Origin of the sequence: Streptococcus sp. S1, assembly GCF_034137685.1 — a bacterium.
In the GTDB taxonomy this organism is placed as follows: domain Bacteria; phylum Bacillota; class Bacilli; order Lactobacillales; family Streptococcaceae; genus Streptococcus; species Streptococcus dentalis.
Genome location: NZ_CP139418.1, coordinates 1,310,831 through 1,426,173, shown reverse-complemented (window position 1 = coordinate 1,426,173; position 115,343 = coordinate 1,310,831). Strand labels below are relative to the sequence as shown.

Below are 115,343 nucleotides of genomic sequence, written 5' to 3'. Positions count from 1 at the left end.
GCAATTGCGCGTGAAGCAGGGATTGACTATGATCTCAAAGATATCAACGAAATTGCCAAGAAGACACCTTATCTCTCTAAGATTGCACCTTCAAGTGTTTATACGATGCATGATGTGCATGAAGCTGGTGGTGTACCAGCCATTATCAATCAGTTGATCAAAAAAGGTGCCATTAAGGGTGATCGTATCACAGTTACTGGTAAAACCTTGAAAGAAAACGTAGCTGGTGCTGAAATCAAAAATGAAGAAATTATCCATCCAATCGAACATCCTATTTCACCTGTAGGTGGTTTGTCGATCCTCTACGGAAATATCGCTCAGGATGGAGCTGTTATCAAGGTCGGTGGGGTCGATCCATCTGTGACTACTTTCCGTGGTAAAGCTATTTGTTGCGATTCACAAGATCAAGCCCTTGAGTTGATTGACAATGGAACAGTCAAGAAGGGCCATGTCGTTGTTATTCGTTACGAGGGTCCTCAGGGTGGTCCTGGTATGCCAGAGATGCTAGCGCCAACCTCTAAGATTGTCGGACGCGGTCTTGGTAAGGATGTGGCACTGATTACGGATGGTCGTTTCTCAGGAGCTACTCGTGGGATTGCTATTGGTCACGTTTCTCCAGAGGCAGCAGAAGGTGGAAATATCGCCTTGATTGAAGACGGGGACGAAATCGTGATTGACCTACCAAATCGTACTATTGATTTGCTTGTCGATGATGCAACCCTTGCAGAACGTCGCAAACATTTGAAACCATTCAAATCAAAAATTTCCAGCGGTTGGTTGCGTCGCTATACAGCCTTTGCCAAATCAGCTAATCTTGGCGGAACTTTGATGAGTGACGAAGAATTCGAAGAACGGAAAGCAGAACGTCAAGCTCAAGAAAAATAAAACAAAAACCTTTCCTGCTATGTGATATCACAAGCAAGAAAGGCTTTTTTTAGCGGAAATATTATTTGGTGCGCATTTCACCTTGAGGGAAGTAAGTGCCTTCAGGCATATCATTAATGATAACGTGAACAGCTGACTGAGGAGCGCCAGTATTGCGGACAACAGCTTCCGTTACTTCTTTAGCGAGGGCTTTCTTTTGTTCCAAGGTGCGTCCTTCAAAAAGGTCAATTCGTACAAATGGCATATGGCCACCTCCTAAATTTTTTATAGGACTATTTTATCACATTTTGGGATACAAAGCTTAGCAAAATTATGGTAAAATGATAATGAAACACATTTTAGAGAGAACAAAAGGAAAATGGCACAATTATATTATAAATATGGGACCATGAACTCGGGGAAAACCATTGAGATCTTGAAGGTGGCCCATAATTATGAAGAGCAAGGCAAGAGCGTCGTCATCATGACCTCGGCAATCGATACACGAGATGGAGTTGGAGTAGTTTCTAGCCGGATCGGTATGAAACGAGAAGCTGTTGCAATTGAAGACGATACGGATATCTTTGGTTTTATTAAAAACCAAGCAATCAAACCTTACTGTGTCTTAATTGATGAAGCTCAATTTTTGAAACGACACCATGTCTATGACTTGGCAAGAGTCGTGGATGAACTGGATGTGCCGGTCATGGCTTTTGGCCTCAAAAATGATTTCCGAAATGAACTCTTTGAAGGTTCCAAACACCTCCTCTTGTTAGCCGACAAGATCGAGGAGATCAAAACCATCTGCCAATACTGTTCCCGCAAGGCGACCATGGTCTTGCGTACCCAAGCGGGTAAACCTGTCTATGATGGAGAGCAGATCCAGATCGGTGGACACGAGACCTATATCTCGGTTTGCCGCAAGCATTATTTTAATCCAGACATACCAACCGAAAGCGTCTAGAACGTTTTAGAGAGGATAATAATGTCTATTTGTTTAAAAGATATTACAATAGAGAATTATTTTGACGTTTTAAATCTAGAAGTTCATCCAAATCAAAGGAATTTTATTGCATCCAATTCCATTAGTTTAGCTGAAGCCTATGTATATGATAAAAATGGTGATTTTATAGCTCCCTTAGCAGTTTATGATAAGGAAGTATTAGTTGGTTTTGTTATAATTGCCTATGACCAGAAAATTGAGATCAGCAAGGGGAACTACTTGTTATTTCGTTTTATGATCGATAAACGATTTCAAGGTTTAGGCTATTTTAAACCGACTATGGATGCAGTCATTGACTTTGTTCAAACAGAGCCAGCTGGAAAAGCGACAAGTCTTTGGTTATCTTATGAACCGGAAAATAATCAAGCGAGATCTTGCTATCTCCATTATGGATTTAAAGAAACTGGCGAAGTCATAGAAGACGAAATTGTAGCAATCTATGATCTAACAACCAAGAATTAAGGAGCGAACATGAATATCTATGATCAACTACAGGCTGTAGAAGACCGATACGAAGAGTTAGGAGAGTTATTGAGTGACCCAGATGTGGTCTCTGATACCAAACGTTTTATGGAGCTTTCAAAAGAAGAGGCTTCCACTCGTGATACGGTGACAGCATACCGAGAGTACAAGCAAGTCCTTCAAAACATTGTTGACGCTGAGGAAATGATTAAGGAAGCAGGCGGCGATGCGGACTTGGAAGAAATGGCCAAGCAAGAGCTAAAAGATGCAAAGGCTGAAAAGGAAGAGTACGAAGAAAAACTGAAGATCTTACTTCTTCCAAAAGATCCAAACGATGACAAGAACATTATCTTGGAAATCCGTGGAGCAGCTGGAGGAGACGAAGCCCAATTGTTTGCTGGTGACCTCTTGCAGATGTACCAAAAATACGCAGAAAGCCAAGGCTGGCGTTTTGAAGTCATGGAAGCTTCCTACAATGGCGTTGGTGGGATTAAAGAAGTCGTAGCCATGGTTTCTGGTCAATCGGTTTATTCAAAACTCAAGTATGAATCTGGTGCCCACCGGGTGCAACGAGTTCCTGTGACAGAAAGCCAAGGTCGTGTCCATACTTCGACTGCTACAGTTCTGGTTATGCCAGAAATTGAAGAAGTCGAGTACGACATTGATCCAAAAGACCTTCGGATTGATATCTACCACGCATCTGGTGCGGGTGGACAGAACGTCAATAAGGTCGCTACAGCCGTTCGTATCGTCCACTTGCCAACCAATATCAAGGTTGAGATGCAGGAAGAACGGACGCAACAGAAGAACCGCGAAAAAGCCATGAAGATCATCCGTGCGCGTGTGGCTGACCACTTTGCTCAGATTGCCCAAGACGAGCAAGACGCTGAGCGGAAGTCTACTATCGGGACTGGTGACCGTTCAGAGCGGATCCGGACTTACAACTTCCCTCAAAACCGTGTGACTGATCACCGGATTGGTTTGACCCTTCAAAAACTGGACACCATCTTATCTGGTAAATTAGATGAAGTGGTCGATGCTTTGGTCTTGTATGATCAAACACAAAAATTAGAAGAGTTGAACAAATAATGTTGTTGGGACCATTATTAGCCCAGTATGAAGAAGAATTAATAGCCGTTGGAGAGGAAGCAGAAAGCCTCTCCTTCGCGTATCGTGCTTTAAAACACTGGACCTTTACAGACTTTGTCCTTGCCTTGCAAAAAGAAGTGGAAGTAGAGGATCAGGCCTTGCTTGAATCCATCTTTGAGCAGTTGAAACATCACGTCCCTGCCCAGTATATTATTGGGAGCGCCGAATTTTGTGGCCATGTTTTTACAGTTGATGAGCGCGTGCTGATTCCACGACCTGAAACGGAAGAATTGGTCGCTCTCATTCTGGAAGAAAATGATGGGGATACCTTACAAGTTCTGGATATCGGAACAGGAAGTGGGGCCATTGCCATTAGCCTAGCCCTCGCTAGATCTACCTGGCAGGTTCAAGCTAGTGATGTCTCAGAAGAGGCTTTAGCCCTGGCTCAAGAAAATGCCAAGCAATTAGAAGCTGTCCTTGAATTCAAGTCGTCAGATGTACTGGACGAACTAGAAGGTCCTTATGACCTGATTGTGTCCAACCCTCCCTATATCTCTCGGGATGATGTAGAAGAGGTTGGAGCCAATGTTTTAGCCTCTGAACCCCACTTAGCTCTTTTTGCGGATCGTGATGGATATGCCATCTACGAAAAGATTGCCCAGCAAGCACCAAGTGTTTTAACACCAGACGGAAAGATCTATCTAGAAATTGGCTATAAGCAAGGAAGCAAAGTAAAAGAGCTCTTTCAAGAAGCGTTTCCTGACAAACGCGTTCGCGTTCTGAAAGACCAATTTGGACAAGATAGGATGGTAGTAGTAGACAATGGATCACATTGAGAAAGAATTAGAAGCAGGACGTGCGGTTATTCTGCCAACTGAAACAGTCTATGGTATTTTTGCCAAAGCTTTGAATCAAGAGGCAGTTGATTATATATACGAATTAAAACGTAGACCGAGAGACAAGGCTCTGAATTTAAATGTAGCCGGCGAAGAAGATATTCGACTTTATTCGAAAAATCAACCTGGCTATTTAACAAAACTGATTGATTCATTTTTACCAGGGCCTCTGACTATTATTCTTCAGGCGAATAAAAAGGTACCAGACTGGATTCATTCAAGATTGGATACAGTTGGTTTTCGTATTCCGGCTCACCCAAAAACGTTGGAATTAATTCGTAAATACGGTCCTTTAGTTGGTCCCTCGGCCAATCTTTCAGGTCATGCAAGTGGAACAAAGTATCAGGCTATTATAAGCGAGTTTGATCAAGTGGTTCCTGGTATAGAGGATGATGAATTTCTGACTGGTCAAGATTCAACTATCCTAGATATCTCTGGTTCCAAGGCCAGGATTTTGCGCCAAGGTTCGATTACCAAAGCTGATTTGCTTGCACAAGTGCCCGAACTTTCCTTTGAGGAAGATGAACTTCCTCAGTGATAATGTACATAAATAATTTTTTATAAAGGAGTAGACCCATGATTTTTGATAAAGAAGATTACAAAGCCTATGATGTAGACCTATGGAATGCGATCGCTAAAGAAGAAGAGCGTCAACAAAACAATATTGAGTTGATTGCTTCTGAAAATGTCGTCTCTAAGGCAGTGATGGCTGCTCAAGGGTCTATTCTGACCAATAAATATGCCGAAGGCTACCCTGGTCGTCGTTACTATGGTGGGACAGATGTTGTCGATGTGGTCGAAAGTCTCGCGATCGAACGGGCCAAAGAAATCTTTGGTGCTAAATTTGCGAACGTTCAACCACATTCAGGAAGTCAGGCAAACTGCGCTGCCTATATGGCCTTGATTGAGCCTGGTGATACTGTTATGGGGATGGATTTAGCTGCCGGTGGACATTTGACGCACGGAGCTTCTGTGAGCTTCTCTGGTCAAACCTATAACTTTGTGTCCTATAGTGTAGATCCTGAAACAGAGCTCTTGGATTTTGACGCCATCTTAAAACAAGCCCAAGAAGTGAAGCCAAAACTCATCGTTGCTGGTGCCTCAGCCTACTCTCATATTATTGATTTCTCAAAATTCCGTGAGATTGCGGATGCAGTAGGAGCTAAGCTCATGGTTGACATGGCCCATATTGCTGGTCTCGTGGCAGCAGGTCTTCATCCAAGTCCAGTTCCTTATGCCCATATCACGACTACGACCACTCACAAGACCCTTCGTGGCCCTCGTGGAGGCCTAATCTTGACCAATGACGAGGAATTGGCTAAGAAAATTAACTCTGCTATTTTCCCTGGTATTCAAGGAGGACCGTTGGAGCATGTCATTGCAGCTAAAGCTGTCGCTTTCAAAGAAGCGCTGGATCCTGCCTTTAAAGAATATGCAGCTAACGTGATTAAGAACAGTCAGGCCATGGCTGATGTCTTCTTGCAAGATCCTGATTTCCGTGTCATTTCAGGCGGAACAGAGAACCACCTTTTCCTTGTCGACGTCACCAAAGTCGTTGAAAATGGGAAAGTGGCGCAAAACTTGTTGGATGAAGTCAATATCACCCTCAACAAGAACTCTATTCCTTATGAAACCTTGTCTCCATTTAAGACCAGTGGGATTCGGATTGGTGCAGCAGCTATCACCGCTCGTGGTTTTGGTGAAAAAGAAAGTCGCACCGTTGCTGAACTCATGATCAAAGCGCTGAAGAATGCGGATAATCAAGAAGTATTAGACGAAGTGCGTAGCCAAGTCAAAGCCTTGACAGACGCCTTTCCACTTTACGAGGACTAAACCATCTTATGGATATTTACGTAAAAAAAGCCATCATTCATCAATTTAGCCCAGACGATACCGATCTCTATCTGGCAGATAAATTTCTCAATATCACGCCTAAAATCGAGGAATACTTGCGTAAGAAGATTGAACGGGTTTATTCTGATGAAGCCAGGACTGGTATTTTCGAAGAGGACAATCCTTTTCTTGAGTTGATTTCAGATGACCTATTAGAAACTTCAGTCGCAGTAGCGAATCGTTGGAAGGAAGAATTTGTCGTCTCTGAGAATCAAAAGACCAACGATTTGGTGTTCATTAAATTCTCAAAAGAAGGGGTGGACCATTTTGCCTTTCTTCGGATCGCTTTACGAGAAACCTTGACGCATCTTGGCGGTGAAGTTGACAATCCGATTAAGCTGACGCAAAATAATCTGCCTGGTTTTGGGACTGGTGCTGATGAGGCCTTGGTCATCAATCTTCAAAGTCGTAAATACCACTTGATTGAAAAACGGATCAAGTACAATGGGACGTTCTTGAACTATTTTTCTGAAAATCTGTTGCAGGCGCAACCCAAGATCTCTCCTAAAAAATCGATCAAGGCACTAGAAAAAACAGCCCAGAAGATTGCGGAAAGCTTTAACACAGATGATTTTCAATTTCAATCAAAGGTTAAATCAGCTATTTTTAACCATATTGAGGAAGAAAATAAACTCTCTCCAGAGAAATTAGCGGATGATCTCTTCGACGACAATCTGACAGCTCGCCTCAGTTTTATTGACCAAGTCAAAGAAGCTGTACCAGAGCCTGTCACCTTTGAAGAGATTGATGCAAGTCGCCAGTTGAAGAAGTTCGAAAATCAGAAATTGTCATTGTCAAATGGAATTGAACTGATCGTTCCGAATAATGTCTATGAAGATGCAGAATCTGTTGAATTTATTTTAAACGAGAACGGGACCTATTCTATTTTGATCAAAAATATTGAGGATATACAGAGTAAATAATGATTAAACGTATAGTGAAGATCTTCTTATTCATCTTACTAATATTTGGAATCTACAAGGGAATTCAGATCCACCATGATGTCAAACAAGTCATGCAGTACCGCTCCCTGGTTAGAGAAGTCCTTGCTGAAGAGGACACCACGGCCAATGAAAATCTCATTCTTGCTATGATCTATACGGAGACCAAAGGCCGTGAGGACGATGTCATGCAGGCGAGTGAGAGTGCAAGTGGAGAGACCAATACTATTAGTGATAATAAGGCCAGCATTCGCCAAGGAATTCAAACTCTTTCAGATGAGTTAAAAGAAGCCAAGAAAAAAGGCGTTGATGGCTGGACTGCGGTTCAAGCCTATAATTTCGGGAAAGACTACATCGATTACGTCGCCAAACACGGTGGAACAAATTCCCTAGAGTTGGCCCGCGCTTATTCACGGGATGTAGTAGCACCAAGTCTTGGCAATGTAACCGGTGAAACTTATCTTTACCTCCACCCTATCTCTCTTTTGAACGGGATGGAACTCTACATTAATGGGGGCAATATTTATTATTCCCGTTTAGTAGAAACCAATATGACGATTATGAAGTTATTTTCATGGTTTTAATCAATCAATTCAGAGGTCAGACAAGTAGTCCGGCCTCTTATCTTTCTCCTTAGTCGTACGATCTTTTGTGTATTTTGGGTCTTTCATTCTCAATATTTTGAAATCATTGAATAGCTATGATAAAATACTAGTTAGTTTTAAATTATCTTGAGGAGTTCCTATTGAACAAAAAATCATTCTACGGACTGCTTTTGGGGTTGATTCTCCTATGTATCGCATTTTTTGGGAAGTATCAACAAAAAACGCAGCTGGATCACACGAATTACCTACAAAGTAGTCGTCCTACCTTATTTTTTCATGGTTATGGATCGAGTGCCAATGCAGAAAAACACATGACAGATGCGACAAAAAAAGCAGGGGTGACACAAACCGTCATCACTGCAAACGTGGCTGATGATGGGCAGGTAAGGCTGACAGGGACCATTCCAAAAGGCGCAGTCAATCCAATAATCAAAGTGGAATACCAAAACAATCGCACGCCAGATCCAAAAGTCATCAGCAATTATGCCTATCAGGTGGTCAAAAAGCTTCAAGACACCTATCATTTTAAAGAGATGAACCTTGTCGCTCATTCTATGGGAAATATGTCTGTCTTATATTATCTTCTGGAACATGGAAGTGATGAGAATTTACCAAAAATTATCAAGCAGGTCGCCATTGCAAACCATGTTGCTGGAATCGAAGGGATGAACCTACCCCAGGGGTTGACTCTAGATACGCAAACTGGTAAACCCTCCGCAATGAATGAGCAGTACCAGCATCTTTTAGCTCTTCGGGAAGTCTATCCTGAAAATCAAATCGATGTGCTGAATATCTATGGTGATATCGGTGGAGAGACGGATGGATCGGTTCTCAATGTTTCTTCGAAAGCCCTTCGTTACCTAGTAGCAGAGCGCGCAAAAAGCTACCGTGAAGAAAAGATTGATGGCAAAGGTGCCCAGCACAGCCAACTTCATGAAAATCCAATAGTAGATAGGCTGTTGATCCAGTTTCTTTGGGGAAAATAAAAATGTCATGCATTCTTAAAAAAACTGTAAGCTAGTTTTAAGAAATCAACTGTATAATGAAAATCGAAGTGGGTAAACTATTTATTTACTTCTTTTTTCATCTCTAGTGAGGTGAGAAAGGTAATATGAGATGCCCAGAGTTTATTTGAATTAGAAAGAAGAAAAAGATGAAATTAAAGAAGATTGCATTGTTTGTAACGACGACTTTGGCTTTGTTTACAGCTGTCCCACGAGTGTCCGCAGATAGCAATGTGCAGAAAGTCATTGATGAAACCTATGTTAAGCCAGACTATGTTTTGGGCTATTCGCTAGACCAAAGTCAAATCGAACAGACCTTGAGTCTCTTGAACTACGATGGTTCAAAAGATAAAGAGGAATGGAAGACCATGACACCAGAGGTTTATTCTTCGATTATGAACGTTGCCAACGATGATAGTTTGGAACTTTATTCCTCTGTTAAAATTCAAAAATTAGGTAAAAATAAGCCACTAGAAGTCAATATCGTGACACCTCAAAACATCACCAAGGTCACTGCAGATATGTATCGTAATGCAGCCGTTACACTTGGATTAGAGCATGCTCAAATTACAGTAGCCTCCCCTATCCAAGTGACCGGAGAAAGTGCCTTAGCCGGGATTTATTACTCGCTTGAAAAAAATGGTGCCAAAGTTTCTCAAGAAAGCAAAGATCTGGCCCAAGAAGAGTTAACGACTCTATCCGGGATCAATGAAGAGAACGCGGGAAAGAAAAACTTCGATGCCGATAAATTGAACGTGGCATTAACAGACATAAAAGCGGCAGTAGCCAATGCCAAACAGAACAATCAGGATTTAACCAAAGATGATATTCGAAAGATCGTCGAAGAAACCCTGAAAAATTATAAGCTGGATACAACTGTGACAGGTGATCAGATTAATTTGATCGTGAATTTCGCAGTCAACCTTTCAAAGAGTAGCGTTATCAGTAGCAAAAGCTTTACTAAAACCTTGTCGGACTTGAAAGATAGTATCGTAGACAAGGCAGGCGATACCTTTAATAATATCAATCTCAATTTTGATACCAATGCTATTTTAAAAGATAGTGGAAACTTCTTCACAAATACGTGGAATGCCATTACCGGCTTCTTCGGAGCCATCTGGAATGCTATTGTCAAATTCTTTAGTGGTTTAGTTGGCTAAAAATAGCAGGAAAGCACTCTTGACAAGAAGCCAGAGTGCTTTTTGTGTGTGGTTTCCTATTTTTATACTTAATTAGAAATTTTATGTTAAGCTCATAAAAAAAGATCCACTGGGACCTTTTTTTATTTCTATCTTTGAAAGTCGGGACTATGACACAATTATTGATCCGGATGTTCGTTTTCAAAGGAATTATATACTTCGAAAAGTTGATTTCGTTTAGTGATCTCAAGTTTTATAAAAATATTGTGTACATGTGTCTTCACAGTTCCAACTGAAAGAAACAATTGATCCGCAATTTCCTGATTGTTTTTGTGTTCAAGAAGTAGAGGAAGAATTTCTTTTTCACGTTCAGTTAAATGAAGTTTTTCAGAGAATAGATCTAGTGTACTGGGGTTGTCAATTTTTTGTGATTTATCAAATGAACTTAATTGTTCTTCTACATTCGAAATAGCTTTCCAGTCAGAAAGAATATATTTGATTATTAAATAACAAACAGCAATAGTAAACATGTCTTCACACATATTTCTATTTTGAATTCGCAGATTCAACAAGTCATACGAATCTATATTAAAAATTACAAATAAATCTTCTAAGATAATTAGAATGCCAAATAGCACTCCGATATTTGAAATAGTTTTTAAGTAATTTTTATTTCGACTACTAATATTCAAAGATGTTAGATTTCGTCTCGCATATATACCAGTATAAATCAAAAGAAGCTGATTGGGTAAATAGTACATAAAAACTCTTAATGGAGAATTGTTTAGAATTGGGAAAGCCATCCATATAAAAGTAATAGAAATAAAGCAATAGTGCGTTAATAAAGGTGTTTCTTTCCTCAGTCTAGCAACTATCCAAAACTGACAAATATTATTAACAAGATATATGACAGTTTTAACAAATGGAACTCCCAGAAAGTGTTGGTTATATGTGTTTCCGAAATCTTTAATTATTTCTGTCATTGATAGGATCAGATTATCAAAAATAAAAAAAACAAGATATAAACCGACTACAAAAAATAAGTATTTTTTATCCTTTTCTGAGTTTAAAGAATAGGTCAATACAATACCAAGGGTCAAAGTATACAGTATAATTAAAAATACATTGTATATATAAACTATTTCAATCATATTTAGCCTCCATTTATTCTGTGAAACTAATTAAAACTCTAAACTTTATTTAAAAGCAATAAAATAGGGAGTTTATATTTAAAATAGCATTACATTTTTAAAAGCATAAATACTGGGTTTAGTACTTAAACTTTTAAAAAAGAGGGTTTACACCTTTAAGTTTATCGCAAACTATAAAATTTTGCAATATCATCAAAGCATAACAACACAGGAGGTCTCAATTATGAGCAATAAAATTGATTATATTACAACAGAAGAGTTCTCTAAAGAGCAACTTTTAGAAATGGCTGAGCTATCTCTTAAGATTAAAGCTTGTATTAAAAATGGGTATTACCCACCTTTGTTGAAAAATAAAACTCTAGGTATGATTTTTCAACAATCATCTACAAGAACACGGATTTCTTTTGAAACCGCTATGACTCAACTTGGAGGGCACGCACAATATTTGGCACCCGGTCAAATTCAACTAGGAGGACACGAAACACTAGAAGATACAGCAACCGTGGTTTCTCGCTTAACAGATATTATAATGGCACGTGTTGAGCGTCATAAGAGTGTAGTTGATTTAGCAAAATTTTCTCAAGTACCAGTAATTAATGGTATGAGTGATTATAATCATCCTACACAAGAATTGGGAGATCTGATTACGATTATTGAAAACTTGCCGAAAGGAAAAAAATTAGAAGATTGTAAAGTAGTATTTGTAGGAGATGCAACTCAAGTATGCTTCTCTTTAGGATTAATAACATTGAAAATGGGTATGGAATTTGTTCACTTCGGTCCGAAGGGATTCCAATTAAATGATATGCATAAGTCAAAATATGATGAAATTTGTAAACTATCAGGTGGTAAATATTTAGTAACTGATGATATTGATTCAATTACTGGTGCAGATTTCTTATACACTGATGTATGGTATGGCCTATATGAAGCGGAATTATCAGAAGAAGAACGTATGAAGATTTTCTATCCTAAATATCATGTTGATTCAGAGATGATGGCAAAAGCAGGAGAAAATTGTAAATTCATGCACTGTTTACCTGCTACACGTGGCGAAGAAGTATCTGATGAAGTGATGGATGGCCCAAATTCAGTTTGTTTTGATGAGGCGGAAAATCGCTTAACTTCAATGCGAGGTATCTTAGTTTATCTACTTCGTGATTTTGCGAAACGACATCCATATGACCTTGAAAAACAATCTGTAGCTAAAGCAGAACTGGAATCATTTTTAAAATAAAAAGGGCCAATTTGCTTTAAATTGACGATGTTATTACTCTCCTCTTAAAGGAAGGAGAAAAAAATGGAAGAAAAGAAAAAATTTAGTTTGTTTACTACAGTATTAACTGTAATATGTGTAGTATTTGTTGCAGAAGCTGCAGCTCCAGTTGCAGCGATTGGGAATTCTCAATTCTTTTGGTGGTTATTTTTATTAATTGCTTTTTTGTTACCATACGGATTGATTTCAGCCGAATTAGGTACTACTTATATAGGTGATGGTGGAATCTATGATTGGGTGACGAAGGCGTTTGGACATCGATGGGGCTCAAGGACCTCCTGGTATTATTGGATTAATTTTCCATTGTGGTTAGCATCACTAGCTGTTATGACTCCTGGGTTGTTGACAACGATAACAGGAGTTGAGTTTTCAACGTTCTGGACATTATTAATTGAACTTGTATTTATTTGGTTAATTATATGGATAAGCTTTTATCCGGCAAGTGATAGCGTATGGATCCTCAATGGTGCGGCAATTATAAAAATGATATTAGCTCTATTAGTGGGAGTCTTGGGATTATATATTGCCTTTACAAAAGGAATGGCTAATAAAATTACGTTGGATTCACTTTTACCATCATTCGATTTAAACAGTCTATCATTTATTTCTGTTATTATTTTTAATCTACTTGGCTTTGAGGTTATTTGTACGTGTGCAGATGATATGGAGAATCCTAAAAAACAAATACCACAATCTATAATTGTTGCAGGTTTAGTTATTGCGGCTATTTATATATTTTCTGCATTTGGTATTGGTGTAGCGATTCCTGTTGATAAAATTTCTACTAGTAGCGGTATGATGGACAGCTTTAAACTTTTGACCGGATCAGAAAATGGATGGTTTATAATTTTAATGGCATTTCTATTCTTACTAACTCTTTTTGGAAATATGATTTCATGGTCATTAGGAGTGAATAACACGGCATGTTATGCTGCAGAAAACGGAGATATGCCAAAGTTTTTTGCAAAACGTAGTAAAAAGAATAACATGCCAATTGGATCAGCTTTAGCAAATGGTTTTGTTGCGACATTTGTAGTAGTCATTGCACCAATACTACCAAATCAGGATTTGTTTTGGGCCTTCTTCTCATTAAACCTTGTTATGTTCCTGCTTTCTTATATACCAGTTTTTCCAGCATTTTATAAGTTAAGAAAAATAGATCCAGAAACTCCTCGACCTTTTAAAGTAGGAGGAAGTGATTTTATTTTAAAAATTATGGTTGTAATTCCAATTGTTATGATTTTGATTTCGCTTTTATTTACAGCGTTCCCATTATCTTTTGATGAAGTAACATTAGCTGATAAATTACCTGTAACTATCGGTTCATTAGTTTGTCTTATCTTAGGTGAAGTTATTATTCGTGTGAAAAAAATCAAAAAATGATAGTAACTAAATACCAATACAATAAAAGGAGGACTTGAGATGTCTAAACGTATTGTGGGGACAACCCCTAAAGTAGATGGATTTCGAATGCCAGGAGAATTCGAAGAACAAGAACAAATTTGGATGTTATGGCCATGGCGAAATGATAATTGGCGTTTAGGAGCCAAACCTGCTCAAAAAGCATTTTTAGATGTTGCCAAAGCCATTAGTGAATTTGAACCAGTTTCACTTTGTGTACCACCTCTTCAATTTGAAAATGCTATAGCTCGTGTATCTGCTCTTAATTGCGAAAATATCAGAGTAATTGAGATGACAAATGATGATTCGTGGATTCGCGACTGTGGTCCTACATTTCTTATAAATGATAAAGGTGAACGTCGTGCAGTAGATTGGGAATTTAATGCTTGGGGAGGTCTAGTCGATGGACTCTATTTCCCTTGGGATCAAGATGCGCTTGTTGCAAGAAAAGTTTGTGAATTAACAAATACTGATTCTTATAAAACAGAGGATTTCGTTTTAGAAGGTGGATCAATTCACGTTGATGGTGAAGGTACAGTGATGGTTACTGAAATGTGTCTTCTTCATCCAAGTCGAAACCCACATTTGTCAAAAGAAGAAATTGAACAAAAATTAAAAGATTATTTGAATTGTGAAAAAGTAATTTGGGTGAAAGATGGTATTGACCCATATGAAACGAATGGTCATATTGATGATGTAGCATGTTTTGTAAAACCTGGAGAAGTTGCATGTATTTACACTGAAGATGAAAACCATCCTTTCTATAAGGAAGCAAAAGCTGCGTTTGAATTCCTAAGTGAACAAACAGATGCAAAAGGCAGAAAATTAAAAGTACATAAAATGTGCGTTACTAAGAAGCCATGCTATCTAAAAGATGCAGATTCGATTGATTTTTCAGAAGGGGCTATCCCAAGAGAGGAAGGAGAAGTTGCAATCGCATCATATTTGAATTTCTTAATAGTGAATGGAGGAATTATTCTCCCTCAATATGGTGATGAGAACGATGCATTAGCGGTTGAACAAGTGCAAGCAATGTTCCCTGATCGTAAAGTTGTTGGAGTTGAAACTACAGAGATTGCATATGGTGGTGGTAATATTCACTGTATTACACAGCAACAACCAGCAACGAAATAACATATGCAGAGTCTGGTAAAGCAGACTCTGTTTTTTCTAATATATCGCATTAAGTAGACGGAGGAATATGAAGATAAATTGCTTTACAAAGAGGTATTAGAGATGAAAAATATTAAAGTGGAATATAGCTGGTTGAAAAATTCTGCTATAACAGGAGTCAATCAATTGCCTGAACACTCTGAGCATTATTATTTTGATAAATATGTAGATATAAATCAACTAGACTATTATCAAATAGATAAGATGCACTTAAGCAGAAATTGGACTTACACGAAATCAGATTTCAATGAAAAAAATGGTGATGTCGAATCTACATTGTTAACTTTATTTAATCATTTTAAAGGTGAAGATAAATTAATTACTAAAAATATTTTCTTGAAAATGAAAAGCTTAAATCTTCCCGTGTATATTTGGATGAATGGGGTCTTTGTTGGATTTTCAAAGGGACTTGAACAGTCTATAGAGTTTGAAATTACAAATTTACTATGTTTGGAGAAAAATGAACTTAAAATAAAGGTATGCTCTATTGAAGAAGAAAAACAAAACAATAATGTGATGCTAGATTCAACGGTAGATTCAATCTTAGACAATATTTCGGAGAGCATTATTTATAGTACTCCTAAACTACATGTATATGATTTTAATACTGTATTAGGAAATAGTCAAAATTTAAATAAAACGACATTAACCATTGATTGCTTATTAAATGGATATTCTAATAGCGCTATAATTAGTATTTATATATATGATAAAGAAAAAAATATTATTTTTAAGGAGAATATAGATTATACTAATAAACTTGAAAAAAGATATGATTTAGATATAAATTATTTAGCGATTTCTTTTGTAGAATTGTTGATAATTGATGATGGAACAATAGTAGAAACAGCTATAACAAAAGTTAAGATAATGTAGGAGAAGTTGTGTAAACATAAAAAAATCCCTTATAGTAGAATTGCGAAACATTACTCTATAAGGGATTTATTTCTATGACATAATTTACTACATTATTGTTTAATATCCTAACCTCAAAACGAGATACGATGTCTACTTATGTAGAAGAAACTATAATGTGCTTAAAATAAAAACCCCATCAGAAAAATTCTGGTGGGGTTTTTGGTGGGGAACCAATCAATTTTGACTGATTTTTAACCTTTTATAATAACTGAAAATGCTGTTAAAACAACCATTTCACTTCAAATCATGTTTATAAATCATTCCCACTCTACAGTTGCAGGTGGTTTACTTGTGATATCGTAGACGATGCGGTTGACGTGGTCAACTTCATTTACGATACGGACTGAGATTTTTTGGAGGACTTCCCATGGAATCTTCGCAAAGTCTGCTGTCATTCCATCGATAGAAGTGATAGCACGAATGGCAATAGTGTAGTCATACGTACGGCCGTCACCCATAACACCTACTGAACGAACGCCTGTGTTGACAGTGAAGTATTGCCAGATATCGCGGTCAAGACCAGCTTTGGCGATTTCTTCACGGAGGATAGCGTCAGATTCACGAACGGTTTCGAGTTTTTCTTCAGTGATTTCTCCCATAACACGGATGGCAAGACCTGGTCCTGGGAATGGTTGGCGCCATACGATGTGGTCTGGCATGCCAAGCTCTGTACCAAGCGCACGAACTTCATCCTTGTAAAGAGTGTTCAGTGGCTCGATCAGTTCAAACTGCATGTCTTCTGGAAGTCCACCCACATTGTGGTGAGACTTGATAGTTTGAGCAGTATCCGTACCAGACTCGATCACGTCAGTGTAGAGAGTTCCTTGTGCCAAGAATTTCACATCTTTGAGTTTACTTGCTTCGTCATCAAAGACATAAACAAACTCGTTACCGATGATCTTCCGTTTTTTCTCAGGATCAGATACACCTGCTAACTTATCAAGGAAACGTTTTGCAGCGTCTGCTTTGACAATGTTCAAACCAAACTTACCACCAAGCATATCCATCACTTGGTCAGCTTCTCCTTTACGAAGAAGACCGTGGTCTACAAAGATACAGATCAATTGATCGCCGATGGCTTTTTGAAGGAGAACCCCAACAACGGAAGAGTCAACACCACCTGAAAGACCAAGAAGGACACGTTTGTCTCCGACGGTTTCACGGATTTTTTTGATCTGCATGTCAATGAAGTTGTCCATGGTCCAGTCACCTTTAGCCCCACAGATGTTCAAGGCAAAGTTACGCAAGATGTCATAACTGTGAACAGAGTGACGAACCTCAGGGTGGAATTGGATTCCGTAGATTTTCTTGTCTGGATTTTCAATCGATGCAAATGGACAGTCAGCGGAAGTACCAGTGCGGATAAAGTCAGCCGGAATTTCTGTAACAGCATCTCCATGGCTCATCAAGACCAATTGTTTGTCTGGTGTGCCGGCAAAAAGAGCAGAAGATTCTGTCAAAGTCAATTCAGATTGACCATATTCGCGGTTACCAGCATCACCTGCAGGAACGACTTTCCCACCCAATTTATGGGTCAATAATTGCATCCCGTAACAGATACCAAGGATTGGAATACCGAGTTCGAAAATTTCAGGATCAATATCAAAAGAACCTTCCTCGTATACAGAGTTTGGTCCGCCTGAAAGAACGATCCCAACTGGATTGATTGCACGAACTTCATCAGCAGAAATCTTATGGCTCTTCAACTCTGAGAAGACACCAATTTCACGAATTCGACGTGAAATAAGCTGATTGTATTGGCTACCGTAGTCAAGCACGATGATCTTTTCAACATCATGCAAATCAGTTGATAGGTTTGTCATCTTATCCCCTTCTTAAAGAAATTTACTTTTCTCTATTCTAACACAAAAGCCTTGTCTTTACCAATCTCTGATTGAAGAATTAGGAATTTTACGCTACAATAGAGATAACACAGAGAAAGAGCAAAGTTATGATTCCAGCTTACATTCAAATTCATGATCAGATTAAGTCTGAGATTGATCAAAAAATATGGAAAATCGGGGAGCGTCTTCCCAGCGAACGCGATCTAGCGGAGAAATTTCAGGTGAGTCGGATGACTCTTAGACAGGCCATTACCCTTCTGGTTGAAGAAGGAGTGCTTGAAAGACGGGTAGGAAGTGGCACCTTTATCACTAGCACGCGCGTCCAAGAAAAAATGCGGGGAACAACCAGTTTTACAGAAATTATGAAATCGCAAGGCAAGGAACCTTCTAGCCAAGTGATTTCTTATCGGAAAACCATTCCTAGCCTCCAAGAAGTGGACAAATTGGGCATTGATAAGACAGAGACCATCATTCGGATGGAACGGGTCCGGTATGCTGATGGGATCCCTGTTGTTTATGAAGTGGCCTCTATTCCACAGAAATTTATTAAGAATTTCAATCGCGAAGAGGTTACCAGCCATTTCTTCCAAACCTTGGAGCGTCATGGCTATAAGATTGGAAAGTCGCACCAGACCATCTATGCGCGATTGGCCAAAGATAAGATTGCGGACTATTTACAGATTTCAAAAGGACAAGCTATTTTAGGTCTAACACAGGTTTCCTATTTTGAAGATGGGACGGCTTTTGAGTATGTAAAAAGTCAGTATGTCGGCGAGCGGTTCGAATTTTATTTGGAAAATAACTAAGCTCGCAAATCGTAAAAATAGAAAACTCTTCAAATGTTTGAGAGACTCAATCTCTTTGGCATTTGGGAGCTTTTTTAGGTTGAAGTCATTCTTTCTAAATAGTGATAGTAAAGGCAACATTGAAAAATTTAAAAAAAATTTTATTTTTTCTTCAATTTTTGATTTTTTTTACGAATTAATAGATAGAAGCAGGTTTTAAAGCTTAATAAGAGATATAAGGCAGGAAAAAAATGAAAAAAATTAAAATCGATGTGGTAGCTGTTCCTTTGAGTGGGCATCTGTACCCAACTTTAAATCTCGTTAAACCCTTGTTAGATGATCCTTCGATGGAGATTCGGGTTTTCACAGGACCTCAGAAAAAGGCCGTTGCAGAAAGTCTCGGCTTCACGGTCGTTCCAATTCTAGAGGACAAAGTAGAAGAGTTTGAACGTGCGGCGAATAACGATAAGAAACTCAATCTCTTTTCAGCTTATCGGCAATTGTCCAAGAGTCTTGATTTGATTAATCATGTATCGGATCAATTGCTAGAGGAGTGGCGCGTCAATCGTCCGGATATTGTCATTGCTGATTTTATCACTCTATCAGCTGGTTTTGTAGCAGAAGAGTTAGAAATCCCTTGGATCACCACCATGGCAACCCAATTTGCAATCGAAACTCCTTATGGTCCTCCTTGCTTCTTCGGAGGGATGGGAATCGCGCGCACGAAGAAGGAAGAGAAGATCCAAGCACTATGTCGTAAACTGACGCGTATTGGGAAATACTGCGGCGCTTTCCTCTTACGCAAACGCTTAAAACGTTACAATTTCAAGTTGTACAATCAAAATGGAGTGGAGACCATCTACTCTCCTTATGCCATCTTTGGAATTGGGATGATGGAGCTAGAGTTGAAGACACATTTCCCTCATCAATATGCTTGGATGGGCCCTTTAGGAACCTCTCTTGAGAAAGCTGAAGATTATCCAGTAGATCTCAGTCCTTACGAGGACAAGACGAAGGTCCTCGTGACTTGTGGAACCCAGTTGCCTTGGGCAAAAGAGAACTTGCTAGAGCAAACTAAGCAGTTGGCCAAAGAGCATCCAGAATGTCACTTTTTTGTCACTCTAGGAGATGGGGCAAAGGAATTCTCTGAAGAAGAAGTAGCACCAAATGTGACGGTCGTCTCTTATCTGCCCTACAAGGAATACATTCCACAGATGGACTATGTTATTCACCATGGAGGAGCTGGAATCTTTTATCAGTGTATCGAATTTAAGAAACCAGCCTTGATCTTGCCACATGATTATGACCAATTTGACTATGCGATTCGAGGAGTAGAAGCAGGAATTGCCTTTCAGGCTCATCGCAATCGCACCGAAGAGATTCAAGCAGGTTTCAATGCCCTATTAAAAAAAGAATCTTGGGAAAAGTTAGAAAGACTAAACAAACTTTCAAAAACCTACAAGCCGTTGGATACCTTGGAGTTTGAAATTCAACGATTATTAAGACGTGGAACGGATGGGAAACTATGAAAATTCTTGTAACAGGTGCGACTGGCTTCCTTGGAAAATATGTGATCGATGAGTTGTTGGCTCACGATTATACCATTGTAGCCTTTGGCCGAAACGAAAAAATTGGGAAGGCTCTGGAAGGTGAGCGCGTTCAATTTATTAAAGGGGATTTGAGCACTATTGAGGAATTAAGACAAGCCTTTCAGTCTGTTGATGCTGTAGTTCATGCAGGAGCTTTATCCACTGCCTGGGGACCTTGGAAAGCCTTCTATCAGGCTAATGTAGTTGGCACTCAAAATGTCCTTGACTTGTGCCGTGAATATGCGGTAAAACGCTTGGTTTACGTTTCTTCTCCTAGTATTTACGCAGCTGGAAAAGATCAATTAAACATCAAGGAAAGTGATGCTCCAACAGAAAATCGCCTGAACAATTACATCCGAAGTAAATTGGCGTCTGAAAAACTTTTTTCTGACTATCCAGATGTGCCAAGTATCATCTTGCGTCCAAGAGGATTATTTGGTGTGGGGGATACCAGTATTTTGCCTCGTGTCTTACGCCTCAGTCGAAAAATTGGAATTCCTTTGATTCGAGGAGGAGAGCAGCTCATGGATATGACCTGTGTGGAAAATGTTGCCCTAGCCATTCGCTTGGCTCTGGAAGCCAAAGACGCACACGGACAAGTATATAATATTACAAATGGGGAACCAAAGACCTTTAAGTATTTGATTGAAACCACACTAAAGGGATTGGGAGAGCCGATTCGCTATCGGAAACTTCCAGCAGGTCTAGTAGCAGGTGCGGCTTATAGCCTGGAAGAAGTATATCGATTCTTTCATCTGAAAGCCGAACCCCCATTGACTCGCTATACCTATTATCTCCTTCGATATAGCCAAACTCTTGATATCCAAAAGGCCCAAACCGAACTTGGCTACTATCCAAAAATGAGCATTGAAGAAGGGATTGACAACTATGTCCAACATGATCAAGCGCATTGATTATTTTCCAGCAGGCTATTGTAGCAGTCATTCTGGTCTCTTATTTAAAGGGATTCCGAATGAAAAAATGCAATTTCCAGCAGGTGTCTTTTTGATTCAGCACCGTGAAAAAGGTTATATTTTGTACGATACCGGCTATCACTACGAGATTAAGAAAAAAGCTCGGTATTTCTGGTACCGTCTAGCCACCCCAATGCAGATGAAAAAAGAAGACCAGATCGATTATTTATTGCGAGAGCGTGGAATTAATCCAGCAGCCATTTCCTATGTCATTCTTTCGCATCTGCACCCTGACCATCTCGGCGGAGCAGCACTTTTTCCAAATGCTCATTTCTTTGTTACCCAGGAAGTCTATGAGGTGTACCAAAAACCGAAGTTTAAAGATCTGATTTTTAAAGAGTTTTTGCCAGCTGATTTCAAAGATCGGGTGACTTGTCTCAAAGCAGATCGAATACATCCTGCCTTTTCTTACCGCCCGACTGCTGATCTATTTGAGGATGGGAGCATTCTTGTTTCGTCCATCGATGGGCATGCGAGAGGGCAAGGTTGTCTTTATCTGGATGAGTTCAAACTCTTTATTGGAGCAGATCTTTCTTGGGGAGTAGACCTCTTGCCTTACACAGGGCAAATGCGTCTCATTCCTTCCTTGATTCAGGATGATAAGAAGGCTTATTTAAAAGGAGCTGATTTGCTGGAAACACTCTTGCAAGATGGCATTCAAGTTGTGGTCAGCCACGACCCGCAAGATCGGATTGAAAGGATTTTAAATGAAAAAAACAGTCTTTCTGAAAACCTTTATTGAAACCAGATGGTGTCACCGATTCCGTTCAAAAGAGGCCTTGAAGCGATACCAAGATAAGCAATTGGCACGCTACCATGCTTTTATCACTTCTCAGTCCCCCTATTTTCAAACCCATTCTCCCGAATCCTTTGGAACGATGGATAAAACCTTCATGATGACACATTTCAATGAGCTCAATACTCTAGGGGTGGATCGTGATCAGGCTTTAGAGATGGCGATTCGCGGAGAACAGACGCGAGATTTTACTGAGATGAATGGAGAAGTAGCAGTAGGCTTATCTTCTGGAACTTCCGGCCACCGAGGAGTCTTTGTCACCACAGAAAAAGAGAGAAGTATGTGGGCTGCAGCGATTCTAGCCAAGATGCTACCGAAAGGAAAACTGTTTGGTCATCGCATTGCCTTTTTCTTACGAGCGGACAATGAACTCTATCAAACCATTAATTCAGGCCTGATTCGCTTGGAATATTTTGATATTTTCAAGGATAGCAAGGAGCATTTAGAGCGTCTCAAAGACTATCAACCAACCATTGTGGTCGCACCAGCTTCAACCTTGATTGAGTTGGCTAACTATGTCAGCAATCAGCAACTTGCGATCCAACCTGTCAAGGTTGTTTCTGTCGCAGAGATCCTAGAAGATCGAGATGCACAGACCATCGCCAAGGCCTTTCAACTAGACAATGTTGATCAGGTTTACCAAGCGACAGAGGGATTTATAGCTTGTACCTGTTCAGAGGGCAATCTACATCTCAACGAAGATATTTTGTCTGTCGAAAAAGAGTATCTAGATGATAGCCGCTTTTATCCGATTATTACGGATTTCAAACGAACCAGTCAACCCATCTATCGCTACCGCCTCAATGATATTTTGGTGGAAGAAAAGTCTCCTTGCCCTTGTGGTTCTGTCTTTACTCGAATCGCAAAGATCGAAGGACGATCGGACGATATCTTCTATTTCAAAAAAGAAGATGGCAGTAGCCAGATGATCTATCCGGATTTTATTCGACGGTGCATTCTCTTTGTCGAAAATATTCAGGACTATCAAGTAACTCAGTTGGCAGATGGATCCATTACCATTGCCTTGAGTCACCGGACAGAGTCTATGGAGCAAGCGATTTTTGCTCAATTTGAACTCTTAGCTCAGCAAAAACAATTCATTCTACCAAGTATTCAATTTATCGATTACCAATGGGACCCAACACGTAAATTAAAACGTGTTCAACGACTTCAATAAAAGGAGAATCCTATGAATACTGTAAAAAGACATTTGCAAATTAAAGGCTATGGAACAGCGCTCCCAGCTCATACCGTAACTTTCAAAGACCAGACTCGTTACCGCGTGAAAGAAGGAGAAGAAACACAGATTGATCTAGCAGCGCGTGCGATTGAAGCGGCTTTAAACTATGCGGGGCTTGAAATGGCAGACATCGACTGCCTCGTTTCGGCTAGTGCAGTTGGTGTTCAGCCCATTCCTTGTACAGCAGCTCTTATCCATGAGCGCGTGGCCAAGGGACTGACGATTCCTGCTATGGATATCAACACCACCTGTACCAGTTTTGTATCAGCTTTAAGCACTGTTTCTTATCTGATTGAAGGTGGAGAATACTGTCGGGTTCTGATTGTATCTAGTGAAGTAGGAAGCCTAGGGCTTAATCCCAAACAAAAAGAAAGCTTTGAGTTGTTTAGTGATGGAGCTGCAGCCTTTATTTTTGAAGCAACAAAGGAAGATAAAGGAATCATTGCCAGTATGCAACGTACCTGGTCTGAGGGAGCCCATGATACTGAAATTCGTGGTGGTTTGACAGCTTATCATCCGAAATTGTACTCTGAAGCAACCAAGACTGATTTCATGTTTGATATGAAAGGGAAGAAGATTCTTTTGCTTTCTGCCCGTGTTATTCCAGAAATGTTCCAAGAATTCCAAGAGAAATCAGGCATTTCTAAAGATGCTGTAGACTATATTATTCCTCACCAAGCAAGCCGTGCCTTACCACTTGTCATGGACAAATTGGGCGTTGGCAAAGACAAGTACCTCAATATTGTCAGTGATTATGGAAATATGGTTTCGGTAGCCGTGCCTTTCGGCCTAGCCTATGCACTGGATCATGGCTATGTGAAGGAAGGAGATACCATCTTCTTGATGGGAACTGCAGCAGGGATGACGGTCAATATGTTGGCACTGAAACTTTAATGGTGAATCCTCTTATTTCAAGCTCAAAAAGCATCAAGTCCCGCTAGTCTTTAGCGGGCTTTTTTGATATAATGAAAGGTATGGAAATTGAGAAAACCAACCGAATGAATGCGCTCTTTGAGTTTTATGCAGCGCTCTTGACGGACAAGCAGATGAACTACATCGAGCTCTACTACGCAGATGACTACAGCTTGGCTGAGATTGCAGAAGAGTTTGGAGTGAGCCGTCAAGCGGTCTATGACAATATTAAACGTACAGAAAAGATTTTGGAAGATTACGAAATGAAACTCCATATGTATTCCGATTACATTGTACGCAGCCAGATTTTTGATCAGATTTTAGAACGCTATCCGGAAGATACTTTTCTACAAGAGCAGGTTGAAATTTTATCAAGCATTGACAATCGGGAGTGATTATGGGCAGTCTCGTCATTTATCAAGGAATACCTTGCAAACTATTAGTCGCAGAGGAAGTATTTCCTACTCGACTACAGATTATCTCGCCCAATGATATCTCCAAAGCTATGCAAATAGGTTTTAGCTGTTGGGGATATCCAAATGAAATCATGAAAGAAGTCACACCCGAAGAACTAGAATGTTTGCAACATTTCGGACGATATCCACTGAATTAAAAAAATAGGAGAAAATAATGGCATTTGAAAGTTTAACCGAACGTTTACAAAACGTCTTTAAAAATCTTCGTAAGAAAGGAAAAATCTCTGAAGCGGATGTCCAAGAGGCAACCAAAGAGATTCGTCTTGCCCTCTTAGAGGCCGACGTTGCCCTTCCTGTTGTAAAAGACTTCATCAAACGGGTCCGCGAACGGGCTGTAGGTCATGAAGTCATCGAAACCTTGAACCCTGCCCAACAAATCGTGAAGATTGTTGATGAAGAATTGACAGCGATTTTGGGTTCAGAAACAGCAGAAATTATCAAATCTCCAAAGATTCCAACCATTATCATGATGGTCGGTCTTCAGGGGGCTGGTAAAACAACCTTTGCTGGTAAATTGGCCAACAAATTGGTCAAGGAAGAAAATGCGCGTCCTTTGATGATTGCGGCCGATATCTATCGTCCAGCAGCCATTGACCAGTTGAAGACGCTTGGTCAGCAGATCAATGTCCCAGTCTTTTCACTTGGTACAGAAGTCCCTGCTGTAGAGATCGTACGTCAAGGTTTGGAGCAGGCGAGAGCCAACCACAATGACTATGTCTTGATCGATACAGCCGGTCGTCTGCAAATCGATGAAAAACTCATGGGCGAGTTGCGTGACGTCAAAGCCCTTGCCGAGCCAAACGAAATCCTCTTGGTTGTCGATGCCATGATTGGTCAAGAAGCGGCCAATGTGGCGCGTGAGTTCAACGAACAACTCGAAGTAACTGGGGTCATCTTGACCAAGATTGATGGGGATACCCGTGGTGGTGCGGCCCTTTCTGTCCGTCAGATTACTGGAAAACCAATCAAATTCACTGGTACTGGTGAAAAAATAACCGATATCGAAACCTTCCACCCAGACCGTATGTCTGGTCGGATCCTCGGTATGGGGGATATGCTGACGTTAATCGAGAAGGCTTCTCAAGAATACGATGAGAAACGTTCCCTTGAACTCGCTGAGAAGATGCGAGAAAACACCTTTGATTTCAACGACTTCATCGATCAGTTAGACCAAGTCCAAAACATGGGACCAATGGAAGACCTGCTCAAGATGCTTCCAGGTATGGCTAATAATCCTGCCATGAAGAACCTCAAGGTCGATGAACGAGAAATTGCTCGCAAACGTGCGATCGTATCATCCATGACACCAGCTGAACGGGAAAATCCAGATTTGTTAAATCCAAGCCGTCGTCGTCGGATTGCTGCTGGTTCAGGAAATAGCTTTGTCGAAGTCAATAAATTCATCAAGGACTTTAACCAAGCCAAGCAGATGATGCAAGGTGTCCTCTCTGGCGATATGAACAAGATGATGAAACAAATGGGGCTCAATCCAAATAATATGCCGAAGAATATGCCTGGTGGAATGCCTGATATGTCTGCTCTTGAAGGGATGATGGGACAAGGTGGCATGCCTGACTTGTCAGCTCTTGGCGGAGGCGCTGGAATGCCTGATATGAGCCAAATGTTCGGTGGTGGTCTCAAAGGAAAAGCCGGTGAATTTATGATGAAACGGGCGATGAACAAGATGGCCAAACAAATGCGAAAAAATAAGAAAAAACGGAAATAATCGTTTCTAAGAGGGCCTGGAACACACTGTTCTGGGTTCTTTTAGAAACTACTACAAGAGGAAAGATGTTAAAAAAACTATTTCAACAAGTCATTCGTTTCTTTGTAAGACTGTTTTCTTCGCACAGAAAGCCCTTTGAATTTCCTAAAGGGTCAAAGAAACCACCGATCAGACCAATCATCTTTGTACCTGGGAGTTCAGCCAGTATCCAGCGATTCAACGGAACCATCCGCATGCTCCATCGCTTTTCTAGAAAAAAACAGAGTCTTTTAAAAATAAAAGTCAATAAAGATCATTCTATAGAAATGGAGGGAAGACTAAATACGAAAGAGCCGAATCCGATGATTGTGATTGGCTTCGAGAACAATCGAGATGGCTACAGCAATATCAAGCAGCAAATCGAATCCCTTAAGATCGCCATCACCTACCTCCTTGATCACTATTATTTTACAGAGTTCAAGGCAGTCGGGCACTCCAATGGTGGACTAGTTTTGACTGGTTTACTGGAAAGCGGCTTTTTAGAAAAGAAAAAGCTGACCGTAAGCAAGCTCGCTATTATTGGAAGTCCATACCGATTCAATCAAGAGATGTATGACGATTTTCAAAAATGGAAGCATCGATTAGATAAAGAAGTAGAGGTCCTTAACTTTGTCGGTAGCTTTGCTGGAAAATCAGACGGGATCGTCCCCCTTTCTAGTGCACAAGCAGCACAATCTATTTTTGAGAAACAAACCTTTACAGAAGTAAATTTAAAAGGACGCAAGGCTCATCATTCAGCTTTACCCACTAATCCGGATCTAGTGAAACAATTAAGTCTATTTTTGAATCTATAAGTAAATTACATAATTTCGGTTATGTAATTTTTTATTTGTCTCTTGCAATCATTAAATTAATATGGTACATTTTTGGTAGCGATTACACATACTTAAGGAGAATTTTATGAAAGATCCCAAATTATTAGAAACAATGAAAGATTACAAGGGACGGGATGAGGTTCCCGCAGATTTTGATGCTTTTTGGGATCAAGCCCTAGCAAAGATGACTGAACTGCCTGAATACAAGCTCGAAGAACGAGATTTCAGCATTCCAAATGTTCGATGTTATGAATTAACCTTTAAAGGAACACGAGATGGGCTTGTTTATTCAAGAATGATCCTTCCAAAAACGGATCAAAAGGTTCCAGTGATTTTCCATTTTCATGGCTATATGGGACGTTGTTGGGATTGGGCTGATATGTTAGCTTATACAGTAGCCGGCTATGGTGTTGTATCTATGGACGTGAGAGGCCAGTCAGGTTTTTCAACGGACGGAAATCGATCACCACTTGGTAATACGGTAAAAGGACAGATTATCCGCGGAGCCGTGGAAGGTCCGGATGAGCTCTTTTATAAGGATGTCTACTTAGATCTTTACCAGTTAATTGAAATTGTAGCCAGCCTCCCTCAAGTAGATGACAGCAAACTTGCCAGCTATGGAGCCTCACAAGGTGGTGCCTTGGCCCTGGTTGCTGCTGGATTGAATCCTCGTATACAACGAACGGTAGCCATTTATCCATTCTTATCAGACTTCAGACGAGTATTAGAGATCGGGAACACCAGTGAGGCCTATGACGAGCTTTTCCGTTATTTCAAGTTCCATGATCCATTCCACGAAACCGAAGATCGTTTGATGCAGACATTGGCCTATATTGATGTAAAAAACTTTGCCCATCGTATCAAAGGACAAGTTCACATGATTACAGGACTAGATGATGATGTTTGTTATCCAGAAACGCAGTTTGCCATTTATAATCGATTAGAATGTCCAAAAGAGCATTTAATCATGCCAGAATATGCCCATGAAGCTATGAATGTTCAAGTCAATGACCGAGTCTATAATTGGCTCTGTGGTAGCAAGATTCCATTTCGATATGTAGAAAAATAAGTTAGAGAAGAAAAACAATCAGTAAATCCATGAGATTTGCTGATTTTATTGTGGTTAAAAGGGATCTAGTATAGAAAGAGATACAAAACAGTCCTATAAAAACTAAAATTTTTTGTACTTTACCCTAGACAGTGGATAAACCCTTGACACGACTGAGTTTAAGGCGTAATGTACACTCTTTGAAAAATGTACTTTATAATCGAAATGTACTTTATTTTAATGCTGGATAAAGTACATTTTTTGATTGAGTAGCTTAGATACGTAATGTACAAAAATAGTCCCTTTTACCCCCCTTGTAGGCCTAGAAACTTTGATTTAATCAGTTTTTTGAATTTAGTAAAGTACATTTTCACTAAAATTCAGGTTTGAAAATTTTCCAGTTTTCACTTTTATAAAGTATAAAATTGACTATTTTCTTGATGAAAAAAATTTCCAGTTATATGAAATAAACCCTATATCATCTTTCCGAAAAACTATAATTTTCTTGAAAAATACATCTGGCTATGTTATACTACTAGTATAGAAAGATTTGGAGAAAAAGATGAAACGCGAGATCTTATTAGAACGGATTGATAAACTCAAACAAGTCATGCCCTGGTATGTATTGGAATATTATCAATCGAAACTGGCCGTTCCCTACAGTTTTACGACCTTGTACGAATACTTAAAGGAATACGATCGATTTTTCACCTGGGTTTTGGAATCTGGGATATCGGATGCTGACACCATAGCCGAGATCCCTTTAGACGTTCTGGAGCACATGACCAAGAAAGATATGGAATCCTTTATTCTTTACTTACGTGAACGTCCTCTGCTCAATGCCAATACAACGAAAAACGGGGTTTCCCAAACAACGATTAACCGTACCCTTTCTGCACTGTCTAGTCTTTATAAGTATTTGACTGAGGAAGTTGAAAATGAGCAAGGAGAACCTTATTTCTACCGCAACGTCATGAAAAAGGTTGCTACCAAGAAAAAGAAAGAAACTTTGGCGGCACGGGCTGAAAATATCAAACAAAAGCTCTTTTTAGGCGATGAAACAGAAGGTTTTCTTAACTATATCGACCAGGAGTACCCTCAAACACTCTCAAATCGCGCCTTATCCTCCTTTAATAAGAATAAAGAGCGAGATTTAGCCATTATCGCACTCCTTCTTGCCTCTGGTGTCCGTCTCTCTGAAGCCGTTAACCTAGATCTTCGTGACCTCAATCTTAAGATGATGGTCATTGACGTCACCCGAAAAGGTGGAAAACGTGACTCGGTCAATGTTGCTGCCTTTGCGAAGCCTTATCTGGAGCAATATCTTGCTATAAGAGACAAACGTTACAAGACAGAAAAAACTGATACAGCCCTCTTTCTGACCTTGTATCGAGGTGTTCCAAATCGGATTGATGCTTCTAGCGTTGAAAAGATGGTGGCCAAGTATTCAGAAGACTTCAAAGTCCGCGTGACACCCCACAAGCTTCGCCATACATTAGCAACGCGTCTCTATGATGCAACCAAATCACAGGTTTTGGTTAGCCATCAGCTGGGACATGCTAGCACACAAGTTACCGACTTGTATACGCATATCGTTAATGATGAACAGAAAAATGCCTTGGATAGTTTGTGATATTACATAACGTAAATTATGTAAATGATTTTTGTGTTAGAAAAAGAGCGTAGATTTTTATATGGAATCTTACGCTCTTTTATTCTTTCTATAAAAATTCAATCCAATAATTACGGTGTGGCTCAATAATGACTGGTTTTCCCCAAAATGATTTTAGATAAGCCAGATTTGCTGGGGTGACCGGTCTTTTTTCACCATTATACTTTTCTGCACTTTCTTCCGTTAAAAAGCATTTCACTGCTTCATATGGTGTTCCGTCACTTGCTATTCGATCAATACCCATATAAGCAATTTCATCACCTGCTTTTGGAAAATCTGTAAATAGTTTACCAATAAAATAAACCGTCTTATCTTTCATTAATTCATAAGCCTTACTATTTTCCAGTCTGTTATTCGCTGCAGCGTACATAATACAAAAACTATCCACGATATCTTTCAAAGGCATTAATTCTTCTTTGCTAACGATAATTTCGTCAGGAGCAAGACCTCCAATGATTAAGTTTTCATAATGAGGTTGCTGGATGACGTTACCTAAAGCCATTCCTAATGGTAGTTGGACAGCTTGATAGCCTAATGGTTCTAGCTCCTGCTTTTTCTGGTCAACATGTTCTTGTGTAATACTGACATACAAATCATAAGGACTTGAAGATTGTTGCTTTCTAAAAAAAGCCACTACTATACGATCTAACTGTTCAAATAGACCAAGATTTTCCACTGGAACTTTCATCATCGAATATGATCCCCTTTTTTGTTCAGATTTCCTCTATATTGTACACTCATGGTTTTCGAATATCAAGTTTAAGATAAAAGATATCCATGTTAAATGGATATCTTTTACTTTATTCCACCACTGCTTCAGCAATTTCTTCTGCAGTGATACCTGCGAAGTAACGCCCTAGGTTAATGGTTTGAAGGGCTTTGAGGACGTCTTCACGTTCGTATTTGACACCACGAAGAACCTCTTCTACTGCTGCAACGTCCTCGATACCGAAGAAGTCACCGTAGATCTTGATGTCTTGGATTTTTGATTCAATGACATTAGCGAAGATTTCCACCTTACCGCTTGGGAATTTTGTGCCACGACGTACATTGTATTCAGGAGACTTTCCATAGTTCCAATCCCAGGTACCGAACTTGGTTTCCTTGATACGATTGATTTCAGCCAATTCTTCATCCGAGAAGACATATTCTGTCATCTCAGGGTATTCTTTCTTCATGTAGTCCAAAAGTAGGTCCCGGAACTCTTCAACCGTGATTTTTTCTGGCAACTCATCGATGATATTGGTCACACGTGCACGAACCGATTTAACCCCTTTAGACTCAAACTTGTCTTTAGAGACCTTGAGAGCATTAGCAAGGACAGACAAATCAACGTCAAAGAGAAGGCAACCATGGTGCATGATCCGACCATTGATATAAGCTTGGGCATTTCCACAGAATTTCTTGCCATCAATCTCTAAGTCGTTACGTCCTGTAAATTCAGCCTTAACCCCAAGTTGAGCCAAGGTGTTGATCACGGGAGTTGAAAAGCTCTTAAAGTCAAAGGCCTTGTTTTCATCTTCTTTTGAAATGATGGTGTAGTTGAGGTTGTTTAAATCATGGTAAACAGCCCCACCACCACTGATCCGACGAACCACTTCAATCCCATGCTCTCGAACATAGTCACGGTTGATTTCTTCGATGGTATTTTGGTGACGACCAACGATAATCGAAGGTTTGTTAATCCAAAGAAGGAAGATTTGATCCTCATCTAAAAGGTGTTTAAAGGCATATTCTTCCAAAGCAATATTAAAAGCAGTATCATTTGAATAATTAATAATGTATTTCATAAGGTTCCTTTATATACGATAGAGACTGGTCCAGCATTTGCTGTCCAGCCATTCTATCATTTCAAATATTATTTCTTCTTAGGTGAGTGAACTGCCAAGCCTAGTACATCCGCAAAGGCTTCGTACATCACTTCTGAGAAGGTTGGGTGACCATGAATGGTCTTGAGCATTTCTTCCACAGTGATTTCCATCTCAATGATGGTTGAAGCTTCGTTGATCAATTCAGCTGCTGCCGGACCAATGATATGAACCCCAAGAACTTCACCGTATTTCTTGTCTGCAATAACCTTAACAAAACCTTGAGCTGCATCTGATGCAATCGCACGTCCGTTCGCCGCAAAGTTAAATTTACCGATTTGAACATCATATTTCTCACGAGCTTGTTCTTCTGTCAAACCAACAGCCGCCACTTCTGGAAGGGTGTAGATGGCTGCAGGAGTCAAGTTCAATTTTGCAACAGCATGATTTCCTTTAAGAGCATTTTCGGCCGCTACTTCACCCATGCGGAAAGCAGCGTGAGCCAACATCTTAGTACCGTTGATATCACCTGGCGCATAGATACCTGGAACAGACGTTTCCATGTATTCATTAACCTTGATCCGTCCACGATCCAATTCAAACTCAACTTCACCTATTCCTTCAAGATCTGGAACACGACCGATTGATAGAAGGGCTTTGTTGGCGATGATATCATCTTTTCCTTCAACCTTGATACGGAGTTTGCCATCTTCTTCAATGATTTCTTGCAATTTCGTATCCGTCAAGATTGTCATACCCTTGCGTTCAAGGATCAAGCGAAGGTTCTTAGATACTTCCGCATCCATAGCTGGAACGATGCGATCCATCATTTCGATGACTGTTACTTTTGAACCAAAGGTCATGAAGGCTTGACCAAGTTCAATACCGACAACACCACCACCAATGATCACAAGGCTTTCTGGTACTTCGTTCATTTCAAGGATGTCATCACTGGTCATGACAAGGGATGATTCCATACCAGGAACGTTAATCTTGCTGACTTTAGAACCACCAGCAAGGATGATTTTCTTGGTTTCAAGCAATTCAGAACCATTGACCAAGACATTCTTATCCTTAGTGATAGTACCGATACCCTTATGAACATCCACTCCGTAGCTACGAAGAAGTCCTGCAACTCCACCGACGAGGGTATTTACGACCTTGTTCTTGGTTTCAAGAACTTTATCCATATCTACTGAGAAACTTGGATTTTCAATGATAATACCACGGTTTGCCGCATGACCAATATTTTCGATAATTTCAGCGTTGTGGAGGTAAGTCTTAGTTGGGATACATCCGCGGTTCAAGCACGTTCCACCAAGTTCAGATTTCTCAACAAGAGCAACCTTACCACCTAATTGAGCTGCCTTAATAGCAGATACGTAACCAGCAGGACCCCCACCGATCACTACGATATCATAAGCGTCATCACTCTTATTGTCATCGTTTGAAGCACTTGCTGCAGCTGGTGCTGGACTTGCTTCTGGTGTTGCTGCTCCAGCTGTAGGGATGTTTTCCCCTTCTTCACCAAGATAACCGATTACTTCTGTTACAGGAACAGTTTCTCCATCCCCTTTCAGGATAGCGATCAAGTAGCCATCTTCTTCCGCTTCCAACTCCATGCTGACTTTGTCTGTCATGATTTCAAGGAGCACTTCTCCTTCTTTTACAAATTCGCCGACTTTTTTATTCCACTGAACGATTTGTCCTTCTGTCATATCTACGCCGGCTTTTGGCATAATTACTTCTAAGGCCATTTTATTTCCCTCTTTTTCTTGTTTCTATTCTCTCTCATTGATTAGACCAACATTGAAATCGGGTCTTCAATCAAGGCTTTCAAGTCTTTCATGAATTTGGCACCAGCCATCCCATCGACAACTCGGTGGTCAATGGTCAAGCCCAAGCTCATGATTGGACGAATGACAATTTCACCATTCACAACAACTGGTTTTTCAACCGTTGCACTAACCCCAAGGATGGCAGAGTTTGGTTGGTTGATAATCGGTCCAAATGATTGAACGCCAAACATCCCCAAGTTACTGATAGTAAAGGTTGAGTTTTGCAATTCACTTGGAGCAAGCTTACCATCTAAGGTACGTCCGATAACGTCCTTGAAGGCTACGACCAACTCTGACAAGGTCATCTTTTCAGCATTGTAGACAACTGGAGTCATCAGTCCATTGTCCATTCCAACAGCCATCGCTAAGTTAACATAGTTGTGAGTGATGATGGTTTTTCCATCTTCTGTTAATGAAGCATTGATGTATGGGTGTTTCATCAAGGTCTTAACCACTGCTAGAGAAAGCAAATCTGTTACAGTGACTTTCTTGCCAGTGGCTTCCATGATTGGATCCAATACTTTCTTACGAAGGGCCAACATTTGAGACATATCAACGTCATAGTTCAAAGTAAAGGTTGGTGCTGTCAAGTAAGATTCCACCATCCGTTGAGCGATCACCTTCCGCATTGGTGTCATCGGAATCCGCTCGATCTCACCATAAGGTGTCACATTATCTGGAGCTTCCTCCACCTTCTCGATTTCAGCAGGTGACTTAATGGTCTCATTCTCAATATTTTCAGGAAGGAAAGCAAGGACGTCCTTCTTCATGATCTTACCACGATGACCAGTTCCCTGAATCTCTTGCCAAGCAATATTGTGTTCTAAAGCAATTCGTTTTGCAAGTGGTGAAATGCGAACCACATTTGTGTCTTTATAGGTTTCCACGTCTTCTTTGTGGACACGACCGTTTGCGCCTGAACCAGAAACATCATAGAGGTTGATCCCTAGATCATCCGCTAATTTTCTAGCCGCAGGAGTCGCTCTTAGCTTATCATCAGCCATGACCTCTCCTATTCTATTATAAGATATCAAGGACGTAGAGGACAAAGAAAAAATAGGAGATTGACGCTGTGTTCGATGAACACAAGGAAATCTATCTTTTTTTCACAGTCCTCCGTCCGGATTCAGTTATAAGATACTAAGGGCTTCAAAAGTCAAAGTGAAAATAGGAAACTTGACGAAGAAACTTTAGTTTCTAGGAAAGTTTATCTTTTTCACCCAGACTTTAGCCCGTGCTCTAATCTAAGATATTAAGGACGCAGAGAACTTTGTACCTAAAAAGATACAAAGTTTCCTCGTCTAATTCAAATGACATTACATAATTTATGTTATGTATTATTCTTTGTTATATGTTTTACGAATGGCATCTTTGATGCTTTCAACTGTTGGAATCATTGCATTTTCAAGGTTTTGTGCGTAAGGCATTGGCACATCTTCCCCCGCACAACGACGGATGGGTGCATCCAAGTAATCAAATGCTTCTGATTCAGAAATAATAGCTGAAATTTCACCAATATAGCCACTTGTTTTGTGGGCATCATTGACAAGGACTACTTTTCCTGTTTTCTTGACAGAGTTAATGATGATCTCTTTATCGAGTGGAACCAAGGTCCGTGGATCTACTACTTCTACTGAGATGCCTTCTTCTGCTAATTCTTCAGCAGCTTGCATCACGCGACGAAGCATTTTTCCGTAGGTTACGACAGTGACGTCAGTTCCTTCACGTTTGATTTCTCCGACACCAAGTGGAATCGTGTAGTCTGGATCAACTGGCACTTCCCCTTTTTGGTTGAATTCTGATTTATATTCGAGAATGATAACGGGATTGTTGTCGCGAATAGAAGACTTAAGCAGTCCCTTCATATCCGCTGGGGTTCCAGGAGCAACAACTTTCAAACCAGGAATATGAGTAAACCATGATTCCAAAGATTGGGAGTGTTGAGCTGCAGATCCAACTCCATTACCAGCAGCACAGCGAATGGTCATCGGTACTTGCCCTTTACCACCAAACATGTAGCGAGTTTTAGCAGCTTGGTTGACAATAGCATCCATGGCAATTACTGAGAAATCCATGAAGGTCATATCAACGATTGGACGTAGCCCTGTCATAGCAGCACCAGCTGCTGCACCAGAAATAGCCGCTTCTGAAATAGGACAGTCACGGACACGTTCTGGACCGAATTCCTCAAGCATTCCTACTGAAGTTCCGAAGTCTCCACCGAAAACTCCGACATCTTCCCCCATCAACAATACATTTTCGTCGCGACGCATTTCCTCAGACATAGCAAGGATAATGGTATCGCGGAAAGACATTAATTTAGTTTCCATAATTCTCTACTCCCCCTTAGTCTGCGTAAATATCTTCGAAAGCTGATTCGAGTGGAGGGAATGGGCTTTCTTCCGCAAATTTCACTGAAGCTTCAACTGCTTCTTTTACTTCTTCTTGGATCTGATCCAATTCTTCTGCGCTCGCAATCTCATTTTCAAGGAGATACTTGCGAAGGTTTTCGATTGGATCTTTCTTCTTCCACTCTTCTACTTCTTCACGGGTCCGGTATTTACCAGGGTCAGATGAAGAGTGACCAAGCCAACGATAGGTGACACTTTCAATCAAGACAGGTCCTTTACCAGAGCGGACGTGTTCAACAGCTTTTTGGAATCCTTCATAGACATCGATAACGTTGTTTCCATCAGGAATAAACATTCCAGGAATGCCGTAAGCAGCACTACGTTCGTGGATATGCTGGATATTGGTCATTTTCTTGATGTCAGCAGAGATTCCATAACCGTTATTGATACAGTAGAAAATTACTGGGAGATTCCAGATGGAAGCCATATTGACCGCTTCGTGGAAGACACCTTCGTTGGTTGCACCATCGCCAAAGAAGCAGACGACAATCTTACCAGTCTTTTTCATTTGTTGTGTAAGGGCAGCACCTACTGCAATTCCCATACCACCACCAACGATACCGTTAGCGCCAAGGTTTCCGGCATCCAAGTCAGCGATATGCATAGAGCCACCTTTCCCTTTACAAGTACCAGTATATTTCCCTAGGATTTCTGCCATCATGCCATTCAAATCGATTCCTTTAGCAATGGCTTGTCCGTGTCCACGGTGGTTTGATGTCAGCAAATCATCATCGTTCAAAGCCAACATCGCTCCGACGTTAGCCGCTTCTTCCCCAACAGAAAAGTGCGTCATTCCTGGCACTTTCCCTTTTTTTACTAACTGTGCAATTTTTAAGTCCATGCGACGGATTTCTTCCATTTTACGGAACATTTCCAATAAGAGACTTTTGTCTAATGTTGCCATCATTTCGCCTTTCTTAGCATTTATTCATTCACTTTCATTCTAGCCAAAAATGAAAGCTCAGTCAAAAATAATGCTCAGAAAAATTCACAATCCTAAACACTATAATTATGGAAACTATAAGCTTTCAAAAGGAAATATTTAGTTTTTTCACAAACTTCTAGATTTTTCCATCTCATTCAATAGTCACATAAAAAACCGATAGGATCCTATCCTACCGGTCGTCATCTTATGATTGGCGTTGGCCAAAGTCATGAATCATTTGTTCCAATTCTTCACGACTAGGTGTTGTAAGCATATAGAGGTAATCTCCCTGAAGTTCCGCAAAGGCCGCTGGCATGTCTTTCTTGACACGGAATTGATCATGGTATTTAGCCAAAACTTCTTCTTCTGACAGAACATAGGCTGCATTGGCACGACGAGAAGTTGCCAAGCAATAAAGGGGCTCAAACTCAGAAGCTGGAAAAGGTTCTCCTGCTACGATGGCAGCATAGCCACGGTACAAATCAATCGAGTGAGCGTAGTTGTAGACATCGATGGTAAAGCCACCTGCAGGGCGATTATTGTACTCGATCGCAATATAGTCATCCCCATCGCGGAAGAACTCAATGTGGAAGAAACGTTCCTTCATGCCAAAGGCTTTGACAATCGCTTCCCCGTATTGACGCAATTTTGGATCCATCTCTTTGAGGACATAATAAGAGTTGTCCATCTTGTAGAGCATCAAATCGAGTGGCGTATAAGCATAGTCAAATGTAGTGGAGAAGACAATGTTGCCATCACGATCATCCAGACCATCAAAGGTACAAATCTCACTAGAAGTGACAAATTTCTCAAAGAAGTACTCGGTATGGCCATCCCATTCTGCCTTGAAATGGTCCACATCTTCTGGCGTTTCGATCTTGAAGGTCGCTGCTGCTCCTACCCCATTGTCAGGCTTAGCAATCAAAGGCAACCCAATCTTCTTCACAGCTTTATCAATGTCTTTTTCTGTTTTAACCACAGCACCCGGAACGACTGGGACTCCAGCTTTCTTAAAGAGTTTCTTCATTTCAGATTTGAACTTGGTTTTCTTCAAATCTTTTGGTTTGGCACCAAAGACATTGAATTGCTCCCGAAGCGCCGCATCCAATTCCAACCAGTACTCATTGTGGGATTCGATACGATCGATTGGACCATGTTTGTAAAAGAGAAAGGCTACCGCACGCTTCACTTCATCCAGATTTTCCAAATTTTCAACACGGAAATATTCTGTTAAGCTGTTGCGCAAAGGGTCATCTAACTGTTCATATGGCTCTTGACCAATTCCTAAAACAGTGATCCCTTTATTAGCTAGTTCGATTGTAAATTGTTGGAAGTTTTGTGGGTAATATGGTGAAATAACGATATAATTCATTGAGGTCTCCTCCCTTTTTACTTATAAATGCATTTGGCCTAGGAAATATGGCATTTGTTTGCGCCACCATTCCCAATCGTGGGCTACATCATGTCCCCATTCAGCGAACCATGCAGGAATATTTTTGTGATCAAAGGCTTCTTTCAGTTTGTAGAAAGATGGAAGTCCATCTTGTTCCCAAGCTCCTAAACCAGTACAAACAACGATTTCGGCCTGACGGTAACGATCTATAAACCAGCCATCATTTTGGTTCCAAATATAATCAGATGGAGAGTTTTGGTAAATGGCTTCATCGCCTCCAAAATCACCAACAAAGAAACGAGCGTCATAGACACCACTCAAGGCAATCACTTTGTTAAAGACATCTGGATGTTGCAAGAAGAAGTTGAGCGCGTGGTAGGCCCCCATAGAGCAACCAGTTGTCATCATCGGATCAAACCAGCCTGTTTTGTGTTTGATAAAAGGAATGGCTTCTTCAATCACATAGCGTTCATAAGCACGATGCATTTCGGCACGATCGTGAGGATTCTTCCAATTACAAAGCCAGCTATCACTATCGACACTAGAAAGGGTAAAGAATTGAACCCGTCCTTCTTCGATAAACTGAGCACAAGCATCAATCATACCAAAGTCATAGTACTCGTTATGGCTGCCACCTGATGAAGCAAAGACCACAACAGGAATACCTGCGTGTCCATAGCGGTTCAGATACATTTCACGGTTGAGTTGGCCACTCCAGTGGCTTAAATGTTCAATATTCATAAGTTCCCTCTTTCCTTTATTTCTTTATTTACAGTCTATTAATCCCAATTTTCTGCCAAAAAACGAAGGCATTCTGGTAAATGTTCAGCCCAGGCTTCTTCGTGGTGAATAGCCCCAGATTGTATCCGAATAGCAATATTTTCCAAAGCCACTCCTTGTTGAATGACATCGTGATAGTAACGAAGGGATGAGTCAATATAGGCTTGCTTGATATTCCCCGCCATCAGCGTTTTATCTGTATCATCCGCCTCTTCAGTCCCCACATAGATGTAGATCCGTTGATCTGCATAGAGATTCTTGCGCTCGATATAGCGGTCAAAGGCCTCTTGGTGCAACCAGTTGGCAGAGGAGAAGACTCCCAGACAACCAATTTGGTCTTGGTACTCTAAGCCCAAGAATTGGGTAATATTCCCACCCAAGGAAGATCCAATCATGGCCGTATGTTCTCGATCAGCAAGAGTCCGGTATTCTTGGTCAATGAAAGGTTTCACCACCTCCATAACAAATTCGCCGTACTCAACTCCCTTGCCACCAAATTGCATGCCAGGAATATTGGATTCCTTGTACTTCCAGGCAGAGTATTCGTTCATGCGTTGGAAACCATCATTATCGATTGCAACGACAATCATGCGGCTAATATCAGGATTCCGCTTGATGGCTGGAATGACTTTCCAGGAATGACCCGCATAAGCTTCCTTGCTGTACAAAACGTTTTGCCCATCGTGGAAATAAACCACGGGGTAACGTCTATCTGTATCCGTTTCATAATTCTTAGGTAATAAGACTCGCACACGACGGAGTTTTCCGGTATAAGGCACTTTCAACTCGTGTGTCTTCATATCTAAATAAAAATAGGATTTGTTCATTGTCAGAAAACTCTCTATATTCTAAATTTTATTCATTATACCATTTTTAGAAGAAAAAGTCTGGATTTTCTCCAAACTTTTTCCTTTCTTGAGTTATTTTTCCATAAACTGAGCCAAATCTTGTAAAGAACGTTCGGCAATTTTCTCATAGCGCTCCTTCTTATCTCGAATGCGTGGTCCTTCCAGCTCCTTGATAATTCCAAAATTGACATTCATGGGTTGGAAATGCTTGCTGTCAGCATGGGTGATATAGTGAGCCAGACTTCCGATAGCTGTCGTTTCTGGGAAAATCGCAGCTTCTTCTCCTTTGAAAAGGCGAGCAGCATTGATTCCAGCTACCAAACCTGAGGCAGCTGACTCAACATAGCCTTCTACCCCTGTCATTTGACCTGCAAAGAAGAGATTAGCTTGTTTCTTAGAACGGAAAGTTTGTTCAAGCAGATTTGGAGAATCCATGTAGGAATTGCGATGCATGACTCCGTATCTCACAAACTCCGCATTTTCCAAACCTGGAATCATTTGGAAGACCCGTTTTTGTTCGCCCCATTTAAGGTGAGTTTGGAAGCCAACGATATTGTAGAGACTAGCAGCTGCATTGTCTTGGCGTAACTGAACGACTGCGTAAGGTGTCTTAAATTCCCCATCACGTGGCCCTTTGTAATCATCTGGATACTCGAGTCCAACTGTCTTCATAGGGCCATAGAGCATGGTTTTTATGCCTCGTTTGGCCATGACTTCAATGGGCATACAACCTTCAAAATACTTTTCTTTTTCAAAAGAGTTGAGCGGGGCTTCTTCTGCATTGACCAAGGCCTCGTGGAAATCCATAAATTCCTGTTTGGTCATGGGACAGTTGAGATAGGCTGCTTCTCCTTTGTCATAACGAGACTTGAGATAGACCTTGTTCATATCGACAGTATTGACATCTATGATTGGAGCTGCTGCATCATAGAAATAGAAACCATCGCCACCATTAAGGGCATGGATCTTTTCTGCCAAGGCATCACTGGTTAGAGGCCCTGTTGCGACCACTGTGATGGCCTCGGTCGGCAATTCCGTAATTTCATCGCGAATGACTTCAATGAGAGGGTGTTGGGACACCTTCTCCGTTACCCGACTAGCAAAGCCTTCCCGGTCCACTGCCAGTGCTCCACCAGCTGGTACACGAGTCGCTTCTGCTGCTTCAAGGATGACAGAACCCAGACGGCGCATTTCTTCTTTGAGGAGCCCGACAGCATTGGTTAACGAATCCCCACGAAGAGAGTTGGAACAAACTAGCTCAGCAAAGTTGTCTGTTTTGTGTTGCGGAGTGGATTTCACTCCCCGCATTTCATAAAGCTTGACCGGAATTCCCTGTTGGGCAATCTGGTAAGCTGCTTCAGAGCCAGCAAGGCCCGCACCGATCACATTGATATAAGATTGAGACATGACACTAATACCTCTTTGGGTATCAAAACACCCCACTGGACTGTTAGACACCCACAAATCTTTCTAATTTTCTACTTGGTCCATTATACCAAAAAGCCAAGTAAAAAGACAGGGAGGTTTTTGCTTCCTGTCCAACGAATGTCTATTATAACAGACATTTATAAAAATTGCCGTTATAATAGACATTGAATCATTTAAAAGCTTATTTCACTTTTTCTTCTTCGTAGTCGCCATTGCTACATACGACTTGCTTGCCGCCACCACGAACTTTTTTCTCAACTAAGTAGTGGCCACATTTTGGACAATCCCGTCCGATCGGTTTATCCCAAGAGGTAAATTCACACTCTGGATAGCGATTGCATCCATAGAAGATGCGGTTGCGCTTGGTTTTGCGTTCGATGATTTGTCCCTGATGACAGTCTGGACATTCCACCCCGATTTCTTTGACAATGGCCTGGGTATGACGACAATCAGGGAAATTACTACAAGCATAGAACTTACCAAAACGTCCTAATTTAATCACCATCGGGCTACCACAGACTTCACAATCAAAACCAGCTGGTTCATCTTTGATTTGGATTTTTTCCATCTCTTCTTCAGCCTTTGCGACTTCTTTAGAGAATGGTTTGTAGAAGGCATCGATAACTTTTTGCCACTCTTCCTTTCCAAGTTCGACATCATCGAGTTTCCCTTCCATCTCTGCTGTGAAGGTCACGTTGACAATATCTGGGAAGAATTCAACGATCAGTTTATTGACGATCTCCCCTAATTCTGTTGGTTCAAAGCGTTTGGCTACCAGCTTCACATAATAGCGTTTTTGAATGGTCTCAATCGTCGGAGCATAGGTTGAAGGACGACCAACCCCATTTTCTTCCAAGGTCTTAATCAAGGTCGCTTCAGAATATCGAGCAGGTGGTTGGGTAAAGTGTTGCTCCGGCTTGCTATTGACTTGCTTAACGATATCGCCTTCTACCATATCCGGCAACATCTTGTTCTTATCTGAGTCGTTATAAATAGCCAAATAACCATCAAACTTCACCTGGCTTCCGTTTGCCGTATACTGAACACCATTTTGACCTAAACGGACATTCATGGTATCAAAGACAGCTGCAGTCATTTGACTAGCTACAAAGCGGTTCCAAATCAAGGTGTAGAGCTTGAGCTGGTCCTTGTCCAAGTATTTAGCAATGCTCTCAGGAGTATTGAAGACGCTGGATGGACGAATCGCTTCGTGGGCATCTTGGGCACCAGAAGCATTCTTCACGCGGCTTCCATGCTTGGAATATTTCTCACCAAAGCGATCCACGATAAAGTTCGCTGCCTCATTTTGCGCAACTGGACTGATCCGTGTAGAATCGGTACGCATATAGGTAATCAAACCTTGAACACCAGAGCCAATATTGATTCCTTCGTACAATTGCTGAGCGACCATCATGGTCTTGCGTGTACGGAAGTTGATCTTATTGGCAGCATCCATCTGCATAGAAGAGGTGGTGTATGGAAGTGGCGCATTCCGACGACGCTCTTTCTTTTCCACCTTCTCAACGGTAAAATCTTTGCCCTCTAAGCGTTCAAGAACAGCTTTCACCTCTTCATTGGTGTTGAGCTTCATCTTCTTGCCATCAATCCCATAGAAGCTGGCTTGGAATTGTTTGGTCCCTTTTTTGAAGACACCATCAATGGTCCAGTATTCTTCCGGCTTGAAATCATTAATTTCGTTTTCACGATCAATGATTAGTTTGAGGGCAACTGATTGCACGCGCCCTGCAGAAAGTCCTTTTTTGACCTTTTTCCAAAGAATAGGCGAGATAGAATACCCTACAATCCGGTCCAAGACACGACGTGCTTGTTGGGCATCGACCAAGTCCATATCGATTTGGCGCGGTTCTTTAAAGGCATTTTTAACGGCATCTTTGGTAATTTCGTTAAAGACCACTCGGTTCTTTTCTTTGGCATCCAAGTTCAAAATATGCGCTAAATGCCAAGAAATAGCTTCTCCTTCTCGGTCCGGGTCACTTGCGAGAAAGACTTGTTTGGCTTTTTTAGCTTCTTTTTTCAAATCATTGATCAAGGGACCTTTTCCACGAATATTGATATACTCCGGTTCATAGTTATTGTCGAAATCGATCGACATGGTTGATTTTTTCAGGTCCCGAATATGGCCAACACTAGCCATGACTTTGTAGTTACGACCAAGGTATTTCTCGATTGTTTTGGCCTTAGCAGGAGACTCCACAATCACCAAATTTTTCTTGGTTGTACTGCTTTTCTTTTTTGTTACCACGTTTTATCCCTCTGTATTGTATAAATCTCATTGAGTTTAATACATTTTAAGAAAGATGTCAACTAGGAACTTCTCCTATAGGAAAATCACAATTCGTATTTCAATTCATCAAGAATGTCCTGGCCTGAGGTGACAAGCTTTGCGCCTTCTTGAATCAGGTGATGGCAGCCTGCAGATTTTCCATCTAAAATATTTCCCGGAATAGCAAAAACGTCTCGTCCTTCTTCCATAGCACGCTCACAAGTAATCAAACTCCCTGAACGGAGTCGCGCCTCTGCCACAATCACTGCCTGACAGAGACCTGCAATGATGCGATTTCTCTCAGGAAAATGAAACTTAAGTGGTGCCTGCCCTGGACCATACTCGCTCAAGATCAGATGGTTTTCCCCCATATGTGCCTGCAGTCTTTGATTGCTCTTAGGATAAGAGACATCTAGTCCTGTTCCAATCACTCCGATGGTCTTGCCACCATTGCGGATACTGGCATAATGAGCGGTCGCATCAATCCCCTTAGCAAGTCCACTAACAATGACCAGTTCATTTCCAAGTTCCTTAATTATCTTCTCTACAGAACGAACCCCTTCTCGCGTGGTCTCTCGAGCTCCAACAACTGCAATCTTCGGTTTGCTTAACAGTTGCAAATCCCCTTGGTAAAAAAGGAGTACAGGAGGATTGTAGATCTGTAGCAATTCCTCAGGGTATTCAGGATCAAAAATGGATAGAGATGGGAACCGTTCAAACTCCTTGTGTAAACGGTCTTCATCCAGCTGCAGGTATTTGTCTACAAAATGAATGATACTACGACAGCGAGCGATCCTCGCTATCTCTTCTATGCTTGGTAAGGCTTGGTCTTTCCTACAGTAGTCCAAAACTCTCAAGACTTGCTCATTTGATAAACCGGCTTCTTTTAATTTATAGATTTCAAATTTCTCCATGGTCACCTTCTACTTCCTCTCACTTATTTATTCGAAAAAGAAAAGAAAAAAGCTCTATTTCTAGAACTTTTTTTGATGTGTAGAAGAATAAAAATAAGATGCGGCACCAATCAAGTTGCTTTCATTATGGAAGCGAGCCGCTTGGATCGGCAAGGCCTCAAATTGTTTATGACCTTTTTGAGAGAGCAGGTCATGGTATTGTCGACTGATCTCATCGATCAGTAGTGGTTGACCACTAATGCCCCCTCCAATCGTCACCTTTTCAAGCAAGAGCAAAGATTGAAGATTAAAAATCAGAATAGCAATATCATGACAATAAGCCTGAAACAAGGATGTCAGCTCCTCATGGCCTCCTTGATCAAGAGCTTTGAAAACAGCTATACCATCTGCCTTTTCTAAGTTCAAGATGTGACTAGCCTTCTCAACGAATTGAACAGCTGAACCGGTGTTTTCCAAAAGATTGGAAATGCCTTGCAAAAAGAGTTCGCGATGAAAGCGGCGATTTTCTGGTGTTCTTTCTGCCTTATCAATAGACCGAATGTATTCTGTCAGTTGCCATCCTCTCAATAGGTCACCATTCGAAAGAAGAGCAAGACCAACTCCAGTCCCTAAGACCAAGGTCGCACCGCAAGGACAATCTTTTAGATTACCAAGCCTTGCTTCCGCTAGACCAGCAGCTTCTCCATCATTAAGAACGGTGACGGGTACTTGAAATGTTTGTTCTAATCTACTAGCTAGAGGAATGCCTCGCAAATATGGAATGAGACCACCTCGAAAGACAAAGCCAAGGCTCTTTTGGATCTCACCAGGGCATGAAATGGCGATTCCCTCGATTTCTTCCCGTACAGGAGCAACGATTCCTTCTAATCCTTGCCAAAAGTCCTCAATCGTAGATGGTGTTGGGATCTTGTCTGTACGGATCAATTGATAGTCTGCATCCATCAGACCGTACTTTATAAAGGTCCCTCCGATATCGATGGTAAATAGCATAACCTAATCCTCACACATTGATTTGACGGGTTCAAATGAACGCCGATGGATAGGAGTCACTCCCAGCTTGTGAAGGCCAGCCAGATGGTTAGCCGTCCCATAGCCAGCGTTCTGCGTAAAATCATAACCCGGATATTCGCAATCAAACTCTTCCATCATCTGATCCCGAGTCACCTTGGCTACGATGGATGCTGCAGCAATGGATAAGGAGTTAGCATCCCCTTTGATGATACTAGTTTGGGGAATAGGAAGATCCAACTTCATGGCATCAATCAAAAGATGCTGGGGTTGAGGCTCTAGCTGACCAATGGCCTCCATCATGGCTAGCTTCGTAGCTTCATAGATATTAACCTGGTCTATCACTTGATTATCCTTGATGCCGATTCCGATCGCAACGGCGTTTTGGAGCACAGCCTCATAGATTTCCTTGTGTTTGGATTTTGGAATCTTTTTACTATCGTTGAGCCCTGGAATCTTACAAGCTTTCGGCAAGATCACGGCAGCTGCAACAACTGGACCCGCTAATGGGCCACGTCCCACTTCATCCACTCCTGCAATAAGATCAATCCCTTGAGTATAAAGTTCTTTTTCATAGGCCAGCATTCCTTCCAAACGCAAATCTTCGTCCACTTGTTTTTGGAGTTCGCGTTTTCGTTTGCTGATAGCCGCTTGAACGCCTGCTCGACCATCAAGGATCAACTCTTCAAAGAAGGGATGATCTAGCTCGTCAATCATTGCCAAACGCTCTTTAACTTCTTTAATTGTTGCCATCAATTTCCCCTACGCGATCCAGCGTATACCGTCCCAATTTCCCATCACGAACATCTTTGACAAAGAGTTGGTAAAAACGGTCGTAATCCTCACGAAATCCTAATTTCTGGGTCATCTCCATAATGATTTCAGGTGCCTCTTGTTCCAGATCCATTTGTTTAAAACGTTCCTGCAAAACAGCTGGATAGTGCTTTTTGAAATAGTTAAGACCAAAGATGGTCACTTCATCCATTGGAAGCAACTGGTCTTTGATGGCGCCTGTTAAAGCGAGCTTTAAGGCCACTTCTTCATCTTCAAACTTGGGCCAGAGAATCCCTGGAGTATCTAGGATTTCAAGGTCTTTATTGGTTTTTAACCATTGTTGCCCCTTGGTTACCCCTGGTTTATTTCCAACAACAGCAATCTTTTTCCCTGCTAAGCGGTTCATCAAAGTTGATTTCCCAGCATTAGGAATCCCGATGATCATGGTCCGAAGGGTTTCAATCTGAATTCCCCGTTCCTTTTGACGGGCAATTTTATCGGCCATCAAGCTCTTAGCAGCATCTGTTACTTTTTTAACTGTAGATTGCTCTTTGGAGTTGATAGCCAAGGTTTTGATCCCTTGTGACTCAAAATAGTCCTGCCATTCTTTTGTGGCAACAGGATCTGCCAGGTCTACCTTGTTCAAAATCATTAATTTGGGCTTATCACCAACAATTTTGGTTAACATGGGATTTTGGCTTGATAGGGGCAAACGAGCATCTACCAGAACCGTTACAAAATCCACGAATTTTAAATTTTCTTGTACTTGTCTTCTAGCTTTGGACATGTGTCCAGGAAACCATTGAATAGTTGCCATAATCTCACTTCCTTTCCAATTCAATCTCCTCTATTATACCATGTTTTCTGGAATCACTGTGATTAATAAAATACTAAAAAGAAGCTACCGAAGTAACTTCTTTTTCTTCTATTCTGTCCAATTTATCAACGATTTCAATTGATCGTCCATTGTATAGGTATAGGTGTCGATATTTCTAGTAAAGTAGTTCTTCAAGTCATTCTCATCAGACATGCTTTTGAAGTCGTATTTCTTAGCATTTTTCTCAAAGGTTTGAATGGTTTTTCCAGGTTTTTTATGAACGTTGGCTTTTCCATGATTTTCGACCTGTTCAATAACCGCTATCTTTGAAATGACAAAATAACTTGTTTTTGATTTACCATAAGATGTATTGGTAATAGAGTATACATAGACCATTTGTGGAATTTTGGAATCAAATGTCCCTCCCCAATCAACCCCATCTTTGATTGCCGCAAAAGCCATCCCTTCAAATTTTGGAAGGTCTTTATAATTGCGGTCAGCCGCATAAGCCTTTGCTGCATCCTCTACATTCTTAGAGATGGCTTCTTGTGTATCCTCATCCACTTTTGACAAGGAAGTCACATAAGCCCCTTCCTCAAAATCAGCCAAGGTGACCTTGTATTTCTTGCTGTCTTTTCCTTTCTCAACAGTTTGACCTTCTTTTTTCAATGCATTTTTACCACTTTCATTGAGACGAATTTCGATTTCATCTCCAACTGCAATGGGATCATTACTTGAAACTTCTTTACCGTTCAGATAATAATCAAATGGGAAGCCATAGTTAGCGGTTGCTTTTGCAATAATTTCTAGATCTTTTCCTTCAAATTTAGATGGTTTTGATACCCTTCCATTTGGAGAAATGCCCTTGATTTTTGGATAAAAACCCTTAAAGGGGTCAATCCCTACAAGCGGGATAAGATCTGCCTCCTGAGTTACAGATGTACCAGTAAAGTGAAGGCCAGGTATCATGTCTTCAAGATCGCTTTTATCGTAAAGTAATTTGACCGTAATTTTATCATGATTGTTCAGGTTCTTGCGATCTTTTACCTTGATCAGTTCATCCCCTTTATAAACACTAAATTCGACTTTTGAAACTAGCTGATCGATATTGTAGTTTGAACTCTCAGTATTCAAGCCTTCTGCTTCTATCTTTTTCTTGATATCTCGATCTAAATTTTCCTTGTTCAAACTAACTGACTTCTCAACAATATAGCCTTCACCATCATTCCCCTCAAATTTTAGCTTTACATAGTCCTCTAAATTAATGGTGTCACTGCTACCATGGTTTAAAAAGAAATAACCTGCAACAGTAATGATAGCAAGAAGTACAAAAATTCCTGCTAAAATTCCTTTCATGTTTCTTTTGGTTTTTTTAGGTGCTGGGGCTTGAGTGGGAGTTGGCCCTAATTGCACTGTCTTTGGTTGAAACGCAACAGCTTTTGGTTCAGCTTGTGCAGCTACTTGAACTTTAGCTCCACACTTAGAACAAAAGGCATCACCAGCATGGATAGGTGCCTGGCAATTGGTACAGTTTTTCATAAATCATCTCCTTATTTTTTATCGAGCGTCCTTACGGACAGAAGTCAATACGAGGGAAGTTGCGACTATAAATAGAGCTGCAAAAGCAAGCAAGACCCCCCAATTTCCAAGAATCGCAAGTAGATCAAAATCATAGGTTCCTACCCCATCTTTTTGATAAACTTGCCAGTCAGTATGACCTTGGGAGGGGACCATATTATTCATGTTTGCAATCCGGAAGAAGGCTGTTGTTCCCCATCTCGTAATGGTCGCATGTGAGATCCAGACTAAAAATGGAATTTTCTCATCCAAGGATTGGAGGAAATTGGAAAACAGCAATTGAACCATCAATACAAGCGGCATGGCTGTCATCGCTTGGGATGATTTTTTAACAAAGGCTGAAATCAATAAGGCCAACATATCTGAAGTAAAGATCACCAAAAACAAAGTGATCCCAAAAAGGAATATCTGGCTACTGTTTCCTTGGATACGTGGATAGCGCACAACAATGGTTCCAATCATTAAGATCGCTTCCGCGAAACAAAGCACCAACTCTGTTAGCACGCGCGCCGTCACATAAGAAGGCAAGGACAAGCCTTTAATTTGGTACTCAAACTTGATAACTTTACGCTCATTACAAATACTGGTCACTGAATTAAAGAGACCAATCCAGAGTGCTGCAGAAATAAACATAATGGAACAAGTTCTCGTAATATGGTATTTAGCAAAAACTTCATTGGCATCAAAAGCGATCGAAATGATGAAAGGAAGAAGAATCGCTTCTAAGACAAAAAATAGAGATTTCTTGTTGATGAGGAGTCGAAGGAATTTTCTAAAATAAATCGAGACTTGCTTCTTATCCAGCATGACCACCTCTCCTTTCATTGTCAAACCATTGAACATATTGGTCAACAAGAGCTGCATTTTCAGCACCTGAAATTTTATGGACGATTTCTTCTAAACTCTGAGCAGCAAAGACTGTTAGCGCATTGTCTACGGAGCCAAAGTAACACAGTCTACCACAGCCTTCCGAACTCTTTCCGACCACCATGACCTTATCAAAGAGATGACGAATACGATCGGGCGTATGCGTGATGACACATAAGATTTTTCCTTCATCTGTAATCTCTCTCAATGTGGTCATGACCTCCATGACCATACTCCCATCGACACCAGAATCCGGCTCATCCATAAAGAGGATTTCAGGGCGCGTGATGTATTCCATAGCAATCGTGAGTTTTTTCTTTTGTCCGCCAGATAGAGAAGAACACTTGGATCCTTTGACAGATTCTAAGTCCAGTTTTCTCAGAACAGATAGCACTTCTTCTTTACGAAGTTCAGGATTGTCTGCTAATTCGGATGGACCGTAGAGCTTTGCTGCATCTTCGAGATTCATATAGACCGTGTCTTCCATGCGGTAATGCTCGTCAGGGGATTGAGGAGCCAGGGTGATGACACCTTGTTTTTTTCCATCATTTAACAGATCTACGCCATTAAAATAAGCACTGGTATTTGAATGAACAAGTCCTGTCACTGCTTCCATAAAGGTTGATTTTCCAGCACCAGAACCGCCCAGAATTAAAATCATTTCCTTGGGTTTAAATTCAACCTGAATATCCTTGAGGATGGTCTTACGATTTAAGAGATTTCCGACCGTTACATCTTGAATAGCAATCGTTAGTGATGAATGGGAAAAATCATTGTGCTCCCTCGTTGAAACAGATGAATCTGCAGCTGCTGCCTGAAGATCCTGGTAAATGATCTGATCTCCTAATCGGACAACCAACTGATTTGATAAGACTGCACAATCAATCCTAGCAAGCGAGGACAGATCCATCGGAAAAGCATCTTTTGCAATAGTCTTCCATTCAAGGGATTGCATTTCAACAATGATGAATTTTGAGCGAAAAACATGGCCGTCGGCGTCACAAAGATGGATAATGGAACGATGATTTAATAAAACACGTTGGTTTTTCGGATAGGTGACACCATCCACCTCAATCATCCCAGACAAACATTCAAGAAACCATTGACCATTTAGAAAATAGAAAACAGCTTCAGAGGGGGACTGAAAATCATCAGCCAGATGCAAATCTGCCTGACTTCCTTGAGAAACACCATCGACGCTCAATCCATCAAAAAGTGGAATAGCTGTAAAATCCTGATTGAGATAGGTATAGATGGTTGGGTTTTGCATACATGTAAACCTTTCGAAATAAACTAATTGGCTAGACAGTCAAAACCACCCTATAAGGGTGGTTCAAACACGATGGCGTTACCTCGCGAGCACTATCTAGCTTATCGAATTTGCTCAAAATGCAAATGCACGGCGATGTGATCACCATAACCACTCCGTTCCAAATCGCGTTGCAAGCGATAAGAAATGTAGTGTTCTGCAATGGTAATATAACCTGCTCCCAGCAAGCGTTGTTCCACTAATGATTGGATCATACTGATGGTTGCGCGTTCTACTTGAGCTTCATCTAAATCCATAGCAACTTTCTTGGTCACTTGAGCTAGGTTTTGTCGCAAATCATCTGTCAAAACATAGACAACTTGCGCAGCTTTCAAAATAGCTTGGTAAATTTTATCTGGGTTGAATTCAACCACTTCTCCACTACGTTTAATGACTTCCATCGGAGTCTCCTTTATGTTTAAATTTTCATGAATACTCCATTTCCTTTATAAAGAAATGAAGACCTACTACTTTATTATATAATTTTTTTGTCAAGAATCAAAGCTCTTTTCAGGACTTAGTGTGGTTGATTGGATGAAAAAAACTAACGATCACTCTTCTCCATGACCACATCTTCTTTTTTATAGCTGTAGGTCAATCTCCAAAGATGGTCAGAGACATGATCCAAACGGAAGGTCTTCAAAATTTTCTTCAGAGGTAACTTATCCATCTCTACTTTTCTAAGGAGTTCCACTAGTAGTTCACCACCAGCATTTACCGCAATGAACTGATCCTCGTCACTATCATATTGGAGAAGGACTGTTTTAGTCGGTTTATAGAGAACGTTATAGAGATTGTAGGCTCTATCGATTTCAAAATGTTTATCCTTATCAGCTTCTCTTGAGTAGCGGTGTATTGTAAGGGGACCAATTTGAAAAGCTCCTGCTAAACTAAAAATGAATCCTAAAGCTGCTATCGATTCCCAAAGAAGATTGAGTAGCTTGGAATCGAAGTCAAATATGAAATGAAGGAGTAACAAAATAATCCCTGTTCCAAATCCAATTAAAAGTAAGAGAGCGCCGATGCATCCAGCTTTTTCACCTGTTTTAATAGTCGGTTTATCATAGATTATCACACCATCTAACTTTTCAAGGCTATGACGTTCTTTAAATTTTTCTAGTTCTGATTTTTCTGAATCTGTTTTTTCTAACTCTGTTTTCTCTAACTCTGACATACATTCCTCATAATAATTTTATTAATAATCCGGTCTTAAAACTCCCGTAATGATCTCTTTAGATGCATGGTAATCCCCATCTACTACAACCTTGATAATGCGCTTCGCTTCTTCTGCTGGTGCTGGCACCAATGGCAAACGAGTTGGTCCTGCTTCAAAGCCCATATAGTTTAAGACAGCTTTGACAGGAGCTGGACTCGGATAAGAGAAGAGAGCATTGACTTTAGGGATAAACTGACGTTGGATAGCCGCAGCCTTTTTAATATCGTTGTGTTCAATGGCTTGGAACATCTCATGCATTTCATCTCCATTTGTATGAGAGGCTACTGAGATCACTCCATCAGCCCCAAGGTTCATCGCGTGGAAAGCATCTCCATCTTCCCCTGTGTAGACGAGAAATTCTTCTGGTTTGTGTTCAATCAAGTAGGCCATATTAGCAAGAGTTGTACACTCTTTCACCCCAATGATATTTGGGTGTTCTGCCAAACGAAGCATGGTTTCAGGTGTCATTTCCACAACCACGCGTCCAGGAATATTGTAGATAATAATCGGAAGATTGGATGCATCCGCAATCGCTTTAAAGTGTTGATACATTCCTTCTTGAGATGGTTTGTTGTAGTAAGGGACGATAGCCAATCCTGCCGCAAAGCCACCAAAAGCATCTACTTCTTTAACGAACTCAATGGAGTCGCGGGTTTCATTGGTTCCGACACCAGCGATCAAAGGAACTCGACCATTGACAATCTTTTGAACGGCCGCAAAGAGTTGCAATTCCTCATCGTGGGTCAGAGTTGGACTTTCTGCAGTCGTTCCAGCTAAGAGAATCCCATCTGTATGATGTGCCAAGAGGTGCTCGATCAAGGCAGGAAGAGCATCAAAATTAATGGTTCCATCTTCATGGAAAGGGGTGATAAATGCAGTGATGATTTTACAATCTTTCAAATCATTATAAGACATAGAAAAACCTTTCTCTATATAAGAAAGAGGCTGGGGCCTGCTTGCCTTTGCCTCATGATCTGTTTATAAAACAAGTTGATTCGCTAAATAACTAAGGAAGAAATCAAACTCTTCGAGTTACTGATTTCTGTTTTGCTCCCTATTTCAATTCAAACTTCAATTCAGTTGTTGGTCGTACGAGTCCACGTTCATGAAGAGTTTCTGCGATTTGGACCGAGTTCCAAGCAGCTCCTTTAAGGAGGTTATCTGAAACAACCCACATGTGGATCCCTTTTTCAGCATCCAAGTCTTTACGAATCCGTCCAACGAAAGTATCGCGTGAACCGACCGCATTAACGGCTTGTGGGTAGATTTGGTGAGCAACATCGTCTTCAAGGACTGCACCTGGGAAGGCAGCAATAGCAGCTTTCACTTCGTCAATTGGTGCCACTTCTTTTGTTTCAATGTAGACTGACTCTGAGTGAGCTGACAAGACTGGAATCCGCACACAAGTTGCTGAAACGGCAATGCTATCATCTTCCATGATTTTCTTGGTTTCATTCGTCATCTTCATTTCTTCGTAAGTATAGTCATTTTCTGTGAAGACGTCGATTTGTGGAAGAGCGTTGAAAGCAATTGGGTAATGTTTTTTATCACCACCGCATGGCAAGATTTCCGCTTGGACATCGCGTGGGTTGACACCATCATTCAAAACTTCCTTCAACTCACGTTGGGTTTCAAGAATAGCTCCCATACCAGCCCCTGATACAGCTTGGTAAGTAGACACGATGATACGGTCCAAGCCCCATTTTTGACGAACCGGCTCAAGAGCGACCATCATTTGGATGGTTGAACAGTTTGGACAAGAGATAATTCCGTTATGAGCATCAAGCGCATGTGCATTCACTTCAGGAACAACCAATGGGACATCCGGATTTTGACGGAAATATGAAGTGTTATCGACCACTACTGCGCCTGCTTTCACCGCATAAGGTGCATATTTGGCAGATGTTGAACCACCAGCTGAGAAAAGGGCAATATCAACCCCTTCAAAAGCATCTTCAGTCGTTTCTTCAATGGTCACGTCTTGCCCTTTAAATTGCAAAACTTTTCCTGCAGAACGTGCAGACGCAAGGTAGCGAATCTTATCGATTGGAAGAGTAGATTCTTCCAACATTTTGATCATTTGAGCACCAACGGCACCTGTAGCACCGACAACAGCAACTGTGTATCCCATAGTAAATCCTCTTTCAAAATTTTCTAAAAATTGAGTATTTGTACTATTATACAATTTTTTGTCATAAATGAAAAGTACCAACAGTAGGAAAAAATCCTGATTCTAAGACCAGGATTTTTGATGGTTAATTATAATAAATATCTATTTAGTCAAGGTCATAATTCAAATCACTTAAATCCTTCTTACCTTGAGTATCTTCCAATAGAAACTGGACCTGTTGCATCCCTTTGATACCCGCAACTACTGAAGTTGGGAAGGTTACAATGGCTTGGTTGATTTGGCTAATATTGCTATTGACAATGCGTTTAGAAGCTGCCAAATCTTCATTTTCGTCTGCAATTTCTTTTTGCAAGGCCAAGAATTGGTTAGAAGATAAGAGCTCCGGATAATTCTCACCCACTGCTCGGATTTGTGCCAAAACATCATTTTGATTGGCAATAACTTGATTGGATTCTTGGATAGAGGCACCTTGGCGAAGGGCTACCAATTCGCTAAAGACTTTCTCTTCATGTTTGGCATAAGCCTTAGCAACCTTCAACATTTCCGAAATGGTGTCGTAGCGTTTAACCAAGGTGATATCAACCGTCCTCTTTGATTCTTCAATCATGACCTGATAACGGTTCAAGCGATTGCTTTCTCCGATAAACCACATAACAACTACTAGTGCAAAAACAATAAGTGCAATAATGAAACCTGACATCGTCATTCTCCTTTAAAAATATTGGTTAATTCATCAATGAGATCAATCTCCCTACAGAGCTTTTGATACTCTGCTGCTAAGGAAAGATTCTCAACATCTTGTTTCTTTCTTGGTGTTGGGAAAATATAGCGATTGGTATACAAGGAAATGTAAAGCCGATCTTCTACCAAGTAGACACACATCGCATTTTGAGAAATTTGCTTATCGAACCAATCTAACACCTTGGGTTTCAAAAATTTTCGAGCAGCAAATTCATCCGTACAATAGATATTGTAATTCTCATTGTTCTGGATATCTTCTGTTTCAATTTGTACTTCGTTTTTTCCAGGACCTGGATAGGCTCCCTTGCTTTCTCTTTTGAAAAAGAAAGATTTCTTGGTCGGAACCACCCGCATATGCCCTGGGAAGGGAGTCGGTGCCTTTAGAGAAAAAAGTTGGCCAACGAAATCAGTCACTTCTTCTTGGACAGTTCTGGTGTGCCCATTTGAGTCTGTTTCATACCTGGTCTCTGTATGGTGACCATAAAGGTTAGCAACTGTAAGATTTCTTTCATCATGAAAGGACAGTTGATTAAAGAGATTAAATTTGGTCGACCGGGGGCTGACTACCTGTAAGGCATCCATGGAGTAGTTAGCTGTCAAAGTTAACTCTGCTTGAGGATAAACTTCTTTCAGAATGGGGCATAGAAAATCATTAATATAAATCTCGTCATTAGACCGAACATTATCCCCGAATAAAGCCTTCCTTCTTTTGTATTGAGGTAAATAATAGAAAACTAGCGCAAGAAGAATGATAATAACCGCTCGCAATCCCAAAGGTGGGAAAGATAGTATAGCTAAAATAATACCAAGAATAGTGACGGTCCTCCAATGAAGATTGCTCTTCATCTGTTCCTTCATTAAAAACAGCCGGTCTTGATACTCTTTTGAATTTTCTAGCTCACTAATTCGCTGGGATTTTTCTTGCGACCACCTAGTTGTTGATTGATTATGTTCAACTACCATAGACATCTCCTTTCCATGGTTGGTATGAAAGATAGCGCTATATCTTGTCACCCATTATACCACTGCGACGGATTTAGAGCAAATTTACATTGGTATTCTTTTCTTTTTTAGAAGGTTTTATTGGACAACAGTCTAGATAAGCAATCTAATCGTCTCCCCTTCAGCTAAGAAACAAACAAAAAATCCCCTACCATATGGTAAGGGATTCGAGGCATCTTTCGATGAGAACAGCCGGTTCACACAACTGTTCAAGGTCCGCTCCTGCGTTACAATTGAATGTAGACCTCCTCAGCGCAAAAGGCTCCTAAGAGCCAATCGACTCATCGCATAAAACTAGTTTACCATGAACGGCCAAAAAATGTCAAGAGGGTAGGTACTTGCTTCCTTCTCGAATGCTCAAAGGAGACAACTGATCTCGATAGCGGTCAATAAAGGCCCCTACCCAATCCGGATTAACCTTGGAATAATTGCGTAAACTCCAGCCAATTGCCTTATTTATAAAGAACTCGCTTTGACCTAGATTATTGAGGATCACTTTTTCTAACAAATCCGTATCTGTTTTTTCTTTCCTCATAAGCTGGTGGTCAATGGCAATCCGCCTCAACCAAAAGTCCTGATCCTTACTCCAATCCAGCATAACCTGCTTAGTTTCTGGATAGTGCAAAGTAATCTCTCCGATGATAAGGTCCAATTGATCTATACTGTCCCACCATGATTTGGTTTGAGCCAATTCCTTTAGCTTTGGAAAATCTTCAGGTCTAAGCTCCTTCTTCTTTTTATCCAGATAATCCATAGCAATATATTGAAACTCTCGGTAAGGTTGCTGCCAACACTCTTCCACAAAAGTCCAATCAATTGGATCCTTTATGAAAGGTTTAAAAAACTCTCTTTCAATCTTTTTGAGAATTGGTTTTTGAACGCTAAGAAAGCTGAATTTATTTTTCATATAAGCTTCCATTGCTGGGACTTTCGCTGGATCAGCTTGGTCTTCTAACAATTTCAAAAGAATTTTTGTATCCATATGATTCCTCCTTTTTTACATCAAAGGTCCAATCAAAGAAAAAAGATAGCCACTCAGACGATGAGCCATAGCCATTTTAGATAAACTTTCTAGAGTGACTTCCTCTGAGAGCGCCTGGGTTCTCTCAAAATCTTGTTCAATATGAAGCACTTCTAGATTTTTGTAGAGAAAAACCCCATCTTCAAAATTTTGATAGAGACTTCGGTAGTCTGTATTAATGGTTCCTACCACAGCTTGTTGGCTATCAGAAACATAAACTTTAGCATGGACAAAGCCTGGGGTATAACGGAAAATACGGACGCCAGCATCCAAGAGCGCTTTAAAATAGGTCGTCGCAATATCAAAGGCGTACTGTTTATCTGGAATCCCTGGCATAATGATCCGAACATCTACTCCTCGTTTGGCCGCAAAAGTCATGGCTCTAACCAATTCGTCATCCAAAATCAGATAAGGCGTCATAATGTGAACATAATCGGTCGATGTATTCAGTAAATGAAGATAAACATCCTCAGCCACTTTGTGATAGGTCAATGGTGAATTTCCATAAGGAAGAACCAAGCCTTGACCCTCTCTTTTTTGAGGTTTTTCTTGTAGATAGTGCTCCATATCCCTTTTATCCTCTATTCCAGTCACTGTCCACATGGTCAAAAAGAGAGCTTTCAGTGTTTGAACTGCTGAACCATCTAAGCGAAGGGCCGTGTCCTTCCAATGACCAAAGCGTTCTCGTTTATTGACATACTCATCAGCGATATTTACACCACCAGTATAAGCAACTTGACCATCAATCACTGTAATCTTTCGATGGTCTCGGTAATTGTAATAGGTTGATAGAATAGGCTTGACTGGTGAGAAGGCCTGAGCTTTTATCCCAACCTTGTGCAAGCGCTCAATATAATCATAGGACAAGGTAGTCATCTCATTCATCCCATCAAACATGACACGAACGTCCAGACCTGCATTGGCCTTCTCCTCTAAAATGGCTAAAATCTCACCCCACATGATCCCTTCGTCAATGATGAAATATTCCATGAAGATATAACGCTCGGCCTTTTTCAAATCCTCCAACAAGGATGGAACCATGTCATCTCCAAGCGGAAAATAGGTAACCTCTGTGTTGCTGTAGATAGGAAACTGGGCTGGACTATGCTCCAAAAAATAAGCTAATTTCTGTAATTGGCGATCACTTTGGGATAAATAATCAGCAACTTCTGGATCGGTGCTTAGATAGTCAGAAGCCTGCACTGTAGCATCCTCAAGCCGCTTCTTCAAGCGTCTCACACCCAAATCAGCTAACGAAAAGTAAAGCAGAGCAGTCCCAAAAATTGGAAAGAGGGCAATGATAATCACCCAGGACAGTTTGGAACGAGAATCCATGGAACGATTGAGCAAGTAAAAGAAGGTAAAGACACTCAACAAGTGTTCCCATAAGATAATGGATGGAAAATGCTCTTGTAGGCTGAGATATGAAATGACAAGAAAGGCCAATTCCAGTAAGAAGAACAGGAAAATAGGAACCTTTCGGTTAAGTAGAATTTTAGCCCATCCGGAGGGCTTTTGGGGTAACAGTCTAGCACTTTGTTCTTGAGTCATAAAAACCTCTTTCGTATAAAAACATCTTCTATGCTGAATAATTTATGGATTGTTTCAAGTGATATGGAGCGTTCATTTCATTTAGCTACTACTCCTTAACAGCTCTTACTTGATTTTTCTCACAGGCCCTTCGATCGTCTTTTGCATCCAGACGATATCATGCCATTTGTTAAACTTATAGCCAATCTTTGGGAAATGAGCCACTTGGACATAGCCTCGCTTTTCATGCATGGAAATGCTCGCTTCGTTCGGGACTGCGATACAGGCCAGAAACCGTAAGTAGCCTCGTGCTTGCAACTCCTCTTCTAAGGCAGTATAAAGGTCCGATCCAATCCCTTGTCCACGCGCTTCTTTTGATACATAAATAGACAATTCAGTGGTCCAATCATAGGCAGCGCGTGCATAATAGGTGGAGGCATAGGCATACCCCACAACTTTCCCATCCACTTCTGCTACCAAATAAGGAAATTGGGGCAGCGTTTTTGTGATGCGGCTTTCAAATTCCTGGACAGTCGGCACATCAACCTCAAAGGTAATGGCTGTCTCTGTCACATAAGGTTGGTAAATCGCTCGGATAGCTGCTGCATCGCTGAGCTGAACGGGTCGAATCATCATGATGGCCTCCTAATTAGATTATACCTAGTATACCGATATGCCTTCTCACTGTCAATGAAGAGAGGCAATGATCTAATAGTTTCATTTTTTGCAAAAGGACTTATAGAAAATAGGTTGAGAAATCTATCTCAACCTATTTAGCTTATTCCGCTTTTTTATTTGAAAATTGGCTATTGTAGAGCTCATAGTAGAATCCTTTATCTGCTAACAAGGATTGGTGATTTCCTTGCTCGATGATTTGGCCATCTTTGAGGACAAGGATTTTATCTGCTTCTTGAATGGTAGACAAGCGGTGAGCAATGACAAAGCTAGTCCGCCCTTTCATCAAATTCTTCATCGCTTTTTGAATCAAGAGTTCTAAACGCGTATCGACAGAAGACGTCGCTTCATCCAAAATCAAGATTTTAGGATCCGCTAGGAGCGCACGCGCAATGGTTAGGAGTTGCTTTTGCCCTAGAGAAATATTGCTAGACTCCTGGTTCATTTCCATATTGTAACCACCAGGAAGCGTCCGGATAAAGTGATCGACATTGGCCGCCTTTGCGGCTTCAACAATTTCTTCATCCGTTGCCTCGAGATTACCAAAGCGAAGGTTTTCTTTGATGGTTCCTTCATATAACCAAGCATCCTGAAGCACCATTCCGAATTGTTTGCGGTAATCTTGGCGAGATAGATGACGAATATCATGACCATCCACCGTAATCGATCCCGCAGTCACATCGTAAAAGCGCATGAGCAGATTAATCAGAGTTGTTTTCCCTGCTCCGGTCGGTCCGACAATGGCCACCATTTCACCCGGTTTGACTTCTAGGTTGAAATCACGAATCAAGGGTTTGTCCGCTACATATTGGAAATCAACGTTTTTAAAGCTGACCTGACCCGTCAAATCACCAGAGAGAGTTTCTGTTACATCTGCTACTTCATCTGGTTCATCCATGACTTGGAAAATCCGATCTAGAGACGACTTGGCACTTTGTAGCTGCCCTGCCAATTGGGTTACGTTTTGAATCGGTTGGTTGATCTGCCAAACATATTGAACGAAGGCCTGCATATTCCCCACAGTCAAACGACCTGCTATCACTTGCAAGCCACCAAACAAAGCGATAATGAGATAAGTCAAATCTGAAATCCCATTTAAAATCGGCATCATTAAGCCGGAAATGAAATTAGCCTTGAATCCTACCTTTTGAAGGTGATGGGTAATATCATGAAACTCTTCCTGGGAAGATTTTTCCCGAACGTAGAGCTTAAGGACGTTAAAGCCTGTTAAATTTTCTTGCACAAAGCCGTTCATTGCCCCCAAAACATCTGCCTGCTCTTTAAAGTAAGGCTGAGATTTTTTCATGATAAATCGAGCACTGAAATAAGTGATCGGAATGGACAAAATGACCACTAGCCCTAGCTGGATGTTTAAGTACAAGACCATGCTGATGACAAAGAGCAAGGTAAAGATAGCATTAACGATTTGTAAGAATGACTGTTGCAAGGCATTCGAGACGGTTTCGACATCGCTAGTAAAACGTCCTAGCAAATCTCCGAACTGATGCCGGTCAAAATAAGAAACGGGAATGTGATTGATTTTATGAGACAAATCATTTCTCATGTCCTGAACAGTCTTTTGAACAGCATTGGTCATGAAATAGTTAGAATAATAAGATCCCAACTCATAGAGGACCCCACGGAATAGATAGAGCGTCATAATGATCGCGATATAGGAGGTATTAAGACCAGCTCCCGCAAGACCTTTTGCCATATCCATGAGATTTTTTGTCAACTCAGTAATCGCAAGCCCCAAAACAAAGGGTTCGACAACACTCATGACGACACTCAGAATTTTTAAGAAAATGGACAAGCAAACTTCCAATCGATAGGCTCTCAAATAAGTCCATAGTCTACTAAAACTGTTTTGTTCTTGTTTCATCTGCTTCTCCTTTCTATTCTTCTGTTAATGACGGACTATCGAGCTGCGAATTGGCAATTTCACGATAGATCTCATTGCTTTCCATCAATTCATCGTGGGTTCCTCGACCGACGATTTCCCCTTGGTCCAAGACAATAATTTGATCCGCATCCATAATGGTTCCCACGCGTTGCGCTACGATTAAGACGGTCGCATCTCCTGTGACTTCTTTGAGACGCTTCCGCAAAGTGGCATCCGTCTTGTAGTCTAGGGCTGAGAAGGAATCATCAAAGATAAAAATATCAGGATCTTTGACAACGGCACGAGCGATGGACAAGCGTTGTTTTTGGCCACCTGAAAGGTTGCTACCACCTTCTGCCAAATGCGTGTCAAAGCGTTCCTCGCGACTGTCAATAAATTCTTTGGCTTGGGAAATTTCAGCCGCTTGTTCTAGCTCTTGTACAGATGCATCTTCTTTCCCATAACGAAGGTTTTCAGCAATGGTTCCTGTAAAGAGCAAAGCCTTTTGCGGAATAAAACCAATCTTTTGGCGAAGGGCTTTCAGATTGTAATCTCGGACATCCACACCATCGACCAAAATTTTTCCTAAGGTGACATCATAGAATCGAGGAATCAACTGCACAAGCGAAGATTTCCCAGAACCAGTCGAGCCGATAAAGGCAATCGTTTCACCAGGTTTGGCTTGAAAGGAAATGTTGTGAAGAACCGGACTTTCTGTCTCACCTGGATAAGCAAAGGTGACATTGTCAAATTCCAAATAGCCACGAGACGCTGTTTCTGTTACACCATTCTCATTTTGATCAATCGAAATGGGCATGTCCATGATTTCCTTGAGACGACGGCTAGAAACCGCAGTCCGAGGATACATAGTAAAGAGATTGGCTAAAAAGAGGAAAGATAAGAGCGCGTGGAAGCTATACTCAATAAAGGCAACCAGATCCCCAATTTTCAAACTACCGTCATGAAGAGGATCCAAAGCAAACCAGACAATCGCCACAATCATAGCTATGATGATCTGCACAAATAGGGGTTCTGTCAAACCAGTTAGTTTGAACAATTTATTCGAGTTTTCTGCGTAGACTTCATTTTCAGCCGCAAATTTATCCTCTTGGAATTCTTCACGGGCAAAGGCACGAATCACACGAAGTCCAGTCAAATTTTCACGCGCAAATTGATTGAGATGGTCGAGGGTCTTTTGTTGTTTCTCAGAAAGAGGACGTGTCTTAACTGCCACATACCAGACGACGACCGCAAGAAATGGTACAGAAACCGCTACAATCCACGCTAAAGAAGGACTGGTTGTCAAAATCAAGAGAACACTGGAAACCATCATCAAGGGTGTGATGACCCCCATCTTCAACATAGAATCCGCAAACTGCATCAAAACAAAGGCATCCGAAGTCAAGCGAGTGACCAATGACGATACCCCAATTTGCTCATACTCGCGATGCGAGTACTCCTGTAACTTAGCATAGAGGTCATTGCGCATATCGCGGACCATGGTGGTCGTTAGCTGACCAACCGCGTAAGACAAGATAATCCGCCCCACAATCCCAAGCAAAATAATCGCAAACATGACCCAGCCCCAGAAATACAGCCGGTCCACATCACGCGGGTTAATCCCTTCATCAATCATGCGAGCTAGAACCGTTGGCAAGCCCAAATTGACAATAACAAACAGGACCGCCGAAAATAGATTCAGGGCTAGCCACTTGGGATACTTTTTCAAGTAAGACCAAATATAAAGCATAGATGATTCTCCTTTTCCATAAATAATAACCTTGATCACACAGAAAAGAGGGAGCGAGACGAAATCATTTTCAAAGAAAATCATTCCTGCCCCAGTCCCATCTGTAGTCTCATTCATTATACCAAACTAGGCATAAAAGTAAAGCAAAAGAGCAGGTTTCCCCCGCTCTTCACTTGCATTATTTCGTGCGTTTGAATTTAGCGTTTTTAAGAAGAGACGACGCAAATTGATTCGTCGATTCTTGATCTTTTGTAAAGTTCAATGTCAGGGTGTCCCCTTTAATCTTATATCTAACCTTCTCCCCCTTGTCTTCTAACGCACCGATTGTTTTAGTCTTTTGATTAACTTTAATTTCTGTTGAATCTACAGTTTTATGACCGGGTCTTTCAGTTTTAATATTTAAATATCCTTTTGAATCGTTAATATCAATGGACAACTCCAAGGAATATTTATTGTTTATAGAATCAATATCTGAACTGGAAGCTCCTTGATCTTTGAGAATTTTTTTCATCTCTGCTTTAGTCGGTTTATAAACATAAGTTCCATTATCGCCTTTTGCACCACAGGCTACCAGGAGTATCGCTGCAAAAATTGCAACGAAAGCCAAAATAATCTGTTTAACGTTTTTCATAAGTGCTCCTTATTACATAGAATAACCCTATTATAGCAACAATTCCATTGCATCGCAATGAATTGTTAACGTGTCTCTTTTAACTATGTTCATACTATACGATATTTGCTAAAATATTCAAAATTAGTTAGAATCCTAGTATAAAATCATCATAAATACATATAAAAAGGCAGGATATAAACCCTGCCTTACTTATTATTTAACTTTTTTGAACTTAGCAACTTTCAAGTAATTGCTGAAAAAATCATTATCGCTAACGACAGAGTTTTTAACTTTCTTTATCGTCAGTACATCATTAGAAATTTCATAAGAAAGCTCTACTTTCATGCCTTGTGCTTCATATTTCATAGTTTTTGCCTTTTGGTCGACTTTATACTCATACTTACTTTCTTTTTTATTGCCAGCAAATTCAGTTTCACTCTTGTATTCAGCCTTATCCCCCTGAATAGCAATCGAAATTTTTACATTGATACCATCACCAGCCAATCCCTGAAGCTCTTCTGGAAGCATTTTAACAGCCTCTTCTTTGCTTGGCTCAAAAACATAAGTTCCATTATCGCTTTTATCACCACAAGCTACAAGAAGGACTGCTGCAAAGACAGCTACAAGCGCTAACAAAATACGTTTAAAATTTTTCATCATCTTCTCCTTAATGATATGATTTACCGCCATTATAGCAACAAATCAACAAACTCTCAAGAATATTTTGCAAATGTAAAATGATTGTAATATATTTTACGGATCATATTTGTATGTTTAAAAAGGCAGGATCCGTACCTATCTTCGCTAAATTATTTAACTTTTTTAAACTTAGCCATTTTTATATAGTTTATAAAAATATCAGACCCACTCGATTTTGATTCTTTTACATCCATAAAGGTTAGGGTATGATTAGAAATTTGATACGCCATCTTTGTCACACTGTAGTCATTCTTCATAACAAATATTTTGTTTTTTTGGTCAACCTTAAAATCATAGGATTGATTGATATTTTGAATATTTGATTTTATTCGAACCTTCATAAGGCCTTCTTTATCCTTAATGATAATCGAAACCTTAAATTTATAATCATCTGAAATGATATAAGCAAGTTCACTTGGTAGCCTCTCCCTCGCTTCATCTGTTGTGGGTTCGAATACATAAGTCCCATTATCACTTTTTGGACCACAGGCTACCAAAAGGACTGCTGCAAAAACAGCAACTAAAGCCAAAAGAATCTGTTTAAAATTTTTCATACCTTCTCCTTATTTCATCGAATAACCCTATTATAGCAACAATCTTGTCGTATCTCAATGAAATATTTGATGATACAGGGCTTGTAAAAGTCACGAAAGAAAGAATGCACAAAAAAACCGAGGCCTAAACCTCGGTTTTCATTTTGATTGGAAACTCGATTATTTAAGAGTAACTGAAGCTCCAGTTTCTTCCAATTTACCTTTGATTTCTTCAGCTTCAGCTGCAGCAACACCTTCTTTGATAACACCAGGTGCACCATCAACAAGTTCTTTAGCTTCTTTAAGACCAAGACCAGTGATTTCACGTACAACTTTGATAACGCCGACTTTCTTGTCGCCTGCAGATGTCAATTCGATATCGAATGAATCTTTAGCAGCACCTGCATCAGCAGCACCAGCTGCAGCAACAGCTACAGGAGCAGCTGCAGTTACACCAAATTCTTCTTCGATAGCTTTTACAAGGTCGTTCAATTCAAGGATTGAAGCTTCTTTAATTTCAGCAATAATGTTTTCAATGTTCAATGCCATTGTTATTTCCTCCAAATAAGTTTTAATTTTATGTTTTTATTTTTTTTGTAGCTAGGCTACGCTGCGTAGCTTAAGATTAAGCTGCGTCTTCTTTGTTGTCTGCAACCGCTTTGACTGCAAGAGCAACGTTGCGCACTGGCGCTTGAAGTACAGAAAGGAGCATAGAAAGAAGTCCTTCGCGGTTTGGAAGAGTTGCAAGTGCAAGAATCTCTTCTTTAGATGCGACAGCGCCTTCGATTGCACCACCTTTGATTTCAAGTGCTTCAGCGTCTTTTGCAAAATCGTTCAAGATTTTCGCAGGTGCGATAACATCTTCGTTAGAAAATGCTACTGCAGAAGGTCCAACGAATACAGATGCAAGATCTTCAAGACCAGCTTTTTCAGCTGCACGACGCAAGATTGAGTTTTTGATAACTTTAAACTCAACTTCGCTTCCGCGAAGGTTGCGACGGAGAACTGTATCTTGCTCAACTGTCAAACCGCGAGAATCTACAACGACGATTGATGCAGCAGCTTTCATTTTTTCAGCTACCACGTCAACAAGTTCCGCTTTTTTAGCAATAATTGCTTCACTCATTAGTGTGTTCACCTCCGTAATTATTTTGCTTGGGGAATTTTTCCAAAAGAAAAACGCGCCCAAACCTAGACACGAAAGTACAATACGCTTCTTTTAATTGATACGTTTTGTCCTCGGTAGGATCTTTATGAGTCGAGCTCCCCTACTGTCTTAGGCAGTTTTTTCAAACCGTAGATTAGTTTATCATATATAAAAAAAGAATGCAAGTACTTTTGCAAACTTTTTTTATATTTTTTAATCGTTGTAGAGACTCTTGATATTATTCAACCAAGCATAGGCTAGTCCCATTAGAACTCCTCCTCCTACCCAGTTGGCAAAGAAGGTCACGCTATAATGACGTAAAATATTTAAAAACTCAAAATGTGGCAATTGGCTAGAAACTGAATTAAAGCTCAATAATGAGAAAGAAGCAAAGTTTGCAGCCAAGTGTTCATTGGTCATAAAGACAAACATATAAATAGCAGAGAGTGCTAAGAGCACCTTGGCTGTTTCATCTTTGAAATATAGATAAGAAAGAATAGCAATATTGACGAAGATATTGGCAATAATTCCTTCAAAGAAAACCACTTGATTGCTGCGTTGGAGTTTATTTTCTGCCACAGTAGCTAGGAATCCTTTTGGATCGACATGAGCAAAGGCTGTTGTCTGATTGAAAAGAAAAGCCACGATTAAAGCACCAATTAAATTAAAGAAGGTACAATAAAGAAGAATTTCCAGCGCTTTCTTCCAATGAATTTTCTTTAGATAGGTCCCCGCCGTCAAATACATCATATTTGAGGTGGTTAATTCCGCATTTAAGAATAAGAGGTAAACCAAGCCCCAGGCAAAGATGAATGGAAATAGAAAACGACCAGATCCAGGTACAAAGGTATTTAATAAGTCTGCGGCAACTGCTCCGACCGCCGTACTTAAAGTAAGAAATCCTCCAGCAAAAATAGAACGTACAGCATAGCGAGTTTTAGATTTCTGATAGAGATCTTCCTTCTTATTACACGCCGCTCCAACTTTTTGAATAAAATTAGATTCAGACATACTATTCTCCTTATATAATGTTTGTGAATAAAATCATTATATCATAGAGAGAAAAGTTTGAAAAGGTTTTCAGGAAAAATTCTTAAATTTTCAGCATATACGTTTTATATCGAATATCATAATTTGCTAAAAAACAACAAAAAAACAGGCATCTGCCTGCTTTAGTTTTAATAATTTAAACGGTTCGCCCAAGCGATATCCAAATTCAAGATTTCTTGTGAAGTGAACTGTTGGCGATATGGATTGTATACTGAACCTGTAATACCACCTTGAACATTTGGTGAATCGTATTGAGTCAAATTATAAGTTTCAATGATGTTATTAAGTTTTGCATAGTAGCTTGTGTCTGTCGCATAAACACCTGTCAAAGCTGCTGTTGCATCTTGGTAACTAGAGGTGTTGCTCTTCCATGCACCTGCAAAATGTCCTTGTTTCAATACTGCTACGTAGTCTTGCAATGATTCATAGTAAGATGGGTAAGAACGAAAAGCGTCATTAATCGTATAGGCATTTCCAGCACCGTCATCCTCCCAAGTTTGCATCACTGCGGATTGACCAGCATAACTTCCTTTAATACCGAAAAGGTTGTAATGCGGATAAGAAGACAAGCCAGACTGACCTGATCCACTTTCAAGGATAGCTTGTGCGATCATAACGGAAGCATAAAGGTCGTTCGCTTGACCGAGCTGACGAGCTGACTCACCAATTTGTGAGATGAAAGCTTCAGTAGGGTCTGAATAAGCTTGGTAAGTTCCATCATTAGCACCAACTGATGTGATGTGCTCGCTCATAGCAGCGGCAAATGTCCCCGCTGCTAATACAGAAACGAACAAACCAAATAATTTCGTTTTATTCCGTATTTTCTTTTTCATAATACAATTTATCTCCAATTAATTTTTTATCATCTTTTATCTTTATAGAGATTATACCATATAAATAGAAGAAAACAAAGACACTTATATTACACTTGTATTACAATTGCGAGATAAATCCAAAACAAAAATGACATTTTCATGTCATTTCAATTTATTTCGTAAAACGCATTTTCTAAAATAGCATCCCATGACTTCTCTAATCCTTCCCTAGTTACAGAAGAAAAGACGATAAAGGTGTCAGCAGGATCAAAATCTAGTTTTTTCTTGATGATCGATTCATGTTTGTTCCATTTTCCACGCGGAATCTTATCTGCCTTAGTTGCTACCAAGATCACTGGAATTTCGTAGTACTTTAAGAATTCATACATCTGGACATCATCTGCAGAAGGTTCATGACGAAAATCGACTAGGCTAACGACTGCTTTTAAGTTCTCACGGCTGGTGAGGTATTCTTCAATCATCCGTCCCCACTTCTCGCGTTCTTTTTTAGAGACACGTGCATAGCCATAACCAGGTACGTCTACCAAGCGGAGTTTATCATCAATATTGAAGAAATTGAGCAATTGAGTTTTTCCTGGTTTGCCAGATGTTCTGGCCAGGTTTTTTCGATTTAAGAGAGTATTAATAAAAGAAGACTTGCCGACATTGGATCGACCGGCAAGTGCAACTTCTGGAATCTCATCTTGAGGATAATGACTCTTATTTGCAGCGCTTAAGAGGATATCCGCATTATGTGTGTTAATTTCCATATTTTATCTTTCTAGGCTGTTTCGAGAATTGGTTTTTCAGTTCCATCTACAGCTTCTTTTGTAATTCGAACAAGTTTGACATCTTCTTGACTTGGAATTTCAAACATGACATCCATCATCGTTTCTTCGATAATGGAGCGAAGTCCACGAGCTCCTGTTTTTCTTTCGATAGCTTTATTGGCAATCTCTTGAAGAGCTTCATCATCGAATTCCAATTCAACATTATCATAAGAGAGCAAGGTTTGGTATTGTTTTACCAAGGCATTGCGTGGCTCTTTCAAGATACGGACAAGGTCGTCAACTGTCAATTGCTCAAGAGCAGCAAAGACTGGAAGACGTCCGATCAATTCTGGGATAATCCCGAATTTTTGAATATCTTCTGCCACGATTTCTTGCATGTAAGAGCTTGATTCATCAATGGCTTTATTGTTCTTACCGAAACCGATGACTTTTTCACCGAGACGTTGCTTAACAATTTCTTCGATCCCGTCAAAAGCTCCACCTACGATGAAGAGAATATTCTTGGTATCCACTTGGATCATTTCTTGTTGAGGATGTTTACGTCCCCCTTGAGGTGGGACACTAGCGACGGTTCCTTCGATGATCTTCAAGAGGGCTTGTTGTACCCCTTCACCAGAAACGTCACGTGTGATAGAGACATTTTCACTTTTCTTAGCAATCTTATCAATTTCATCGACATAAATAATGCCTCGTTCAGCACGTTCGATGTTGAAATCAGCTGCCTGAAGAAGTTTCAAGAGAATATTTTCAACGTCTTCACCCACATAACCAGCTTCTGTCAAGGCTGTTGCATCTGCAATGGCAAATGGGACATTCAAGCTACGTGCTAAGGTTTGGGCCAAGAAAGTCTTACCTGAACCAGTAGGACCAATCATGAGGATGTTTGATTTTTGCAATTCAACATCTGTCTCATCTTCGCGCGTATCGTGGAAGTTGATGCGTTTGTAGTGGTTGTATACCGCTACAGCAAGAGCACGTTTGGCACGATCTTGACCGATGACATAGTGGTTCAAGATATTGAGCAATTCGATTGGTTTTGGAACTTCGCTAAGGTCTGCAAGAACTTCTTCTGCTAGCTCCTCACGGATAATTTCTTGTGCTAACTCGACACATTCATTACAGATAAACGCGTTGTTTCCTGCAATGATTTTTTGGACTTCATCTTGACTCTTTCCGCAAAATGAACAATAAACCATCATATCATTATTTTGATTCGTTGGCATGTATTTCCTCTTTCTGTCATTTTCTGTTTCTATTTAGTTTAAAATAAGGTCATGTAAAAGGCGTGGATAGAATTCACAAGATTGGTAAAAGCATTTAGTAAGAATAAAATAGCGAGGCCGAACCGTTTTTTACGAAAGGTTTGTAAGGCGCAAATCAAACAGATGACACATAGGACAGCTGTAAAAAAACCAAAGACACTTCGCTCCATTAGTCTAAATCCTTTCTCTTATAATAGTTGACCGTAAAATCATATGGGTTCTTCTCATCTTTCGGATGATGGACTTGACGGACTCTTTCATAGCGGTTCTCTTCAAATCTCGGTGCCAATGTATCGCCATCAATATCCGCATGAATCATGGTCTGGATCAATTCTTCTAACTGGTCAGAAAAGAGCTTTAAAATCTGACTGCCACCGATAATATAAAGATTCTTCTCTTGGTTCTGGTACCAGTCCAAGACTTCTTCTTTGCTGTGCATGACGAGTACAGCATCGTTTTCAGGATCATAGGCTTGATCTTGCGTTAAGATAATGCTGGTCCGACCTGGTAGAACCCGTTTTTTCATACCATCAAAGGTCACTCTTCCCATAAGAATTGCTTGCCCCATGGTCGTTTCTTTGAAATGCTGAAGCTCAGCTGGCAGATGCCAAGGCATGACTTGGTCCTTTCCAATAATGCCGTTTTCAGTTTGAGCCCAGATACCAATTATCTTTTTCATTCTCTCATCCTTTACACTGATACTTCTATTTTATCAAATTTTCTTATAAAAGACTGATTTCAACTATCTAGTTTGGAGGATATTTTTTTAAATACAAACAGAAAAAACCGCGAGATTTTCGCGGTTTTTCTTAGCCACAAGTTAGCTTAGTCTTCTTTTTTGCGTTTTGCAAATCCGAATAATGAGAGACCTGCTAAAGCGCTAATGATCGCAAGACCAGCAGTAGAAGATTCTTTTGTTCCTGTGTTTGGAAGTTGTGCAGTAGGATTTTGTGGATCAATATACTTCACTTCTTCTTTCGTTTCTGGAACGACAGGAATCGTTGGTTCTTCTGGTTTTGGTTGTGGAGTAGGTTGTGGTTGTGGTTCTGGTGTTGGTTGTGGAGTAGGCTGTGGCTGTGGCTCTGGTGTCGGAGTTGGATCCGGCATTGGAGTTGGTGTCACAGTCTTCTTGTAGATATGTTGAGTGTTTCCATCTTTATCTACAACAGTCTTCACGAAGTCATAACCTGGGATATCCTTCTTCGGTTGTTCCCCATCTTCTGTTGGGTTACCTGGGATTGGATCCCCATTTTCGTCTACATATGAAGTCGTAACTTTTTCATAGACGTGTTCAGTATCACCATTAGGCAATTTCTTCGTTTCTACAAAGCGGTAACCTGGAATTTCAGCTTTTGGTTCTTCTCCATCAACTGCAGGATATCCTGGGATTTCCTTACCTTCTTTATCAACAAACTTAGTGATTGGAAGGACAGTTGGTGTGTAAGTTGCAGAAGCTTTTGTTCCATTCACATCTTCGCGAACCACTGTTACAGCTGGTGCAGTTCCAGTGAATTCAGGTTCTGGTGTGAAGGTTACGGTTCCGTCTGCTGCTACAGTGTATGTACCAACACCTGGAATTGTCTTCGTAGTTGAACCATCTTCAAAGGTTGCTGGAACATCGTCGTTCATTGGAACACGGCTGTCACCTTCAGTAAATACAGGTTTACCTGTTTGAGTTGCACCTTGCACATCAGTAGATACTGCTGGACTTGCAGTTGGTGTAACAGGCGTTACAGTTGGTGTGTACATTGCTTTCGCAACTGTACCATTCTTATCTTGACGTTGAACCACGATACCTGATGCTGTTCCGACAAATGATTTCTCTGGTACGAAGGTTACTGTTCCGTCTGGAGCAACTGTGTAAGTTCCTTCACCTGGAACAACCTTAGTCGTTGAACCATCAACGAATGTTGCAGGTACATCATCGTCCATTGGTACACGGCTGTCACCTTCAGTGAATTCAGGTTTACCAGTTTGTGTTGCACCTTGGATGTCAGTAGATGTTGTTGGCTTAGCTGTTGGAGTTACTGGTGTCACAGTTGGTGTGTACTTAGCTGTAACTGGTGTACCGTTTTTATCAACACGTTTCACCGTTACGCCTGTGCCTTCTCCAGTGAATGATTTTTCTGGAACAAATGTTACGGTTCCATCTGGTGCAACAGTGTAAGTTCCTTCACCTGGAATGGTCTTCGTAGTTGAGCCATCTTCAAATGTTGCAGGAGTATCATCATCCATTGGAACATTTGGATTACCTGGTGTGAAGGTTGGTGTACCTGTTTGCGTTTGACCTTGTTTGTCAGTAGATGTTGTATCTTCTGCAGTTGGTGTAACTGGTGTTACGGTCGGTGTATAAGTTGCAGAAGCTTTTGTTCCGTTCTTATCTTCACGAACTACTGTTACGGCTGGTGCAGTTCCAACGAATGATTTTTCTGGTACAAAGGTTACTGTACCGTCTGCTGCTACTGTGTAAGTACCAACGCCATCTACAGTCTTCGTAGTTGATCCATCATCGAATGTAGCTGGAACGTCATCGTTCATTGGTACTCGGCTATCGCCTTCAGTAAATTCAGGCTTACCTGTTTGAGTTGCACCTTGGATGTCTGTAGATGTTGCTGGTTCAGCTGTTGGTGTTACTGGTGTCACAGTTGGTGTGTACTTCGCTGTGATCTCAGTACCGTTCTTATCAACACGTTTCACTGTTACGCCTGTAGCAGTTCCAGTGAATGATTTTTCCGGTACGAAGGTTACGGTTCCATCTGGAGCAACAGTGTAAGTTCCTTCGCCATCTACTGTCTTAGTGGTTGAACCATCTTCGAAGGTCGCTGGTGTATCTTCATCGATTGGAACATTTGGATTTCCTTCGGTGAAGGTTGGTTTACCAGATTGTGTTTGACCTTGAATATCTGTCGATGTAACATCTTCAGAAGTTGGGACAACTGGAGTAATCTTCGGTGTATAAGTTGTTTCTACTGTAGTTCCATTTGTATCAGCTGCTTGAATCTTAACTGGGACAACATTACCTGAGTATGATTTATCCGTTGGTGTGAAGGTCACTACACCTGTATCTTTATCAACTGTGTATGTACCGATTACATCACCTGCTGGTGATTTCGCTTCTACTGATGCTGCTGGTTGACCATTTTCATCAAGAAGAGTAATCGAATCCTTGTTAATTGGAGCTACTTCATCACCTTCAGTAAAGGTTACAGTTCCAGTTTGAACAAGGCCTTGAGGTCCAGTAGATTCAGCTGGAGTTGCTGTTGGAGTTACTGGTGTCACAGTTGGTGTATAAGTTGCAGAAGCTTTAGTTCCGTTCTTATCTTCACGAACAACTGTTACGGCTGGTGCTTTACCTGTGAATGATTTCTCAGGGACAAAGGTTACAGTTCCGTCTGCTGCTACTGTGTAAGTACCAACACCATCAACTGTCTTGGTAGTTGAGCCATCGTCGAAAGTAGCTGGAACGTCATCGTTCATTGGTACTCGGCTGTCGCCTTCAGTAAATTCAGGCTTACCTGTTTGAGTTTGACCTTGCTTACCTGTTGTTTCAACTGGTGTCGCTGTCGGTGTGACAGGAGTTACAGTTGGTGTGTAAGTTGAAGAAGCTTTAGTTCCGTTCATGTCTTCACGCACAACTGTTACCGCTGGTGCAGTACCAACAAATGATTTTTCTGGTACAAATGTAACTGTTCCGTCTGCTGCTACTGTATAAGTACCAACGCCGTCAACAGTCTTGGTAATTGAACCATCATCAAATGTTGCTGGAACATCATTGTTCATTGGCACACGGCTGTCGCCTGCAGTAAATTCAGGCTTACCAGTTTGTGTAGCACCTTGAACACCTGTTGATTCAGCTGGTGTTGCAGTTGGGGTTACCGGAGTTACAGTTGGTGTGTACGTTGCAGTTGCCTTAGTTCCATTCTTATCTTCACGAACAACAGTTACGGCTGGTGCTTTACCTGTGAATGATTTCTCAGGAACAAAGGTTACAGTTCCGTCTGCTGCTACTGTATATGTACCAACGCCATCAACTGTCTTAGAAGTTGAGCCATCGTCAAATGTTGCTGGAACAGCTTCGTTGATTTCAACAGTCTTCTCAACGCCATCAACCGTTACAGTTCCACCCTTGAATTCAGGCTTACCTGTTTGAGTAGCACCTTGAATATCTGTTGTTTCTGCTGGTGTTGCAGTTGGGGTTACTGGAACAATTTCTGGAGTGTAAGTTGTATCTACCTTGATACCGTTTGAGCTTTCAGCTTGAACCTTAACTGGAGTCACTTTACCTGTATAAGATTTATCAGTTGGAGTGAAAGTTACAGTACCAGTTGCTTGGTCGATAGAGAATGTACCAATTGGTGTTGTTCCATCTTCAGCAAAGGCTGGTGTGCTTGAAACTTCATTACCATCATTATCCAAAAGTGTGTAGCTATTGTCTTTGATCGTGATCGCTTTATCTTGACCATTTACTTGAACAGTTGCACCTTCAAAAGTTGGTGTTCCTGTTTGAGTAGCACCTTGGATATCTTTAGATGTAGCTGGGTTAGCTGTTGGAACAGCTGCTACAACTGTTGGTATGTAACTTGCATCTGAAGTGATGGTTGCAGTCTTACCATCTGCATTGGTAATCGTCGCTGTCGCTTGGACTTTCACTCCAGTTGCAGTTCCAACAAAGTCTTTTTCAGGTGTGAAAGTCACTGCTCCTGTAGTCGGATCGATTGTATAAGTTCCTTCACCTTCAACAGTTACTGTTGTTTCATCTGTTGGTTGACCTGTTGCTGGGTCAATCAACTTCTTACTTGTAATTTGAGCAGTCTCATCATCACTTAAAGCGAATGTAGGCGTTTCTGTTTGAGGTACATTTTGAATGTCTTCAGAAACTTTATTGGTTGGAGTAAGAGTGACTGGATTTACAGTTGGTGTATAAGTTGCTGATGCTTTTGTTCCGTTCTTATCTTCACGAACAACGGTTACCGCTGGGGCAATACCAGTAAAGTTTGGTTCTGGAACAAAAGTTACAGTTCCATCTGCTGCTACTGTGTAAGTACCAACGCCTTTCACTGTCTTCGTTGTGGATCCATCGTCAAATGTTGCTGGAACGTCATCATTCATTGGTACACGGCTATCACCTTCTGTGAAGGTTGGTTTGCCTGATTGAGTAGCACCTTGAACGCCTGATGTTTCAGCTGGTGTCGCAGTTGGGGTTACTGCAGTAACAGTCGGTGTATAAGTTGCAGAAGCTTTCGTTCCGTTCTTATCTTCGCGAACAACGGTTACTGCTGGTGCAGTTCCAACGAATGATTTTTCTGGAACAAATGTAACTGTACCATCAGCTGCTACTGTGAAAGTACCAACACCTTCAACTGTCTTAGTTGTAGATCCATCGTCAAATGTTGCTGGAACATCATCATTCATTGGTACACGGCTATCGCCTTCAGTAAATACTGGTTTACCTGTTTGAGTAGCACCTTGAATGTCTGTTGTTTCTGCTGGTGTTGCAGTTGGTGTCACAGGTAATACTGTTGGTGTGTAGGTTGCAGAAGCTTTCGTTCCGTTCTTATCTTCACGAACAACAGTCACTGCTGGTGCAGTTCCGACGAATGATTTTTCTGGAACGAAAGTAACTGTACCATCAGCTGCTACTGTGTAAGTACCAACACCTTCAACTGTCTTAGTTGTGGATCCATCGTCAAATGTTGCTGGAACATCTTCGTTGATTTCAACAGTTTTCTCAACGCCATCAACCGTTACGGTTCCACCCTTGAATTCAGGTTTACCTGTTTGAGTTGCACCTTGAATGTCTGTTGTTTCTGCTGGTGTTGCAGTTGGGGTTACTGGAACGATTTCAGGTGTGTAAGTTGTATCAACTTTGATACCGTTTGAACTTTCGGCTTGAACCTTAGCTGGAGTTACTTTACCTGTATAAGATTTATCAGTTGGTGTGAAGGTTACTTGACCAGTTGCTGGGTCAATAGTGAAGGTACCGATTGGTGTTGTACCATCTTCTGCGTAAGCTGGTGTGCTTGAAACTTCGTTCCCGTCATTATCCAAGAGTGTATAGCTATTGTCTTTAATCGTAATAGCTTTATCTTCACCATTTACTTGGACAGTCGTTCCTGCAAAGGTTGGTGTCCCTGTTTGTGTTGCACCTTGCACATCTTTAGAAGTTGCTGGGTTTGCAGTTGGAACTGCAGGCACAACAGTTGGTGTGTAAGTCGCATCAGAAGTAATGGTTGCAGTCTTACCATTAGCATTTGTAATGGTAGCAGTTGCCTGAACAGTTACGCCTTTAGCAGTACCAACAAAGTCTTTTTCTGGTGTAAATGTCACAGCTCCAGTCGTTGGATCGATTGTATAGCTTCCTTCACCTGCTACTGTCACAGTAGTTTCATCAGTAGGTTGGCCAGTGGCTGGATCTACCAATTTCTTGCTTGTGATTTCAGCAGTCTTGTCGTTGCTCAACTCAAATGTAGGAGTTTGAGTTTGTGGAACGTTTTGAATATCCGCAGAAACTTTGTCTGTTGGAGTCACGGTGATTGGAGTTACAGTTGGAGTGTACTTAGCTGTTGCAGTCTTGATGTAGTCCTGTTGGATCTTACCATCTTTATTTCTACCAACTGGCGCTGACAATGAAACATCCACACCTTTGGCTGTACCAGTAAAGCTTGGATCTGGAGTGAAGGTTACTTCACCCGTTGAAGGATTAATCGTATAAGTTCCTTCCCCTTCAACTGTTACAGATGGCGCATCAGTAGTGAGACCTGTGGCAGGATCTACCAACTTAGCAGGATATTCTGCACTTGGAGTGATTGCAATCTTGTCACCATTTGAGTTTGTCGCAGTTGTGTTAAAGGTCGGAGTTTCTTTTTGAGTCGCACCTTGAACATCAGTTGAAGTTTTGTCAACTCCTTCGATTTCAATTGGAGTGACTGTTGGAACGTATTGACCATCCATGGTATTCAACTGACCATTAATGTTTGGTTCTTGATCTGGGAATTTTGTTGACCAACCAGTATCATAACCGTTGTTATCTGAGCGACGGATAGAAATACCATCAGCTGTTCCAAGGAAGTTATCTTCTGGGATAAATTCAACGTCTACGTCCTTACCGTTGGCAGTAATCTTGTACTTACCTTGTCCTGGAACGACATAGTAACCGTCCGCATCAAGAGTTGCACGGTTGCCATCTTTATCAACGATGTATGGTTCTACCGTTTCGTCAATAACGGCACTAGAATTAAGCTCATACTTGTGTTCTCCACGTGCTGTAAAGGTTACAGTTGCAGTTTGCTTCGCCCCTTGAAGACCACTTGTTTCCTTGAATTCCCCTTTTGGTGGGTGCGTAATTTGAGTTCTGAAGTCTTCCACTTCCCCTGAGAAGGCCATACCAGTTGGGCTCTCAATCTCGGTAGCTTTCTTGGCAATACGAACACGAGCACCTAGTTCTTTAACGCTAGGGTCGATATAAGTCTTGCTCTTTGCAAAGGTCAACTCAACGGTGCCGTCATTTGTGATTCTTGCAAGATCAGAGCGTTCATCTTCATCAAAGGTACCATTTTGGTTAAAGTCTATCCAACCGTAGATATAAGCTTCTGAAGCTCCATCTGTATGGGCTTCTATTGACAACTTGTAGTTACCTGGGCGTGTACGATCCATCTTGATCATCTCATTGGTTGTACCTTTAAGCTCATCTGGAAGCAATTGGTCAATTCCTTCATCGGCCGTAGTTGCCTTATCATCACCGAACCAGTCAAGAGCAGTATTCTCATCCATATCTGGGCTCACATTACCAATATATGGTTGATTTACTTTAGCACCAGTTACACCATCTACAGTTGCAATGGTATGCATAGCTTTTCCGTATGACTCAGGAGCATCCCCTTCATCAATTGGGAAGAATCCTAGCATTGCTGACTGTTTACCACCTGAAGCGACATAAAGCCCCACTTCAGAGGCACCACGCGTCATCACAATTGGAACTGTTCTATTTCCTTCAGAAATGTTAGGTCCAAATATACCGGTTCCTAGACCACCCGTAACTTGGTCAGGATTTCCAAAATACTTCCAAGCTACTGGTTTCTTTTCTGGTCCAACTTCAGTAGATCTACGAAGTTGGTTTAAGTTGGTATTATTAAATTTAGGATTAGGTCCAAAAAGATTTTCAGTATCTTGTGGTTCATAAGTTACAGAAGTTTTTGGTCTGGTAAACTTTTTCCATTCTCCAATATGCTGCCAACCTTCTCCATTGGTAGTAAACATAACTAATTCACCTGGGTTAGCAGACTCCCCATCAGCCATAACAATAGCTGGCTTAACTGTCTTACCACGGAAGGTTGCAGAGATTTCAAACTGAACTCCAATATTTCCACCATTCAAAGCTGAACTTATGGTAGTCTTCTTGGTTTTCGTATCAATGTTCTCAAATCTGATTTCAGTCCAATTATTTTGCGCATCAGCTATGACTTTGGCCTCTTCACCATTGTTAAAAGCTTGCCTAGCAGCTGTTGAAGTGACTCCACTTACATAACCATTTTTTGCATTTGGATCATAGGTTGCTTTTTCTACTTCTGTAGCCCCTTGATTTTCCATCCGTTTCTTATAGATTTCAGTCGCTTGGAAAGGTTTCAAGGATTTGACTTTTACAGTAACTACATAACCAGGCATGATTTCCTTGGTATAGGTAGACCCAACTTGAAGAGCCAATTTTTCTTCTAAGTCCTCAGTTGGTTTAGTTTCACTTTTAGGAACTAATACTGTAGTAGTTCCTGTCCAGTTAGCTACATCTCCAAAGTCCAACCATGAGATTTGGCTAGCCATAGATTTGGCATCAATATCTGTTGTAAATCCTGGTTTTTCAACTTTTGGAGTTGAAGTTGCGTCTTCAACGTCATCCCCAATCAAGCTTGGATCATTTGGGTCACCCACAGCACGACGAGTACGACGGCGAGAAGTGTTGGCTGTCTCTTCCGTTGCGACTGTATTGTTTGCTGTTGCACCTTGTCCAGCTGAAAGAGTTGTTTCTTCTTTCTTATCTGTAGTGGTTGAAGCTGTTTCTGCTGCCTTGTTTGCTGGCGTAGCTGCTTCTAATTTTGGTGTTGCAGCGGTTGGTGTAGCTGCAGTTGCTGAGGCTGCTGTACTTGTGCTACTTGCTTCACTAGTTGAAGCAGGTGCTGTTGAAGTTGATGCTGCAGTAACAGCTGGGCTTGCTTCATACGTTGTGGCTACTGTGCTAGTTGTTTCAGAAGTTGATGCTGCTGAAGTAGCTGTTGAAGTTGCGGGCGTTTCTGACGCTGTTGCAACTGCTGCTACACTTTCACTTGTCGTATCTGTATTTTCTTCTGCTGCTGCACTTGCGGAAGTCCCAACCATGACAAGTGTCCCCAAAAGTACTGAGCAAACACCCACATTCAATTTACGAATCGAGAATCTGCTAATACGATCATTAAATAAGTCTTTCCCCAATTTAATAGGCCTCCATCTTTATCTATTAATTAACTTTCTTATTGTAATTGTTTTGTTTTTCAAAACCTTATCTATTTTAACAAAAACCGAACGATACTTGAAACATTTTAACTCAAAAATGAGTAAAAATTTTTAGCGCTGATTCTGTTTACTGTAAAATAAATTTCCTCATAGATAGAGGTATAAAAAGCATTAATTTATCACTAGATCGCAAGATCGAACTTCAATTGTGGCTTCACTGGATCGTAATCGACCAGTTCAAAATCTTCTGGTTTGATATCAAAGAAACTGGTTCCATCTGCTACATTTAAAACTAAGTGTGGCTGACAATCTGAAGGCTCCCGACGGAGTAACTCTTCAGCCTGTTCAAATTGATTATCATAAATATGAAGGTTATTAATGAAGTAAAAGAACTTTCCGACCTTCCAGCCAAAGTGCTTGGCAATCATCATCTGAAGAGCTACATATTGCATGGCATTGATATGGTGGGCTACCAACATATCATTTGAACGCTGGGTCAGGGTCGCATCTAGATAGATCTCTTCATCAACCCGACGCACGTCAAACATGGTCTGAAAAGCACATGGTAAGAGTCCTTCTGTCTCCTCAAAAGCATCATAATCCCAGAGCGAGATGATGTTGCGGCGATTCCAAGGATTGGCTTCTAATTGTTTGAGGATCTTATTGGTAATGTCATGCTTTTTGACCACAGCACCATAGCGCTGACCGATGGTACGACTATCCCCTACTTCCCAATCATTCCAGTAGTGGACATTGTACTTGTCTTCTAACAGGTCTAAGCTATTCGACTGATCCTGGTAGATCCAGAGCATCTCTTTGATGGCTGATTTAATCGCGATGGGACGAAGGGTCGTGATAGGAAACTCGCCTTTTGAGAGGTCAAACTCCATAAAGGCTCCTGTGATGTACTTGGAGTTGGCCGTTCTACCATCCTTGTACTTAGGACGCGCCTGCTCTGACCAGACCCCTTCTTCCATGATTTTTCGAATGTTTTCTTTAAAAATTGTATCTGCTTTTGTCATATACTCTCCTTGAATCCAGTTTTGTCTTCATTATATCACAGGATACAGAAAAAAAGAAGATCCTAGCACGAGCCAGATCTCCTTTTCATCTTATTGTAATACAAGGGATGCAGCACCGATAACACCGGCGTCATTTCCCAAAGTAGCAAGCGCCAATTGAGTAGATTCACGTACTTGTGGGAATGAGTTTTCTTCAAAGACCTTGCGCACGCCATCCAAGAGGAAGTCTCCAGCCGCAGATACCCCACCACCGATAACGATCTTAGATGGGTTCAAGGTTGAACCAATATTGGCTGCAGCAAGTCCAAGGTAACGTGAGAAGTTCTTGTATACGATCAAAGCAAGAGCATCGCCTTCTTTTGCCAGGTCAAAGACCGTTTTAGCCGTTACTTCTTCTCCGTTGTCGATCAAGACTTTCAATTGAGAGTCCCCTTCGTACTCATCGGCATAACGACGAGTCAAGTTGACGATACCAGTTGCAGATGCAACCGTTTCAAGACAGCCTTTCTTACCACAGGTACATTGGATTGGATCATCAAAGTCAACAGTGATGTGACCAAGCTCACCAGCAGCTCCACGTACACCGTGCAAGAGACGACCTTCAGCGACGATACCACCGCCGACACCTGTACCAAGTGTCATGAAGACGACATCTGGTTGGTTTTCACCAGCCCCTTTCCAACGTTCACCCAAAGCAGCAACGTTGGCATCATTATCGATAAAGAATGGAATATGAAGGGCACTTTCGATCTTTTCTTTGACTGGTTGAAGGGTCTTCCAGTTCAAGTTGTAGGCACCGATAACTGTACCTTTTTCACGGTCAACGACACCAGGTGATCCCATTCCAATTCCTTGGAACTCAGAAGCATCAAGCCCAAGCATCTTCAAGCGATGTGCGATGGATTCGATCATATCTTCTACGATATGGCTACCTTCATCCAAGATATTTGTTTTAATAGACCATTTTTCTTGAACTTCCCCATCCAAAGTAAGGATGGCAAACTTAATTGAAGTTCCCCCTAGGTCAATCCCAATAATTTTTTTAGACATCTGTAACTCCTTTCAAACTTGTAAACACTTACAGATCTATTATATCAGACTTTTTATCAAACGCAAAGGTTTGCACGTAACTTTTCTTAACTTTTTAACAAGAGACTAAAGGATTGAAATCCTAAAATGAGGAAAATCAAGCCAATAATATTTAATAGAAAGACGCTAATCGAAAGCGGACTAACAATTAAGAATAAACCGATGAAGAGCTGTAGCAAGGCAAAGAAAATATAACGCTTAGACAGTTCTTCAACCTTCCTCGAGTAAAAATTGGCTTTTCGGAAGTTCATAATCGAACGATAGATGAGCCAGATTCCTAAGGTAACGGGAAAGACAATCGGCAAGGTCTTGTAGCCATACAGCAGTAAGTAGATCGCAAAAACCAAGGCGACCATACTATGAAAGAGCTGTTGCTGCTGAATGATACCAGCCTGACGCAATCGGTAATAGCGTGAAAAACGCGAAAGGGAGATTAAAAAGAAACCACAGGAAATCAACCAGCTAAACGAGCCGATGTGCTCAATCGGATTGATAAACAAGACGATACCGATAATAGTAAAAATAGTGGCTGAAATCCCAAGGGATATCCGGTTCAATTGATTCATAGGGCCTCCTTATTCATCTAATTCGCTCAGATATTCATAGCGATCGTACTTCTCAAGTAGTCGCTCATTTTCCTGATCCAATTCTTTTTGAAGGGCTGACAATTTGCCAAAGTCAGAGCCGTTTTCATTCATCTCCACTTCAATCTCTGCGATCCGATTTTCAATGGCTTCGATATCTGCTTCAATGCTCGCCCACTCTTGCTTCTCTATATAGCTCATGCGTTTCTTCTCTTCTTTTGGCTTGACAGATTTCTCTTTTTCAACCTTGTGACTGGCCGTTACTTGAGCTGCTTCAAAGGCTTTTTCATCTAGGTAATCCGTATAATTTCCAAAGAACTCACGAATGCCCCCATTTTCAAAAGCCAGGATCTTGCTTGCAACCTTGTCTAGGAAATAGCGGTCGTGGCTAACGGTAATGACGGGACCTCCAAAGTTTTGAAGGAAGTTTTCCAAAACCGTCAAGGTTGCGATATCCAAGTCATTGGTTGGCTCATCGAGGAGAAGCACATTGGGTTTTTCGATCAAGAGTTTTAAGAGAAAGAGCCGCTTCTTCTCCCCACCGGAGAGTTTTTCAATTAAGGTTCCGTGCATAGAACGTGGGAAGAGAAATTGCTCCAAGAGATCTGCTATTGAAGTCGTCCCAACGGTCGTCTTCACTTCTTCAGCAACTTCCTGGAGGAAATTAATCACGCGCTTACTCTCATCCAAACCATCAATCTGTTGAGAGAAATAAGCCACCCGCACAGTTTCCCCGATGATGACTTGCCCAGACTGTGGCTGTAGTCGCTCTGCGATCAAATTGAGTAGGGTGGACTTGCCGACGCCATTATCTCCAACGATCCCAATGCGATCCTTATTCTGCACCAAGAGGTTAAAATCCTGTAAAATCGGCTTGTTTTCAAAAGCAAAACTCACATCTTTAAACTCGATGACTTTCTTTCCGATCCGGCTGGTCTCAAAGTTCATCTCCAAATCCGTCTGGTTGCTTTGACCAGACAAGTCTTGTTTGAGATCATGGAATCGATTGATCCGCGCCTGTTGCTTGGTCGCACGCGCCTGGGGTTGACGCCGCATCCAGGTCAACTCCTGCTTATAGAGTTGCTGCTTCTTATGAAGAAGGGCTGCATCACGCTCGTCTTGCTCAGCCTTTAAGCGGACATAATCCTGGTAGTTGCCCTGATACTCGATCAAGCTAGCTCGATCCAACTCAAAGATCCGTGTCGAGATATTATCCAAGAAATAGCGATCGTGGGTAATGAAAAGCACCGTTTTCTTAGAGTTCTTTAAGAAATTGGTCAACCATTCGATGGTATCAATGTCTAGGTGGTTGGTCGGCTCATCTAGTAAGAGCAGATCGTGGTGAGATAGCAAAACCTGGGCCAGTTGCACTCGACGACGCAAGCCCCCAGATAGATCCCCAACTTTTGCGTTCAAATCTTCAATTCCAAGTTTAGAAAGGACTGTCTTGACCTGACTCTCGATTTCCCAAGCATTAAGCGAATCCATCTCCGCCATGACCTTTTCAAGACGGGCTTGGTTCTCTTCTCGGTATTCCGCCATCAAGTATTCATAATCGCGAATGAGCCGCATTTCACGCAAATCACTAGATAGCACCGTATCCAGAACCGTCTTTTGATCATCAAAGTCTGGTTCCTGCGTCAAGTAGCCAATCGTATAATCACTCTTGGCAGAAAAAGGACTCACATCTCCATCAAAGCCAGAGCGACCTGACAATACATCTAACAGAGTGGTTTTTCCGGTTCCATTGACCCCGATCAATCCGATCCGATCCAAGTCGTGAATGATAAAGGAAATCTCACGAAAGACAGTCTTATCTCCGACAGATTTGGTTAATTTATCGACAATAAAATCGCTCATTTTTCCTCCTCTTTTACTTGCTGGATATAGGCAATGATGGCTTCTTTTTCATTGGCCAGTTCCCCATCGACGATGGCATATTCTATTTTTGTCAACATCTCTCCTAAGGCTGGACCTGGTTGAAAACCATATTCTTTGATCAGGATACCGCCATTGACCACCACTTCATGCTTATCATGAATGGTTAAGCTATCATAAACGCGCTCGATGGCCAAATAATCCACACTCAAGGCATAGGCTTCCCGGAGCTCTTCAGCCACTAGCAACAAACGCTTCTCATACTTGTAGCAGGCACGCTTGTCTAGACTTCCATTTTCTCGGAGCTTAAGAATCTCCACGATCTGCTCCACCGTCTTGGCAAAGTCTCTAGAGGTCTTCCATTTCTTAAAGAATTTTGGAATATCTTGAATCTCTAGTGCTAAGACCAAAGCAGCCCAGGCTTGCTCAGAAGTTGAAAAGGTATACTCCAACTCTATGTCAAACAACCGCTCGATCGCTTCTTTACGATCCTTCATCTCTGGCAGATAGTGATAGGCTCCACTTGCTAGCATAGCCTCCAAGCCCTGTCTCCAGTATGGAGAAATCAAGAGCTTATCAAACTCGATGAAGGTGCGCTCTACGGAAATCTTCTCAAGTAATGGCGCACACTCCTTCATAGCGTCAAAAGTTGCCTCTTCTAATTCAAATCCAAGACTGGCTTGAAAACGAAAGCCTCGCATGATCCGGAGTGCATCTTCGTTAAACCGTTCATGAGGAAGACCAACCGCCCGAAGGACCTTGTTTTCTAAATCTTCTAGTCCATGAAAGAGGTCAACAATTTCTCCTTTTTCATTTAAGGCAAAGGCATTTACGGTGAAATCACGGCGCTTGAGGTCTTCTTCTAGTGAGCGTACAAAAGACACGGAGCTTGGACGGCGATAATCCACATAGACATCCTCCGTCCGGAAGGTCGTAATTTCATATTCTTTCCCATTTTCAAGGACCAAGACGGTCCCATGTTCGATACCGACATCTACTGTGCGATCAAAAATCGCCTTGGTCTCTTCTGGGTATGAGGAGGAAGCGATATCGACATCGTGAATTGGACGATCCAAGAGGGCATCTCGAACAGATCCCCCGACAAAATAGGCCTCAAAACCAGCTGCTTTAATCTTCTCTAATATTGGTAAAGCCTCCTGAAACTCAGAAGGCATCTTTTCTAATCTCATAGTAAGTGTTCCAAACCATAGACAAGCTCATGACGCTTGACAACTTCTTTAATCCCTAGATTTACTCCTGTCATGAAGGAAACACGATCATAGGAATCATGTCGGAGAGTCAAGCCTTCGCCTTGGCTACCAAAAATCACCTCTTGGTGAGCCACTAGGCCAGGCAATCGAACCGAATGGATGCGCATCCCTTCAAACTCTGCTCCTCTTGCTCCAGGCATCAACTCTTCTTCATCTGCTGCACCTTGCTGGATCTTCTCGCGCTTCTCAGAGATCAACTCAGCGGTCTTAATCGCTGTTCCACTCGGTGCATCTTTTTTCTTATCGTGGTGCAATTCGATAATTTCTACATTCGGGAAATACTTGGCTGCTTGCGCTGCAAATTGCATCAAGAGCACAGCTCCAATGGCAAAGTTCGGTGCGATCAAGCCACCCAAGCCCTTTTCACGTGAAAGGTCTGTCAATTCTTGGATCTGCTCGGGAGTGAATCCAGTCGTTCCTACAACAGGCGCAAAGCCATTCTCAATTGCAAAGCGAGTATTCTCATAAGCGACCTTGGGCATGGTAAAGTCGACCCAAACATCTGCCTCTAGACCCACAACATCTTCTTTGCGGTTAAAGACAGGGACTCCTGCAACTTCTGTCTCATCAGTAAATGGATCGATCAAGCCAGCTAATTCTAGCTCAGGATCTTCTGAAACCATCTTGTAAGCTGCTTGTCCCATTCTTCCCTTGAAACCTGCGATAATGACTTTAATGGACATAGAATTCTCCTTAAACGATAGGGATATACCCAACTGCTAAGCTATGGTCACCTAAGTGCGTCCCAATAACCCCTCCAAAAGTCGCAAAAGGAATGTCACCTTCCACTCCTTCTTCAATGAGTAGTTGGCGAAGTGCTTCTGCTTTTTCAGGGACATTGGCATGGATGACAAAGACTTGGTAATGACCATCTGCGATATCTGAGACAACAATCTCTACCAAGCGTTTCATGGCTTTATTTTCCGTCCGGACTTTCTCAAAGACCTCAATCACGCCTTCATCATTAAAATGAAGAATAGGCTTGATGCTCAAGAGGTTTCCAAGAATAGCAGCCCCATTTGACAGACGACCACCTTTAACCAAGTGGTTCAAATCATCTACCATGATATAGGCAGAAGTTCCATCAATCTGGTGTTGGACATTGGCAACAATCTCATCGAAAGAACGACCTTCACCAGCCCATTTCAAGCAGTCTTCTGCCATCATTCCTAATGGAGCACTGGTGATTTTTGAGTCCGGAAATTCAACGGTCAAGCCTTCAAATTCGTCCTTCAAATATTGGATATTTTGGTAGAAACCAGAAATACCAGATGATAAGAAAAGACCGATAGCATGCGTATAGCCCTTAGCTGTCAAACCAGATAAGACTTCTTCTAACTCTGCCACACTCGGCTGGCTAGTCTTTGGCAATTCCTTGGACGCAGCCATCTTTTGGTAGAACTCATCGTGTGTCAGGTTCTTCCCTTCAACATAAGACTCCCCATCGATATAGATCGGGATCTCTAAAATAAATAAGTCGTCGTGATGGAGCACGTCTTGCGGTAAATAGGCAGACGAATCCGTGATCACTGCTAATTTCATTGATTAAAACTCCAAATTAATACCCGGTAAATCGAGGGCAATTTCTGTGACTTCATAAGTCAAACGGTTGAGCATATTCAAGCAAGGGCGAGCCAATTCTTCCACTTCGTCTTTGCTGAATTCACTTGGTTCATTGACATAACGACCAAACAAGTGGTTGATTTGAGTGATGGTTCCGCTGATCACAAAACCGTCAAAAACGATCATGTAGCTCAAGATGACAATCAAAGAAGTCGTGTTTTGTTCTTGATCACGATTGATCAATTGAAAGTTTACATCTACTTTTGTTTCAGGGATGCCATTTTCTTTTTCCCACTCAAAATTACGAGCATCATAGTGGTATTGGCTGACAAATTCTTTTTCACGTTGAATATCCATTTTTATTCTCCTAAAAATATGCGATAGGCTTATTATATCATAATTCAGCTCAAGATACCAACGCCGAATGAGGTGATTTTTTCGCTAGTACAAGAAGAAAAGGCCAGGGAAGTTTGGCCTTTCATAAGACAGAGGATAACGAATTTTGCTCCACTAACACACAGCTTTATTAAGTCGATTATCTTTTTTAGTATAGTAATGTTAATAGAATTTATATTTCGTTCTCGTTTCTTATTTTCTAAATTTTATTTTCTTCTAACTTTCTATAGAAATTTTTATTCTCTTTAGAACGTAAGTCCAATACATCGTCAATGCGAGCATTATACAATTTACGATAGTTATCCAAATTTTCCTCAATTTCAAAAATGTAGGATTGTATTTCAACAGCATACTCCCCTCTACATGCATAAGAAACAGACTCTATTATATTCTCTGTGTCTCTGTCAAACCTATGATAATAGTAATCTAAATCAAACTCCAGACGTTCTAACTCACGTAGTTTATACATGTGGTCGTCTTCTATTTTCTGTAGTTCTTTTTTATCCATTACTAACTTTCTCAACTTTCTTATTCAGGATTTAATAGGACTTTTTAGATCAGGCTTTTTCATTGTCTGAGTCAAATAGGTCTCTGTAGCTTCTGCTGCCTTCCCTTCAAATCCTCCCTTAATATTATTTACAAAAGTCTTAGACGTATACTCCTGCATCTCAGAAGCTATGTCATCTAATTTCTTTGATAACTCTACTCCTTTAGCTATAATCAGGAGTGTCTTAACTGCTATAATAGCACGAATCGCCTGGCGTTCCTGTTCTTTCATCCTTTCTCTATATTCTCTTTCTAGACTCTCTTTTGTTAGCAAAGAATCATCCAGCATCAACATTTTTACTCCTCCATTTATTTTTTACATCTGCTAGTAAACTATTAAAATCCTCAGCTTGTTGTGTATCCACAACTTCAAATGTACCACTAGCTCTCACCAAAGTTGTACCCAATTGCTCAATTTGCGTTAGAAAAGCTCCAGCTGCTTTTTCCGTTTTACCCTCAATTCCTTCATCCCAAAAACGTGAGATATTGAAATCAGAGAGCAAAGCTGTGACTTCTGAGCTCGTTAAATAAGTGGCTAACCCTATCGCTTCCGAGTTTGTATTATTTAAAATGGTTTGAATTTCTTCTTTAGCATTTGAAAGGTAACTCTTTACATTCTCAACCTTATCTTCTGTCTCAAAAATAGCTAACTGTGAGGATGTCTGAAGTAAACGAGCTCGAATCAAAATTCTTTCCTCACCTGTCAAATTTCCACTTCTCAGTTGTTCCTGATATCTAGGAATAGCTTCACGATCCCATTTAATAGATTCTAAACGTGCTTCCCTAACGATTTCTCCATACTGCTTTTTAAAATTCTCATAGACTGAAATTCCAAGAGGGAGCCTGATGCTAATGTCACCTGTAACAATTGAACTGAAAATATTTAAAGCTACATTTCCTTTAATTCCTAACTTTTTTGCAGCATCTAATGATGATGCAATCAAACGAGCAAACTTTTCACCAGCCCTAAGCAACTCCGGATGAAAATCTTCTGAAGCTGTTAAGAAATTCCCTTTTCCATCCGGTTGATAAACACCAAAATCATGAGAACTTTCTGCATCAAAACTTTCAGTATAATAAAGGGGGACAATGATATTGACTTTGCCAACAGGCTTTTTAAGAGGCTCCTTCCCATCACCAGGTAATTTAGTAATAGTATGTTCTCGATTAAGCATACTTACCATATCAAAGGGATTGACATAGTATTCTACTTTATCACTGATTAATTTGATCTTTTCATCACTAAGGCCCATTTTCTTTAAACTCTTTGTCGTATCTGGACCATCAAGCAAAACTACTTTGCCAATTTTTTTCAACTCTTGATTACTTAGATCAGCTATACCTTGGACAGAGACCATAGTCCCAAGTGAGTGAGCGGCAAGATCCATTTGAGCATTCGGAGCTTTTTTGCTCATTTCAGCTATTTTTTCTTTCAATCCTTTTGTAGCCAACTTCGCTTGTGGTATATGACTATCATTAATCGCAAACTGAGCGTCGTTATCGACCCAGTCGTTCCAAGTAGACAATCTCATTCCATCGCTTCCCCGAATGGCCATATAGGTTTTCTTAGTATCTTTACCTAAGGTTGGAGTATCTGTTAAATAATAGGCATTAAACCCTGCTTTCTCATCAGTTAAAAGACCCTTTTGATACTGATTGATGGTATATGTTTCTTTATGATATCCACCATTAGGGTTTGGGACCTGAAGATCCAACATCTCGTCTACAGTATGCAAACCAGGATCTGGTTGCAAATAGACTTTTCCACCATTAGGAAGATTTTTACCTCCGGTGGTGATTTCCCATTCTTTTTTATCATCGTTATAAAATTTATTATCACGTGAAAAATCATATTCCAACGCTTTCCCTGAATCTAATACTTTTATTTCCTCTTTAGTCAATCTTTCATAAGCAAAAAGATTCGGACGTCCTCGATAAGCTGACTGAGCTAAATTTGAGTAAAAATTATCAAAAGTTCTTAAATTACTATTAGTCAAGCAGTTCACCTCCAATACGTAAAGGGCTACCCATTCCGATATAATCAATTAAAATTTTTTTATCCTTAAATTTAATAATCGCACTCCAGCTTGAGTTTGATATATTATTAAATCCTCCATAGACCTGAACAATTTCGCCACCTCCTTGTGGAGTACCATTTCCTATCTCATCCCATTTTGTCTCTTCCCAATCAATTTGAACTGATTCGATCTTTGGGTTTTGAGATTTTACAAAATTTTCGATTTTGTATTCGTGTTTCTGTAAATAAGCCAATTGCTTCTCTTTCGTGCTAAGTTGCTTGCTTTGTTGAGTACCATTTGAAAAGATATTTTGTTTCTGAATAGACATAATTGTACCTCCCACTAACACAGAAGTTATTGCAAAAAAAATGACAAGTTTTCTTTTTTTCATTATCTCGCCTCCTTGATAAAGAAAAGTTATTGCAATTATATCGAAATCTATAGAGATAAGCAACTTCATCACTAGTTGGTGTTTTTGCGCAAAAAAAGGTTGGGCATTCCCAACCTTTTAATCATATTTAGTTTTTAGGTTTGCGAAGCAATCCGAACAAGATACCACTTACGACTGCACCGATCAATACGAACAAGATGTATAGAAGTGGATTTGATGTAAGAGCGATAACGAAGATTCCTCCGTGAGGAGCCATGAGTTTCAAGCCTGCAAGACCAACAAGAGCACCTGTCAATGCTGAACCTGCAATGAAGCTAGGGATGGCACGAGCTGGGTCAGCTGCACCGAATGGAATGGCACCTTCTGTGATGAAGGAAAGACCCATAACAATGTTAGTCAAACCTGAATCGCGTTCTTCTTGTGTGAATTTATCTTTAAACAATACAGTTGCTACGAATACTGCCAATGGAGGAACCATACCAGCTGCCATAACAGCTGCCATAACAATAGAACCACCTGAAGCAACGGATTCAGCAAGTGTACCTGTAGCAAAGACATAAGCGGCTTTGTTAACTGGTCCACCCATATCGACAGCCATCATACCACCGACAAGAAGACCAAGAAGGACTGCTGAGCTACCTGACAAGCTTGAAAGGAAGTTGTTAAGACCAGTATTGATAGCAGCCATTGGAATATTGATGAGGAACATCAAGAATCCTGTCAAACCAACACCAAGCAATGGCAAGAGAAGGATTGAACGGATACCATCAAGAGAACGTGGAAGACCTGCAAGGGCTTTGCGAAGTAAGAGAACAATTCCACCTGCAAGGAAACCACCTACCAAAGCTCCAAGGAAACCTGATGATACGGCTGCTGGTAATTCACCTTTAGCAGCACCGTAGGCGATATTTCCAAATGCTGATCCTGAGCTAGCAATAGATCCTGCGATAAATCCTGCTACAAAACCAGGTTTTTCAGCGATTGAGAATCCAATATAACCTGCAAGTACAGGAAGCATGAAGCCAAAGGCTACTCCACCAATTGTTTTAAATTGTGCTGCTAATACATGATAAGAACCAAGACTAGACAATTGATCTTGAGGCACACCCATAACTTGATCAATCAAGAAGGCAAGGGCGATCAAGATACCACCACCGATAACGAATGGAAGCATTTGAGAAACCCCACTCATCAAGTGTTTGTAGAAGGCTCCACCCAAGCTCAATTTTTCTTGGCTAGCGCTAGCTTGTGCAGCATTTTCAGCGTGGAAGACATCTGCTTTGCCATCCAAGATGGTTTGGATCAAGTCTTCTGTCTGACGGATACCGGCTGCGACTGGTTTAGAGATCAATTTTTTGCCATCGAAACGAGCGGTTTCAACTGCTTTATCTGCTGCAATGATGACCCCTTCAGCTTTTGCGATTTCTTCAGCTGTCAAGCGGTTGCCGACACCAGATGCCCCGTTGGTTTCAACGCGGACTGTAACACCCATTTCTTCCCCTTTTTTGATGAGGGCTTCTTCTGCCATATAAGTGTGGGCGATACCTGTTGTACATGCTGTAACGGCAACGATGAGAGGTTTGTCAGACGAAGCTGCTTCTTTGACTGCTTCTGCTTTTTTCGCTTCTTCAGCTGCAGCTTCTTGCTCTTCTGCATCAAAGGCTGCGATCACTTGATCAGGAGTGCTTGCTTGGCGAAGTTTGTCCGCAAATCCTGGTTTCATCAAGTACTTAGACAATTCAGCAAGGGCTGCCAAGTGAGTGTCATTTGCCCCTTCTGGAGCTGCGATCATGAAAAACAAGTCTGTTGGTTGGCCATCAAGCGAAGCATAGTCCACACCCTTGTTTGATTTTGCAAACAAGACCGTTGCTTCTTTGACTGCTTCATTTTTGCTGTGGGGCATAGCAATTCCGTCACCCAAACCAGTTGAAGTTTGTGCTTCACGGTTCATGATTCCAGCCTTGAAGGTGTCAAAATCTGTCACCACACCATTATCAACGAGCGATTGAATCATCTCATTGATCACGCCCTCTTTATCTGTTGCTTGAAGGTCAAACAACATCACGTTTTTATTTAAAACGTCTTGAATTTTCATAGTTTTTCTACCTCTACTTTTTCATAAGTTTCTTTTATATAGTCAGCTGTTGCCAAATCATCCGAGAAGGTGGTCGCTGTTCCACAAGCCACGCCCCATTTGAAGGCTTCGATGACATCTCCTGTTGTTGCGAGCTTTCCAGTGAAGCCTGCTACCATGGAATCTCCAGCCCCGACAGAGTTCTTTACTTGACCCTTGATTGGTTTTGCGAAGTAAGTTCCGCTTGGACTGACTAGGAGAGCACCATCACCCGCCATAGAAATAATGACGTTTTGTGCTCCTTTGGCCAAAATTTCTTTGGCATAGCGTTCAATTTCTGGCAATTCCGTCAAGGTAACGCCAAAAATATCTCCCAACTCATGGTTGTTTGGTTTGACCAATTGGGGATTGAACTCCAAGGAACCAATCAAGGTTTGCCCTTCAAAATCACAAACCACTTGTGCACCTGTCGCACGAGTAGCTGCGATCAATTGTTTGTATACGGCATTCCCAAGTGAAGATGGGGCAGACCCTGCAAAGACTACTACATCATCTGCTGTTAAGCTCGATAAGATATTGAGCAATTCTTGCAACTGAGTATCTGTTACTTCTGGGCCATTCCCATTGATCTCTGTTTCCTCATCAGCTTTGATCTTGACATTGATCCGTGTATCTTGGTCCACTGTCACAAAGTTGGTTGAAATGGCTTCGCTAATCAGTACGTCTTCAATGAAGCGTCCTGTGAAACCACCGATAAATCCAGTCGCTGTGTTCTCGATATCGAGACGCTTCAAAACACGACTGACATTGATTCCCTTACCACCGGCGAATTTATCTTCTGAAGCCATCCGATTGACCGCTCCGGTCTCTACATGATCGAGACGGACAATATAGTCAATTGCTGGATTCAGTGTAACTGTATAAATCAAACCTCTATAACCTCCGTTTTTTCTTTTAAAACCTTTAATCGTTGCGGTTCACATTGATTGGTGATAATCATGGCTCGCTTGATAGGAGCCACTTTGACAAAGGATGTCACCCCAATTTTCGAATCATCCGCTAGGATATAGGTCTTTTTCGCATTTTCGATAATCGCACGCTTAACAGATCCTTCTTCCAGGTCTGGAGTGCTGTAAAATTCATCATCGATTCCATTCATTCCAAGAAAGGCCTTGTCAAAATTCAACTGACCGATCTGATTGAGCGCGATTCCTCCGATACTAGCATCTGTAGAAGATTTTACCTTCCCACCGATGATGACTGTTGGAACATTTCGCTCGACCAACTTGGTCGCATGGTGAATCGAGTTGGTCACCACGGTTACCGTTGGATTGACAATTTCTTGTACCAAAAGTTCATTGGTCGTCCCGGCATCGATAAAGATCACGTCATGATCTTTGATCAATTCCGCCGCTTTTACCGCGATTTTTGACTTAACTTGAATGTTTTTGATAGATTTTTCTTTATTGCTTTCTTCCTCTTGAAGAAAATGCAGGCTTTCCGCACCGCCGTGAACCCGGCGAAGTTTACTTTCAGCTTCTAATTCATCCAAGTCACGTCGAACCGTTGATTCAGACGTCCCCAGCTCTTGTACAAGGGTTTCTAAGGAAACAAACTTTTCCTTCAATACCTTCTCGAGGATGAATTGTTTTCGTTCAGACTTAAGCATTTCTCCTCCTTTTGCAATCGATTACAAGGACTATTATACTCCATCTCCAAAAAATGTCAACACTTTTTATCATTTTCTATCATTTTCTTTCAAAAATTCTAAAATTGTACAAAAAAAGAGCAGGAAAGAACTCATTTTGTTAAGCGAGTTCTTTTCCCACCCTCATATATCTTCTTTGAAGAGTTTAAGCAATAAAATGTCTAAGCATCCACTCTATCTTCGGTATGTCTTAATCATTTTTTGATGATTGTTTCTTTTTCTTGAAACCAAACAATCCAGCAAGTAGCCCGACGGCAACACCTGTTGTTGCTACTGCATATTTGGAGGAATCAGATCCAGCCACAGCTTGGCTGTTTTCTTTTTTCGGTTTGATTTCTTCTACTTTAGCTTCTTGTTTTGGAGCTGGACTAGCTGTTGGTGCTTGCACTTGTGGACTATTGGTAGTTGTTGGAAGAACAGTTGGTCTATCCGAGAAAGTTGTTGGATTGCTTGAGCGGATATCCATCGGCATATCTGCTGCTTCTAAAATAGCTGGATCCATCCGCGACGCTAGATCTTCATATTGGGAATTCAACAGTTCCACAACACTTTGATAAGATTGCAGGGTTGTGAATTCTGCTTCCAATTTTTCTTTTTTATTTTCCAAATTAGCCACCGCAGCAGATAAAACTGATTGGGCTTTGACCAATAATTCTGGAGCGTTTTTAAAGTCAGAAAGACGTTTTTCAGCAGCAACCAGGCGCTCTTGCGCCGCCTTCAAGCCCTCATGCGCTTCTTGAACGACTTGGGCTTTTTCTGCTTCTTCTGCTTTTAATAGATCTAATTTCTCACGCGCAGCTGCTAACAAATCTTTCGCTTTTTGAAGGGCTGCTTCTTTTGGTTGGATGGCTGCTTCAATCCGACCTCGAGATACATCAAGAGTCGCCTTCGCCTTTTCAACCGCATGGTCCTTGCTAACGAGAAGAATCTTGTAATTTTGGATGGTTTTTTGGACATTGGCCATCTCTACTGCCACATTTGAATTGGCATGGCGGGCATCTTCTAACTTGCCTTGCAAGATAATGATTTGAGACTCTTGATTGGCCTTGTCCAGCTTGAGATTAGCGACTTCATCAGATTTTGCTTTCACATCTGATCTTGTCGTCGTAGCTCCAGCCCCCTGACGCAATTGGTAAGCGAGCGCACTGGTTGACACTGCTGAATGGACAGGGCGGTGTAAGAAAGCTACTTCTGACATAGCATTGCTAGGGTCATAAGCGACTGATAAAGCTGTCGCTTTGTTATCTACCATTTGGAGATAGTGACCAACCTTAGCAAAGGCCTCAGCACCAATCTTCATATAGATATCATTGGCATCGATTTGAGTTTCGTCTGTTGGTAGACCATATTGAGCTGCAACTTCTTGATAAGCCGCTTTTTCATTGTACCAAAAGTCAACCGCACCAGCAGGTGAGAAGCCATAAGCGATGTTTTCGTTTGGCAAATACTTAAACATATGCCAGTTGGCTTTCTTGAAGTATTCCAACTGTACTTGACTGGCAGGAAGGGAATAAGGATCCAGCTCCAATTCAGGCAAGCCGGCATTACGACGATAGCTATTGATGGCATCCGCAATTTCAAGTGCTCGGAGGTTAGCTTGCAAAGATCCAGACTCTCCAACCGTCAAGCCGTCTTCTTCCCGACCACGTTTGTAGAGGGCTAAAGCGCTGGCTGCAGCTTCATTGCCATTGTCAGCTAAGTGTTGCAAATAACCTTCATAAGTCGCTTGACTCAACTGAACTGGGCTATTGGCCGCTGCTTGTTCTAAGGCTGCCAATTCAGCTTCCTTGGTTGCGATGACCGCTTTCAAATCTGTCAGACGTGTTTGAGCCAGTTGAATGTCGCTCTCAATTTGAGCCACTGTATCTGAGCCAGTTTGCTGACTCGCTTGCAAGGTCGCGAGGTAATTCTGAGATTCTCGGATACTTTGCTCGACTTGACTTTGCTCCAACAAAGCTTGGTTGAGCACATTCTCATCATTCGAAATCGGTGCTTTAGCTTGGTTCAATTCATTTTGTGCTACATCGACCAAAGATTCCTGAGCCGTAACTTGATTTCCCTGTTGACGAACAGCCTCTACGACTTGGTCATGGGCAGCTTCTGCTTCTCGAACCTTATTTTCTTCGATGGTCACATAGGCTTGGGCCACCTTGACGTCATTTTCTGCATTCTGAACTTGGGCATCTGAAGTCGTTGCAATGAGGTTTTCCGCATCCGTCACTTCTGCTTTCTTTTCTTCCAGTTCTTGTCCAGCAGCCTTGACTTCCGTTTGAGCATCGATCACTTTTTGCTCTTGGTAGTGGACATCTTTCACCACTTGGCCTTTTTGAGCTGTAATTTGCTTCAACTCATCGACCGTAATTGGTTTTTCGACTACTTCTGTACTGTTGGTTTCTGCATTTTCATTTTGCTTCACTTCTTCCGCACTAGCCTTGTGATTAAACATACCAGATAGGACCGTTGTTGCGGCAATCCCAGTCGTGAAAACCGATTTTCCTAATTTCTTTCCCATTAAACTCACCCCCAAAACTGAATCATTTTCTTGAAGTTTCTCTACCCCTTAGCATACCACATTTTGTTACCAATAACTAGTAGGTTTAAAAAGTTTTTTTCATAAATTTTTGAGGCAAAAGAAAAACAGCTGACGCTGTTAGTCTTCTTGTTTAATTTGTTCCAACATCTTCTCTTCTTCTGCTGTCAACTCATAGTTTTCAAGCAAGTCTGGACGACGTTCTAAGGTCTTTTTCAAACTCTGATAGAGGCGCCACTGACGGATATTTTCATGATGGCCACTCATAAGAACATCTGGAACTGTCATTCCTCTGTATTCATAAGGGCGTGTGTATTGAGGATACTCTAAGAGACCAGAGGAGAAACTGTCATCCTGGTGACTGGACTCTTTCCCGATCACTTCTGGAATCAAGCGTACCGTCGCATCAATCATGGTCATGGCCGCTAGTTCGCCACCCGTCAGGACATAATCGCCAAGAGAAATCTCATCCGTCACCAAGGTCTTGATCCGCTCGTCGTAGCCCTCATAGTGACCACAGATAAAAATCAATTCTTCTTCCTGAGCCAACTCTTCTGCGTAAGCTTGGTCGAAGGTCCGACCAGCAGGATCCAGCAGGATCACGCGCGGATTCTTTTTCTCAATGGCATCAAAGGCATCAAAAATTGGTTGAGCGCGTAAGAGCATACCTTGCCCGCCCCCATAGGGCTCATCATCTACATGACGCGCCTTCTCCGCATTTTCACGGAAATTATGGTAGTTGATCTCGAGAAGTCCCTTTTCACGGGCCTTGCCGACGATGGAATGCTCAAGGGGAGAAAACATCTCTGGAAAGAGGGTTAAAATATCAATCTTCATCGTCTAACCCTTCTAAGATGTCTACATCCACCCGGTTTCCTGGGATATCGATATTGAGCACCACTGGTGGGATATAAGGCAAGAGAAGGTCGCGTTTGCCTTTTCGTTTCACGACCCAGACATCATTGGCACCTGGTTGCAGGATTTCCTTGATCTGACCGATTAGCTGGTCATTTTCGTAAACATCAAGGCCGATGATCTCATGGTAATAAAACTCGCCATCCTCCAAATCCGTCAAGTCTTCTTCTGCAACCTTGAGGCTAAAGCCCTTGAATTTTTCGATAGCATTGATATGGTACATATCCTTAAACTTGATGATGTCGAAGTTCTTGTGCTTGCGATGACTGGCAATGGTCACCGTCTGGACAAAACGATCCTTCTCATCAAAGAGGGCCAATTCAGCTCCTTTTTTAAAACGCTCTTCCGCAAAGTCTGTCACAGACAAGACCCGCATTTCACCTTGTAAGCCTTGGGTATTGACAATTTTCCCAACATTAAAGTAATTCATGATTTCTCCAGTGTAGTTTATTCACTCTATTTTATCACGTTCAGCAACAATTCTCAACGGTGCTCCCTGAGTGCTCCAACAAAAAAACGGGACAAAATCCCGCCTTTTTATTTTTCGTCAATAACAATTCTTACTTTTTTATCTTCAGTTGGGACAGAGTAGACAATCGTTCTTATCGCAGAAATGGTGCGACCTTTTCGACCGATTACACGACCAACATCGCTAGGATCAAGGTCAAGATGGTACTCCAAGAATTCAGGAGTATCTTCGATCTTGATGGTTAAGGCATCCGGTTGTGAAATCAAGGGTTTCACAATTGCAATAATGAGATTTTCAATCGTATCCATACATCAACCTACTTAAAAAATTATTTTGAGAATTTAGAATCGTGGAATTTCTTCATCACACCAGCTTTTGAAAGGATGTTGCGAACTGTATCTGAAGGTTGAGCTCCATCAGCCAACCATGCAAGAACGCGGTCTTCTTTCAAAGTTACTTGGTTTTCTTCAACAAGTGGATTGTAAGTTCCAACTGTTTCGATGAAACGTCCATCACGTGGTGAACGTGAATCTGCTACGTTAATACGGTAGTAAGGTTTTTTCTTAGAACCCATACGAGTCAAACGAATTTTAACTGCCATTTTTATAAGTCTCTTTTCTATATTTTAATTTTCGGTGAAATAGACAAGCTATTTAGCACATGATCTATTGTAACACATTTTATAGAGTTGTCAAGAAAAAAACTTGACAGTATTTAAAATTTTTTATTTTATCAGTAAATCGGCGATTTCTTGATAGTTGCTAACGGTATAAGTCGGCACTACCTGACTGGTATTTTCCTTATGATTTGGGTTATACCAGACGGTATCGATCCCCGCAGCATGGCCTCCTGCGATATCCGCCGTCAAGGAATCACCGATCATGAGGGTCTCTTCCTTGCTGAAACCTGGAATCAGTTGGCCGACCTTGTCAAAAAATGCAGGTTCTGGTTTCTGAGTATGAAGCTGCTCAGAGATAAAGACCTCTTTGAAATAAGGTGCGATTGTAGAATGAACTAAGCGTCCTTCTTGAATGGCAGTCACTCCGTTCGTTGCACCATAGAGCTGGTAACCTGCTTTTTCAAGTCGAGCCAGTAAGTCCTCCGCACCGGGGAAAGACTGCCCCTGAAGACTAATGTAATCTTGGTAGCGAAGAGCTATCTCAGCCCCATCAACCGTAATCCCAAAGTGGGCAAACCCAATCGCAAACCGACTATCCACGAGCTCTTGCTTGGTTAATTTCTTTTGCTCCAAATCCTTCCAGAGCCCTTGGTTCATGGGTTTGTAGTAATCCTTAAAGGCCTGTACATCTGGAAAATTCATGTCTTCTAACATCTGCGTCAAGGCTGTCTCTTCAGCAGATTCAAAGTCCAACAAGGTATGGTCCAAATCAAAAAGTAAAAATGTATATGCCATTACAAACGATCCTTCAATTTTTCTACAAATAAATAAGCCGCTGGGCAAGTGAGGGTATTCTTGATGGTCAGATGGTTGATCTGGTAGATCTTCTTGCGATCTGTATGAGGAAATTCCCGACAGGCTTTCGGACGAACATCGTAGATGGAACAGAGATTGTCTCCACCAAGAAAGGGGCAAGGCATGGATTTAAAAACCTTGTCCCCATCTTCGTCAACTTGAAGAAATTCTGCCTCAAAAGCAGGAAGCTTCATCTTGAAATATTTGGCGATGCGCGTGATATCGGTTTCCTTAAAATCTGGACCTAAGGTTTTGCAGCAATTGGCACAAGCCGTACAATCGATTTCTTGGAAAACTTCATCGTGGATTTCTTGCGCTATTTTATCTAAATTCTTAGGTGGCTTCTTCTTGAGATTCGCCAATACCTTGCGGTGCTCCTTTTGCTTTTGGAGAGCTAACTGATGGTATTTTTCAATATCAATTTCCTGTGTCATCCTCTATTTCCTCTTCTAAACAATAGAAAGATTATACCACAAAGACTGTAAAAAAGGGAGTGGGACAGAACTCCGACTAATAAGGAGAGTTCGTTTTCCCACCCCCGCACAGTTGATTAGGCTATCTTTGGAGCTAAAAAAGCGAACAAAGACTTGGGAAACTTGCTTCGCAAGTCCTATCCACCACCTCAAAGCAGTGCTCTGAGCAATCAACCACTGCGTCATACTGTTATTCTTATCAAACATCGAAGACTGGATAGTTTAAGCCAAGCTTCCTCTTCATCAATCCTTTACAGCACCTGTTCCATCTAGACTCCAAGTGTTTTCGACATAAGGAGTAAATTGAGTTATTGTTTTCTCAAATCCTTCAACAACAATCAAATAAACCTTATCATCTTTTTGGAATACCCACCCAGCAGCCTGCAGGCCTGTCTTGAGAAATATATGTATTTTAAGCGATTCATTTCCTCCAACAGTCGTCGTAGATTTTGTCATTTTCTCAACAATTTTATAATCATTCCACCTGGTCTCAAATCTTTTAGCTATTAGCTCTGCATTAAATTCCACTCCTTCGGCAACATGTGCTTTTTCTCTAGTGGCAGCATTTAAAACAATAATATTGAAGGCGTTTTTATCTGTGTACTGAATGTTATCCCCAACTTGGATATTGTCATTCTTTTTCCAGTCACTTGGAATATTAACATACCCATAATCTGCCGAACCAATTCGTTTCGTTTTCACATTCCCCTTATCACTATCTGATATTTGTTTCTTTACATTGCTACTTGATGTTGTTGTCTCTTTCACCACATTCGTGGAACTAGATGCTGCCGATGTTTTACTAGACTCTTTCTTTGGACTGGTACAAGCAGAAAGACTAACAACAGACAAAAACGTAACAGACGCGAGTAGAAACTTATTTTTCATATTCTCTCCTCAATGATGTATTATCTTTCCTCTAGTCTACCATTATTTTTCTTATCTAACTCTTCAGCAAAGTTAAACAATTTTTCGGCTGTAAGTAGGGCCATTTTATCAATACTGGTTTTTCCTTTTCTAATATCTGCCACTGTAGACCAAGGAACGCCTGCGCCTTTAGCTATTGCGCTTGTGCTTATCTCGCTGTTTAATAACTTTTCTATTTGTTCTCTCATTTAATCCCTCTCTTTGCTTCCGTCTATCTTTTAAAATGAACAGAAATATAAAAAATACTATTGTAAAAATTGGTAAATATTTCATTTCTTTGATCGATATGATATAATCATGGTAGGTCTAAGGGGCTTTCGCCCCAACCTACCAGAGCCTTACTTGAACCGCTTTGCTTTGCGTGGCTTGCGTTCTTTTGGCTCTTTTTTTATTGCCACGATAACACTTGCAATTCCTGTTAATAGGGTTCCAGTTACTACCATAAGTTCGGCAATCTCTGATATTTTCCTACCTTCCTCCTTTCAGATTATATTATATCACGGTATGCCGTGGATGTCAACCCTTTTTATGAAAGTGGGTATTTTAAAATAAGATAAGTGTCACATCTGATCCAACCTTTCTCATTCAGTCTATTTCTTTTGAACATAAAATAAAACAAAAGTGCCCTTTTGAGGCACCTTAAATGTTATTCTTCATCCATTGATAATACAGACAAGAAGGCTTCCTGTGGAACTTCAACAGATCCAATAGCCTTCATCCGTTTCTTACCAGCTTTTTGTTTTTCAAGTAGCTTGCGTTTCCGTGAGACGTCCCCACCATAACACTTGGCCAAGACGTTCTTCCGAAGGGCCTTGATATCTGTACGAGCCACGATCTTATGACCGATCGCTGCTTGGATAGGCACTTCAAACTGTTGACGAGGGATAATCTTCTTGAGTTTCTCAACAATCAACTTACCACGTTCATAGGCAAAGTCCTTGTGAACGATAAAGCTGAGGGCATCGACGGTATCTCCATTGAGGAGAATATCCATCTTAACCAGTTTGGATGGACGGTATTCAGACAACTCGTAGTCAAAGCTTGCATAGCCACGAGTAGAAGATTTCAATTTATCAAAGAAATCAAAGACAATTTCCGCCAGTGGGATTTGATAAATGACATTCACCCGATTTTCATCGATGTAGTCCATGGTCACAAAATCACCGCGTTTCCGTTGGGCTAATTCCATGACAGCTCCAACAAACTCTTGTGGCACCATAATTTGCGCTTTGACATACGGTTCTTCAATTGAAGCAATCTTGGTTGGATCTGGGAACTCAGAAGGGTTTGAGACATCCAGTGCTTCTCCATCAGTCAAATTTACCTTGTAAATAACAGACGGTGCAGTCATGATCAAGTCAATGTTGAACTCACGCTCCAAACGCTCTTGGATAACGTCCATATGAAGAAGTCCCAAGAAACCACAACGGAAACCAAAACCGAGGGCTTGAGAAGTTTCCGGTTCAAATTGAAGACTGGCATCATTCAATTGCAATTTTTCCAAGGCTTCACGAAGATCATTGTATTTGTTAGATTCGATTGGGTAAAGACCGGCAAAGACCATTGGGTTCATCTGCTTATATCCATGTAGTGGCTCACTTGCTGGATTGGTCGCTAGGGTCACCGTATCCCCGACACGGGTATCCGCAACAGTCTTGATTGAGGCCGCAATATAGCCGACGTCTCCCGTCGCAAGGAAATCACGTCCAACTGCTTTAGGAGTAAAAATCCCAACTTCAGTGACATCAAAGGTCTTGCCATTACTCATGAGCTGAATCTTATCGCCTGGTTTAACCATTCCATTGACCACTCGGACTTGAAGGATCACCCCACGATAGGCATCATATACAGAGTCAAAGATCAAGGCTTGAAGAGGCGCTTCAACATCCCCAGTCGGAGCTGGAACTTTCTCAACGATCTGCTCCAAAATTTCTTCAATCCCGATACCAGCTTTGGCAGAGGCTAGGACAGCTTCACTAGCATCCAAGCCGATGACATCTTCTACTTCTGTGCGCACACGTTCTGGATCTGCAGCTGGCAAGTCGATTTTATTGATAACTGGAAGGATTTCCAAATCATTGTCCAGCGCCAAGTAAACATTGGCTAGGGTCTGGGCTTCAATCCCTTGAGCGGCATCCACTACGAGAATGGCACCTTCACAGGCAGCAAGCGACCGCGAAACCTCATAGGTAAAGTCCACGTGTCCTGGTGTGTCAATCAAGTGGAAGATATAGGTTTCCCCATCTTTAGCCGTGTAGTTCAACTCGATGGCATTCAGCTTAATGGTAATCCCACGTTCCCGTTCCAGGTCCATACTATCTAGGAGTTGGGCTTGCATCTCCCGACTAGACACGGTTTCGGTTTTTTCTAAGATTCGATCGGCCAAGGTTGACTTTCCATGGTCAATATGGGCGATGATCGAGAAGTTCCGAATCTTCTCTTGTCGTTTTTTTAATTCTTCAAAATTTGGCATAATCATCTTCCTAGTAAAATTAATCGTACTCTTCATTATAACAAAAAAGATAGGCCTTTGCCTATCTTAATTCATTATTTTCAAAAATCGCTTCTGAGTTTTATTACCCTCATAGCCAATGCGTTCGTAAAAGAGATGAGCTTCTTTTCGATGAGAGGCAGAATTTAAACGGATAAAAGCAGAATGCTTACTTTTGGCAAGATCTTCTACTCGCTCCATCAATTGGCGACCGATCCCACGTCCTTGAGCAGATGGAAAAACCGCAAGGCCCAAAATATTTAAACCAGCATCACTATAGAGGCTTTCATAGACTTCCGCTTCCACATAACCAAGAATATTTCCTGTTTGGTCCTCTTCATAAACAAAGCAAAAATGATCCGAATCTGGCGAATTAAATTTATCAATCTGAGCTGCCACTTTTTCAAGGGTCGAATCATACCCCAATGCTTGGTGACATAAATCTCTAATTTGACCTGCATCTTTGACTTGAACGCTACGAATCATAGCTTCACCTCCATGAACTCTTTGGTATTATCTTAGACCTTTATCCTCAAAAAGTAAAGGAAGACCTGATAAAATTTAAAAAGATAATCCGATTTAGATCAAATTCATCTTTTTTCACATTTTTCAGGGGTTTCTATTTACTTTTTCGATTTAATTCATTATAATAGTAAGGGTAAATACAAGGAGGTGAGTACGTTGGCCAGAGGTCGTGGAAAAGCAAGTCCTCAAGACAAAGAGGCATTACGGATTATATCGGAAAAGATTAGAGAATTACTGAAAGAACAGGGGAAAAAGCAGATCGAATTATCTCGTATTACTGGAATCCCTGCTAGTACCCTGACTGGATATGTAAAAGGAACTTCTCTTCCTGTTCCCGAAAATTTAGAGAAGATTGCAGCCTTTTTCCAGGTAGCAGTTGCTGAAATTGACCCTCGATTGCGCAATGATTTTGTGGTCATTGATTCAGAGATTGAACGATTGTATAAACAGCTCGATGAAGGAAATCAGGAAAATCTTCTTTCTTATGGAAAAAGTCTCTTGACCCATCAAAAAGAAAGACAGAAGATTGAAAAGCAATACCACTCATATTCTGTCTATGATTCTTTTGCAGCTTACCAAAATCAAAAGCAAGCTGATATCGTTTGGTTTGATCAAAAGATTCCTTACGATTTGGCTTTTTGGATACATACGGATTCCCTCGAGCCTAAATATGAAAAAGGAGCTGTTGTCTTAATCAAGCAAACCTATTACGATCAGGCAGGAGCTATTTATGCCATTGATTTTGATGGGCAAACGTTGATCAAGCGTGTCTTTCGTGAGGTCAACGGTATTCGACTGGTTTCCCTCAATAAGAAATATAGTGATCAGATCATTCCACTGGATGAGGAACCTGGAGTGATTGGTAAGGTTATAGATGGCTTTGTTCCTCTCAATTTGGAGGAGATCAAATGATTCAATTAATCGCGATTGACTTAGATGGTACCCTTTTGCATGAGGATAAGACTCTCTCTAAAGGCAATATTGAAGCTCTCCACCGGGCCCATGAAGCCGGTTATGATATTGTGATCTGTACTGGGCGCCCCTTAGCGGGGGTACGGCCCATCTTTGAAGAGATTGGTCTTCCTGATGGCAACTACTATATGATTATCAATAACGGGTGTACAACCTTGTCTACACAGAATTGGGAAATCATTGGTAAGGAAGAATTGAGCCTTGAGGACATGCACCGCTTGCATGTTTTGACGGAAGATACAGACGTCCAGCTAACCTTATTTGACATAGATCACTACCTAGTGGTCGCACCTGAAGCCAGTGAACTTGTCACGATGGATGCGGGTATTGTTAATAGTAAACCGACACCAGTCTCAGAAGAGGATTTGCCCAACCTTGTTCCTATTTTTCAAGCTATGTACGTAGGAGATCCTTCTGCTATTGATGCCTTCAAAGCTCAGCACGAGGCTGCATTAGAGGCCGATTTTAACACTGTACGTTCACAGGATATCTTGTTTGAAATTCTGCCAAAAGGTGCCAGCAAGGCTTCTGCTCTTCAAGCATTAAGCCAAACATTAGGCTACAGGAGAGACCAGGTCATGGCTCTTGGAGATGCAAACAATGACCTTGAAATGCTACGTTTTGCTGGTTACAGCGTCGCTATGGGAAATGGCAATGCTGCTGTCAAGGAAATCGCAGACTTCATCACCCTGACCAATGATGAGGATGGTGTGGCCCATGCTATTCACAAATTAATTGAAACTGAAAAAGGAGAATGATCATGAAATACCAAAATTTGTTGGACCGTTTTATTACCTATGTAAAGGTTAACACACGTTCAGATGAAAATTCTACAACCACTCCAAGTACCCAATCACAAGTTGATTTTGCAACAAACATCTTGATCCCTGAGATGAAACGCGTGGGGCTTCAAAACGTCTACTATTTACCAAACGGCTATGCTATTGGAACACTTCCAGCTAATGATCCAAGCTTTACACGCAAGATTGGATTTATCTCTCACATGGATACCGCTGACTTCAATGCCGAAAATGTCAATCCACAAATTGTTGAGAATTATGATGGGGGTGTCATTACCCTTGGTGACTCTGGTTTCACACTCGATCCAGATGATTTTGCTCATTTGAACAACTACAAGGGACAAACCTTGATCACAACTGACGGTACTACTCTTCTGGGTGCAGACGATAAGTCAGGTATCGCTGAAATCATGACAGCTATTGAATACCTGACAGCTCATCCTGAAATCAAACACGGAGAAATCCGTGTCGGCTTTGGTCCCGATGAAGAAATCGGAGTTGGGGCAGATCAATTTGATGCAGAGGATTTTGACGTAGACTTTACCTATACTGTCGATGGGGGTCCTCTTGGAGAGCTTCAATACGAAACCTTCTCAGCAGCTGGGGCTGAAATTACCTTCAAAGGACGCAATGTCCACCCAGGTACAGCCAAAGGTCAAATGATCAACGCTCTTCAATTGGCCATTGATTTCCATAACAAACTCCCTGAAGGAGCACGTCCAGAATTAACCGAAGGCTATGAAGGCTTCTACCACTTGATGAACATCGATGGAACTGTCGAGGAAGCAAGTGCCAGCTACATCATTCGGGACTTTGAAACTGAAAGTTTTGAAAAACGCAAAGACCTCATGAAATCTATTGCTGATCAGATGAATGCGGAGCTCGGTAGCGAACGCGTTCTCCTCACCCTCAAAGATCAGTACTACAACATGAAGCAAGTGATTGAAAAAGATATGACGCCGATTACCCTTGCTAAGGGAGTCATGGAAGATCTTGGTATCACTCCAATCATTGAACCGATCCGCGGTGGTACAGATGGATCTAAAATTTCCTTTATGGGAATTCCAACACCAAATATTTTTGCCGGTGGAGAAAACATGCATGGTCGCTTTGAATACGTAAGTCTCCAAACCATGGAACGCGCAGTTGATACCATTATCGGTATTGTGACCAAAAAATAAGAAACAAAAAAAGGATTCGGATAGGTTGTCCGGATCCTTTATTGTCTATTAGAAAGCTTGACAATATCTTTGACCTGATCAATTTTCTGAATCAGGCGAAGGCTTGTCTCATTGATCGAAAGATAATAGACTTTATCTACCAATGATTCTGTAAAAGGACGATTTGTGAGTAAGATAACCTGTTGTCCTTTTTCTTTCAGCTCTTTAGCCTTCTTTCGCACCTTTTGGTAAAAACTCTCATCGCAGATTTCTAGATCATCCACCAAGACACAAGCAGCCTCCAAAGCCAATGATTCATTGGTTCCGTTTTGGGTCAGATAATAGGCTGCTCCCGCTTTGACCTCATATAAGCCAGCTGATGGCTCAACCGGAAGAAAGGCTGGACTTGTCTCAGCCTCTACTCCTTTATCTAACTCCACTAGATTGGCCAAGACCTGCAAATAAACAGGTGCTAATTTACTCAAATCCAAGAGTTCCTCAAACTCAAAACCACGTTTTAAAGCTTCTAAGATATAGAAGAGCCGGTGTGGCATATGACGAGCAATTTTCTGGATTAATTCATCATCGCTCATTTCCTCAGGAAGGATGGTCAGCAAGTTCTTATCTTTAATGGTTTCTAGGGCTTGTTGATAAGCTTCATCGATTCTCTTCCCAAATCCATAAACTGCCCCATAAGAGTGAATTTGGGTATTGAGGCAGGCATTTTTAGCAGCATCAGAAAAAATCGGGATCTTAAAGAAGATATAGTCCAAACTCGGTTCGTAAACGGCCTTTAAATCCTTTAATAAGGGATGAGGCAAATGCTCGAGAGATCGCCCTAATTGTAGCTGAACTTCTTGCTCAAATAAGGAATAACCCAAGCCCATAGAGGCCATTGAGATACTGTCTGAAGCAAATGGATTAACTTCTAGGATATAAAAAGCATAACTCGTCGGATCTAGAGCAAACTTGATCGAAATGGCTCCTGTCAGCTTCAAATAGCGACTGATGTGGATCGCTGCTTCACGAAGATTTTGAAACTCTCGGTCAGTCAGGGTGACAGCTGGCATAAATTGATAAGAGTCACTAGAGTGGATCCCGACAGGATCAATGCTTTCAATAGAGGCCGCCAGGTAGTGATTGTCTTCGCGATCGCGCATGACGACAAAATCCAATTCCTTAAAGCCATAGGTCGAAAACTCTAGCAAACACTGCTGACTTGGAGAGACTGAAAGTCCCGTTTCCACTGCTTCGCACAGGTCATCTAGATTATGAGCAATCTTTCGTCCCTGCCCTTGCTTACTCGCTACCGGCCAGATCATAATGGGAAATTGAATGCCTTCAGAAAACTCAATGGCTTCTCGAACAGAACCAACCAGTGCGGAAGCGGGTACCTGATAGCCCAGCTCTTGAAAAAGGCGTCGTTGATCCGCTTGCTGATAAAAGGTCCGGTAGCGTTGGAGACTCGGCCCGACAATCATGATCGATACTTCTTTGAAAAATCCAATTTCTTCCAATCGGAACAAGAGATTTAAAATCTGTTTATCCGCAAAGGTTAGGAGCAAGCGAGATCCAGTATAGGAAAGAAGAGTCGTCCTAAGAGCATCCAGTTTGAGCTTACTGACTACAACCTGTTCTCCAGCTTCTTGTGTGATAGCATTTTCTTCTCCCAGATAAAGGACAAGAGCATTTCCATTCTTGTCATTGAGTTTTTGTGTTTCGTTTACCGCAGCCAAAAGGCTAATATCCTGATAAGAATCTCCACATAGGAGAAGCAATTTCTGGTTTTCTTTCATCATTCCTTCTCCCTTCTACTTTCGTGAATTTTGGCATCAATCAATTCTAAAAATTCATCGTAAAAATAGAGATTTTCCCTTGTCCCTGGACTAGCATCCACTTGGAATTGAACCCCTAAAATCGGTTGGTAACGATGACGAAAAGCTTCAATACTATGGTCATTGACGTTTTCATGCGTGACCAATAAATCATGGGGCAGGCTATCGCGTGCAATACTATACAAGTGATTTTGACTCGTTATCTCGATTTTTCCTGTCGCAATTTCACGTACAGGAATATTTAAACCGAAATGCCCGACTTCCATGGGAGCTAGATCAGCCCCGTAAGCTTGAGCCAGCAGTTGAGCTCCCAAGCCCATGCCCCAGATCGGAATCTGACCATTGAGCTTTTTGATTAAGCGGCAGAGTTTTTTCACCTGATGGGGATCGCCAGGCCCACTGGATAAAATAACGCCATCGGGCTGCTGTTCCATCAGTTCATCATAAGAGATATCATAGGGATAAACTGTCACATTACAGTCCCTTTGACTCAGCTGGCGTAAGACAGAGTGCTTGACCCCTAGATCAATCAAGGCAATACTCTTTCCAAAACCTGGTACAGCATAGGCCGTTTTTGTAGAAACTTGACGCACTTGGTCTTTGGGAAGGACCGTTGCTCGCAACTGATCCAAGATATGCTCGATCGAATCCCCCTTGTTAATGACAGTCGCCTTCATCCGTCCATACTTGCGGACAATTTTTGCCACCTGTCTCGTATCAATCCCTACAATGCCAGGGATTTTTTTTCGCTTCAAGAATTCATCCAAGGTCATCTGCTGCCGCCAATTGCTCGGCATCTCCACTAGATGCTGAACGACTACTGCTAAACAAGTGGGCGTAATCGATTCAGAATCATCTCGATTGATCCCTGTTGCGCCAATAACTGGAAAGGTAAAAGAAAGTATCTGGCCACTAAAAGCCTGATCCGTAATCAATTCTTGATAGCCTGTCATGGCTGTCGTAAAGACCAACTCACCAGTCACATATAGGTCTGCACCAAAGGCTTCCCCTTCAAATACAGTCCCATCCTCTAGGACCAATAATCGTTTCATAGAACCCCTCCCTTCTTTTACACTAGTCCAATTTTATCATAGTTCCTCAAAAAAAGGAAAGTCAGATTCCATGTAGCTATCTACTCTGTCCTCTTCCTTTCCTTTCAATGAATTGTCAGTTATCTTATTTAGCTCCGCGACCTTTAAGGACGGCTTCAATGATGGCCATACGGACAAAGACACCGTTGGTCATTTGTTCTACGATACGTGATTTAGGAGCTTCTACCAAGTGGTCCGCAATTTCAACGTCACGGTTGACTGGTGCTGGGTGCATCAGGATCGCTGTATCTTTCATACGGTCATAACGTTCTTGAGTCAAGCCATGAAGACGGTGGTAGTTTTCTTTAGAGAAGAGTGATTCGTAATCATGACGTTCGTGTTGCACACGCAAGAACATCATCACATCTACTTCTTCAATGACTTCATCGATAGTGACGAAACTTCCATAGTCTTCAAATTCCGCACTTCTCCATTCGTCTGGACCTGCAAAGTAAAGGGTTGCTCCCAAACGTTTCAAGATTTGCATATTTGATTTTGCCACACGTGAATGATCCAAGTCCCCAGCGATACAAACTTTCAAGTCATCAAAGTGACCGAATTCTTGGTAAATGGTCATCAAATCAAGCAAGCTTTGGCTTGGGTGTTGACCTGAACCGTCCCCACCATTGACGATAGAGGCTGTGATCGTCGGGCTTTCAACCAATTCTTTGTAGTAGTCCACTTCAGGGTGACGGATGACACAGACATCTACTCCAAGAGCTGACATGGTCAAAATTGTATCGTAAAGTGTTTCCCCTTTGTTCACAGAACTTGTCTTCACATCAAAGTCAAGGAGATCACATCCCAATTTCAACTCTGCCACTTCAAAGGCTTTGTGGGTACGAGTTGAAGGTTCAAAGAAAAGGTTTGAGATGATGTGTTGATCTTCGTAGGATGCTTTAGCTCCGTTTTTGAACTCAATCCCACGTTTGATCAGTGCCATTACTTCTTCATTGGTAAGAGTTTCCATTGAGACAAGGTTTTTAAGAGCGATTTGATTTTCAGACATGTTGATTCTCCTTTTAAAATGTGAATGCAAATAGTTTACAATTTGTTTAAGCTTCTTTGATGAGGACGCGGTCTTGGCCGTCTAGCTCCACCATCTCGACAATGATTTCCTCTGACTTACTTGTCGGGATATTTTTCCCAACAAAGTCCGGACGAATCGGCAACTCCCGATGCCCACGGTCAACTAGAACCGCAAGACTTACTCGAGCAGGACGACCGTGACTGACCAGATTGTCAATGGCAGCGCGAATCGTGCGACCTGTATAGAGGACGTCATCGATCAAAATGACTTCTCTATGAGCGATATCAACTGGTAAAACCGTCGTATCTTCTGTCGCCTTCATGTCATCTCGGAAAGGCTTGGTATCTAGTTCTGCTACAGGGACATCAATTTGTTCCAGCTGAGAGAGGCGTTCTTGGATCCGTCGAGCAATGTAAACACCACGCGTCTTGATCCCCACCAGCACAATCTGGCTTAAATCTTTGTTTCGTTCAATGATTTCGTAGGTGATGCGGGTAATGGCCCGTTTCATCGTCAAATCATCAACGACTTCTTTGGTTTTCATTCAGTCCTCCTTAGTTGTAAAAGAAAAACCTCCTTTTTCAAGGAGGTTCAGCAAATGAATGGTCTAAGAGGATAGAGTCTCGCCCTATGGTCCTAGCCATTGTTTTTCACAGTCTCCTTGCCTGCCTCACGGGACAGGATTAAAGGATTTATTTAATTGAGATAACTATATCACAGTTTCAAATGACATGCAAGAAAAAACTCAACTTTTTTCAAAAAAATTTAAAAACATGACTTTTCGTCTGAATAATGTTCGGTTTTTACTAAGAAACAGCCGATTTTCGCTTGATATTTTTGATCCCATAGAGCACATAGCCAGCCAAGAGGTAGGCGATAAAGATGATCACCACCCATTTGCCCACAAAAGCCCAGCCGTATTTATTAACATTGATAAAGAAATAGGCAAAGGGACTATCTTTTGCACCTGGAATTGGCCACTTCAAGACCAATCCATTGAGAAGGGCAAAGAGCATGTAAGCCAGTGGAATCAAAGTCCAAAAGAAGGGATCGAGCTTTCGGTATTGCTTGGCTTTATCAATCACTAGGGTATCAAAGAAGAACATCAAAGGAACGATGTAATGACAGAGGAAGTTTTCCAAACGATAAAACTTCTCAGGAGTCGCCAGAGGCGCCAACATAAAGTGGTAGATGACACAGGTGATCATAATGGACATGGTAACTGCGCCTTTCATACGAAGGTAGCCCTGAGTCTGGGTCGAACGCCCTCGAACCATGCGCCAAACCATGTCTCCCATAAAGAACATGACCAACATGTTAGATAAAATGGTGTAATAGAGCATCATGCCAAAGCCACCATGCTTTGTGAGTTGCAGATAAACACCAATAACACTTAAGATAAACAATAGAAAACGATAGCTAAATAATAATTTGAATTTCATAGTATTCTCCTGAAAGAAAAGGGGCTAGGCCCTTCTTCTTTTCTTTAAATCTTCTTCACAAATTCTGATTTGAGTTTCATTGCACCGAAGCCATCAATCTTACAATCGATGTTGTGGTCTCCTTCAACGATACGGATGTTTTTCACGCGCGTCCCTTGTTTCAAATCTTTCGGTGCACCCTTAACTTTCAAATCTTTGATCAAAGTCACTGTATCGCCATCAGCCAATTTGTTTCCGTTGGCGTCAATCGCTACGACACCCTCTTCTTCTTCGACCTCAGCTGGGTTCCATTCATACGCACACTCTGGGCACACCAAGAGCGCTCCATCTTCATAGACGTATTCAGAGTTACATTTTGGACAGTTTGGTAAGTTATTCATTTTTATCTCCTTATTCAAATTAACTTTCATAGTATACCATGAAAGCGAAAATTTGACAAATCCTGCTCGACTGTAGCATTTTCATGAAAAAAGGAGGCGACTTGGCCTCCCTACTTGGATGATATTTTTCAATCTTCCTGCAATTCTTGAATATCTCGAATCACGCGCACGCCTGCTTGATTCTTCTCGCGCAGTTCAGCATCAGAGTAGGGGAAGGTATTAATCAAGATACTCTCCATCCCGACACTTTGGGCAACAGCGACATCTGTCGTAAAGTCATTCCCCACCATGACCGTTTTTTCAGGGTTCAACTGGTGTTCTTTCATCACTTCCAAGAGAAACTCTGGCTGAGGTTTGCGAATACCTGCATCAGACGACAAGTAAATGGCATGGAAAAGTTCTCTCAAACCAACCAAATCAATCTCCGGATTGGTAAAATCTGCTTGGGCATTGGATAAGAGAAAGATTCGACAACCTGCAGCTTTCATATCCTCTAATACTTCTTTCGTATGAGGATAAAGCTCCAACCGCTTTCGAGAAAGGACACGGAAAGTCCGCGCAATCAAACGTCCCCACTCTTTGAGATGGGCAACACTATTCCCACTTGGATGACCTTCTAAATACAATTGCACAAAGATGACCGTCAGATCAATCTCTGGGTAGGCAACTTGTTTTTCCTTAGCCAAGTCTTCTTCGGCTTGTTGCACCAGCTCTCTATAACGCAGTCGCAAGCCTTCTCCTGTATAGCTTGCCCCGTAGGATTGGTAAATCTGAGCCATGGTATCCCATAAAATGGGACTCGACTCATCCGTTTCGATGTCGACCAAGGTTCCATAAAAATCAAAAATATAGTTTTTAAATGCGTACTTGTGCGGATTCATCTCTCACTCCCGTAACAAACATCGTAAAGGTTGCCTTGCAGACATTGGCCCCGTCTTGATTGGTAATATCGACATCCACAACTCGAGTCGTCCGTCCACTGTGGACACATTCGCCATGGATCGTAAGGACATCACCCAGACGTCCTGCTTTCAAGTAATTGATCGAGGATTGCAAGGTCACCCCATCGACACCTTGAGAAACCACGACCAAACCACTGACTTGGTCACACAGGGTAAAGAGATAGCCTCCATGCGCATTTCCATAATAATTGAGCGATGATTCCACGACCTTGGTTGTCACCACCACATGGCCATCTCTCATCTTTTCGATTTCGTAATTTTCAAATGCAGCAATTGCATCAAAGTGAAAATCTTTCATATTACTTGCCACCTTTTCTAGCATCTTTTCAACTCCTCTATCATACTACAATTAAGAAGCAGATACAAGCAAAGGGGCAATTCCTTAGAAGCAGAAGAGGAGACTCCAACTAAGTAAGAAGACGATACTAGGCACAATATATTTTCTTGGGTGCTTCCAACATTCTCTCTTTAAATTCCATTTTCTTAAAGGGAAATAGATTTCAATCAGTAAGTGCAAAACAGCTTCCACTACTGCTAGAATCATCACTCCTAGTAAAAATAGGATCCCCAAGTCAGGCATAACCACCATTTTTAATAACAGAGCAACAAATAGATTGACAGATAGGAAATAAGTCAGCAATACACGGTAATACATCAAGTAAAAGAACCGACTCTTAGGAAGAGACTTAACATGATCGATCAAATCTTTATCAGCGGAAATGAGAGTAGTTAATGGCGTATTGACAGAAGCAATCGTTAACAGGATGATGATTTTTAAAGGAGCATCATAATCCTGTATCAGAATGAGAAGGAGGAAGATGAGAGTAAAGACAAAATTGATGGAAAAATAGCGCTCTTGAAATAAGGAAATCCAAAAATAATTGCTACTTCTTCTCTTTGAAACGAGCAGCTGATCATTTTTTGAAATCGCGATCAAGTCCTCATTTTTAAAAATAAAGATAGCAATGAAGGCTGAAAGTAAGATCATATAGGACACTTGTTGGACCCATAAAGAAGATCCTGTAAGAACAGTCGTTACAGAAATGAGCACTCCTCCTAGAAAACTAGGCCTTGTATTGAACTGGATAAAGACATAAAACACACTTAATACCACCAGTAAAGAAAGGAGGACAAGCTTAAAGGATTGTAGCAGGTCTAACCTGACTCCTAAAAAGAGGATCAATAACAGCACGCGCTCTAGTAAATTGAGAAGAAAGGTTACCGTTAGAAAAGAACCTTTGAAACGATTGAGAGACAAAGGAAGCTGGTAGTAGGCCTGGACCCTGTCCATCGAAAAGTAGGAATAGAGCAACTGAAAGGTCGATAGAGCAGTAACAATAGCCGTACTGATCAGCAAGACTTGAAAGCTCGTAGAAAATTTTGCTCCAACAAGATGGTAATAAAGAGCAAAAGCTAAGGAAGTCAAGAACAAGAAGAGACGATTTTTGGATACCAAATCTCTAAAAATTGCTAGTAGCATGCTCTACCCCCTCTGACGATTGACGTCATGAAACCAATCTTCTAAATTCGATTCGATCGCGTCTATGTGACCATCTTCAATAGAATAAGCTGTATCACACACCCGAACGATACTCTCTGCGATATGCGAACTCATCAGAATAGAGCCTTCTTCTTTATACTGCAATAGCAAACCATATAGAAATTCTGTCGCATCAAAATCAAGGCCATCAAATGGTTCGTCCAAAATAAGGAGGGTAGGTTTGAGATAAAAAGCTGTGATCAAGAAGACTTTCTTCTTGTTTCCCGTTGACAAACTACCGATATCGGTATTAAGAAATTCTTCAAAATGAAAGCCTGAAATCAAGTCCTGCAATAACGTTTCATTTCTCTTTCGATGATACAAACGACAGACAAAATTAAAATAGTGAACAAAATCCCAGTTTAAAAAACTATTGTTTTCAGTAAAAACTGTATAGGTACGGCTCTTATAGAAATTCGTATGAAAAGAGGTCGCTTTGTCTTCTATGGTAACAGACTCAACTGCATACTGCCGATGATCAAAAACACTACTTAAAGCTTTTAGCAAGGTTGTCTTCCCTGCTCCATTTCGACCAATCAACCCTACTACAGAATGATTGGGTACAAGCAAATTCGTGTCTTTTATAATGGGCTTGTCTTTTTTATACCAAACGTTTAGCCCCTTGATGTTTAAACAATCACTCTTCATCGACGCACTCCTTTATAAAGGTATGAAACCCCAACTAAGAGCAACAGCAAAGCGTACGACCATTCCTTTTGAAAGGCAAAGACTAAGG

Annotated in this window: 109 protein-coding genes, 1 pseudogene and 1 other annotated feature (2 of these 111 running past the window's edge); of the genes and pseudogenes, 31 read left to right on the top strand and 79 right to left on the bottom strand. The window is 41.2% G+C overall.

The window, feature by feature from the left end; all coding sequences use genetic code 11:
* Positions 1-885, top strand: partial view of a dihydroxy-acid dehydratase gene (ilvD, locus tag SM121_RS06940; protein WP_320910711.1) — the 3' portion only. 834 nt of this gene lie to the left of the window's left edge; the window shows 885 of its 1,719 coding nt (coding positions 835-1,719); its start codon lies off the left edge, out of view; it ends in the stop codon at positions 883-885.
* A gap of 61 nt (positions 886-946) precedes the next feature.
* Here the strand turns inward: ilvD and SM121_RS06935 are convergent, their stop codons facing one another.
* Positions 947-1,129, bottom strand: a complete 183-nt coding sequence (locus SM121_RS06935) for a 4-oxalocrotonate tautomerase (protein WP_001117401.1) — start codon at positions 1,127-1,129, stop codon at positions 947-949.
* Between the two features lie 114 nt (positions 1,130-1,243).
* On the opposite strand from SM121_RS06935, the gene SM121_RS06930 reads away from it, so the two are divergent.
* From SM121_RS06930 to SM121_RS06885, 10 genes are all read left to right on the top strand, one after another.
* A complete protein-coding gene (locus tag SM121_RS06930; RefSeq protein WP_003001444.1) occupies positions 1,244-1,828 on the top strand; it encodes a thymidine kinase in 585 nt (194 codons plus the stop codon).
* 21 nt (positions 1,829-1,849) lie between these two features.
* Positions 1,850-2,329, top strand: a complete 480-nt coding sequence (locus tag SM121_RS06925) for a GNAT family N-acetyltransferase (protein WP_320910710.1) — start codon at positions 1,850-1,852, stop codon at positions 2,327-2,329.
* Between the two features lie 9 nt (positions 2,330-2,338).
* Positions 2,339-3,418 (top strand): peptide chain release factor 1, encoded by a 1,080-nt coding sequence (prfA, locus tag SM121_RS06920; protein WP_003007273.1) that lies wholly within the window; start codon positions 2,339-2,341, stop codon positions 3,416-3,418.
* Complete coding sequence (prmC, locus tag SM121_RS06915) at positions 3,418-4,254, top strand: peptide chain release factor N(5)-glutamine methyltransferase (protein WP_320910709.1); 837 nt, start codon at positions 3,418-3,420, stop codon at positions 4,252-4,254. The genes prfA and prmC overlap by 1 nt, the downstream gene beginning before the upstream one ends.
* Complete coding sequence (locus tag SM121_RS06910) at positions 4,241-4,852, top strand: L-threonylcarbamoyladenylate synthase (protein WP_320910708.1); 612 nt, start codon at positions 4,241-4,243, stop codon at positions 4,850-4,852. The genes prmC and SM121_RS06910 overlap by 14 nt, the downstream gene beginning before the upstream one ends.
* Before the next feature lie 38 nt (positions 4,853-4,890).
* Positions 4,891-6,147, top strand: a complete 1,257-nt coding sequence (glyA, locus tag SM121_RS06905) for a serine hydroxymethyltransferase (protein WP_320910707.1) — start codon at positions 4,891-4,893, stop codon at positions 6,145-6,147.
* 8 nt (positions 6,148-6,155) lie between these two features.
* Positions 6,156-7,130: a nucleoid-associated protein gene (locus tag SM121_RS06900; RefSeq protein ID WP_320910706.1), complete on the top strand. Its 975-nt coding sequence runs from the start codon at positions 6,156-6,158 to the stop codon at positions 7,128-7,130.
* The gene (locus tag SM121_RS06895) at positions 7,130-7,732 is read left to right on the top strand and encodes a lysozyme family protein (RefSeq protein ID WP_003001568.1); all 603 of its coding nucleotides are present in this window, start codon (positions 7,130-7,132) and stop codon (positions 7,730-7,732) included. Before SM121_RS06900 ends, SM121_RS06895 begins: the two co-directional genes overlap by 1 nt.
* Before the next feature lie 212 nt (positions 7,733-7,944).
* A complete protein-coding gene (locus tag SM121_RS06890; protein WP_407073058.1) occupies positions 7,945-8,739 on the top strand; it encodes an alpha/beta hydrolase in 795 nt (264 codons plus the stop codon).
* Positions 8,740-8,906: 167 nt separating this feature from the next.
* Positions 8,907-9,917, top strand: a complete 1,011-nt coding sequence (locus SM121_RS06885) for a DUF1002 domain-containing protein (RefSeq protein ID WP_270298238.1) — start codon at positions 8,907-8,909, stop codon at positions 9,915-9,917.
* Between the two features lie 158 nt (positions 9,918-10,075).
* Here the strand turns inward: SM121_RS06885 and SM121_RS06880 are convergent, their stop codons facing one another.
* Positions 10,076-11,047 carry a response regulator transcription factor gene (locus SM121_RS06880; RefSeq protein WP_024055560.1) on the bottom strand — a complete coding sequence of 324 codons (972 nt, stop codon included), beginning with the start codon at positions 11,045-11,047 and terminating at the stop codon, positions 10,076-10,078.
* Between the two features lie 223 nt (positions 11,048-11,270).
* On the opposite strand from SM121_RS06880, the gene ptcA reads away from it, so the two are divergent.
* The 4 genes from ptcA (at position 11,271) to SM121_RS06860 (ending at position 15,773) form a co-directional block, all read left to right on the top strand.
* On the top strand, positions 11,271-12,284 hold the full coding sequence (ptcA, locus tag SM121_RS06875) for a putrescine carbamoyltransferase (protein WP_013903610.1): 1,014 nt from the start codon (positions 11,271-11,273) through the stop codon (positions 12,282-12,284).
* A 63-nt stretch (positions 12,285-12,347) separates the two neighbouring features.
* Positions 12,348-13,706: an APC family permease gene (locus tag SM121_RS06870; protein ID WP_003011838.1), complete on the top strand. Its 1,359-nt coding sequence runs from the start codon at positions 12,348-12,350 to the stop codon at positions 13,704-13,706.
* A 39-nt stretch (positions 13,707-13,745) separates the two neighbouring features.
* Positions 13,746-14,858 carry an agmatine deiminase gene (gene aguA / locus SM121_RS06865; RefSeq protein WP_003011725.1) on the top strand — a complete coding sequence of 371 codons (1,113 nt, stop codon included), beginning with the start codon at positions 13,746-13,748 and terminating at the stop codon, positions 14,856-14,858.
* A 102-nt stretch (positions 14,859-14,960) separates the two neighbouring features.
* Positions 14,961-15,773, top strand: coding sequence for a glycoside hydrolase family 2 protein (locus SM121_RS06860; RefSeq protein WP_024055558.1), 813 nt, complete (start codon positions 14,961-14,963; stop codon positions 15,771-15,773).
* Positions 15,774-16,072: 299 nt separating this feature from the next.
* On the opposite strand, the gene guaA is transcribed toward SM121_RS06860, so the two are convergent.
* Positions 16,073-17,638 carry a glutamine-hydrolyzing GMP synthase gene (gene guaA / locus SM121_RS06855; protein ID WP_320910705.1) on the bottom strand — a complete coding sequence of 522 codons (1,566 nt, stop codon included), beginning with the start codon at positions 17,636-17,638 and terminating at the stop codon, positions 16,073-16,075.
* Positions 17,639-17,766: 128 nt separating this feature from the next.
* On the opposite strand from guaA, the gene SM121_RS06850 reads away from it, so the two are divergent.
* The 12 genes from SM121_RS06850 (at position 17,767) to xerS (ending at position 29,692) form a co-directional block, all read left to right on the top strand.
* Positions 17,767-18,465 carry a GntR family transcriptional regulator gene (locus tag SM121_RS06850; RefSeq protein ID WP_003001401.1) on the top strand — a complete coding sequence of 233 codons (699 nt, stop codon included), beginning with the start codon at positions 17,767-17,769 and terminating at the stop codon, positions 18,463-18,465.
* Between the two features lie 230 nt (positions 18,466-18,695).
* Positions 18,696-19,973, top strand: coding sequence for a glycosyltransferase (locus SM121_RS06845; protein WP_024056463.1), 1,278 nt, complete (start codon positions 18,696-18,698; stop codon positions 19,971-19,973).
* Complete coding sequence (locus SM121_RS06840) at positions 19,970-20,947, top strand: NAD-dependent epimerase/dehydratase family protein (RefSeq protein ID WP_024056462.1); 978 nt, start codon at positions 19,970-19,972, stop codon at positions 20,945-20,947. Before SM121_RS06845 ends, SM121_RS06840 begins: the two co-directional genes overlap by 4 nt.
* Entirely contained in the window at positions 20,922-21,749 is an 828-nt protein-coding gene (locus tag SM121_RS06835) for an MBL fold metallo-hydrolase (protein ID WP_024056461.1), read from the top strand. The genes SM121_RS06840 and SM121_RS06835 overlap by 26 nt, the downstream gene beginning before the upstream one ends.
* A complete protein-coding gene (locus SM121_RS06830; RefSeq protein ID WP_024056460.1) occupies positions 21,715-22,980 on the top strand; it encodes a F390 synthetase-related protein in 1,266 nt (421 codons plus the stop codon). Before SM121_RS06835 ends, SM121_RS06830 begins: the two co-directional genes overlap by 35 nt.
* A 12-nt stretch (positions 22,981-22,992) precedes the next feature.
* Positions 22,993-23,937, top strand: coding sequence for a 3-oxoacyl-[acyl-carrier-protein] synthase III C-terminal domain-containing protein (locus SM121_RS06825; RefSeq protein ID WP_070588996.1), 945 nt, complete (start codon positions 22,993-22,995; stop codon positions 23,935-23,937).
* Positions 23,938-24,017: 80 nt separating this feature from the next.
* Positions 24,018-24,350: a putative DNA-binding protein gene (locus tag SM121_RS06820; RefSeq protein ID WP_003001435.1), complete on the top strand. Its 333-nt coding sequence runs from the start codon at positions 24,018-24,020 to the stop codon at positions 24,348-24,350.
* A 2-nt stretch (positions 24,351-24,352) separates the two neighbouring features.
* Complete coding sequence (locus SM121_RS06815; RefSeq protein WP_037615282.1) at positions 24,353-24,568, top strand: hypothetical protein; 216 nt, start codon at positions 24,353-24,355, stop codon at positions 24,566-24,568.
* A 17-nt stretch (positions 24,569-24,585) separates the two neighbouring features.
* Positions 24,586-26,157 carry a signal recognition particle protein gene (gene ffh / locus SM121_RS06810; protein ID WP_024055635.1) on the top strand — a complete coding sequence of 524 codons (1,572 nt, stop codon included), beginning with the start codon at positions 24,586-24,588 and terminating at the stop codon, positions 26,155-26,157.
* A gap of 65 nt (positions 26,158-26,222) precedes the next feature.
* On the top strand, positions 26,223-26,990 hold the full coding sequence (locus SM121_RS06805; protein ID WP_270298210.1) for an alpha/beta hydrolase: 768 nt from the start codon (positions 26,223-26,225) through the stop codon (positions 26,988-26,990).
* A gap of 106 nt (positions 26,991-27,096) precedes the next feature.
* The gene (locus tag SM121_RS06800) at positions 27,097-28,080 is read left to right on the top strand and encodes an acetylxylan esterase (RefSeq protein ID WP_024055637.1); all 984 of its coding nucleotides are present in this window, start codon (positions 27,097-27,099) and stop codon (positions 28,078-28,080) included.
* A gap of 541 nt (positions 28,081-28,621) precedes the next feature.
* A complete protein-coding gene (gene xerS / locus SM121_RS06795) occupies positions 28,622-29,692 on the top strand; it encodes a tyrosine recombinase XerS (protein WP_049483475.1) in 1,071 nt (356 codons plus the stop codon).
* A gap of 88 nt (positions 29,693-29,780) precedes the next feature.
* Here the strand turns inward: xerS and SM121_RS06790 are convergent, their stop codons facing one another.
* The 19 genes from SM121_RS06790 to SM121_RS06700 form a co-directional block, all read right to left on the bottom strand.
* A complete protein-coding gene (locus SM121_RS06790) occupies positions 29,781-30,422 on the bottom strand; it encodes a hypothetical protein (protein WP_320910704.1) in 642 nt (213 codons plus the stop codon).
* Positions 30,423-30,531: 109 nt separating this feature from the next.
* Entirely contained in the window at positions 30,532-31,521 is a 990-nt protein-coding gene (locus tag SM121_RS06785; protein ID WP_003001407.1) for a lipoate--protein ligase, read from the bottom strand.
* A gap of 68 nt (positions 31,522-31,589) precedes the next feature.
* Positions 31,590-33,296, bottom strand: coding sequence for a dihydrolipoyl dehydrogenase (lpdA, locus tag SM121_RS06780; RefSeq protein WP_021153221.1), 1,707 nt, complete (start codon positions 33,294-33,296; stop codon positions 31,590-31,592).
* A gap of 41 nt (positions 33,297-33,337) precedes the next feature.
* Positions 33,338-34,381: a dihydrolipoamide acetyltransferase gene (locus tag SM121_RS06775; protein ID WP_070665775.1), complete on the bottom strand. Its 1,044-nt coding sequence runs from the start codon at positions 34,379-34,381 to the stop codon at positions 33,338-33,340.
* A gap of 333 nt (positions 34,382-34,714) precedes the next feature.
* On the bottom strand, positions 34,715-35,707 hold the full coding sequence (locus SM121_RS06770) for an alpha-ketoacid dehydrogenase subunit beta (protein ID WP_003011072.1): 993 nt from the start codon (positions 35,705-35,707) through the stop codon (positions 34,715-34,717).
* Between the two features lie 16 nt (positions 35,708-35,723).
* Entirely contained in the window at positions 35,724-36,692 is a 969-nt protein-coding gene (locus tag SM121_RS06765) for a thiamine pyrophosphate-dependent dehydrogenase E1 component subunit alpha (protein WP_003014979.1), read from the bottom strand.
* 226 nt (positions 36,693-36,918) lie between these two features.
* Positions 36,919-38,085, bottom strand: a complete 1,167-nt coding sequence (locus SM121_RS06760) for an ATP-grasp domain-containing protein (protein WP_320910703.1) — start codon at positions 38,083-38,085, stop codon at positions 36,919-36,921.
* A gap of 21 nt (positions 38,086-38,106) precedes the next feature.
* Positions 38,107-38,847 carry an esterase family protein gene (locus tag SM121_RS06755; RefSeq protein WP_070659233.1) on the bottom strand — a complete coding sequence of 247 codons (741 nt, stop codon included), beginning with the start codon at positions 38,845-38,847 and terminating at the stop codon, positions 38,107-38,109.
* A gap of 38 nt (positions 38,848-38,885) precedes the next feature.
* Positions 38,886-39,713 (bottom strand): alpha/beta hydrolase, encoded by an 828-nt coding sequence (locus SM121_RS06750; RefSeq protein ID WP_155124879.1) that lies wholly within the window; start codon positions 39,711-39,713, stop codon positions 38,886-38,888.
* A 93-nt stretch (positions 39,714-39,806) separates the two neighbouring features.
* Positions 39,807-41,141, bottom strand: coding sequence for a methylenetetrahydrofolate--tRNA-(uracil(54)-C(5))-methyltransferase (FADH(2)-oxidizing) TrmFO (gene trmFO / locus SM121_RS06745; RefSeq protein ID WP_320910702.1), 1,335 nt, complete (start codon positions 41,139-41,141; stop codon positions 39,807-39,809).
* Between the two features lie 202 nt (positions 41,142-41,343).
* Complete coding sequence (topA, locus tag SM121_RS06740; protein WP_049498817.1) at positions 41,344-43,425, bottom strand: type I DNA topoisomerase; 2,082 nt, start codon at positions 43,423-43,425, stop codon at positions 41,344-41,346.
* 86 nt (positions 43,426-43,511) lie between these two features.
* On the bottom strand, positions 43,512-44,360 hold the full coding sequence (dprA, locus tag SM121_RS06735) for a DNA-processing protein DprA (protein ID WP_049498831.1): 849 nt from the start codon (positions 44,358-44,360) through the stop codon (positions 43,512-43,514).
* A 60-nt stretch (positions 44,361-44,420) separates the two neighbouring features.
* A complete protein-coding gene (locus tag SM121_RS06730) occupies positions 44,421-45,350 on the bottom strand; it encodes an ROK family protein (protein WP_049498816.1) in 930 nt (309 codons plus the stop codon).
* Positions 45,351-45,353: 3 nt separating this feature from the next.
* Positions 45,354-46,121 carry a ribonuclease HII gene (locus SM121_RS06725; RefSeq protein ID WP_049504274.1) on the bottom strand — a complete coding sequence of 256 codons (768 nt, stop codon included), beginning with the start codon at positions 46,119-46,121 and terminating at the stop codon, positions 45,354-45,356.
* Entirely contained in the window at positions 46,108-46,959 is an 852-nt protein-coding gene (gene ylqF / locus SM121_RS06720; RefSeq protein WP_049498814.1) for a ribosome biogenesis GTPase YlqF, read from the bottom strand. Before ylqF ends, SM121_RS06725 begins: the two co-directional genes overlap by 14 nt.
* A gap of 108 nt (positions 46,960-47,067) precedes the next feature.
* Positions 47,068-48,498 (bottom strand): zinc ribbon domain-containing protein, encoded by a 1,431-nt coding sequence (locus tag SM121_RS06715; RefSeq protein ID WP_155171893.1) that lies wholly within the window; start codon positions 48,496-48,498, stop codon positions 47,068-47,070.
* Between the two features lie 18 nt (positions 48,499-48,516).
* Complete coding sequence (locus SM121_RS06710) at positions 48,517-49,344, bottom strand: ABC transporter permease (RefSeq protein ID WP_320910701.1); 828 nt, start codon at positions 49,342-49,344, stop codon at positions 48,517-48,519.
* Positions 49,334-50,674 (bottom strand): ABC transporter ATP-binding protein, encoded by a 1,341-nt coding sequence (locus SM121_RS06705; RefSeq protein ID WP_320910700.1) that lies wholly within the window; start codon positions 50,672-50,674, stop codon positions 49,334-49,336. Before SM121_RS06705 ends, SM121_RS06710 begins: the two co-directional genes overlap by 11 nt.
* Before the next feature lie 101 nt (positions 50,675-50,775).
* Complete coding sequence (locus SM121_RS06700; protein ID WP_003001449.1) at positions 50,776-51,114, bottom strand: ATP cone domain-containing protein; 339 nt, start codon at positions 51,112-51,114, stop codon at positions 50,776-50,778.
* Between the two features lie 738 nt (positions 51,115-51,852).
* Between SM121_RS06700 and SM121_RS09740 the strand changes: the two are divergent.
* A pseudogene (locus tag SM121_RS09740) lies at positions 51,853-51,900 on the top strand (hypothetical protein); the annotation flags it as partial.
* Between the two features lie 8 nt (positions 51,901-51,908).
* Here the strand turns inward: SM121_RS09740 and dapA are convergent.
* The 46 genes from dapA to SM121_RS06465 form a co-directional block, all read right to left on the bottom strand.
* Positions 51,909-52,844, bottom strand: a complete 936-nt coding sequence (dapA, locus tag SM121_RS06690; protein WP_003001369.1) for a 4-hydroxy-tetrahydrodipicolinate synthase — start codon at positions 52,842-52,844, stop codon at positions 51,909-51,911.
* 139 nt (positions 52,845-52,983) lie between these two features.
* Positions 52,984-54,060 carry an aspartate-semialdehyde dehydrogenase gene (locus SM121_RS06685; RefSeq protein WP_320910698.1) on the bottom strand — a complete coding sequence of 359 codons (1,077 nt, stop codon included), beginning with the start codon at positions 54,058-54,060 and terminating at the stop codon, positions 52,984-52,986.
* A 145-nt stretch (positions 54,061-54,205) separates the two neighbouring features.
* Positions 54,206-54,760, bottom strand: a complete 555-nt coding sequence (locus tag SM121_RS06680; protein ID WP_151379361.1) for a LemA family protein — start codon at positions 54,758-54,760, stop codon at positions 54,206-54,208.
* Positions 54,761-54,762: 2 nt separating this feature from the next.
* Positions 54,763-55,764, bottom strand: a complete 1,002-nt coding sequence (locus SM121_RS06675) for a DUF3137 domain-containing protein (RefSeq protein ID WP_320910697.1) — start codon at positions 55,762-55,764, stop codon at positions 54,763-54,765.
* A 361-nt stretch (positions 55,765-56,125) separates the two neighbouring features.
* Complete coding sequence (locus SM121_RS06670; RefSeq protein ID WP_320910696.1) at positions 56,126-56,785, bottom strand: DNA alkylation repair protein; 660 nt, start codon at positions 56,783-56,785, stop codon at positions 56,126-56,128.
* Between the two features lie 15 nt (positions 56,786-56,800).
* Positions 56,801-58,375, bottom strand: a complete 1,575-nt coding sequence (gene cls, locus SM121_RS06665) for a cardiolipin synthase (protein WP_320910695.1) — start codon at positions 58,373-58,375, stop codon at positions 56,801-56,803.
* Between the two features lie 105 nt (positions 58,376-58,480).
* Positions 58,481-58,990 carry a GNAT family N-acetyltransferase gene (locus tag SM121_RS06660; protein ID WP_320910694.1) on the bottom strand — a complete coding sequence of 170 codons (510 nt, stop codon included), beginning with the start codon at positions 58,988-58,990 and terminating at the stop codon, positions 58,481-58,483.
* A gap of 142 nt (positions 58,991-59,132) precedes the next feature.
* Positions 59,133-60,911, bottom strand: a complete 1,779-nt coding sequence (locus SM121_RS06655; protein WP_320910693.1) for an ABC transporter ATP-binding protein — start codon at positions 60,909-60,911, stop codon at positions 59,133-59,135.
* Between the two features lie 13 nt (positions 60,912-60,924).
* Positions 60,925-62,661 (bottom strand): ABC transporter ATP-binding protein, encoded by a 1,737-nt coding sequence (locus tag SM121_RS06650; RefSeq protein ID WP_320910692.1) that lies wholly within the window; start codon positions 62,659-62,661, stop codon positions 60,925-60,927.
* A gap of 178 nt (positions 62,662-62,839) precedes the next feature.
* Positions 62,840-63,292, bottom strand: coding sequence for a hypothetical protein (locus tag SM121_RS06645; RefSeq protein ID WP_320910691.1), 453 nt, complete (start codon positions 63,290-63,292; stop codon positions 62,840-62,842).
* Between the two features lie 195 nt (positions 63,293-63,487).
* Positions 63,488-63,931, bottom strand: a complete 444-nt coding sequence (locus SM121_RS06640) for a hypothetical protein (protein ID WP_320910690.1) — start codon at positions 63,929-63,931, stop codon at positions 63,488-63,490.
* 152 nt (positions 63,932-64,083) lie between these two features.
* Entirely contained in the window at positions 64,084-64,527 is a 444-nt protein-coding gene (locus SM121_RS06635; RefSeq protein WP_155171909.1) for a hypothetical protein, read from the bottom strand.
* A gap of 159 nt (positions 64,528-64,686) precedes the next feature.
* The gene (gene rplL, locus SM121_RS06630; protein ID WP_320910689.1) at positions 64,687-65,055 is read right to left on the bottom strand and encodes a 50S ribosomal protein L7/L12; all 369 of its coding nucleotides are present in this window, start codon (positions 65,053-65,055) and stop codon (positions 64,687-64,689) included.
* Between the two features lie 76 nt (positions 65,056-65,131).
* Positions 65,132-65,632 (bottom strand): 50S ribosomal protein L10, encoded by a 501-nt coding sequence (gene rplJ, locus SM121_RS06625; protein WP_003001722.1) that lies wholly within the window; start codon positions 65,630-65,632, stop codon positions 65,132-65,134.
* A 38-nt stretch (positions 65,633-65,670) separates the two neighbouring features.
* Positions 65,671-65,805 (bottom strand) — a sequence feature (ribosomal protein L10 leader region).
* A 61-nt stretch (positions 65,806-65,866) separates the two neighbouring features.
* A complete protein-coding gene (locus SM121_RS06620; RefSeq protein WP_151378852.1) occupies positions 65,867-66,664 on the bottom strand; it encodes a formate/nitrite transporter family protein in 798 nt (265 codons plus the stop codon).
* 167 nt (positions 66,665-66,831) lie between these two features.
* Entirely contained in the window at positions 66,832-67,536 is a 705-nt protein-coding gene (locus SM121_RS06615) for a glucosaminidase domain-containing protein (protein ID WP_003001855.1), read from the bottom strand.
* Between the two features lie 149 nt (positions 67,537-67,685).
* Complete coding sequence (gene yihA, locus SM121_RS06610; protein ID WP_003016353.1) at positions 67,686-68,288, bottom strand: ribosome biogenesis GTP-binding protein YihA/YsxC; 603 nt, start codon at positions 68,286-68,288, stop codon at positions 67,686-67,688.
* Positions 68,289-68,299: 11 nt separating this feature from the next.
* Complete coding sequence (gene clpX / locus SM121_RS06605; RefSeq protein WP_003001797.1) at positions 68,300-69,532, bottom strand: ATP-dependent Clp protease ATP-binding subunit ClpX; 1,233 nt, start codon at positions 69,530-69,532, stop codon at positions 68,300-68,302.
* A 208-nt stretch (positions 69,533-69,740) separates the two neighbouring features.
* Complete coding sequence (locus SM121_RS06600) at positions 69,741-70,250, bottom strand: dihydrofolate reductase (RefSeq protein ID WP_151378851.1); 510 nt, start codon at positions 70,248-70,250, stop codon at positions 69,741-69,743.
* 146 nt (positions 70,251-70,396) lie between these two features.
* A complete protein-coding gene (locus SM121_RS06595) occupies positions 70,397-79,030 on the bottom strand; it encodes a CshA/CshB family fibrillar adhesin-related protein (protein WP_320910688.1) in 8,634 nt (2,877 codons plus the stop codon).
* 203 nt (positions 79,031-79,233) lie between these two features.
* Positions 79,234-80,073, bottom strand: a complete 840-nt coding sequence (locus SM121_RS06590) for a thymidylate synthase (protein WP_003001599.1) — start codon at positions 80,071-80,073, stop codon at positions 79,234-79,236.
* Between the two features lie 90 nt (positions 80,074-80,163).
* Positions 80,164-81,123 (bottom strand): ROK family glucokinase, encoded by a 960-nt coding sequence (locus tag SM121_RS06585; protein WP_003001791.1) that lies wholly within the window; start codon positions 81,121-81,123, stop codon positions 80,164-80,166.
* Positions 81,124-81,209: 86 nt separating this feature from the next.
* On the bottom strand, positions 81,210-81,728 hold the full coding sequence (locus SM121_RS06580) for a hypothetical protein (RefSeq protein ID WP_003001684.1): 519 nt from the start codon (positions 81,726-81,728) through the stop codon (positions 81,210-81,212).
* 9 nt (positions 81,729-81,737) lie between these two features.
* Positions 81,738-83,606 carry an ABC-F family ATP-binding cassette domain-containing protein gene (locus SM121_RS06575; protein ID WP_003001799.1) on the bottom strand — a complete coding sequence of 623 codons (1,869 nt, stop codon included), beginning with the start codon at positions 83,604-83,606 and terminating at the stop codon, positions 81,738-81,740.
* Positions 83,603-84,814 carry a CCA tRNA nucleotidyltransferase gene (locus SM121_RS06570; RefSeq protein ID WP_320910687.1) on the bottom strand — a complete coding sequence of 404 codons (1,212 nt, stop codon included), beginning with the start codon at positions 84,812-84,814 and terminating at the stop codon, positions 83,603-83,605. The genes SM121_RS06575 and SM121_RS06570 overlap by 4 nt, the downstream gene beginning before the upstream one ends.
* On the bottom strand, positions 84,811-85,578 hold the full coding sequence (gene dapB, locus SM121_RS06565) for a 4-hydroxy-tetrahydrodipicolinate reductase (protein ID WP_045759494.1): 768 nt from the start codon (positions 85,576-85,578) through the stop codon (positions 84,811-84,813). The genes SM121_RS06570 and dapB overlap by 4 nt, the downstream gene beginning before the upstream one ends.
* A 10-nt stretch (positions 85,579-85,588) precedes the next feature.
* Entirely contained in the window at positions 85,589-86,437 is an 849-nt protein-coding gene (locus SM121_RS06560; protein WP_320910686.1) for a DegV family protein, read from the bottom strand.
* Positions 86,438-86,440: 3 nt separating this feature from the next.
* Positions 86,441-86,815, bottom strand: coding sequence for a DUF1149 family protein (locus tag SM121_RS06555; RefSeq protein WP_003001888.1), 375 nt, complete (start codon positions 86,813-86,815; stop codon positions 86,441-86,443).
* A 238-nt stretch (positions 86,816-87,053) separates the two neighbouring features.
* A complete protein-coding gene (locus SM121_RS06550) occupies positions 87,054-87,362 on the bottom strand; it encodes a hypothetical protein (RefSeq protein ID WP_151378849.1) in 309 nt (102 codons plus the stop codon).
* A 24-nt stretch (positions 87,363-87,386) separates the two neighbouring features.
* Positions 87,387-87,695 carry a hypothetical protein gene (locus SM121_RS06545; protein WP_049514126.1) on the bottom strand — a complete coding sequence of 103 codons (309 nt, stop codon included), beginning with the start codon at positions 87,693-87,695 and terminating at the stop codon, positions 87,387-87,389.
* On the bottom strand, positions 87,679-89,397 hold the full coding sequence (locus SM121_RS06540; protein ID WP_151378848.1) for an Mbeg1-like protein: 1,719 nt from the start codon (positions 89,395-89,397) through the stop codon (positions 87,679-87,681). Before SM121_RS06540 ends, SM121_RS06545 begins: the two co-directional genes overlap by 17 nt.
* Entirely contained in the window at positions 89,390-89,809 is a 420-nt protein-coding gene (locus tag SM121_RS06535) for a hypothetical protein (RefSeq protein WP_151378847.1), read from the bottom strand. Before SM121_RS06535 ends, SM121_RS06540 begins: the two co-directional genes overlap by 8 nt.
* Before the next feature lie 127 nt (positions 89,810-89,936).
* Positions 89,937-91,904 carry a PTS fructose transporter subunit IIABC gene (locus tag SM121_RS06530; RefSeq protein ID WP_320910685.1) on the bottom strand — a complete coding sequence of 656 codons (1,968 nt, stop codon included), beginning with the start codon at positions 91,902-91,904 and terminating at the stop codon, positions 89,937-89,939.
* Positions 91,901-92,812, bottom strand: a complete 912-nt coding sequence (gene pfkB, locus SM121_RS06525) for a 1-phosphofructokinase (RefSeq protein WP_320910684.1) — start codon at positions 92,810-92,812, stop codon at positions 91,901-91,903. Before pfkB ends, SM121_RS06530 begins: the two co-directional genes overlap by 4 nt.
* Entirely contained in the window at positions 92,809-93,552 is a 744-nt protein-coding gene (locus SM121_RS06520) for a DeoR/GlpR family DNA-binding transcription regulator (RefSeq protein WP_003001800.1), read from the bottom strand. The genes pfkB and SM121_RS06520 overlap by 4 nt, the downstream gene beginning before the upstream one ends.
* A gap of 229 nt (positions 93,553-93,781) precedes the next feature.
* Positions 93,782-96,103 (bottom strand): CAP domain-containing protein, encoded by a 2,322-nt coding sequence (locus SM121_RS06515; protein ID WP_320910683.1) that lies wholly within the window; start codon positions 96,101-96,103, stop codon positions 93,782-93,784.
* A 138-nt stretch (positions 96,104-96,241) separates the two neighbouring features.
* Positions 96,242-96,958: a tRNA (guanosine(37)-N1)-methyltransferase TrmD gene (trmD, locus tag SM121_RS06510; protein WP_003007469.1), complete on the bottom strand. Its 717-nt coding sequence runs from the start codon at positions 96,956-96,958 to the stop codon at positions 96,242-96,244.
* A complete protein-coding gene (rimM, locus tag SM121_RS06505; protein ID WP_014713408.1) occupies positions 96,948-97,466 on the bottom strand; it encodes a ribosome maturation factor RimM in 519 nt (172 codons plus the stop codon). The genes trmD and rimM overlap by 11 nt, the downstream gene beginning before the upstream one ends.
* Positions 97,467-97,573: 107 nt before the next feature.
* The gene (kphA, locus tag SM121_RS06500) at positions 97,574-97,813 is read right to left on the bottom strand and encodes an RNA-binding protein KphA (RefSeq protein ID WP_003001620.1); all 240 of its coding nucleotides are present in this window, start codon (positions 97,811-97,813) and stop codon (positions 97,574-97,576) included.
* 20 nt (positions 97,814-97,833) lie between these two features.
* Positions 97,834-98,106 carry a 30S ribosomal protein S16 gene (gene rpsP / locus SM121_RS06495; RefSeq protein ID WP_003007475.1) on the bottom strand — a complete coding sequence of 91 codons (273 nt, stop codon included), beginning with the start codon at positions 98,104-98,106 and terminating at the stop codon, positions 97,834-97,836.
* 123 nt (positions 98,107-98,229) lie between these two features.
* On the bottom strand, positions 98,230-98,919 hold the full coding sequence (locus tag SM121_RS06490) for a YjjG family noncanonical pyrimidine nucleotidase (RefSeq protein WP_320910682.1): 690 nt from the start codon (positions 98,917-98,919) through the stop codon (positions 98,230-98,232).
* Positions 98,919-99,413: a YkgJ family cysteine cluster protein gene (locus SM121_RS06485; RefSeq protein WP_003011011.1), complete on the bottom strand. Its 495-nt coding sequence runs from the start codon at positions 99,411-99,413 to the stop codon at positions 98,919-98,921. Before SM121_RS06485 ends, SM121_RS06490 begins: the two co-directional genes overlap by 1 nt.
* A gap of 282 nt (positions 99,414-99,695) precedes the next feature.
* Entirely contained in the window at positions 99,696-100,340 is a 645-nt protein-coding gene (locus SM121_RS06480) for a hypothetical protein (RefSeq protein WP_320910681.1), read from the bottom strand.
* Positions 100,341-100,360: 20 nt separating this feature from the next.
* Positions 100,361-100,567, bottom strand: a complete 207-nt coding sequence (locus SM121_RS06475; protein WP_320910680.1) for a DNA-binding protein — start codon at positions 100,565-100,567, stop codon at positions 100,361-100,363.
* Positions 100,568-101,025: 458 nt separating this feature from the next.
* A complete protein-coding gene (lepA, locus tag SM121_RS06470; RefSeq protein WP_009731117.1) occupies positions 101,026-102,852 on the bottom strand; it encodes a translation elongation factor 4 in 1,827 nt (608 codons plus the stop codon).
* Between the two features lie 66 nt (positions 102,853-102,918).
* Positions 102,919-103,356: a GNAT family N-acetyltransferase gene (locus SM121_RS06465; protein ID WP_003011154.1), complete on the bottom strand. Its 438-nt coding sequence runs from the start codon at positions 103,354-103,356 to the stop codon at positions 102,919-102,921.
* 195 nt (positions 103,357-103,551) lie between these two features.
* On the opposite strand from SM121_RS06465, the gene SM121_RS06460 reads away from it, so the two are divergent.
* The 3 genes from SM121_RS06460 to pepT are packed head-to-tail and all read left to right on the top strand — an operon-like array spanning position 103,552 to position 106,348.
* A complete protein-coding gene (locus SM121_RS06460) occupies positions 103,552-104,307 on the top strand; it encodes a LexA family transcriptional regulator (RefSeq protein WP_320910679.1) in 756 nt (251 codons plus the stop codon).
* The gene (locus SM121_RS06455) at positions 104,304-105,125 is read left to right on the top strand and encodes a Cof-type HAD-IIB family hydrolase (protein ID WP_320910678.1); all 822 of its coding nucleotides are present in this window, start codon (positions 104,304-104,306) and stop codon (positions 105,123-105,125) included. The genes SM121_RS06460 and SM121_RS06455 overlap by 4 nt, the downstream gene beginning before the upstream one ends.
* Positions 105,126-105,127: 2 nt before the next feature.
* Positions 105,128-106,348 (top strand): peptidase T, encoded by a 1,221-nt coding sequence (gene pepT, locus SM121_RS06450; RefSeq protein ID WP_320910677.1) that lies wholly within the window; start codon positions 105,128-105,130, stop codon positions 106,346-106,348.
* 38 nt (positions 106,349-106,386) lie between these two features.
* Here the strand turns inward: pepT and SM121_RS06445 are convergent, their stop codons facing one another.
* The 11 genes from SM121_RS06445 to SM121_RS06395 all read right to left on the bottom strand — a co-directional run.
* Positions 106,387-108,126, bottom strand: a complete 1,740-nt coding sequence (locus SM121_RS06445; protein WP_320910676.1) for an ATP-binding protein — start codon at positions 108,124-108,126, stop codon at positions 106,387-106,389.
* Complete coding sequence (locus SM121_RS06440) at positions 108,123-109,214, bottom strand: carbamoyl phosphate synthase small subunit (RefSeq protein WP_320910675.1); 1,092 nt, start codon at positions 109,212-109,214, stop codon at positions 108,123-108,125. Before SM121_RS06440 ends, SM121_RS06445 begins: the two co-directional genes overlap by 4 nt.
* A gap of 124 nt (positions 109,215-109,338) precedes the next feature.
* Entirely contained in the window at positions 109,339-110,262 is a 924-nt protein-coding gene (locus SM121_RS06435) for an aspartate carbamoyltransferase catalytic subunit (protein ID WP_320910674.1), read from the bottom strand.
* 46 nt (positions 110,263-110,308) lie between these two features.
* On the bottom strand, positions 110,309-110,827 hold the full coding sequence (pyrR, locus tag SM121_RS06430) for a bifunctional pyr operon transcriptional regulator/uracil phosphoribosyltransferase PyrR (RefSeq protein ID WP_003001719.1): 519 nt from the start codon (positions 110,825-110,827) through the stop codon (positions 110,309-110,311).
* A gap of 262 nt (positions 110,828-111,089) precedes the next feature.
* On the bottom strand, positions 111,090-111,725 hold the full coding sequence (locus SM121_RS06425) for a Pr6Pr family membrane protein (protein ID WP_045759511.1): 636 nt from the start codon (positions 111,723-111,725) through the stop codon (positions 111,090-111,092).
* A gap of 44 nt (positions 111,726-111,769) precedes the next feature.
* Complete coding sequence (locus tag SM121_RS06420; RefSeq protein WP_003016288.1) at positions 111,770-112,105, bottom strand: zinc ribbon domain-containing protein YjdM; 336 nt, start codon at positions 112,103-112,105, stop codon at positions 111,770-111,772.
* A 128-nt stretch (positions 112,106-112,233) separates the two neighbouring features.
* Positions 112,234-112,986: an HAD family hydrolase gene (locus SM121_RS06415; RefSeq protein WP_320910673.1), complete on the bottom strand. Its 753-nt coding sequence runs from the start codon at positions 112,984-112,986 to the stop codon at positions 112,234-112,236.
* Positions 112,961-113,365, bottom strand: coding sequence for a PaaI family thioesterase (locus SM121_RS06410; protein ID WP_003016342.1), 405 nt, complete (start codon positions 113,363-113,365; stop codon positions 112,961-112,963). Before SM121_RS06410 ends, SM121_RS06415 begins: the two co-directional genes overlap by 26 nt.
* 84 nt (positions 113,366-113,449) lie before the next feature.
* Positions 113,450-114,547 carry a hypothetical protein gene (locus SM121_RS06405; RefSeq protein ID WP_320910672.1) on the bottom strand — a complete coding sequence of 366 codons (1,098 nt, stop codon included), beginning with the start codon at positions 114,545-114,547 and terminating at the stop codon, positions 113,450-113,452.
* Between the two features lie 3 nt (positions 114,548-114,550).
* Positions 114,551-115,255 carry an ATP-binding cassette domain-containing protein gene (locus SM121_RS06400; protein ID WP_320910671.1) on the bottom strand — a complete coding sequence of 235 codons (705 nt, stop codon included), beginning with the start codon at positions 115,253-115,255 and terminating at the stop codon, positions 114,551-114,553.
* Positions 115,252-115,343, bottom strand: the 3' portion of a protein-coding gene (locus SM121_RS06395; protein ID WP_320910670.1) for a hypothetical protein. 49 nt of this gene lie beyond the right edge of the window; 92 of the gene's 141 nt are visible here — the last part of the coding sequence; the start codon falls outside the window, past its right edge; its stop codon occupies positions 115,252-115,254. The genes SM121_RS06400 and SM121_RS06395 overlap by 4 nt, the downstream gene beginning before the upstream one ends.

What these genes read in the sequence shown, in the direction of transcription:
- SM121_RS06850 (WP_003001401.1), top strand. Translation starts at nt 17,767, where the DNA reads ATGATTCCAGCTTACATTCAAATTCATGATCAGATTAAGTCTGAGATT.
- SM121_RS06765 (WP_003014979.1), bottom strand. Translation starts at nt 36,692, where the DNA reads ATGGCAACATTAGACAAAAGTCTCTTATTGGAAATGTTCCGTAAAATG.
- SM121_RS06680 (WP_151379361.1), bottom strand. Translation starts at nt 54,760, where the DNA reads ATGTCAGGTTTCATTATTGCACTTATTGTTTTTGCACTAGTAGTTGTT.
- SM121_RS06710 (WP_320910701.1), bottom strand. Translation starts at nt 49,344, where the DNA reads ATGCTGGATAAGAAGCAAGTCTCGATTTATTTTAGAAAATTCCTTCGA.
- SM121_RS06590 (WP_003001599.1), bottom strand. Translation starts at nt 80,073, where the DNA reads ATGACAAAAGCAGATACAATTTTTAAAGAAAACATTCGAAAAATCATG.
- SM121_RS06790 (WP_320910704.1), bottom strand. Translation starts at nt 30,422, where the DNA reads ATGATGAAAGTTCCAGTGGAAAATCTTGGTCTATTTGAACAGTTAGAT.
- ffh (WP_024055635.1), top strand. Translation starts at nt 24,586, where the DNA reads ATGGCATTTGAAAGTTTAACCGAACGTTTACAAAACGTCTTTAAAAAT.
- SM121_RS06600 (WP_151378851.1), bottom strand. Translation starts at nt 70,250, where the DNA reads ATGAAAAAGATAATTGGTATCTGGGCTCAAACTGAAAACGGCATTATT.
- SM121_RS06445 (WP_320910676.1), bottom strand. Translation starts at nt 108,126, where the DNA reads ATGATGAAAGAAAACCAGAAATTGCTTCTCCTATGTGGAGATTCTTAT.
- SM121_RS06900 (WP_320910706.1), top strand. Translation starts at nt 6,156, where the DNA reads ATGGATATTTACGTAAAAAAAGCCATCATTCATCAATTTAGCCCAGAC.
- SM121_RS06410 (WP_003016342.1), bottom strand. Translation starts at nt 113,365, where the DNA reads ATGAAAGATTTTCACTTTGATGCAATTGCTGCATTTGAAAATTACGAA.
- lepA (WP_009731117.1), bottom strand. Translation starts at nt 102,852, where the DNA reads ATGCCAAATTTTGAAGAATTAAAAAAACGACAAGAGAAGATTCGGAAC.
- SM121_RS06670 (WP_320910696.1), bottom strand. Translation starts at nt 56,785, where the DNA reads ATGGATACAAAAATTCTTTTGAAATTGTTAGAAGACCAAGCTGATCCA.
- SM121_RS06830 (WP_024056460.1), top strand. Translation starts at nt 21,715, where the DNA reads ATGAAAAAAACAGTCTTTCTGAAAACCTTTATTGAAACCAGATGGTGT.
- SM121_RS06650 (WP_320910692.1), bottom strand. Translation starts at nt 62,661, where the DNA reads ATGCTTTATATTTGGTCTTACTTGAAAAAGTATCCCAAGTGGCTAGCC.
- SM121_RS06775 (WP_070665775.1), bottom strand. Translation starts at nt 34,381, where the DNA reads ATGGCTGATGATAAGCTAAGAGCGACTCCTGCGGCTAGAAAATTAGCG.
- SM121_RS06685 (WP_320910698.1), bottom strand. Translation starts at nt 54,060, where the DNA reads ATGGGATACACAGTTGCTGTTGTCGGTGCTACAGGTGCCGTTGGTGCT.
- SM121_RS06475 (WP_320910680.1), bottom strand. Translation starts at nt 100,567, where the DNA reads ATGAGAGAACAAATAGAAAAGTTATTAAACAGCGAGATAAGCACAAGC.
- SM121_RS06660 (WP_320910694.1), bottom strand. Translation starts at nt 58,990, where the DNA reads ATGATGATTCGACCCGTTCAGCTCAGCGATGCAGCAGCTATCCGAGCG.
- yihA (WP_003016353.1), bottom strand. Translation starts at nt 68,288, where the DNA reads ATGGAAATTAACACACATAATGCGGATATCCTCTTAAGCGCTGCAAAT.
- SM121_RS06555 (WP_003001888.1), bottom strand. Translation starts at nt 86,815, where the DNA reads ATGGATATTCAACGTGAAAAAGAATTTGTCAGCCAATACCACTATGAT.
- trmFO (WP_320910702.1), bottom strand. Translation starts at nt 41,141, where the DNA reads ATGTCTCAATCTTATATCAATGTGATCGGTGCGGGCCTTGCTGGCTCT.
- kphA (WP_003001620.1), bottom strand. Translation starts at nt 97,813, where the DNA reads ATGGATACGATTGAAAATCTCATTATTGCAATTGTGAAACCCTTGATT.
- SM121_RS06635 (WP_155171909.1), bottom strand. Translation starts at nt 64,527, where the DNA reads ATGAAAAATTTTAAACAGATTCTTTTGGCTTTAGTTGCTGTTTTTGCA.
- SM121_RS06400 (WP_320910671.1), bottom strand. Translation starts at nt 115,255, where the DNA reads ATGAAGAGTGATTGTTTAAACATCAAGGGGCTAAACGTTTGGTATAAA.
- SM121_RS06755 (WP_070659233.1), bottom strand. Translation starts at nt 38,847, where the DNA reads ATGAATATTGAACATTTAAGCCACTGGAGTGGCCAACTCAACCGTGAA.
- SM121_RS06515 (WP_320910683.1), bottom strand. Translation starts at nt 96,103, where the DNA reads ATGGGAAAGAAATTAGGAAAATCGGTTTTCACGACTGGGATTGCCGCA.
- SM121_RS06725 (WP_049504274.1), bottom strand. Translation starts at nt 46,121, where the DNA reads ATGGCAACAATTAAAGAAGTTAAAGAGCGTTTGGCAATGATTGACGAG.
- SM121_RS06910 (WP_320910708.1), top strand. Translation starts at nt 4,241, where the DNA reads ATGGATCACATTGAGAAAGAATTAGAAGCAGGACGTGCGGTTATTCTG.
- SM121_RS06520 (WP_003001800.1), bottom strand. Translation starts at nt 93,552, where the DNA reads ATGCTTAAGTCTGAACGAAAACAATTCATCCTCGAGAAGGTATTGAAG.
- SM121_RS06570 (WP_320910687.1), bottom strand. Translation starts at nt 84,814, where the DNA reads ATGAGATTAGAAAAGATGCCTTCTGAGTTTCAGGAGGCTTTACCAATA.
- ptcA (WP_013903610.1), top strand. Translation starts at nt 11,271, where the DNA reads ATGAGCAATAAAATTGATTATATTACAACAGAAGAGTTCTCTAAAGAG.
- SM121_RS06530 (WP_320910685.1), bottom strand. Translation starts at nt 91,904, where the DNA reads ATGAAAATTCAAGACGTTTTAAATAAAAACGTGATGTTGTTTGACCTT.
- SM121_RS06750 (WP_155124879.1), bottom strand. Translation starts at nt 39,713, where the DNA reads ATGAACAAATCCTATTTTTATTTAGATATGAAGACACACGAGTTGAAA.
- SM121_RS06845 (WP_024056463.1), top strand. Translation starts at nt 18,696, where the DNA reads ATGAAAAAAATTAAAATCGATGTGGTAGCTGTTCCTTTGAGTGGGCAT.
- SM121_RS06585 (WP_003001791.1), bottom strand. Translation starts at nt 81,123, where the DNA reads ATGTCTAAAAAAATTATTGGGATTGACCTAGGGGGAACTTCAATTAAG.
- SM121_RS06545 (WP_049514126.1), bottom strand. Translation starts at nt 87,695, where the DNA reads ATGTTGATGCTGGATGATTCTTTGCTAACAAAAGAGAGTCTAGAAAGA.
- ylqF (WP_049498814.1), bottom strand. Translation starts at nt 46,959, where the DNA reads ATGGCAACTATTCAATGGTTTCCTGGACACATGTCCAAAGCTAGAAGA.
- SM121_RS06575 (WP_003001799.1), bottom strand. Translation starts at nt 83,606, where the DNA reads ATGAGCGATTTTATTGTCGATAAATTAACCAAATCTGTCGGAGATAAG.
- SM121_RS06465 (WP_003011154.1), bottom strand. Translation starts at nt 103,356, where the DNA reads ATGATTCGTAGCGTTCAAGTCAAAGATGCAGGTCAAATTAGAGATTTA.
- SM121_RS06415 (WP_320910673.1), bottom strand. Translation starts at nt 112,986, where the DNA reads ATGAATCCGCACAAGTACGCATTTAAAAACTATATTTTTGATTTTTAT.
- rimM (WP_014713408.1), bottom strand. Translation starts at nt 97,466, where the DNA reads ATGAATTACTTTAATGTTGGGAAAATTGTCAATACCCAAGGCTTACAA.
- pepT (WP_320910677.1), top strand. Translation starts at nt 105,128, where the DNA reads ATGAAATACCAAAATTTGTTGGACCGTTTTATTACCTATGTAAAGGTT.
- SM121_RS06935 (WP_001117401.1), bottom strand. Translation starts at nt 1,129, where the DNA reads ATGCCATTTGTACGAATTGACCTTTTTGAAGGACGCACCTTGGAACAA.
- SM121_RS06620 (WP_151378852.1), bottom strand. Translation starts at nt 66,664, where the DNA reads ATGTCTGAATCTAATTTTATTCAAAAAGTTGGAGCGGCGTGTAATAAG.
- SM121_RS06645 (WP_320910691.1), bottom strand. Translation starts at nt 63,292, where the DNA reads ATGAAAAACGTTAAACAGATTATTTTGGCTTTCGTTGCAATTTTTGCA.
- SM121_RS06815 (WP_037615282.1), top strand. Translation starts at nt 24,353, where the DNA reads ATGGGCAGTCTCGTCATTTATCAAGGAATACCTTGCAAACTATTAGTC.
- pyrR (WP_003001719.1), bottom strand. Translation starts at nt 110,827, where the DNA reads ATGAAAACCAAAGAAGTCGTTGATGATTTGACGATGAAACGGGCCATT.
- SM121_RS06700 (WP_003001449.1), bottom strand. Translation starts at nt 51,114, where the DNA reads ATGGAAGTCATTAAACGTAGTGGAGAAGTGGTTGAATTCAACCCAGAT.
- prfA (WP_003007273.1), top strand. Translation starts at nt 2,339, where the DNA reads ATGAATATCTATGATCAACTACAGGCTGTAGAAGACCGATACGAAGAG.
- SM121_RS06490 (WP_320910682.1), bottom strand. Translation starts at nt 98,919, where the DNA reads ATGGCATATACATTTTTACTTTTTGATTTGGACCATACCTTGTTGGAC.
- SM121_RS06820 (WP_003001435.1), top strand. Translation starts at nt 24,018, where the DNA reads ATGGAAATTGAGAAAACCAACCGAATGAATGCGCTCTTTGAGTTTTAT.
- clpX (WP_003001797.1), bottom strand. Translation starts at nt 69,532, where the DNA reads ATGCCAACGAATCAAAATAATGATATGATGGTTTATTGTTCATTTTGC.
- SM121_RS06675 (WP_320910697.1), bottom strand. Translation starts at nt 55,764, where the DNA reads ATGGTAGTTGAACATAATCAATCAACAACTAGGTGGTCGCAAGAAAAA.
- SM121_RS06870 (WP_003011838.1), top strand. Translation starts at nt 12,348, where the DNA reads ATGGAAGAAAAGAAAAAATTTAGTTTGTTTACTACAGTATTAACTGTA.
- lpdA (WP_021153221.1), bottom strand. Translation starts at nt 33,296, where the DNA reads ATGGCCTTAGAAGTAATTATGCCAAAAGCCGGCGTAGATATGACAGAA.
- SM121_RS06715 (WP_155171893.1), bottom strand. Translation starts at nt 48,498, where the DNA reads ATGAAAAACTGTACCAATTGCCAGGCACCTATCCATGCTGGTGATGCC.
- SM121_RS06435 (WP_320910674.1), bottom strand. Translation starts at nt 110,262, where the DNA reads ATGTCTGAAAATCAAATCGCTCTTAAAAACCTTGTCTCAATGGAAACT.
- rplL (WP_320910689.1), bottom strand. Translation starts at nt 65,055, where the DNA reads ATGGCATTGAACATTGAAAACATTATTGCTGAAATTAAAGAAGCTTCA.
- SM121_RS06705 (WP_320910700.1), bottom strand. Translation starts at nt 50,674, where the DNA reads ATGCAAAACCCAACCATCTATACCTATCTCAATCAGGATTTTACAGCT.
- SM121_RS06885 (WP_270298238.1), top strand. Translation starts at nt 8,907, where the DNA reads ATGAAATTAAAGAAGATTGCATTGTTTGTAACGACGACTTTGGCTTTG.
- trmD (WP_003007469.1), bottom strand. Translation starts at nt 96,958, where the DNA reads ATGAAGATTGATATTTTAACCCTCTTTCCAGAGATGTTTTCTCCCCTT.
- SM121_RS06835 (WP_024056461.1), top strand. Translation starts at nt 20,922, where the DNA reads ATGTCCAACATGATCAAGCGCATTGATTATTTTCCAGCAGGCTATTGT.
- SM121_RS06730 (WP_049498816.1), bottom strand. Translation starts at nt 45,350, where the DNA reads ATGCTATTTACCATCGATATCGGAGGGACCTTTATAAAGTACGGTCTG.
- SM121_RS06485 (WP_003011011.1), bottom strand. Translation starts at nt 99,413, where the DNA reads ATGACACAGGAAATTGATATTGAAAAATACCATCAGTTAGCTCTCCAA.
- SM121_RS06800 (WP_024055637.1), top strand. Translation starts at nt 27,097, where the DNA reads ATGAAAGATCCCAAATTATTAGAAACAATGAAAGATTACAAGGGACGG.
- SM121_RS06895 (WP_003001568.1), top strand. Translation starts at nt 7,130, where the DNA reads ATGATTAAACGTATAGTGAAGATCTTCTTATTCATCTTACTAATATTT.
- SM121_RS06535 (WP_151378847.1), bottom strand. Translation starts at nt 89,809, where the DNA reads ATGAAAAAAAGAAAACTTGTCATTTTTTTTGCAATAACTTCTGTGTTA.
- SM121_RS06770 (WP_003011072.1), bottom strand. Translation starts at nt 35,707, where the DNA reads ATGGAAACTAAATTAATGTCTTTCCGCGATACCATTATCCTTGCTATG.
- guaA (WP_320910705.1), bottom strand. Translation starts at nt 17,638, where the DNA reads ATGACAAACCTATCAACTGATTTGCATGATGTTGAAAAGATCATCGTG.
- SM121_RS06840 (WP_024056462.1), top strand. Translation starts at nt 19,970, where the DNA reads ATGAAAATTCTTGTAACAGGTGCGACTGGCTTCCTTGGAAAATATGTG.
- SM121_RS06580 (WP_003001684.1), bottom strand. Translation starts at nt 81,728, where the DNA reads ATGAATCAATTGAACCGGATATCCCTTGGGATTTCAGCCACTATTTTT.
- SM121_RS06930 (WP_003001444.1), top strand. Translation starts at nt 1,244, where the DNA reads ATGGCACAATTATATTATAAATATGGGACCATGAACTCGGGGAAAACC.
- SM121_RS06615 (WP_003001855.1), bottom strand. Translation starts at nt 67,536, where the DNA reads ATGAAAAAGAAAATACGGAATAAAACGAAATTATTTGGTTTGTTCGTT.
- SM121_RS06880 (WP_024055560.1), bottom strand. Translation starts at nt 11,047, where the DNA reads ATGATTGAAATAGTTTATATATACAATGTATTTTTAATTATACTGTAT.
- prmC (WP_320910709.1), top strand. Translation starts at nt 3,418, where the DNA reads ATGTTGTTGGGACCATTATTAGCCCAGTATGAAGAAGAATTAATAGCC.
- aguA (WP_003011725.1), top strand. Translation starts at nt 13,746, where the DNA reads ATGTCTAAACGTATTGTGGGGACAACCCCTAAAGTAGATGGATTTCGA.
- SM121_RS06860 (WP_024055558.1), top strand. Translation starts at nt 14,961, where the DNA reads ATGAAAAATATTAAAGTGGAATATAGCTGGTTGAAAAATTCTGCTATA.
- SM121_RS06805 (WP_270298210.1), top strand. Translation starts at nt 26,223, where the DNA reads ATGTTAAAAAAACTATTTCAACAAGTCATTCGTTTCTTTGTAAGACTG.
- SM121_RS06785 (WP_003001407.1), bottom strand. Translation starts at nt 31,521, where the DNA reads ATGAAATACATTATTAATTATTCAAATGATACTGCTTTTAATATTGCT.
- SM121_RS06760 (WP_320910703.1), bottom strand. Translation starts at nt 38,085, where the DNA reads ATGAATTATATCGTTATTTCACCATATTACCCACAAAACTTCCAACAA.
- SM121_RS06440 (WP_320910675.1), bottom strand. Translation starts at nt 109,214, where the DNA reads ATGAAACGATTATTGGTCCTAGAGGATGGGACTGTATTTGAAGGGGAA.
- dapB (WP_045759494.1), bottom strand. Translation starts at nt 85,578, where the DNA reads ATGTCCATTAAAGTCATTATCGCAGGTTTCAAGGGAAGAATGGGACAA.
- xerS (WP_049483475.1), top strand. Translation starts at nt 28,622, where the DNA reads ATGAAACGCGAGATCTTATTAGAACGGATTGATAAACTCAAACAAGTC.
- SM121_RS06560 (WP_320910686.1), bottom strand. Translation starts at nt 86,437, where the DNA reads ATGAAATTAGCAGTGATCACGGATTCGTCTGCCTATTTACCGCAAGAC.
- rplJ (WP_003001722.1), bottom strand. Translation starts at nt 65,632, where the DNA reads ATGAGTGAAGCAATTATTGCTAAAAAAGCGGAACTTGTTGACGTGGTA.
- cls (WP_320910695.1), bottom strand. Translation starts at nt 58,375, where the DNA reads ATGACTCAAGAACAAAGTGCTAGACTGTTACCCCAAAAGCCCTCCGGA.
- SM121_RS06825 (WP_070588996.1), top strand. Translation starts at nt 22,993, where the DNA reads ATGAATACTGTAAAAAGACATTTGCAAATTAAAGGCTATGGAACAGCG.
- SM121_RS06550 (WP_151378849.1), bottom strand. Translation starts at nt 87,362, where the DNA reads ATGGATAAAAAAGAACTACAGAAAATAGAAGACGACCACATGTATAAA.
- rpsP (WP_003007475.1), bottom strand. Translation starts at nt 98,106, where the DNA reads ATGGCAGTTAAAATTCGTTTGACTCGTATGGGTTCTAAGAAAAAACCT.
- dprA (WP_049498831.1), bottom strand. Translation starts at nt 44,360, where the DNA reads ATGGAGAAATTTGAAATCTATAAATTAAAAGAAGCCGGTTTATCAAAT.
- SM121_RS06455 (WP_320910678.1), top strand. Translation starts at nt 104,304, where the DNA reads ATGATTCAATTAATCGCGATTGACTTAGATGGTACCCTTTTGCATGAG.
- SM121_RS06925 (WP_320910710.1), top strand. Translation starts at nt 1,850, where the DNA reads ATGTCTATTTGTTTAAAAGATATTACAATAGAGAATTATTTTGACGTT.
- SM121_RS06480 (WP_320910681.1), bottom strand. Translation starts at nt 100,340, where the DNA reads ATGAAAAATAAGTTTCTACTCGCGTCTGTTACGTTTTTGTCTGTTGTT.
- SM121_RS06425 (WP_045759511.1), bottom strand. Translation starts at nt 111,725, where the DNA reads ATGAAATTCAAATTATTATTTAGCTATCGTTTTCTATTGTTTATCTTA.
- SM121_RS06405 (WP_320910672.1), bottom strand. Translation starts at nt 114,547, where the DNA reads ATGCTACTAGCAATTTTTAGAGATTTGGTATCCAAAAATCGTCTCTTC.
- dapA (WP_003001369.1), bottom strand. Translation starts at nt 52,844, where the DNA reads ATGTCTTATAATGATTTGAAAGATTGTAAAATCATCACTGCATTTATC.
- SM121_RS06655 (WP_320910693.1), bottom strand. Translation starts at nt 60,911, where the DNA reads ATGAAACAAGAACAAAACAGTTTTAGTAGACTATGGACTTATTTGAGA.
- SM121_RS06420 (WP_003016288.1), bottom strand. Translation starts at nt 112,105, where the DNA reads ATGAATAACTTACCAAACTGTCCAAAATGTAACTCTGAATACGTCTAT.
- SM121_RS06640 (WP_320910690.1), bottom strand. Translation starts at nt 63,931, where the DNA reads ATGAAAAATTTTAAACGTATTTTGTTAGCGCTTGTAGCTGTCTTTGCA.
- glyA (WP_320910707.1), top strand. Translation starts at nt 4,891, where the DNA reads ATGATTTTTGATAAAGAAGATTACAAAGCCTATGATGTAGACCTATGG.